Source organism: Kribbella sp. C-35, assembly GCF_046549195.1.
Lineage (GTDB): Bacteria > Actinomycetota > Actinomycetes > Propionibacteriales > Kribbellaceae > Kribbella.
Window position 1 is genome coordinate 112,008 of record NZ_JAJPWG010000002.1, and the last position, 113,774, is coordinate 225,781.

107 protein-coding genes, 1 tRNA gene and 1 riboswitch (2 of these 109 cut by a window edge) are annotated in these 113,774 nt (G+C 68.9%); of the genes, 36 read left to right on the forward strand and 72 right to left on the reverse strand.

Going from position 1 to position 113,774, the window contains the following annotated elements; translation table 11 throughout:
- The 3 genes in view from ACLJOO_RS13270 to ACLJOO_RS13280 are tightly spaced (at most 25 nt apart) and all read left to right on the forward strand, a layout consistent with a single transcriptional unit that may run on beyond the window.
- Positions 1-1,879: the 3' portion of a DUF4132 domain-containing protein gene (locus ACLJOO_RS13270; protein WP_410787280.1), read on the forward strand. Its footprint begins 440 nt before the window's first position; only the last 1,879 of its 2,319 coding nucleotides appear in the window; the start codon falls outside the window, past its left edge; it ends in the stop codon at positions 1,877-1,879.
- A gap of 25 nt (positions 1,880-1,904) precedes the next feature.
- Positions 1,905-2,399, forward strand: a complete 495-nt coding sequence (locus tag ACLJOO_RS13275) for a DUF402 domain-containing protein (protein ID WP_410787281.1) — start codon at positions 1,905-1,907, stop codon at positions 2,397-2,399.
- A gap of 5 nt (positions 2,400-2,404) precedes the next feature.
- On the forward strand, positions 2,405-4,177 hold the full coding sequence (locus ACLJOO_RS13280; protein WP_410787282.1) for an alpha/beta fold hydrolase: 1,773 nt from the start codon (positions 2,405-2,407) through the stop codon (positions 4,175-4,177).
- Here ACLJOO_RS13280 and ACLJOO_RS13285 read toward each other — a convergent pair.
- Positions 4,174-4,974 (reverse strand): type II CAAX prenyl endopeptidase Rce1 family protein, encoded by an 801-nt coding sequence (locus tag ACLJOO_RS13285; protein ID WP_410787283.1) that lies wholly within the window; start codon positions 4,972-4,974, stop codon positions 4,174-4,176. The genes ACLJOO_RS13280 and ACLJOO_RS13285 overlap by 4 nt on opposite strands.
- 57 nt (positions 4,975-5,031) lie before the next feature.
- The gene (locus tag ACLJOO_RS13290) at positions 5,032-6,537 is read right to left on the reverse strand and encodes a CocE/NonD family hydrolase (RefSeq protein WP_410787284.1); all 1,506 of its coding nucleotides are present in this window, start codon (positions 6,535-6,537) and stop codon (positions 5,032-5,034) included.
- 132 nt (positions 6,538-6,669) lie between these two features.
- Between ACLJOO_RS13290 and ACLJOO_RS13295 the strand changes: the two genes are divergently transcribed.
- A complete protein-coding gene (locus ACLJOO_RS13295; protein WP_410787285.1) occupies positions 6,670-8,574 on the forward strand; it encodes a Na+/H+ antiporter in 1,905 nt (634 codons plus the stop codon).
- Positions 8,574-8,990 carry an HIT family protein gene (locus ACLJOO_RS13300; protein WP_410787286.1) on the forward strand — a complete coding sequence of 139 codons (417 nt, stop codon included), beginning with the start codon at positions 8,574-8,576 and terminating at the stop codon, positions 8,988-8,990. Before ACLJOO_RS13295 ends, ACLJOO_RS13300 begins: the two co-directional genes overlap by 1 nt.
- On the opposite strand, the gene ACLJOO_RS13305 is transcribed toward ACLJOO_RS13300, so the two are convergent.
- The 7 genes from ACLJOO_RS13305 to ACLJOO_RS13335 form a co-directional block, all read right to left on the reverse strand.
- The gene (locus tag ACLJOO_RS13305; protein ID WP_410787287.1) at positions 8,967-9,494 is read right to left on the reverse strand and encodes a GNAT family N-acetyltransferase; all 528 of its coding nucleotides are present in this window, start codon (positions 9,492-9,494) and stop codon (positions 8,967-8,969) included. The genes ACLJOO_RS13300 and ACLJOO_RS13305 overlap by 24 nt on opposite strands.
- Positions 9,475-10,032 (reverse strand): HEAT repeat domain-containing protein, encoded by a 558-nt coding sequence (locus ACLJOO_RS13310; protein ID WP_410787288.1) that lies wholly within the window; start codon positions 10,030-10,032, stop codon positions 9,475-9,477. Before ACLJOO_RS13310 ends, ACLJOO_RS13305 begins: the two co-directional genes overlap by 20 nt.
- Positions 10,033-10,087: 55 nt before the next feature.
- A complete protein-coding gene (gene acnA / locus ACLJOO_RS13315; protein WP_410787289.1) occupies positions 10,088-12,865 on the reverse strand; it encodes an aconitate hydratase AcnA in 2,778 nt (925 codons plus the stop codon).
- Between the two features lie 160 nt (positions 12,866-13,025).
- Positions 13,026-13,958, reverse strand: a complete 933-nt coding sequence (locus tag ACLJOO_RS13320) for an LLM class F420-dependent oxidoreductase (protein WP_410787290.1) — start codon at positions 13,956-13,958, stop codon at positions 13,026-13,028.
- Between the two features lie 10 nt (positions 13,959-13,968).
- The gene (locus ACLJOO_RS13325) at positions 13,969-16,548 is read right to left on the reverse strand and encodes a hypothetical protein (RefSeq protein WP_410787291.1); all 2,580 of its coding nucleotides are present in this window, start codon (positions 16,546-16,548) and stop codon (positions 13,969-13,971) included.
- Between the two features lie 36 nt (positions 16,549-16,584).
- The gene (locus tag ACLJOO_RS13330) at positions 16,585-17,784 is read right to left on the reverse strand and encodes a class I SAM-dependent RNA methyltransferase (protein WP_410787292.1); all 1,200 of its coding nucleotides are present in this window, start codon (positions 17,782-17,784) and stop codon (positions 16,585-16,587) included.
- Entirely contained in the window at positions 17,781-19,811 is a 2,031-nt protein-coding gene (locus ACLJOO_RS13335) for an APC family permease (RefSeq protein ID WP_410787294.1), read from the reverse strand. Before ACLJOO_RS13335 ends, ACLJOO_RS13330 begins: the two co-directional genes overlap by 4 nt.
- Before the next feature lie 94 nt (positions 19,812-19,905).
- Between ACLJOO_RS13335 and ACLJOO_RS13340 the strand changes: the two genes are divergently transcribed.
- The 3 genes from ACLJOO_RS13340 to ACLJOO_RS13350 are packed head-to-tail and all read left to right on the forward strand — an operon-like array spanning position 19,906 to position 21,686.
- Positions 19,906-20,568: a potassium channel family protein gene (locus ACLJOO_RS13340; protein ID WP_410787295.1), complete on the forward strand. Its 663-nt coding sequence runs from the start codon at positions 19,906-19,908 to the stop codon at positions 20,566-20,568.
- A 9-nt stretch (positions 20,569-20,577) separates the two neighbouring features.
- Complete coding sequence (locus ACLJOO_RS13345; RefSeq protein ID WP_410787297.1) at positions 20,578-21,264, forward strand: potassium channel family protein; 687 nt, start codon at positions 20,578-20,580, stop codon at positions 21,262-21,264.
- A 26-nt stretch (positions 21,265-21,290) separates the two neighbouring features.
- Positions 21,291-21,686 carry a VOC family protein gene (locus tag ACLJOO_RS13350; RefSeq protein ID WP_410787299.1) on the forward strand — a complete coding sequence of 132 codons (396 nt, stop codon included), beginning with the start codon at positions 21,291-21,293 and terminating at the stop codon, positions 21,684-21,686.
- Between the two features lie 291 nt (positions 21,687-21,977).
- Here the strand turns inward: ACLJOO_RS13350 and ACLJOO_RS13355 are convergent, their stop codons facing one another.
- From ACLJOO_RS13355 to dut, 5 genes are all read right to left on the reverse strand, one after another.
- Complete coding sequence (locus ACLJOO_RS13355) at positions 21,978-23,768, reverse strand: hypothetical protein (RefSeq protein WP_410787300.1); 1,791 nt, start codon at positions 23,766-23,768, stop codon at positions 21,978-21,980.
- 550 nt (positions 23,769-24,318) lie between these two features.
- Positions 24,319-25,035: a DUF3159 domain-containing protein gene (locus ACLJOO_RS13360; protein WP_410787301.1), complete on the reverse strand. Its 717-nt coding sequence runs from the start codon at positions 25,033-25,035 to the stop codon at positions 24,319-24,321.
- On the reverse strand, positions 25,028-25,417 hold the full coding sequence (locus ACLJOO_RS13365; protein ID WP_130379287.1) for an OB-fold nucleic acid binding domain-containing protein: 390 nt from the start codon (positions 25,415-25,417) through the stop codon (positions 25,028-25,030). The genes ACLJOO_RS13360 and ACLJOO_RS13365 overlap by 8 nt, the downstream gene beginning before the upstream one ends.
- Before the next feature lie 19 nt (positions 25,418-25,436).
- Positions 25,437-26,084 (reverse strand): DUF3710 domain-containing protein, encoded by a 648-nt coding sequence (locus ACLJOO_RS13370; RefSeq protein WP_410787302.1) that lies wholly within the window; start codon positions 26,082-26,084, stop codon positions 25,437-25,439.
- A gap of 87 nt (positions 26,085-26,171) precedes the next feature.
- Positions 26,172-26,624: a dUTP diphosphatase gene (gene dut / locus ACLJOO_RS13375; protein ID WP_410787304.1), complete on the reverse strand. Its 453-nt coding sequence runs from the start codon at positions 26,622-26,624 to the stop codon at positions 26,172-26,174.
- A 52-nt stretch (positions 26,625-26,676) separates the two neighbouring features.
- On the opposite strand from dut, the gene ACLJOO_RS13380 reads away from it, so the two are divergent.
- Together ACLJOO_RS13380 and ACLJOO_RS13385 are read left to right on the forward strand one after the other, a co-directional pair.
- The gene (locus ACLJOO_RS13380; RefSeq protein ID WP_410787305.1) at positions 26,677-27,144 is read left to right on the forward strand and encodes a DUF3093 domain-containing protein; all 468 of its coding nucleotides are present in this window, start codon (positions 26,677-26,679) and stop codon (positions 27,142-27,144) included.
- 28 nt (positions 27,145-27,172) lie between these two features.
- A complete protein-coding gene (locus ACLJOO_RS13385; RefSeq protein WP_410787306.1) occupies positions 27,173-27,493 on the forward strand; it encodes a DUF4235 domain-containing protein in 321 nt (106 codons plus the stop codon).
- A gap of 79 nt (positions 27,494-27,572) precedes the next feature.
- Here ACLJOO_RS13385 and ACLJOO_RS13390 read toward each other — a convergent pair whose 3' ends face one another.
- The 3 genes from ACLJOO_RS13390 to ACLJOO_RS13400 form a co-directional block, all read right to left on the reverse strand.
- A complete protein-coding gene (locus ACLJOO_RS13390; protein WP_130379292.1) occupies positions 27,573-27,872 on the reverse strand; it encodes a DUF4193 domain-containing protein in 300 nt (99 codons plus the stop codon).
- Between the two features lie 295 nt (positions 27,873-28,167).
- Positions 28,168-28,962 carry an inositol monophosphatase family protein gene (locus ACLJOO_RS13395; RefSeq protein WP_410787307.1) on the reverse strand — a complete coding sequence of 265 codons (795 nt, stop codon included), beginning with the start codon at positions 28,960-28,962 and terminating at the stop codon, positions 28,168-28,170.
- Positions 28,959-30,029, reverse strand: coding sequence for a ferrochelatase (locus ACLJOO_RS13400; protein WP_410787309.1), 1,071 nt, complete (start codon positions 30,027-30,029; stop codon positions 28,959-28,961). The genes ACLJOO_RS13395 and ACLJOO_RS13400 overlap by 4 nt, the downstream gene beginning before the upstream one ends.
- Before the next feature lie 48 nt (positions 30,030-30,077).
- Between ACLJOO_RS13400 and ACLJOO_RS13405 the strand changes: the two genes are divergently transcribed.
- Together ACLJOO_RS13405 and ACLJOO_RS13410 are read left to right on the forward strand one after the other, a co-directional pair.
- Entirely contained in the window at positions 30,078-31,277 is a 1,200-nt protein-coding gene (locus ACLJOO_RS13405; RefSeq protein WP_410787310.1) for an MFS transporter, read from the forward strand.
- A 40-nt stretch (positions 31,278-31,317) separates the two neighbouring features.
- The gene (locus tag ACLJOO_RS13410) at positions 31,318-32,028 is read left to right on the forward strand and encodes a MerR family transcriptional regulator (RefSeq protein ID WP_410787312.1); all 711 of its coding nucleotides are present in this window, start codon (positions 31,318-31,320) and stop codon (positions 32,026-32,028) included.
- Here ACLJOO_RS13410 and ACLJOO_RS13415 read toward each other — a convergent pair.
- Positions 32,011-32,628 (reverse strand): trimeric intracellular cation channel family protein, encoded by a 618-nt coding sequence (locus ACLJOO_RS13415; RefSeq protein WP_410787313.1) that lies wholly within the window; start codon positions 32,626-32,628, stop codon positions 32,011-32,013. The genes ACLJOO_RS13410 and ACLJOO_RS13415 overlap by 18 nt on opposite strands.
- A 22-nt stretch (positions 32,629-32,650) precedes the next feature.
- Here ACLJOO_RS13415 and ACLJOO_RS13420 point away from each other — a divergent pair, with 22 nt between their 5' ends.
- Complete coding sequence (locus tag ACLJOO_RS13420) at positions 32,651-33,631, forward strand: phosphotransferase family protein (RefSeq protein WP_410787314.1); 981 nt, start codon at positions 32,651-32,653, stop codon at positions 33,629-33,631.
- Positions 33,628-34,461, forward strand: a complete 834-nt coding sequence (fdhD, locus tag ACLJOO_RS13425; protein WP_410787315.1) for a formate dehydrogenase accessory sulfurtransferase FdhD — start codon at positions 33,628-33,630, stop codon at positions 34,459-34,461. Before ACLJOO_RS13420 ends, fdhD begins: the two co-directional genes overlap by 4 nt.
- Here the strand turns inward: fdhD and ACLJOO_RS13430 are convergent.
- Complete coding sequence (locus tag ACLJOO_RS13430) at positions 34,445-37,204, reverse strand: AAA family ATPase (protein ID WP_410787316.1); 2,760 nt, start codon at positions 37,202-37,204, stop codon at positions 34,445-34,447. The genes fdhD and ACLJOO_RS13430 overlap by 17 nt on opposite strands.
- A complete protein-coding gene (locus ACLJOO_RS13435) occupies positions 37,201-38,325 on the reverse strand; it encodes a metallophosphoesterase family protein (protein ID WP_410787318.1) in 1,125 nt (374 codons plus the stop codon). Before ACLJOO_RS13435 ends, ACLJOO_RS13430 begins: the two co-directional genes overlap by 4 nt.
- Before the next feature lie 112 nt (positions 38,326-38,437).
- On the opposite strand from ACLJOO_RS13435, the gene ACLJOO_RS13440 reads away from it, so the two are divergent.
- Both ACLJOO_RS13440 and ACLJOO_RS13445 read left to right on the forward strand, forming a co-directional pair.
- Positions 38,438-38,983 (forward strand): GNAT family N-acetyltransferase, encoded by a 546-nt coding sequence (locus ACLJOO_RS13440; RefSeq protein WP_410787319.1) that lies wholly within the window; start codon positions 38,438-38,440, stop codon positions 38,981-38,983.
- Complete coding sequence (locus ACLJOO_RS13445; RefSeq protein ID WP_410787320.1) at positions 38,976-39,470, forward strand: HAD family acid phosphatase; 495 nt, start codon at positions 38,976-38,978, stop codon at positions 39,468-39,470. Before ACLJOO_RS13440 ends, ACLJOO_RS13445 begins: the two co-directional genes overlap by 8 nt.
- Before the next feature lie 4 nt (positions 39,471-39,474).
- Here the strand turns inward: ACLJOO_RS13445 and ACLJOO_RS13450 are convergent, their stop codons facing one another.
- Genes ACLJOO_RS13450 through ACLJOO_RS13470 form a run of 5 tightly spaced genes read right to left on the reverse strand, consistent with a single transcriptional unit; the run spans position 39,475 to position 45,051 of the window.
- Positions 39,475-41,148: an ABC transporter substrate-binding protein gene (locus ACLJOO_RS13450; protein WP_410787321.1), complete on the reverse strand. Its 1,674-nt coding sequence runs from the start codon at positions 41,146-41,148 to the stop codon at positions 39,475-39,477.
- Positions 41,145-42,131 carry an ABC transporter ATP-binding protein gene (locus ACLJOO_RS13455; RefSeq protein ID WP_410787323.1) on the reverse strand — a complete coding sequence of 329 codons (987 nt, stop codon included), beginning with the start codon at positions 42,129-42,131 and terminating at the stop codon, positions 41,145-41,147. Before ACLJOO_RS13455 ends, ACLJOO_RS13450 begins: the two co-directional genes overlap by 4 nt.
- Positions 42,124-43,131 carry an ABC transporter ATP-binding protein gene (locus ACLJOO_RS13460; protein ID WP_410787324.1) on the reverse strand — a complete coding sequence of 336 codons (1,008 nt, stop codon included), beginning with the start codon at positions 43,129-43,131 and terminating at the stop codon, positions 42,124-42,126. Before ACLJOO_RS13460 ends, ACLJOO_RS13455 begins: the two co-directional genes overlap by 8 nt.
- On the reverse strand, positions 43,124-44,122 hold the full coding sequence (locus tag ACLJOO_RS13465; RefSeq protein WP_410787325.1) for an ABC transporter permease: 999 nt from the start codon (positions 44,120-44,122) through the stop codon (positions 43,124-43,126). The genes ACLJOO_RS13460 and ACLJOO_RS13465 overlap by 8 nt, the downstream gene beginning before the upstream one ends.
- Positions 44,122-45,051, reverse strand: coding sequence for an ABC transporter permease (locus ACLJOO_RS13470; RefSeq protein WP_410787326.1), 930 nt, complete (start codon positions 45,049-45,051; stop codon positions 44,122-44,124). Before ACLJOO_RS13470 ends, ACLJOO_RS13465 begins: the two co-directional genes overlap by 1 nt.
- 154 nt (positions 45,052-45,205) lie before the next feature.
- On the opposite strand from ACLJOO_RS13470, the gene ACLJOO_RS13475 reads away from it, so the two are divergent.
- The 3 genes from ACLJOO_RS13475 to ACLJOO_RS13485 all read left to right on the forward strand — a co-directional run bounded on the left by ACLJOO_RS13475 (position 45,206) and on the right by ACLJOO_RS13485 (position 48,939).
- On the forward strand, positions 45,206-46,048 hold the full coding sequence (locus ACLJOO_RS13475) for an alpha/beta fold hydrolase (protein WP_410788668.1): 843 nt from the start codon (positions 45,206-45,208) through the stop codon (positions 46,046-46,048).
- Positions 46,048-46,740 (forward strand): nucleotidyltransferase domain-containing protein, encoded by a 693-nt coding sequence (locus ACLJOO_RS13480; protein WP_410787327.1) that lies wholly within the window; start codon positions 46,048-46,050, stop codon positions 46,738-46,740. Before ACLJOO_RS13475 ends, ACLJOO_RS13480 begins: the two co-directional genes overlap by 1 nt.
- A 318-nt stretch (positions 46,741-47,058) precedes the next feature.
- Complete coding sequence (locus ACLJOO_RS13485; protein WP_410787328.1) at positions 47,059-48,939, forward strand: DUF222 domain-containing protein; 1,881 nt, start codon at positions 47,059-47,061, stop codon at positions 48,937-48,939.
- Between the two features lie 157 nt (positions 48,940-49,096).
- Here ACLJOO_RS13485 and ACLJOO_RS13490 read toward each other — a convergent pair whose 3' ends face one another.
- Genes ACLJOO_RS13490 through ACLJOO_RS13505 form a run of 4 tightly spaced genes read right to left on the reverse strand, consistent with a single transcriptional unit; the run spans position 49,097 to position 51,770 of the window.
- On the reverse strand, positions 49,097-49,867 hold the full coding sequence (locus ACLJOO_RS13490; protein WP_410787329.1) for a hypothetical protein: 771 nt from the start codon (positions 49,865-49,867) through the stop codon (positions 49,097-49,099).
- Positions 49,868-49,927: 60 nt separating this feature from the next.
- Positions 49,928-50,551: a hypothetical protein gene (locus ACLJOO_RS13495; protein WP_410787330.1), complete on the reverse strand. Its 624-nt coding sequence runs from the start codon at positions 50,549-50,551 to the stop codon at positions 49,928-49,930.
- A 47-nt stretch (positions 50,552-50,598) separates the two neighbouring features.
- Positions 50,599-51,255: a hypothetical protein gene (locus ACLJOO_RS13500; RefSeq protein WP_410787332.1), complete on the reverse strand. Its 657-nt coding sequence runs from the start codon at positions 51,253-51,255 to the stop codon at positions 50,599-50,601.
- The gene (locus ACLJOO_RS13505; RefSeq protein ID WP_410787333.1) at positions 51,252-51,770 is read right to left on the reverse strand and encodes an RNA polymerase sigma factor; all 519 of its coding nucleotides are present in this window, start codon (positions 51,768-51,770) and stop codon (positions 51,252-51,254) included. The genes ACLJOO_RS13500 and ACLJOO_RS13505 overlap by 4 nt, the downstream gene beginning before the upstream one ends.
- Before the next feature lie 118 nt (positions 51,771-51,888).
- Between ACLJOO_RS13505 and ACLJOO_RS13510 the strand changes: the two genes are divergently transcribed.
- Positions 51,889-53,400, forward strand: a complete 1,512-nt coding sequence (locus tag ACLJOO_RS13510) for a TldD/PmbA family protein (RefSeq protein ID WP_410787334.1) — start codon at positions 51,889-51,891, stop codon at positions 53,398-53,400.
- Positions 53,397-54,803 carry a metallopeptidase TldD-related protein gene (locus tag ACLJOO_RS13515; protein WP_410787336.1) on the forward strand — a complete coding sequence of 469 codons (1,407 nt, stop codon included), beginning with the start codon at positions 53,397-53,399 and terminating at the stop codon, positions 54,801-54,803. The genes ACLJOO_RS13510 and ACLJOO_RS13515 overlap by 4 nt, the downstream gene beginning before the upstream one ends.
- On the opposite strand, the gene ACLJOO_RS13520 is transcribed toward ACLJOO_RS13515, so the two are convergent.
- The gene (locus tag ACLJOO_RS13520; RefSeq protein WP_410787337.1) at positions 54,804-55,469 is read right to left on the reverse strand and encodes a class I SAM-dependent methyltransferase; all 666 of its coding nucleotides are present in this window, start codon (positions 55,467-55,469) and stop codon (positions 54,804-54,806) included.
- A gap of 402 nt (positions 55,470-55,871) precedes the next feature.
- Between ACLJOO_RS13520 and ACLJOO_RS13525 the strand changes: the two genes are divergently transcribed.
- The 4 genes from ACLJOO_RS13525 to ACLJOO_RS13540 all read left to right on the forward strand — a co-directional run bounded on the left by ACLJOO_RS13525 (position 55,872) and on the right by ACLJOO_RS13540 (position 61,369).
- A complete protein-coding gene (locus tag ACLJOO_RS13525) occupies positions 55,872-57,773 on the forward strand; it encodes an SCO7613 C-terminal domain-containing membrane protein (protein ID WP_410787338.1) in 1,902 nt (633 codons plus the stop codon).
- Between the two features lie 57 nt (positions 57,774-57,830).
- Complete coding sequence (locus ACLJOO_RS13530; RefSeq protein ID WP_410787339.1) at positions 57,831-59,396, forward strand: PfkB family carbohydrate kinase; 1,566 nt, start codon at positions 57,831-57,833, stop codon at positions 59,394-59,396.
- A gap of 178 nt (positions 59,397-59,574) precedes the next feature.
- The gene (locus ACLJOO_RS13535; RefSeq protein ID WP_410787340.1) at positions 59,575-59,787 is read left to right on the forward strand and encodes a hypothetical protein; all 213 of its coding nucleotides are present in this window, start codon (positions 59,575-59,577) and stop codon (positions 59,785-59,787) included.
- A 55-nt stretch (positions 59,788-59,842) separates the two neighbouring features.
- The gene (locus ACLJOO_RS13540; RefSeq protein ID WP_410787341.1) at positions 59,843-61,369 is read left to right on the forward strand and encodes a PfkB family carbohydrate kinase; all 1,527 of its coding nucleotides are present in this window, start codon (positions 59,843-59,845) and stop codon (positions 61,367-61,369) included.
- Positions 61,370-61,380: 11 nt separating this feature from the next.
- Here the strand turns inward: ACLJOO_RS13540 and ACLJOO_RS13545 are convergent, their stop codons facing one another.
- The 23 genes from ACLJOO_RS13545 to ACLJOO_RS13655 all read right to left on the reverse strand — a co-directional run bounded on the left by ACLJOO_RS13545 (position 61,381) and on the right by ACLJOO_RS13655 (position 86,247).
- Positions 61,381-62,352, reverse strand: coding sequence for a hypothetical protein (locus ACLJOO_RS13545; RefSeq protein WP_410787342.1), 972 nt, complete (start codon positions 62,350-62,352; stop codon positions 61,381-61,383).
- Between the two features lie 32 nt (positions 62,353-62,384).
- Complete coding sequence (locus ACLJOO_RS13550; RefSeq protein WP_410787343.1) at positions 62,385-63,077, reverse strand: hypothetical protein; 693 nt, start codon at positions 63,075-63,077, stop codon at positions 62,385-62,387.
- A 307-nt stretch (positions 63,078-63,384) separates the two neighbouring features.
- Positions 63,385-65,097: an IucA/IucC family protein gene (locus tag ACLJOO_RS13555; RefSeq protein ID WP_410787344.1), complete on the reverse strand. Its 1,713-nt coding sequence runs from the start codon at positions 65,095-65,097 to the stop codon at positions 63,385-63,387.
- Positions 65,094-66,341, reverse strand: a complete 1,248-nt coding sequence (locus ACLJOO_RS13560) for a lysine N(6)-hydroxylase/L-ornithine N(5)-oxygenase family protein (RefSeq protein WP_410787345.1) — start codon at positions 66,339-66,341, stop codon at positions 65,094-65,096. Before ACLJOO_RS13560 ends, ACLJOO_RS13555 begins: the two co-directional genes overlap by 4 nt.
- Positions 66,329-66,859: a GNAT family N-acetyltransferase gene (locus ACLJOO_RS13565; protein WP_410787346.1), complete on the reverse strand. Its 531-nt coding sequence runs from the start codon at positions 66,857-66,859 to the stop codon at positions 66,329-66,331. The genes ACLJOO_RS13560 and ACLJOO_RS13565 overlap by 13 nt, the downstream gene beginning before the upstream one ends.
- A complete protein-coding gene (locus ACLJOO_RS13570; RefSeq protein ID WP_410787348.1) occupies positions 66,856-68,472 on the reverse strand; it encodes an IucA/IucC family protein in 1,617 nt (538 codons plus the stop codon). The genes ACLJOO_RS13565 and ACLJOO_RS13570 overlap by 4 nt, the downstream gene beginning before the upstream one ends.
- Positions 68,469-69,956, reverse strand: coding sequence for a pyridoxal phosphate-dependent decarboxylase family protein (locus ACLJOO_RS13575; protein WP_410787349.1), 1,488 nt, complete (start codon positions 69,954-69,956; stop codon positions 68,469-68,471). The genes ACLJOO_RS13570 and ACLJOO_RS13575 overlap by 4 nt, the downstream gene beginning before the upstream one ends.
- Before the next feature lie 127 nt (positions 69,957-70,083).
- A complete protein-coding gene (locus ACLJOO_RS13580) occupies positions 70,084-72,339 on the reverse strand; it encodes a hypothetical protein (protein WP_410787350.1) in 2,256 nt (751 codons plus the stop codon).
- A 36-nt stretch (positions 72,340-72,375) separates the two neighbouring features.
- Positions 72,376-72,447 (reverse strand) — tRNA-Ser (locus ACLJOO_RS13585).
- A 109-nt stretch (positions 72,448-72,556) separates the two neighbouring features.
- The gene (locus ACLJOO_RS13590) at positions 72,557-74,713 is read right to left on the reverse strand and encodes an MMPL family transporter (protein WP_410787352.1); all 2,157 of its coding nucleotides are present in this window, start codon (positions 74,711-74,713) and stop codon (positions 72,557-72,559) included.
- A gap of 39 nt (positions 74,714-74,752) precedes the next feature.
- On the reverse strand, positions 74,753-75,175 hold the full coding sequence (locus ACLJOO_RS13595) for a hypothetical protein (RefSeq protein ID WP_410787353.1): 423 nt from the start codon (positions 75,173-75,175) through the stop codon (positions 74,753-74,755).
- Positions 75,176-75,229: 54 nt separating this feature from the next.
- A complete protein-coding gene (locus ACLJOO_RS13600; RefSeq protein ID WP_410787355.1) occupies positions 75,230-76,537 on the reverse strand; it encodes a serine hydrolase domain-containing protein in 1,308 nt (435 codons plus the stop codon).
- A 42-nt stretch (positions 76,538-76,579) separates the two neighbouring features.
- Positions 76,580-79,420, reverse strand: a complete 2,841-nt coding sequence (gene gcvP / locus ACLJOO_RS13605; protein ID WP_410787356.1) for an aminomethyl-transferring glycine dehydrogenase — start codon at positions 79,418-79,420, stop codon at positions 76,580-76,582.
- Positions 79,421-79,492: 72 nt separating this feature from the next.
- A riboswitch (glycine riboswitch) is annotated at positions 79,493-79,582 on the reverse strand.
- 15 nt (positions 79,583-79,597) lie between these two features.
- Positions 79,598-80,458 (reverse strand): dihydrodipicolinate synthase family protein, encoded by an 861-nt coding sequence (locus tag ACLJOO_RS13610; RefSeq protein ID WP_410787357.1) that lies wholly within the window; start codon positions 80,456-80,458, stop codon positions 79,598-79,600.
- Positions 80,459-80,507: 49 nt separating this feature from the next.
- Entirely contained in the window at positions 80,508-81,077 is a 570-nt protein-coding gene (locus ACLJOO_RS13615) for a MerR family transcriptional regulator (protein WP_410788669.1), read from the reverse strand.
- 244 nt (positions 81,078-81,321) lie between these two features.
- The gene (locus ACLJOO_RS13620) at positions 81,322-81,816 is read right to left on the reverse strand and encodes a bifunctional nuclease family protein (protein WP_133791196.1); all 495 of its coding nucleotides are present in this window, start codon (positions 81,814-81,816) and stop codon (positions 81,322-81,324) included.
- A gap of 62 nt (positions 81,817-81,878) precedes the next feature.
- Positions 81,879-82,592 (reverse strand): MerR family transcriptional regulator, encoded by a 714-nt coding sequence (locus tag ACLJOO_RS13625; RefSeq protein ID WP_410787358.1) that lies wholly within the window; start codon positions 82,590-82,592, stop codon positions 81,879-81,881.
- The gene (locus ACLJOO_RS13630) at positions 82,579-83,121 is read right to left on the reverse strand and encodes an FHA domain-containing protein (protein WP_410787359.1); all 543 of its coding nucleotides are present in this window, start codon (positions 83,119-83,121) and stop codon (positions 82,579-82,581) included. The genes ACLJOO_RS13625 and ACLJOO_RS13630 overlap by 14 nt, the downstream gene beginning before the upstream one ends.
- Positions 83,122-83,242: 121 nt before the next feature.
- A complete protein-coding gene (gene gcvH, locus ACLJOO_RS13635; protein ID WP_131293401.1) occupies positions 83,243-83,626 on the reverse strand; it encodes a glycine cleavage system protein GcvH in 384 nt (127 codons plus the stop codon).
- A gap of 14 nt (positions 83,627-83,640) precedes the next feature.
- Positions 83,641-84,471, reverse strand: a complete 831-nt coding sequence (locus ACLJOO_RS13640; protein ID WP_410787360.1) for a DUF881 domain-containing protein — start codon at positions 84,469-84,471, stop codon at positions 83,641-83,643.
- Between the two features lie 2 nt (positions 84,472-84,473).
- Positions 84,474-84,806 carry a small basic family protein gene (locus ACLJOO_RS13645; RefSeq protein ID WP_130379362.1) on the reverse strand — a complete coding sequence of 111 codons (333 nt, stop codon included), beginning with the start codon at positions 84,804-84,806 and terminating at the stop codon, positions 84,474-84,476.
- Positions 84,803-85,654, reverse strand: a complete 852-nt coding sequence (locus ACLJOO_RS13650) for a DUF881 domain-containing protein (RefSeq protein WP_410787361.1) — start codon at positions 85,652-85,654, stop codon at positions 84,803-84,805. Before ACLJOO_RS13650 ends, ACLJOO_RS13645 begins: the two co-directional genes overlap by 4 nt.
- On the reverse strand, positions 85,651-86,247 hold the full coding sequence (locus ACLJOO_RS13655; protein ID WP_130379364.1) for a CDP-alcohol phosphatidyltransferase family protein: 597 nt from the start codon (positions 86,245-86,247) through the stop codon (positions 85,651-85,653). Before ACLJOO_RS13655 ends, ACLJOO_RS13650 begins: the two co-directional genes overlap by 4 nt.
- Positions 86,248-86,440: 193 nt before the next feature.
- Here ACLJOO_RS13655 and ACLJOO_RS13660 point away from each other — a divergent pair, with 193 nt between their 5' ends.
- Positions 86,441-86,809, forward strand: a complete 369-nt coding sequence (locus ACLJOO_RS13660) for a YciI family protein (protein ID WP_410787362.1) — start codon at positions 86,441-86,443, stop codon at positions 86,807-86,809.
- A complete protein-coding gene (locus ACLJOO_RS13665; RefSeq protein ID WP_410787363.1) occupies positions 86,809-87,990 on the forward strand; it encodes an RNA polymerase sigma factor in 1,182 nt (393 codons plus the stop codon). The genes ACLJOO_RS13660 and ACLJOO_RS13665 overlap by 1 nt, the downstream gene beginning before the upstream one ends.
- 19 nt (positions 87,991-88,009) lie before the next feature.
- Here ACLJOO_RS13665 and ACLJOO_RS13670 read toward each other — a convergent pair whose 3' ends face one another.
- Both ACLJOO_RS13670 and ACLJOO_RS13675 read right to left on the reverse strand, forming a co-directional pair.
- On the reverse strand, positions 88,010-89,632 hold the full coding sequence (locus ACLJOO_RS13670) for an alkaline phosphatase D family protein (RefSeq protein WP_410787365.1): 1,623 nt from the start codon (positions 89,630-89,632) through the stop codon (positions 88,010-88,012).
- A gap of 98 nt (positions 89,633-89,730) precedes the next feature.
- The gene (locus ACLJOO_RS13675) at positions 89,731-90,495 is read right to left on the reverse strand and encodes a class I SAM-dependent methyltransferase (protein ID WP_410787366.1); all 765 of its coding nucleotides are present in this window, start codon (positions 90,493-90,495) and stop codon (positions 89,731-89,733) included.
- A 158-nt stretch (positions 90,496-90,653) separates the two neighbouring features.
- Here ACLJOO_RS13675 and ACLJOO_RS13680 point away from each other — a divergent pair, with 158 nt between their 5' ends.
- On the forward strand, positions 90,654-92,873 hold the full coding sequence (locus ACLJOO_RS13680) for a glycoside hydrolase domain-containing protein (RefSeq protein ID WP_410787368.1): 2,220 nt from the start codon (positions 90,654-90,656) through the stop codon (positions 92,871-92,873).
- A complete protein-coding gene (locus ACLJOO_RS13685) occupies positions 92,870-94,183 on the forward strand; it encodes a glycosyltransferase (protein WP_410787369.1) in 1,314 nt (437 codons plus the stop codon). Before ACLJOO_RS13680 ends, ACLJOO_RS13685 begins: the two co-directional genes overlap by 4 nt.
- Positions 94,184-94,189: 6 nt before the next feature.
- On the opposite strand, the gene ACLJOO_RS13690 is transcribed toward ACLJOO_RS13685, so the two are convergent.
- Positions 94,190-94,576, reverse strand: coding sequence for a VOC family protein (locus ACLJOO_RS13690; RefSeq protein ID WP_410787370.1), 387 nt, complete (start codon positions 94,574-94,576; stop codon positions 94,190-94,192).
- Positions 94,577-94,636: 60 nt separating this feature from the next.
- Here ACLJOO_RS13690 and ACLJOO_RS13695 point away from each other — a divergent pair, with 60 nt between their 5' ends.
- On the forward strand, positions 94,637-95,248 hold the full coding sequence (locus tag ACLJOO_RS13695; protein ID WP_410787371.1) for a GNAT family N-acetyltransferase: 612 nt from the start codon (positions 94,637-94,639) through the stop codon (positions 95,246-95,248).
- Here the strand turns inward: ACLJOO_RS13695 and ACLJOO_RS13700 are convergent.
- Both ACLJOO_RS13700 and ACLJOO_RS13705 read right to left on the reverse strand, forming a co-directional pair.
- Positions 95,245-96,825, reverse strand: a complete 1,581-nt coding sequence (locus ACLJOO_RS13700; protein WP_410787372.1) for a DNA polymerase Y family protein — start codon at positions 96,823-96,825, stop codon at positions 95,245-95,247. The two genes, ACLJOO_RS13695 and ACLJOO_RS13700, sit on opposite strands and share 4 nt — an antisense overlap.
- Complete coding sequence (locus tag ACLJOO_RS13705; RefSeq protein WP_410787374.1) at positions 96,825-97,616, reverse strand: hypothetical protein; 792 nt, start codon at positions 97,614-97,616, stop codon at positions 96,825-96,827. The genes ACLJOO_RS13700 and ACLJOO_RS13705 overlap by 1 nt, the downstream gene beginning before the upstream one ends.
- Before the next feature lie 76 nt (positions 97,617-97,692).
- Between ACLJOO_RS13705 and ACLJOO_RS13710 the strand changes: the two genes are divergently transcribed.
- From ACLJOO_RS13710 to ACLJOO_RS13720, 3 genes are read left to right on the forward strand one after another with little or no spacing between them, the layout of a single operon-like run.
- On the forward strand, positions 97,693-98,229 hold the full coding sequence (locus ACLJOO_RS13710; protein ID WP_410787375.1) for a hypothetical protein: 537 nt from the start codon (positions 97,693-97,695) through the stop codon (positions 98,227-98,229).
- Between the two features lie 10 nt (positions 98,230-98,239).
- Positions 98,240-98,704 carry a PPOX class F420-dependent oxidoreductase gene (locus ACLJOO_RS13715; RefSeq protein ID WP_410787376.1) on the forward strand — a complete coding sequence of 155 codons (465 nt, stop codon included), beginning with the start codon at positions 98,240-98,242 and terminating at the stop codon, positions 98,702-98,704.
- Positions 98,704-99,441 carry a PIG-L family deacetylase gene (locus ACLJOO_RS13720; RefSeq protein ID WP_410787377.1) on the forward strand — a complete coding sequence of 246 codons (738 nt, stop codon included), beginning with the start codon at positions 98,704-98,706 and terminating at the stop codon, positions 99,439-99,441. Before ACLJOO_RS13715 ends, ACLJOO_RS13720 begins: the two co-directional genes overlap by 1 nt.
- On the opposite strand, the gene ACLJOO_RS13725 is transcribed toward ACLJOO_RS13720, so the two are convergent.
- The 13 genes from ACLJOO_RS13725 to ACLJOO_RS13785 all read right to left on the reverse strand — a co-directional run bounded on the left by ACLJOO_RS13725 (position 99,407) and on the right by ACLJOO_RS13785 (position 110,533).
- Positions 99,407-100,096 (reverse strand): GntR family transcriptional regulator, encoded by a 690-nt coding sequence (locus ACLJOO_RS13725; protein WP_130379386.1) that lies wholly within the window; start codon positions 100,094-100,096, stop codon positions 99,407-99,409. The genes ACLJOO_RS13720 and ACLJOO_RS13725 overlap by 35 nt on opposite strands.
- Positions 100,097-100,242: 146 nt before the next feature.
- The gene (locus ACLJOO_RS13730) at positions 100,243-101,178 is read right to left on the reverse strand and encodes an alcohol dehydrogenase catalytic domain-containing protein (RefSeq protein WP_410787379.1); all 936 of its coding nucleotides are present in this window, start codon (positions 101,176-101,178) and stop codon (positions 100,243-100,245) included.
- 64 nt (positions 101,179-101,242) lie between these two features.
- Positions 101,243-102,142 carry an amidohydrolase family protein gene (locus ACLJOO_RS13735; RefSeq protein ID WP_410787380.1) on the reverse strand — a complete coding sequence of 300 codons (900 nt, stop codon included), beginning with the start codon at positions 102,140-102,142 and terminating at the stop codon, positions 101,243-101,245.
- Position 102,143: 1 nt separating this feature from the next.
- On the reverse strand, positions 102,144-102,533 hold the full coding sequence (locus ACLJOO_RS13740) for a cupin domain-containing protein (RefSeq protein ID WP_410787382.1): 390 nt from the start codon (positions 102,531-102,533) through the stop codon (positions 102,144-102,146).
- On the reverse strand, positions 102,530-104,089 hold the full coding sequence (locus ACLJOO_RS13745; protein ID WP_410787383.1) for an FAD-dependent monooxygenase: 1,560 nt from the start codon (positions 104,087-104,089) through the stop codon (positions 102,530-102,532). Before ACLJOO_RS13745 ends, ACLJOO_RS13740 begins: the two co-directional genes overlap by 4 nt.
- A gap of 3 nt (positions 104,090-104,092) precedes the next feature.
- Positions 104,093-104,818 carry an SDR family NAD(P)-dependent oxidoreductase gene (locus ACLJOO_RS13750; RefSeq protein WP_410787384.1) on the reverse strand — a complete coding sequence of 242 codons (726 nt, stop codon included), beginning with the start codon at positions 104,816-104,818 and terminating at the stop codon, positions 104,093-104,095.
- The gene (locus ACLJOO_RS13755) at positions 104,815-105,525 is read right to left on the reverse strand and encodes a GntR family transcriptional regulator (RefSeq protein WP_410787386.1); all 711 of its coding nucleotides are present in this window, start codon (positions 105,523-105,525) and stop codon (positions 104,815-104,817) included. Before ACLJOO_RS13755 ends, ACLJOO_RS13750 begins: the two co-directional genes overlap by 4 nt.
- On the reverse strand, positions 105,522-106,355 hold the full coding sequence (locus ACLJOO_RS13760; protein ID WP_410787387.1) for a fumarylacetoacetate hydrolase family protein: 834 nt from the start codon (positions 106,353-106,355) through the stop codon (positions 105,522-105,524). Before ACLJOO_RS13760 ends, ACLJOO_RS13755 begins: the two co-directional genes overlap by 4 nt.
- A 41-nt stretch (positions 106,356-106,396) precedes the next feature.
- Positions 106,397-106,792: a RidA family protein gene (locus ACLJOO_RS13765; protein ID WP_410787388.1), complete on the reverse strand. Its 396-nt coding sequence runs from the start codon at positions 106,790-106,792 to the stop codon at positions 106,397-106,399.
- Entirely contained in the window at positions 106,792-107,880 is a 1,089-nt protein-coding gene (locus ACLJOO_RS13770) for an Ldh family oxidoreductase (RefSeq protein ID WP_410787389.1), read from the reverse strand. Before ACLJOO_RS13770 ends, ACLJOO_RS13765 begins: the two co-directional genes overlap by 1 nt.
- The gene (locus tag ACLJOO_RS13775) at positions 107,877-108,674 is read right to left on the reverse strand and encodes an ABC transporter permease (RefSeq protein ID WP_410787390.1); all 798 of its coding nucleotides are present in this window, start codon (positions 108,672-108,674) and stop codon (positions 107,877-107,879) included. Before ACLJOO_RS13775 ends, ACLJOO_RS13770 begins: the two co-directional genes overlap by 4 nt.
- On the reverse strand, positions 108,671-109,486 hold the full coding sequence (locus ACLJOO_RS13780) for an ABC transporter ATP-binding protein (RefSeq protein ID WP_410787392.1): 816 nt from the start codon (positions 109,484-109,486) through the stop codon (positions 108,671-108,673). The genes ACLJOO_RS13775 and ACLJOO_RS13780 overlap by 4 nt, the downstream gene beginning before the upstream one ends.
- A 21-nt stretch (positions 109,487-109,507) precedes the next feature.
- The gene (locus tag ACLJOO_RS13785) at positions 109,508-110,533 is read right to left on the reverse strand and encodes an ABC transporter substrate-binding protein (RefSeq protein WP_410787394.1); all 1,026 of its coding nucleotides are present in this window, start codon (positions 110,531-110,533) and stop codon (positions 109,508-109,510) included.
- Positions 110,534-110,919: 386 nt separating this feature from the next.
- Between ACLJOO_RS13785 and ACLJOO_RS13790 the strand changes: the two genes are divergently transcribed.
- Positions 110,920-112,212 (forward strand): sensor histidine kinase, encoded by a 1,293-nt coding sequence (locus tag ACLJOO_RS13790; protein WP_410787395.1) that lies wholly within the window; start codon positions 110,920-110,922, stop codon positions 112,210-112,212.
- Position 112,213: 1 nt separating this feature from the next.
- Positions 112,214-112,864: a response regulator transcription factor gene (locus ACLJOO_RS13795; RefSeq protein ID WP_410787396.1), complete on the forward strand. Its 651-nt coding sequence runs from the start codon at positions 112,214-112,216 to the stop codon at positions 112,862-112,864.
- Here the strand turns inward: ACLJOO_RS13795 and ACLJOO_RS13800 are convergent.
- The gene (locus tag ACLJOO_RS13800) at positions 112,861-113,409 is read right to left on the reverse strand and encodes a MarR family winged helix-turn-helix transcriptional regulator (protein WP_410787397.1); all 549 of its coding nucleotides are present in this window, start codon (positions 113,407-113,409) and stop codon (positions 112,861-112,863) included. The two genes, ACLJOO_RS13795 and ACLJOO_RS13800, sit on opposite strands and share 4 nt — an antisense overlap.
- 121 nt (positions 113,410-113,530) lie before the next feature.
- Between ACLJOO_RS13800 and ACLJOO_RS13805 the strand changes: the two genes are divergently transcribed.
- Positions 113,531-113,774, forward strand: partial view of an FMN-dependent NADH-azoreductase gene (locus tag ACLJOO_RS13805; RefSeq protein WP_410787398.1) — the 5' portion only. Its footprint extends 428 nt past the window's final position; only the first 244 of its 672 coding nucleotides appear in the window; it begins with the start codon at positions 113,531-113,533; its stop codon lies beyond the right edge, outside the window.

Below are 113,774 nucleotides of genomic sequence, written 5' to 3' on the forward strand. Positions count from 1 at the left end.
GGACGAACCGGCCGAAGCGCGTGCGGCGGCCCTCGATCTCCTCGCGGCGTTTCCTTCCCAGGGCAAGCCCTCGAAGAAGTGGCTCACCGAGGCCGAGCGCGTCACCGGCGTCCTGTCCACGCCTGCGGCCCTGATCGGCGCCCTCCTCGACGCGGCTCTCGACGCCGCCGACACGGAACCGCACCCCAATTACACCATCACGCACTACGTCACCGCGGCCAACGAGTCCTTTCTGTGTGGAGTTGTCGCGATCGCCGGCGTACTGCGGGATTCGACGCTGTTGCCGCAGCTCCGGCGGCTCGCGATCAAGACCGTGACCGTGATCGGGGGCCAGTTCGGCACGCCCCGGAGCCTCCGGCTCGCCAACTCGTCGGCGCAGGCGATGGCCGACATCGGCGGGCCGTCGTCGATCACCGAGTTGCTCGCGCTCGAGCGTTCCGTGCGGCACGGGACGCTGCTGAGGCAGGTGCGCAAGGCCATCGACGCGCTAGCTTCCGCGCAGGGACTGACCCGCGACCAACTGCTGGAACGCGCCGTCGAAACCCATGACCTCGACGCCGACGGCAAGCGCCGAGTACCGCTGTCGCGGGGATCCGCCGAGGTCGTGGTGGACGGAAGGACCGCAGCACTTCTGTACGTCGACGAGAAGCAGACGCCCCGCAAGTCGATGCCGCCGGACGTGAAGCAGGCCGACGCCGAAGCGCTCGCGGCGATCCGCAACGACCTCAAGGCGATCCGGAAGACGATCGCCGGCGAGCGGGTGCGCCTGGACGGCCTGATGGCCGCGGACCGCCGCTGGCCGCTCGACGACTGGCGCGCCTGGTACCTGGACCATCCGATCACCGGCCGGATGACCCGCACGCTGGTCTGGGGCTTCAGCGCCCCGGACGGACCGGACGTCGTCGGGATTCCGCTCGACGCCACGACCGTGGTCACGAGTTCGGGTCAGCAGGCCGAGATTCCGCCGGATGCGGAGGTACGGCTCTGGCACCCGATCCACGCGACCGCAGACGACGTACGCGCCTGGCGACGGCATTTGGTGGAGCAGCAGATCGTTCAGCCGTTCAAGCAGGCGTTCCGGGAGCTCTACGTCCTCACGCCCGCCGAGGAACAGACTCGCGTGTACTCGAACCGCTTCGCAGGTCACGTGTTCGGGCAGGTGCAGGCCCGCGCGTTGATGAAGGGGCGGGGCTGGGCGCCGGTCGCGGTCGCGTGGTGGGACGACGGCATCGACCACGGCGTTGCCCGCCGTACCTTCGACGCGGCCGGCATCCGCGCCGAGTTCTACTTCGACCCGATCCACGACCTGGAGCCGGGTGCGACCGATCTCTATCCGTACTGCACCAGCGATCAGGTGCGGTTCGTCGACGTACGGACCTCTGACTCGATCGAGGTGGCCGACGTACCACCGCTCGTCCTGACCGAGGCGCTGCGCGATGTCGACCTGTTCGTCGGCGTCACGTCGATCGGTGCTGATCCGGAATGGCTCGACCGCGGGACCGAGCGCCGCTTCGAGACGTACTGGCACACGTTCGGCTTCGGCGAGCTGTCCGCGGCCGGCGAGATCCGTCGCGAGGTGCTCGAACAACTCGTGCCGCGGCTGGCCATCGCCGACCGGTGCGAGTTCGACGACCGCTACCTCTCGGTGCGCGGGGATCTCCGGACGTACCGCATCCATCTGGGCAGCGGCAACATCCTGATGTCACCGAACGACCAGTACCTCTGCATCGTCGCCGCCCGCGACGGCCAGGCGCAGAAGCTGTTCCTCCCCTTCGACGACGACCCTGTCCTCAGCCTGGTGCTCAGCAAGGCGTTCCTGCTCGCGAACGACACCGCGATCAAGGACCCCACGATCACCGCCCAGATCAAGCGCCGCTGACCCGTCGGCCGATAGGTTGGGGGTCATGCGTGATGTGCGAGTCGTCTATCGCAAATTCGACGAGAAGCTGCACTGGCATCAGTGGATGCGGTACCTGGGCGAGGACCAGTACGGCGTCTGGCTGGGCGCCCCGGCTGGGTCCGTGTCGCAGCGCGGGGACGAGCCGGTGGTGACCCAGGAGCAGGCGCATGTGCAGCTGTTCCCGCGGGACAAGTGGTTCACCGCGATCTTCAACGACGAGCCGCGGCATACCGAGATCTATGCGGACATCACCACGCCGGTCGAGTTCTCCGAGGACGTGCTGACGATGATCGACCTCGACCTGGACGTGATCAAGCGCCGCGACGGCACCGTCTTCATCGACGACGAGGACGAGTTCGCCGAGCACCAGGTGAAGTACGCGTACCCGCCGGACGTGATCGCGACCGCCCGGGAGACCTGCGACTGGCTCGTGCAGGCCGTGTCCACCGAAGAGCCGTTCCTGACCGTGTACAAAACCCACCTCGACAAGGTCAGATAACTCAAGTGCGCGGACTGGGGGCGGTCGCGGCACTACTCGCACTACTCACACCACCGACACCGGCTGCACTGCCGACAGAGGACTGTCTCGTCCAGGTGCCGTCGGACGCCCGCTGCGGTCGCCTCGAAGTCCCCGAGAACCGTGACGTCCCGACCACGCGCACGATCAAGATCCCGTACGTCGTCGTACCGGCGCGCGACACCGCAGCGAAGAAGCCGCCGCTCGTCTTCATGGGCGGTGGACCCGGCTCGGGCACGATCCAGCTCGCCTACTTCTTCTCCAGCCTGGTCAGCGACCGCGACGTCGTACTGCTGGAGCAACGCGGCGGCGATCGCGCGACCCCCGACCTCGACTGCGAGGAGGCGGACAAGCGGTTCGCGGACATGTTCACCCGCACCGAGGACCCGTACGCCGAGGCGAACCCCGTCGCCGAGGCGATGCGCACCTGCCTCGACGACTTCCGCCGCGCCGGTGGGGATCCCCGCGGCTACACGGCCCGCGCCGCGGCGCTCGACCTTCGGGACCTCCGCGTCGCGCTCGGCTACCAGCACTGGTCGCTCTACGGCCTGTCCTGGTCGACCGGCGTGGTGGCGCAACTGGCCACCCTGGACCCGGCCGGCGTCGACGCGGTCGTGCTCGACTCGTTCAGCCCGCCGTCCGTCGACTTCGCCCAGAACGGGTACGACGGCCTGCGCGCCAGCCTCGGCCACGAGGCGTACGCCGACCTGCAGAAGGCGGCCGCCCAACTCGACGCGCGCCCGCAGGCGGTCCCCGGCCACAACCCGGTGACGAACGAGCCACGCACCTACCGCCTCACCGGGGACGACCTGGTCACCCTCGTGCACTCCGCGGCGTACGAGGTCGACCTGCTCCCGATCCTGCCGCTCCTCCTGCACCAACTCGCGGCCGGCAAGTACGGCGCGCTCAACACGTTGGTTGCCGTCGGCATCGGTGAACTGGTGAGCCACAACCTCGGCCAGTACTGGCTGATGCAGTGCCAGGACGAGGTCCCCTACCGTACGACGGGGGCTCGCCACGCCCGCCCGGTGATCGCCTGGCTCGCGGCGGACGACGTGGTGTGCGGGCGACTCGGACTCCCCCGCTCCCCCACCAATCGGGCGCCGGTCCGCTTCACGCAGCCCACGCTGGTCCTCGCAGGCGCCCAGGACCCGATCACCCCGGCGCAGACCGCTGAGAGCGCGTCGGCAGGTCTGCCGCACCGGCAGTTCGTCGAGTTCGCCGGCATCGGTCACGCGGTCGTGCTGTCGAGTCGGTGCGGTCGTACCGTCGTGACCGCCTGGCTCGACCAGCCCGGTCGATCACTGGAGCAGTGCCAGGGCGAGGCGCCGTACCAAGTCGTGCAGCCGAGCGACCTGCACCTGACCAGTCGGCTCGCGGCGACCGCGGTCGGTGCGACGGACGGTCGTTACCTGCCCATCGTGCCGGCGGCGCTCTTCGTGCTCCTTGTCGTGGGCTGGATCCTCGGCTGGATCGTCCACGCTGTTGCACGCCGCCGGCTACGGCTCTGGAACCTGCTGCCACCAGTGCTCGGGCTGCTGTTCCTCGGCTCGTTCGGTGCGTTGCTCTGGTCCGAGTACGACGTACTCCCGGCGCGCCTGCTCCTCGGCGTACCGCACCTCGCCCCGTGGAGTGGCGTACTACTCCTGGCCGCCCTCCCGTGGTGGATCAAAGCACGCAGCTGGTGGTCGGCCGCCGCCGGACTGATCTGGTTGGGCGGCCTTGCCTGGTTCACAACTGTCGTCGTACTGCCGAGTTAGAGCGAGGTCCGTCCCATCGCGACCGCGATGACGCCGACGACTGTCATCAGCAGTGCCGAGCCGGGGTGCATGCCGATCGAGATCCGGATGTCGCGCTTCTTCCAGGCCAGGTGGACGCCGGGGTAGAGGAAGACGAGCTTGGACACGACCGTCCACGGCGCCCAGAAGTGGTACACCGAGAAGAAGAAGACGTTGAAGAACGGCGCCCATCCGCGCAGCTGCGACAGGCGGGGCAGCAGGAACCCGCGGAAGTAGTACTCCTCGATGAGCGGCAGGAACCAGCCGGTGAACGGGCCACAGATGAGCAGCGTGGTCAGGAGCTTCTCCTGCGAGTAGCCGTTCAGGTACGACGTCGCGCTGTCGCCGGTGCCCGCGTAGTTGATCCAGGTGAAGGCGTGGTTGTAGAGGAAGTTGTCCACGGGCAGTAGCGAGAGCGACACGACGGTCATCCACACGAGGCAGAAGCTGATCAGCGCGATGACCTTCCCGCGCGGGACCGGGCGGTCCATGTACTTGAGGGCACCGCCACGGAGGCAGTAGCGGCCAGTGGCCTGCTTACCCAGCCACGCCAGGCCAAGCAGGAGCGGGAAGAGGACAACCGCCAAGGCGATCGCCCAGGCGAGGAACGGTGGGTAGTCGATCGCTCGGACGAGCGGCGCCGCGACGAAGGCGTAGACGGCGACGATCAGAGCGCCGGGCACCAGGTGCAGTGCGATGGACAGCGGGATCGAGTGCTTGTCGGCAAGGAGGACCTCGACGAACTTCGGACGGGGCTTGGTGTGCGTGAGTTGGCTCATGCCAAGAAGGTTCGCGGCCCGGCCTGACACGGATCCGCCATAGCTCTGACACGGCTGCTACCGAGCCAGGTGAACGCTGAGGGTTCCGTTCTTGAGCATCATCACACCGGGGAGCGGGCCGCGTTGCCCGGCGTACATGTCGGCGATGGGGGCGACCGTGAGGTAGAGGTTCTGGCCGGCCGGGACGTCGACCGCGATCGCGGGCAGCTCGATCGTCCGCCGTACGCCGCGCGCCGTGTACTTCTCGCGCAGCGGCATCGTGTTGTTCTGCACGACCTTCGCCGTCAGCGGGTTCTTGCCGACGCTCAGCGCGAAGTACGCCGCCGACCGCGGGATGACCGTGTAGACGTCGGCCGTCAGCGTGGGTGTGCCGGCGATGGTGATCGGTCCCTTCGCGATCGGCAGGTTGACGGGCAGACCGACACCGGTCGGCGCGACGATCTTGCCGAGCGGGTACCGCTTGTTCGGCGTCAGGTTCCGTTGCGTGAGGCAACGACCGTCGGCGGTCGACAGGTGGTACGTGCCGAAGTCGGTGAGACCCGTCGACTTGTGCAGGAGCTGCAGCTGCATGAAGCGGATCGACAGGCTGGAGAAGTTGGGTGATCCGAGCGCGATCGAGCACGGGTCACCGGCGGTCGCGTAGCCGGGCGGTACGACGCTGGGCAGCGTGTGACCGCCGTTGTACCCGACGAAGATCGACTTGGCCCGGGCCCGCGCGGTAAGCGCCCGGTCGAAGTTCGTGAACCCCTGGTTGAGGTTGAACAGGTTGTCGGAGATGCCCTGCCCGAACAGCACCGGGAGGTCGAGCTTGCGGCCCTGCTGCACGTGCCAGGCCGGCCCGTTGTGCGCGAAGAACGCGTCGAGATCGCGCCCGGCCTTCCCCACCGGCCAGGTACCGGTCGCGATCAGCGCCACGAAGGCGGCCGACACCGCGGGCGGCAGATGCGTGCCGCCGCCCGCGAACAGGATCGACAGCCACATCGTCCGGGCGGCCTCCTGCGGCGCGAGGCTCTGCTTGAGATCCCACCAGGTGATCTCCGGAGCGAGCGCGTCGAACCGGGTCCGCCCGCGGTCGCGAAGCTCGGTGAAGGCGCCGGCGAACTGGTACCCACCGCCGTACGACCCGCCGATAGCTCCGATCAACGGATCGCCGGGCCGTTGCTTCGTGACCCAGTCCAGGCCCGCGACCAGGTCGACGAGCTTCACCACGTCGCGGCCCTCGTAGTCAGGGTTCATCACATGCGCGACGCCGGTGCTCTGGCCGAAGCTGCGCTGGTCGAAGCTCAGTACGCCGAAGCCCGCGTCGAGCCACGCCTTGAATGCGGCCGGGTCCGTGGTCCGGCTGCCGCCCCACCCGTGGCTGTGGAAGATCAGCGGCACGGTGTGCTGCGCCGAGGCGGTCGCCGGTTTGAACAGCGAGTAGCAGATCCGTACGGGCGTCGTTGTACCAGGCTCTGGGACCGATGCGACACATCCGTTCGTCACCGTGCTCGAGGCGGCGGCCGGAACCACCGGAGACACGAGCAGTGCCACCACACCGAGCAGAGCAAGCACACGACGCATCAGTCACTCCAAGTGATCGACGGATCTCGCTTCGCACACGCTAGAGGACAGGTCTCCGGCTGACCAGAGTCCGGGCTCAGCCGTCGGCGAACCGATGGGCGAAACCTGCTCGGTCGCTGCGACACTGTGCGCGTGCATATCGCGATCGAGGTCGTGGCCCTCGTCGCCGTCGTCGCGGCGGTCGCCGCGCTGGCGCGACGGATAGGGATCTCGGCCCCTCTGCTGCTGGTGGTCATCGGGGTCGCCGCGTCGTACCTGCCGTTCATCCCGCGGGTCGAGCTCGAGCCCGAGGTCGTGCTGGTCGGTTTCCTGCCGCCGCTGCTCTACTCGGCGGCCATCAAGACCAGCCTGGTCGACTTCTCCAAGCACCGGCGGTCCATCGGGCTGCTGTCGGTCGGCCTGGTCGCGTTCACCGCGCTGGGCGTCGGCCTCGTCGCGTGGTGGCTGCTCGGTCAGGTGGCCGAGTCGATCGGTCAGGAACCGCTGCCGTTCTGGGCCGCGTTCGCGATCGGCGCCGTCGTCGCGCCGCCGGACGCGGTCGCCGCGACCGCGATCGCCAAACGGGTCGGCCTCCCCCGCCGCATCGTCACGATCCTCGAGGGCGAGAGCCTGATGAACGACGCGACCGCGCTGGTGTGCCTGCGGACGGCGATCGCTGCCGCTGTCGTCGCGCCGACGGTGTGGCACGTCGGCCTCGACTTCCTCCGGGCAGCCGCCGGCGGGGTGCTGGTCGGCATCGTCGTGACGATCGTGCTGGCCAAGATCCGCCGCCGGTTCACCGATCCGGTGCTGGACACCACGCTCAGCCTGACCGCGCCGTTCATCGCCTACATCGCGGCCGAGAACCATTACGTCCACGCGTCCGGCGTACTCGCGGTGGTCGTCACCGGCCTGCTCCTCGGCCACAAGGCTCCGATCATCCAGTCGGCGAAGTCGCGGATGTCGGAGCGGACCAACTGGCGGACGTTCCAGTTCCTGCTGGAGAACACGGTCTTCCTGCTGATCGGGCTGCAGACCCGGTGGATCCTCGACGACCTGAGGGAGAGCCCGCTGCCGGCGTGGCTGATCGCGACGACGACGGTCGCGGTATTCGTCGCGGTGATTCTCCTGCGGCCGATCTGGATCATCCCGACGACCATGCTGTCCCGCCGCGTTCTCGGGCCCTCGCGCCCCGGTCCGGTGTCGCGCCGGGCCTTGATCGTGGTGTCGTGGGCCGGGATGCGCGGCGTGGTCACGCTGGCCGCGGTCTTCACGCTGCCCGAGAACACGCCGCATCGTGAAGTCCTGGTGTTCATCGCCCTCGCCGTCACCGCGGGCACGTTGCTCGTCCAGGGCTCGACGCTGCCCTGGCTGGTACGCCGCCTGCGCCTGCCGGGGCCGGATCCGGCGGAGGATGCGTTGCAGGAGGCCGCCGTACTGCAGGGAGCTCATCGGGCCGCGATCGCGAAGCTCGACGAGATCTCGACGCCGACGGACCCGCCCGCGATTCTCGACGTACTGCGGCAGCGGGGTGAAGCGCGGGCGCAGGCTGCGTGGGAGCGGCTCGGGCGTCCGGAGACCGAGTACGAGACGCCGAGCGAGGCGTACCGGCGGCTGCGGATCGCGATGCTCGAGGCCGAGCGCGCGCACATCCTGAAGATCCGCGACGCCGGGCTGGTCGCCGACGAGGTGCTGCAGCGGGCGCAGAACGCGCTCGATATCGAGGAGTCGATCCTGGATCGCGACGAGGACGACGACGTCGGCGGGCGCTCCGAGGACCTGCGGCCGAAGACGACGGGTGGCGCGTGTGAGCACCTGGAGCAGGCGCCGGTGGTGGTCGCGCCGAACACGCCGGACGGCTGCGAGGAGTGCCTGGCCGACGGGGGTTCGTGGGTTCACCTGCGGTTGTGCCTGGGGTGCGGTCACGTCGGGTGCTGCGACTCGTCGGTGATGAAGCACGCCAGCAAGCACAATGCCGAGACCAAACACCCGGTGATGCGCAGCTTCGAGCCGGGCGAGACGTGGCGCTGGTGCTTCATCGACGAGAAACTGGGCTAATGGCGGATTGCTTGTTCTGCTCCATCATCGCGGGGACGACACCGGCGCAGATCGTGCTGGACACGCCGGACGTCGTCGGGTTCCTGGACGTGCGGCCGGTGTTCAAGGGCCACACGCTGATCGTGCCGCGGGAGCATGTACCGACGCTGGTCGAGCTGTCCGACGAGTTGACGGTGCCGCTGTTCGGAGCGGCCCGCTCGGTCGCGGCGGCGGTCCGTACGGCGTTCGACGCGCAGGGGTCGTTCGTTGCCGTCAACAACGTCGTGTCCCAGTCCGTGCCGCACCTGCACGTCCACGTCGTACCGCGCACCAAGGGCGACGGCCTCCGCGGCTTCTTCTGGCCACGAACCAAGTACGCCGACGACACCGAGGCGGAAGAGTACGCCGGGAAGCTACGCGCTGCTCTTGGTGACTAGCTCGTACTCCACCTGAGGCAGCGGGTTGCCGTCGCCGAAGTCGCGGGTTTGGGTGGCGCCGGTCTCGGTGAAGCCGCATTTGGTGTAGAAGCGGCGGGACTGCGGGGTGTCGCGGAGGGTCCAGAGGTGCACGTTGTCGTAGCCGTCGGCGCTTAGCTGCTGGAGGGTGGCGTCCATCAGGGCGACGGAGACGCCGCTCCCCCAGCCGTCGGGGTGCGTGTAGAAGCTGTGGATCTCGGCGAATCCGGCGCGACCCTCCGACGCCTCAGACCACGACATCGCCAACGGCCGTTCCCCGACAAACCCGAGCATCACCAGCCCTTGACCAGCCGCGAGCCGCGCATGCCACCTGGTCAGCCGACTCGCAATCCCTTCCTCCGCAACGTCCTCGGTAAAGAGCGGCGCATAGGCGGCACCCCACGACGCCGCATGCACCTCTCCAACAGCCGCACCGTCGGCCGACGTCGCAGGCCGCGCGGAGATGTCAGCGGACGGGTCGGTCAAGGCGGGTCTCCAGGGTGCTGAGGGCGCGTTCTACGGCGGCGCGGACGGTGTGCTCGGGGTCGTCTGCGAGAGCGCGGATCGCGGCGGCGTGTTCGTACTCGCCCGCGGCGCCGACTGCGCGAACGGCCGCCGTACGGACTCTTGGCAGTTCGTGGTCGAGCATCGGCAGGAGTGCGTCGACGAGTTGGCCGAGCTCGCGCTGCGCCGTGATCCGGGCGACGTGCTCCCGGACCCGCCAGGCAGGATCCTGCGCCGCGACCAGCAGCGCATCGACCACGTCGTCCCGCCACACGTACAGGAACACGCGAGCGGCCCACACCCGGATCCAGTAGTAGTTACCCGGATCAACAGGCGCCTTCCAGCCACCGGGATTCTCCGACCCGGTGATCGCCACCAGCTTCGGCAACTCGGCGCCGTACGCCGCCTCGCCCGAGATCGCCCCGCTCAGGAAGGCAACGGCCCAGTCGACCACGACATCCTCGCCGTACGTCGCACACGCCGCCCGCACAACCTCACGCGGCGACTCCCGATCGGCCATGAAATCAGTAAACCGCGGGCCACCGACAATTCCGGTGACCCGCGGCTACTGACCGTCAGTTGGCGATCAGTGAGCGCAGGACGTACTGCAGGATGCCGCCGTTGCGGTAGTAGTCGGCCTCGCCGGGGGTGTCGATGCGGACGACCGCGTCGAACTCCTTCACGCCGCCGTCGGGCGCGGTCACCGTGACGTGGACCGTGCGCGGGATCGCGCCGTCGTTCAGCGCGGTGACGCCGGTGATGTCGAAGGTCTCCTCGCCGGTGAGGCCGAGGGACTCCGCGTTCTCACCCTCCGGGTACTGCAGCGGCAGCACGCCCATGCCGATCAGGTTCGACCGGTGGATCCGCTCGAAGGACTCGGTGATGACGGCCTTCGCGCCGAGCAGCGCCGTACCCTTCGCGGCCCAGTCGCGCGACGATCCCGAGCCGTACTCCTTGCCTGCCAAGATCACCAGCGGGGTGCTCTCCGCTGCGTACGACTGCGCCGCGTCGTAAATCGTGGTGACCGGCGCGTCCTCCTTGGTGAAGTCGCGGGTGAAGCCGCCCTCGGTGCCCGGCGCGATCTGGTTGCGCAGCCGGATGTTCGCGAACGTGCCGCGGATCATCACCTCGTGGTTGCCCCGGCGGGAACCGTACGAGTTGAAGTCCTTGCGGTCCACACCGTGCTCCGCGAGGTATGTACCCGCGGGGCTGTCGGCCTTGATCGAACCGGCCGGGGAGATGTGGTCGGTGGTGACCGAGTCGCCCAGCTTGGCCAGCACGCGGGCGCCCGCGATGTCGGTGACCGGCGACGGGTCCTTCGCCATACCGTCGAAGTACGGAGGCTTCCGGACGTACGTCGACTCGCTGTCCCACGCGAACGTCTTGCCCTCGGGCGTCGGCAGCGACTGCCAGCGCTCGTCACCGGCGAACACGTCGGCGTAGTCCTTGGTGAACATCTCCTTGTTGATCGAGCTCGCGATGGTCCGCTCGACCTCGTCGGCGCTCGGCCAGATGTCCTTCAGGAACACGTCGTTCCCGTCGGTGTCCTTGCCCAGGGCATCGGTCTCGAAGTCGAAGTCCATGGTGCCGGCCAGCGCGTACGCGATCACCAGCGGCGGCGACGCGAGGTAGTTCATCTTCACGTCCGGGTTGATCCGGCCCTCGAAGTTCCGGTTGCCGGACAGCACACTCACAACAGCGAGGTCGGCTTCCTGCACTCCGGCCGAGACGGCCTCGGGCAGCGGACCCGAGTTGCCGATGCACGTCGTACAGCCGTAGCCGACCAGGTGGAAGCCGAGCTTCTCCAGGTACGGCGTGACGCCGGCCTTCTCGTAGTAGTCGGTGACGACCTTCGACCCGGGCGCGAGCGACGTCTTCACCCACGGCTTCGACGCCAGGCCCTTGTCGACCGCGTTCTTCGCCAGCAGCGCCGCGGCGAGCATGACAGACGGGTTCGAGGTGTTGGTGCAGGAGGTGATGGAGGCGATCACGACGTGGCCGTGGTCGAGCTCGACCTCCTGGCCGTCCATGCTGATCTTGGTCTTCTTCGACGGGCGGCCGTTGCCGCTGCCGTGCGGCACGTGCGGCTCGTCGTTGACGTTCCCGTGGCCGTTCGGCGCGTCACTGGCCGGGAAGCTCCCGGTCTCCGACGGGTCCACATCCAGCTCTTCGGTGGCGTAGTCGGTCAGCGCACCGCGGAAGCCTTCCTTGGCCTCGCTCAGCGCGACTCGGTCCTGCGGCCGCTTCGGGCCGGCGATCGACGGTACGACGGTCGACAGGTCGAGCTCGAGGTACTCGGAGAACCGCGGTTCGACGGACGGGTTGTGCCAGAGGCCCTGCTCCTTCGCGTACGCCTCGACCAGCGCGACGTCGTCGTCGGACCGGCCGGTCAGCCGCAGGTAGTCCAGCGTCACATCGTCGATCGGGAAGATCGCGCAGGTGGAGCCGAACTCCGGGCTCATGTTGCCGATCGTGGCGCGGTTCGCCAGCGGGACCGCCGCGACGCCGTCGCCGTAGAACTCGACGAACTTGCCGACCACACCGTGCTTGCGCAGCATCTGGGTGATCGTCAGCACCACGTCGGTCGCGGTCGCGCCGGCCGGGACCGACCCGGTCAGCCTGAAGCCGACGACCTTCGGGATCAGCATCGACACCGGCTGGCCGAGCATCGCGGCCTCGGCCTCGATACCGCCGACGCCCCAGCCGAGCACGCCGAGGCCGTTCACCATCGTGGTGTGGCTGTCGGTGCCGACGCAGGTGTCCGGGTACGCCTGGCCGTTGCGGACCATGACCGTACGGGCGAGGTGCTCGATGTTCACCTGGTGCACGATGCCGGTGCCCGGCGGGACGACCTTGAACTCGTCGAACGCGGTCTGGCCCCAGCGGAGGAACTGGTACCGCTCGCGGTTCCGCCCGTACTCGAACTCGACGTTGCGCTCGAACGCGTCCGGCGTACCGAACACGTCGATGATGACCGAGTGGTCGATGACGAGCTCGGCCGGCGCCAGCGGGTTGATCTTGGTCGGGTCACCGCCGAGCTCGCCGACCGCCTCGCGCATCGTGGCCAGGTCGACCACGCACGGGACGCCGGTGAAGTCCTGCATGATCACCCGGGCCGGGGTGAACTGGATCTCGGTGTCCGGGGCCGCGTTCTGGTCCCAGTTGCCGAGCTTGGTGATGTGCTCGGCGGTGATGTTCGCGCCGTCCTCGGTGCGCAGCAGGTTCTCCAGCAGGACCTTCAGCGAGTACGGCAGCGTGTCCGCACCCTCGATGCCCGCCAACCTGAAGATCTCGTACGACTGCCCGTTGACCTCGAGTGCACCCTTGGCACCGAAGCTGTCGACGCTCGCCATCAACCTGCTCCTCTGTCCAGTCCGTGTCCGCACTGCATCTATTCGCTCATGGCCATCCTGCCGAGCACCCGGCCCGGCCGGGAGGTCAGGTTCCCCTAACCTCCCGCCAAAAACTCTCTCGACATCAAGATACACGACATCGAGCCAACTTTTCGGACGATCAGGAAACCTGTGGAAGAACTTCCGCCGCGATCAGGTCGAGGTGGTCGAGGTCCTGCAGATCCATGATCTGGACGTAGTGACGCTGCGATCCCACCGCGGCGAACCGGCCCAGCCGGTCCACGACCTCGGCCGGCGTCCCCGCGACGGCGTTCGCCTTGAGGTCCTCGACGTCGCGCCCGATCGCCTCGGCCCGCTGCTTCACCTCGGCGTCGTCCTTGCCGACCACCACGGTGTGCGCGGTGGACAGCGCGAGCGTCTTCGGGTCGCGGCCGATCGCCGTACAGGCCGCCTGGACGCGCTTGAAGAGTGTCTCGGTCAGCTCGACGCTGCGGAAGCCGGCGTTGAACTCGGCGGCGTACTTCGCGGCGAGCTCCGGCGTACGCTTCTTGCCCGCGCCGCCGACGATGATCGGCGGGTGCGGCTGCTGGACCGGCTTCGGCAGCGCCGGCGAGTCGCTGATCTGGTAGTGCTCGCCCTGGAAGTCGTACTTCTCCCCCACCGGGGTGTCCCAGAGGCCGGTGATCAGTTCGAGCTGTTCGGTGAGGAGGTCGAAGCGGCCTGGGGTGTCGGGGAAGTCGAGGCCGTATGCCTTGTGCTCGGCTTCGTACCAGCCGGCGCCGAGTCCGAGTTCGGCGCGGCCGCCGCTCATCTGGTCGACCTGGGCGACCGAGATCGCCAGTACGCCGGGGTTGCGGAAGGTCGCGGAGCTGACCAGCGTGCCGAGCTTGATCCGCTTGGTCTCACGGGCCAGGCCGGCCAGCGTGATCCACGAATCGGTCGGGCCCGGGAGGCCGTCGTTGTCGCCCATGACGAGGTAGTGGTCGGAGCGGAAGAACGCGTCGAACCCGTTCTCCTCCGTCTTGCGGGCGACCGCGAGAAGGTCGTCGTACGAGGCGCCCTGCTGAGGTTCGGTGAAGATCCTGAGAAGCATGGCGCCAACGCTATCTCGCGTTGGTGTACAGCTTCTCCAGGTACGACGGCTGCCATTCGGCACCGCGGTTGTACAGCCGGCGGACCAGCTCGTTCGGGTCGAAGCGTTCCTCGACCGGGTTGTCCCACCAGTCAGGCACCTGGTCGTACCACCGGTCGATCCGCAGCGTCCGTCCGGCCGCGTCGATCCGCGCGAACAGCCAGCCGCCTTGCTCACCTTGCGCTTCGGTCAGCCAGAGGTCGCCGAGCAGACCACTGAGCTTGTCGGCGGCGAAATCCGGGTCGTCCACGTCCGGCGGCTCCAAGTCGAACCGGTACGACGGCGCACCCGGGTCGAGCACCTGCACCTGGATCGTGAACCCCGACGGCACAATCGCCGTCCGCGCCCGGCACCAGTCGTGCAACGCCCGCACCGCAGCCGACTCCTCCGGCTTCGGTCGAGGCCGCTCGATCTCGGCCCGCATCGCCTCCTCGAGCGACCCAGCCTCCGGCACGAGCCGAGGCCCGCCACCTCCCACCAGGCCCAACCCAGCCACGAGCATCCCGCCAAGAGCCGCCCCGTTCACCGGCTCGTCCACCACGGGCACGAAACCCGTCGGCATGTCGTCGTCCGGGTCGCTCGCTCCACCGGCGCCCGGGACCATCTCCCAACCACCCGCGAGCGCCGCCGCGTGCTCCCCGGGAGCGGTTCCCGGCTGAGGCTCGGGGCTCGGGACCTGGTCGGGCTCGACGTGCGGCGCGGACCAGGGCTCCGGCTCCGGTGCGGGAGCCTGCTCGGGTGCGGGCGCGGGCTCGGGCGTCGGTTCCGGCTGCTGCGGCTCGGGCTCCGGGAAGGCCTGCGGCTCGGGCTCCGGCATCGGTTCCGGCTCGGGCTGCGGGAACGGCTCCGGCTCAGGCTGCGGGAACGGCTCGGGCTGCGGGAACGGCTCGGGCTCGGGCTCGGGCAGCGGCTCCGGAAGGGGCTCGGGGTCCGGGAAGGGCGCAGGGTCGGGCGTCGGGCCGGGGAACGGATCGGGTGCCGGGGTGGGGTGTGGGTCGGGGGCGGGGTGTGGGGTCGGCTCGGGGGCGGGTGGGGTGGGCTCGGGCCAAGGTGCTGGGTGGGGCTCTGGCTGCGGCCACGGTTCCGGCTGGGGTTTGGGTTGCGGCCAGGGCTCTGGTTGAGGGTGAGGCTCTACTTGAGCTTGAACCTCGTACTCCTGCACGCCCTCCTCAGCCGACTGCAGGTCGTCGGTTACCGCGGGGATTTCGGCAGTCTGGTCGTCGTCTGCGTCCGCGAACTCGGCTACCTGGGGCGCCGGTTCGGGAGCGGGGGCGAACGGGGACGGGCCGGTGAAGGACGCCGGTTCCTCTTCCTCGTCGACCGGAGCCGAATCCAGTACTGCTTCGATCTCGGCAGTAGGTGCGTCGTCGTCCTCGACGTCCGCCACCGGGTTCGCTGGAGCCGAACTGGCGGGGTCTTCTACCCACTCGCCGTTGATCCAGGCGGGGCCGGTCCACGCCGGGTCCGGCGCGGGCTCAGGGAAGGGGTTGTACGCGCTGGTGGCTTCCTGGTCGGACCAGGACGACTGCTCAGCGGTCTCCCAGTCCTGATCCGCCGCGGGGGCCGCGCTCGCGGGGGCGTCGGCAAAGAGGCTGTTGTAGAAGTCGTCACCTTCGTACACCCCACCACCAACGCGCGGCGGCTCGGACGACGGCAGCGTCCGTTCGTACGCATGAGACGTCGGGAGGCCAGGCCCGGAGACGTTCTCCGGGATGTACGTGCCAGGCGCAGGCCCGGCCGGCGCGTACGGCGGTGGGTCGGCGATCGGCTGGCCGGTGAAGGGGCTGATGCCGGGTGGGACGACGTACGACTCCTCGTCGTCTCCTGGCGGGTTGTCTCCGATCACGGGATCTTCAACGACCGAGACCTCGGCCGTGTCAGGGTCTGTGGCGAAACTTGCCGGTTCTGCAACGTTTCGGGTGAAGTCCTCCGCCGCGCTGACGCCGGCAGGCAGGTCCGGTTGCACCGGTGACCGCGGGTCGATCCCGAACTGCCCGAAGAACGCCGCGAGCGCCGAACCCGAGATCCCGGGCCCGGCCGCGGCCCGGATCAGCTCCACGCCGTACGGACGGAGTTCGTCCAGGCCGCCGAGGTAGTCGCACCATTCCGCGACCCACTCGACCATCTCGCCGGCGGCCGCCTCGTCCGAGGTGATCCACTCCCCGATCGGCGTGAATCCGTCGTCGACCGGCTGCCACGGGTCCCCTGGGTACGACGCGCGCGCCCAGCTCCCGTTGAACGCGCCGTACACGAACCCCAGCTCGCCCGCCGTCTGGCGCTGCCGCACCTCCGGCTGCCCGATCCACTCCGGCGACCCGGCGAGCAGGTCCTCGCCGGCGGTCTGACTGTGCTGCGTGTGGAAGCCCCACAGCACCGCCCGCCCGTCCTCCAGGCGCGCCATCCGCAGCACGGACGCGCTCTCGTCCTGGTGGTGGTACCCGTCGGCGTCGGCGTACCAGCGCCGGTCGAAGCCCGTGGCGTGCGCGACCGCGGCGAGTGCGCTCCAGCGGGCGCGCAACTCCTCCGGGTCGTCCAGGTCAACGAGCGGCATCAGGTCTCCAAGCGCATTTGGATCCAGGCCCAGACGCTACCCGAGGCCTCCGGGACTGGCCACTTCACTGTCCACAGGCTCGAGGATGGCCACGCATTCGATGTGGTGGGTCATTCCGAAGAGGTCGAAGGCGCGCAGGGACGCGATCCCGTACCCGAGACGTCCGAACGTCTTCAGGTCCCGGGCCAGCGCCGCCGGGTCGCAGGCGACGTACGCCACCCGCCGCGGTCCGAGCGCCGCGATCCGCCGTACGACGTCCTTCCCGGCCCCGGTCCGTGGCGGGTCCAGGACGACGAGGTCCACGTGCTCCAGGCCCTGGCCGGCCGCCGCGTTCAGGACCCGGTCGACGTCGCCGTTCTCCAGTGTCACGCCGTCCAGGTCGTGCAGGTTCCGCCGGGCGTTCCGGACCGCGTCCTTGTCGCCCTCGATCGCCAGCACGGGGCAACCGGCCTCGGCCAGGAACGCCGCGAACAGTCCGACCCCCGAGTACAGGTCGAGCGCGGTCTCACCAGCAGCAGGCTCCAGCCCACTCAGTACGGCGTTCACCAGCGTCTCCGGCGCCGCCGGGTGGACCTGCCAGAACCCACCGGCCTCCACCAGGAACCGCCGGTCACGCACCACCTCGACCAGCCGCTCCCCCGGGTCCTGGTCGGTCAGGACGGCGCTCTTGCCCTCGGAGGACACCACCGCCTGTACCGACGACACGCCCGGCCACCGTGAGCTCAGCACGTCCGGCGTCCCCGGGTGCGCGAGCAGGCACTGGTCGATCGGGATCAGGTCGTGGGAGCGGTGCGCGTACATACCGGGCCGCTCGTCCACGACGGCGTACCGCATCCGCGTCCGCCAGCCCAGCCCGTCGTCACCGGGCGACTCCATCACGATGGTCCGCTCGATCCCGCCGATCCGCCGGAGCGTGTCCGACACGACCGTCGCCTTCAGCCGCCGCTGCTCGACGATGTTGGCGTGCTGGAAGTCACACCCGCCGCAGAGCCCCGGACCGGCATACGGGCACGGCGGCTCGATCCGTTGCGGGGACGGCGTGAGCACCTGGACCGCGTCGGCCCGCAGGTACTTCGCTGTCTGTTCCGTGATCCGGGCGTGCACCAGCTCCCCCGGCAGCGCGTGCCGGACGAACACCACCTGTCCCTCGTGCCGGGCGACACAGTGTCCCCCGTGCGCGACTGGACCTACCTCCAGCTCGACTACCGCCCCAACCAGACTGTTCTCGTCTGTCACCGATCTCCTGACGCCTTGCGGGCACCGCGCCGTACCTGGCCGGCCACCCGTTCCACCCGGTCCTGCCGTTCCTCGGCCCCCTGCGACGAGAGCAGCTGGTAAGGAACCGACGTAACCATGACACCAGGTGTAAACAAGAGGCGCCCCTTGAGCCGCAGGGCACTCTGGTTGTGCAGGATGTGCTCCCACCAGTGCCCGACGACGTACTCGGGGATGTAGACCATCACCACGTCCCGCGGCGACTGCCGCCGGATGTCCCGCACGTACTGCAGGATCGGCCGGGTGATTTCCCGGTACGGCGAGGCGAGCCGCTTCAACGGGATCGGGATGCCCTTGGCGTCCCACTCGGCCTGCAGGGCGTCCGACTCGTCCCGGTCGACGTCGACGGTGACCGCCTCGAGCTGGTAGGGCCGGGCCGCCTTCGCGAAGGCCAGCGCTCGCAGCGTCGGCTTGTGCAGCTTGGAGACCAGCACGATCGAGTGCACCCGGGACGGCAGCATCAGCGGCTCGTCGCCCTCGGCCGCCATCTGCCGGCGGACTGTCTCGTAATGCCGGTGGATGCCCTTCATCAGCAGGAACAGCACGGCCATCGCGATGATCGCGATGTACGCGCCGAGCAGGAACTTGGTGATCAGCACGATCACCAGCACGGTGCCCGTCAGCGTCAGGCCGATCGCGTTGATCACCCGGGACCGGACCATCCGGGCCCGCTTGCCCGGGTCCCGCTCGTCGCGCAGCAGCCGGGTCCAGTGCCGGACCATGCCGATCTGGCTGATCGTGAACGAGACGAACACGCCGACGATGTAGAGCTGGATCAGCCGGGTCACCTCGGCGTTGAACGAGACGATCAGCACGATCGCGAAGCCGGCCAGGATGACGATGCCGTTGCTGAACGCCAGCCGGTCGCCGCGGGTGTGCAGCTGCCGCGGCAGGTACCCGTCGCGGGCCAGGATCGAGCCGAGCACCGGGAACCCGTTGAACGCGGTGTTCGCGGCCAGCACCAGGATCACGCCGGTCGCGGCGGCGACCAGGTAGAAGCCGGGCGAGAAGTGGTCGAAGATGCCCTTGGCGAGCTGGCCGATCACCGGGTCCTGGTGGTATCCGTCGCCGACCGGCACCCCGTCGCGGAGCAGCTGGGTCCCGGGGTCCTCGGCAAAGCGGACCTTCATGACGTTCGCCAGCGTCACGACGCTGACCACCATCGCGATCGAGATGCTGCCGAGCAGCGCCAGCGTGGTCGCGGCGTTCCGGCTCTTCGGCTTCTTGAACGCCGGTACGCCGTTGCTGATCGCCTCGACACCGGTCAGCGCGGCACACCCGGACGAGAACGCTCGCAGGATCAGGAACGCCATCGCGATCCCGCTCGCGCCGTGCGCGAACTGGTCCTCGGCCGCGATGTCGAGGCCGGAGCTCGACGCGTCCGGCAGGTGCCCGAACAGCAACCGGCCGAAGCCCCAGGCCGCCATCCCGAGGATCGTGAACATGAAAATGTACGTCGGGATCGCGAACGCGGCCCCCGACTCGCGCACGCCCCGCAGGTTCATCGTGGTCAGGAAGAGCACCGCGATCACCGCCGCGGTGACCTGATGCCCTTCCAGCGCCGGGATCGCCGAGGCGGCGTACTGCGCGGCCGACGAGATCGACACCGCCACGGTGAGGACGTAGTCGACCATCAGCGCGCTCGCCACCGTCAGGCCCGCGGTCGGGCCGAGGTTGACGTTGGCGACCTCGTAATCGCCGCCGCCGGACGGGTAGGCGTGCACGTTCTGCCGGTACGACAGCACGACGACGACCAGCACCACCGCGACCGCGAGCGAGATCTTCCAGGAGATCGTCAGCGCCGCGAGTCCGGCGATCGACAGGGTCAGGAAGATTTCGTCGGGGGCGTAAGCGACCGACGACAGCGCGTCGCTCGCGAACACCGGGAGGGCGATGCGCTTCGGCAGCAGGGTCTCACCCAGCTGAGTGCTGCGCAGTTTGCGTCCGAGCAGCAGCCGTTTGCCGATATCGCCTAGAGCGGGAGTCACACCGGTGATGTTAGAGGGCCCCCAGTTCCGGTGTAGCGTCTATCCCTGCCGAACCGAGCCAGCCGCCCGCCACGGGGCAGGGAGTGATCAGCGAGTGCACGTCGTCATCATGGGCTGCGGCCGCGTCGGGTCGATGCTCGCCCGCGGTCTGGAGAAACGCGGCCACACGGTCGCGATCATCGACCAGTCGGCCGACGCGTTCCGCCGGCTGAGCCCCGCGTTCACCGGGCGGACCATCGTCGGGATGGGCTTCGACCGTGAGGTGCTGACCGAGGCCGGGATCGAGGATGCCGAGGCGTTCGCCGCGGTGTCGAACGGCGACAACTCGAACATCCTGGCCGCCCGGGTGGCCCGCGAGACGTTCGGGATCAACAACGTGGTGGCCCGGATCTACGACCCGGGCCGCGCCGAGGTGTACCAGCGGCTCGGCATCCCCACGGTCGGCACCGTCCGCTGGACCGTCGACCAGATGATGCGCCGGCTGCTACCCGAGGGCTCCGAGCCGGAGTGGCGCGACCCGTCCGCCACCGTCCGCCTGGCCGAGGTGCATGTCCACGCGGACTGGATCGGCCGGCCCGCGTTCGACATCGAGAAGGCGACCGGCGCCCGAGTCGCGTTCCTGACCCGGCTCGGCGAAGGTGTGCTGCCCCGGGCCGATACGGTTATCCAGGAGGGTGACCTGGTCCACGTGGTGATGCTGGAGCGGGACGTCGCAGCGGTCGAGGCCCAGCTCGGCACCAAACCTGAAGAGGCCTGAGGAGCTGTGATGCGGGTAGCCATCGCGGGAGCCGGCAACGTAGGGCGTTCGATCGCCGGCGAACTGCTGGAGAACGGCCACGAGGTCCTGCTGATCGACAAGGACCCCCGGGCCATCAAGGCCGAGTCAGTGCCGCGCGCCGAGTGGCTGCTGGCCGACGCCTGCGAGCTGTCCTCGCTCGAGGAGGCCGCGCTGCAGCGGTGCCAGGTCGCGATCGCCAGTACCGGCGATGACAAGGTCAACCTGGTCGTCTCGCTGCTCGCCAAGACCGAGTTCGGCGTACCCCGGACCGTTGCCCGGGTCAACCACCCGCGCAACGAGTGGATGTTCAACGAGGCCTGGGGCGTGGACGTGTCGGTGTCCACCCCGCGGATCATGTCCGCGCTGGTCGAGGAGGCGGTGTCGGTCGGCGACCTGGTCCGGCTGTTCACCTTCCGCCAGGGCGACGCGAACCTGGTCGAGCTGACACTGCCCGAGGACTCCCCGATGATCGGTCAGCGGGTCGGCGACGTCGACTGGCCGCTGGACACCGCCCTGGTCGTCATCCTCCGCGAAGGCCGCGTCCTGCGCCCGGACCCGGAGGGCACGCTCGAACTCAACGACGAGCTCCTCTTCGTCGCCGCCGACGAAACCGAGGAACAACTCGAAGACATGCTCTCGCCCCACCACCGCAAGTCGGAGTCTCCCGGGCAGTAGCTGGGAGCGCGTCCTAGGGTTGCGGGATGGTGCAGATCCGGCAGTTCCAGGTCAACCTGTTCTGCGACGACGTGGACAGGTGCCTCGCGTTCTACAACCGCCTCGGCCTGACAGAGGCGTTTCGGGCACCCGCCACTGGGCCCGTCGCGCATGTGGAGGTCGAGGCGGCCGGCGTTCGCATCGGGTTGACCTCGGCGCACGTCGCCAACGAACTCGTCGACCTAGGCGTCGAGCCGACCGACCGCCCCGCCACAGAGATCGTGTTCTGGTGCGACGACGTGGACGCCATGTACACCCTCGCCCTCGTAGCAGGCGCCACCCCCGTCGTAGCACCAACCAACTCCCCGGACGGCCGACTGCGCTACGCCTGGGTACGCGACCCCAACGCCCACCAACTCAAATTCGTCCAGCCCCACTCGTAACCCCGACTCACAGCTCCGGCTCCGGATCGGGAGCCGGCTTGCCAATGCCGCCCGCTCACAACGCGGACCAGCCACCCACCGCGACCCCCGCCAACGACCGCATCTGCCCCGCCGCGCTGAGACCACCTACCGCCGAGCACCACTGCCGAGCACCTACTGCCGAGACCGCCTGCCGCAGAGACCACCTCCGGCGTATCCCATCTACCGCCAAGAGCACCCACTGCCGACCTACTGCACCGCCGCCTCGGCCATGCCGAGCACCTACTGCGCGGCCTTGGCCGTGTTGGGCACCTACTGCGCGGCCTTGGCCGTGTTGGGCACTGGGTGGGTCCCGACGTGGTCGACGACGAAGCGGAATCCGTGGGGGCTGGTCCAGTCGACTGCTCCGGTGGGCAGGCGTCGGCTTCGCCAGCCGCCGAAGGTTTTGGCGCGGTGGTGGAGTCTGCCCAGCGGTATGAGGTTGTCGGTGGTCGTTTGCCCGGTCGGTCTGGGTGGACCGGTGCGGTCGTACGGCGTGATGTGGTCTTGATCCATCCGCACGGTGGCCTCGGCCCCGCTGTACGGGAACATGTCCACCGGATGCTGAAGCCTCACCCGCTCGCGGATCCGATCCGGGATCTCGTAACTGTGCACGCTGACCTGATCCTGAAGATCGATCACAGGCTTCACACTGATCTGGTCGTGCCCGAGCAGCTCGCCCAACTGGCCCGCGAGCAGCGGCCCGAGTTCCTCGACCCGCACCACACCGTTGCCGGTAGCAAGCGTCCGATCGGTCAGGTGCACGTACAGCGTGTGCCGGTTCCGCCGCCCGCTCCCAGCCCCGAGCCCGTTCCGGTGGGCCTCCTGCTTGATCGCCGCAAGCCGAGCCGGCAACGTGCCCGCCAACGCCAGCCGCGTAAACCCGTCCTCATCATCCCCACCGCCGGCCTGATGGTCATCCACGTCCTGAGCTCCACCCTCATCCGTACCGCCGGCCCCGCAGTCAGCCTCGCAGTCGGCCTCGGACAGGGTGGCGATGTCGGCTGCCGCACTGTCCTGCTCGTCCTGCTCGTCCTGCTCGTCCTGCTCGTCCTGCTCGTCCTGCTCGTCCTGCTCGGTCTGCTCGTCCTGCTCGGTCTGGACAGCCCAGTCGTCCGGGGCGGCCCATTGCGGCGCAGGGGCGGCGTCATCGTGTGCGCGCTCGGCGGCCTCGCGGGCCGGGTCCTGATCGGGTTCGCCACCGTTCGGCACAGCCGGGCTGCGGTCGGTGGCATCGCCTGGGGCGCTGTGACTCGACTGGGCGTGGGTCGGCTGGGCGCTGGCAGCGGCTGGCTGCGTGCGGGCCAGGTAACGGGCAACCTCCAAGAGCTGATGAGCTGCTGCGGGGTCGGAGATCCAGCCGATCGCCTTCGCGCGCCGCTGGTCCAGGTCGTCGGGGTCACCCAGGATCTTCAACGCGCGGGCCAGGTCATCGATCGTGGCGTCGAACCGGATCACGTCCCCGGCCGCGGCCCGGACCCAAATCCGCTTCGTGCCCTGGTCATCCGACGGGGCCACGAACACACCCCGCGTCCGCGCCGCCGCCTCCGCCTGAGCCTTCGCCGCCTCGGGGTCGGCCTCCCACAACGCAGCCTTGACGATCTTGGCCAAGGCACCGGGCGTCACGGTGTCGACGATCCCGACCACCCGCCGGTCGACGATCGCGGCCGCCTCCAGCGACAACGACAGGCAGGCGTGGGCGATCTTGCGGGCCCGCCACGCGACCGCGTTCCCGTCCAAGACCGCGGCCCAGATCCTCGGCAGCCGATGCCGCAACGCCAGCGCCTCCCCGATCAGCGCCGCGGCCGCGCCGCTCGACATGCGCATCACCGCACCGAACTCGATCGGCGCAAACTCCGCCACGCCGGGACAACCGTCACCGCCGTACACATGGATCTGTTCGTAGCCCGGCCGCGGCTCACCCAACACCACCGCATGCCGATCGGCATACGCCAGCGCCGCCTCCAGCACCCGCACCCCGGCCCGGTCCTGGACCCGGCCGAACCCCGACGCCGCGGCCAGCAGGTCCGCGGTGTCAAGCTCCTCCAGATCTCCTTCGAACATGTGTTCTATTCTAGATCACGAACGAGTCTCGTTCAAATCGAGTCTGGACCAGAAACCCTTACCAACAAGGGAATATTGGGCAGCTGAACGACGGCGGTCGTCTCTGCGGCAGGGTCGGAGTAACTGAGTCCACAGCATCTGGAGGAGTTGCCGGCCGGTTCGATCCAGACCAACCCGGCCGCCTCAGCTCGGCGGCTCCAGCTGTGGTGGGAGGCACCTGCTTGCCCAGGACCTGCGGACGATCCGAATGGTGCGCCAGATCGATCCGAAGGCACCCAGCAAGCAGCTGCCGCCAGCTCCGGGGTGCGGGACAGTTATTCCGCCTGCTGCAGTCCGGGCGCTCCACAGCCGCATGCCGCGGGGACGGCCGACCAGGCAGCCGCCGCAAAGCGGTGTCCGATCAGCGCAGCCTCTTGTCGCCGCGACGGCGCCGCTCCTGGGTGCGGGCAGTTGCTCCGCCCGCTGCGGTCCCAGCGGTCCACTGGTGCGCGCCGCCGGAGGTGGCCGACAAGCCAGCCGCCGCGGAGCGGTGTCCGAGTTACTCGGTTTGCTACTTCTTGTTGCCGCGGAGGAGGTGGGTGATGCTGTCTCGGGCTTCGTCCCACTTTTCGGGGGGCATTGAGCCGCGGAGTACGGCGTATGCGAGCCAGATCGCCAGCGCATAGAACGGCAAACCGAGGCCGATCTTGGCGATGCCGAGGGCGTTCAGGCTGCCGGTGAAGTAGAGCGGGACCTGGACGATCAGCCGGACCGCGAACAGGCCCACGAACACCAGCGTCGCGCGGGAGAAGCCCTTCAGCAGCACAGGATCGCGGCGCCAGGCGGTGCCGGTCTGCGTGATCACGCCGTACAGGAAGCCGAACAGGGGCCAGCGGATCAGGACGGTGATCAGGTACAGCAGGCCGTAGCCGAGGTTGGTGAGCAGGCCGGGGACATAGAAGTCCTTGGCGTTGCCGGTGCGATTCGCGACCCAGGCCGAGATCAGTACGCCGATGAAGCCGCCGAACACGTTGCGCAACGGCTGCCGGCGGACGAGACGCACCGCGGCGAGCACCGCGGCGATACCGACCGCGATGATCAGCGAGAGCTGCAGTTTGTGGTCGGTGACGGCGTACGCGACCAGGAACGCGATCCAGGGCAGCCCGATGTCGAGCAGCGCACCCCACCCGCCGAGCGCGTGGAAGAAGTCCTTGTCGGTCGTCTTGGCAGGCTTCTGTGGCTCGTCCACAGTCGGCTCTACCGTCGGCTCCGCGTGCGGCTCAGCCATGGGCTGCCTGGGGGCGGAGTTCGTAGCGCGGGTTGAACATCACCCGGTCGCCGTCGACGACGCCGATCCGCCCCGAGGCGATCATTTCTGAGCCGGCGTGGATGCCACCGATCTTGCGGCGGCCGAGCCAGATCAGCTTCACCGTGCCGGTGCCGTCGTACAACTCACCCTCCAGTGCCGGTACGCCGCCGCGCGGGCTGAACGTAATCGTGCGCAGCGTGCCGTAGAGCGTAACGAGCTCCCGGTCGTGGCAGCCGGTGATGGACCGCGCGCCGCAGTCCTGCGCGAAGTCCTTGAGGACTTCCGCATCTTCTTCGTCGCGGTCCCCGGCCAGGCCACGGAAGGCACGCTTCCACAGCCCCGCGGGTTTGTTGCTGCCCATGGCGTCGAGTGTAGTCCGCTCAGGCTTCTTCGGGCTCATTCGGCTGGGCGCCCGGCGGCATCTGCAGCGGCAGGGACTCACGCACCGCCATCGGCTCGTTACCGCGGACCACGACGACGTTGCGTAGGGTCGCTTCCATCGGCTCGGCGGCGTCCGACTCGACGGCGGCGCGGCCGAGGACAGTACCGCGGAGCAGCCAGCGCGGGCCGTCCACACCGATGACGCGGGATGTCTGGCTGAAGACCTGTCCCTCGGGGTCCTCGACCGGGACGACCAGCACGAGCTCGGTGCCGAACGGTCCCTCGGACTCGGTCGCCGTACCACCCATCCGGGCGGCCTCGCCGGCGATCTCCTGGCGGACCTCGTCCCAGATGCCACTGGTCTTCGGGGCCGCGAACGCACGCAGCTCCAGGGCGGAGTCGTCGAGCATCAGCAGCACCGCCTGCACCACACCGCTCTGCTCGTCCACCTGCAAGCCCAGCTCCATGCCGGGCATGCCGGTGACGACCAGCGCGCCCAGATCGATGCGGTCCTCCGCCTCCAGGTCGGCGGCGTCGACCTCGGTCGAGTCGAACGGGCCCTCGGCGCGGACGTCCGCCGTACCGGTCTCGTCGAGGGACTCGCCCGTCTCGGGCTCGTCGTTCTTGCCCTTACGGCGGAAGATCACAGCTGTTGCCTACTTCCTTGATCGTGGTGCCGGCGCTGATACAGCGCCGTAGTCTCGCGCATCCGGCAGGTCAACGGGTGCACCTGGTCAGCGTGTCACATCGCCGAAACCGCCGGTCGACCCGTGCCCCTGGCCACCGCGTGCGGAACCGGGCAGCGAGGTCACTTCGACGAACCGTGCCTTCTCGACCTGCTGGATGACCAGCTGTGCGATTCGGTCGCCGCGCCGCACGGTCACCTCGGCGTACGGGTCGAGGTTGATCAGGCAGACCTTGATCTCGCCGCGGTACCCGGCGTCGACGGTCCCGGGGGCGTTCACGATCGAGACGCCGTGCTTCGCGGCCAGCCCGGAGCGCGGGTGCACGAACGCGGCGTACCCGTTCTGCAGAGCGATCGCGATCCCCGTCCCGACCAGGCCGCGCTCGCCCGGTTTCAGGGTCAGGTCGGCGGCCGCCACGAGGTCCGCGCCGGCATCGCCGGGATGCGCGTACGACGGGAGCGGCAGGTCGGGGTCGAGTCGCTGGATGAGTACCTCGGTCACGAGAAGCGACCCTATCGAGCGGCCCGGACGGACCACATGCCAGGCTGGTCCTGTGGGCCTGGAACAAAGTGGGTATCGGGAGAGTCTGCGGGTGCCGGTGTCGTGGTGGATCGTCGCCGCCGCCCTGGTGGTCACGCTGTTCGGCATCGTCGCCGTACCGGTCGGGACGACGGCCGGTGCCGTGGTCGGCGGGCTCGCCGCGGTCCTGCTGCTGGCGCTGTTCCTCCGGTACGGCGGCGCTCGCGTGGAGGTCGACGACACGCGGCTGCACGCCGGGCGGGCGGAGATCGACCGGACGTATCTGGGCACGGTCGAGGCCCTGACCGGCGACGACGCCCGGCACGCGTTCGGACGCGACTGCGACCCGAAGGCGTTCCTGGTACTGCGGAGCTACATCAACGGGGCCGTGCGGGTGCAGATCACCGATCCGGCCGACCCCGCGCCGTACTGGGTGATCGCCACGCGCCACCCGGACCGGTTGGCTGCCGCCCTGAGCGGGCACAGCGTGGGAAGATCCTGACTGTCAGCAGTCGTACGAGGAGGGTGTTGTGGTCGGAGCGAAGATCGGCTGGAAGCTGGTACAGGCCGCCTTCACGATCGTGGTGGGCCTGGCCGCGAGCAAGGCGGTCAGCACGGCCTGGAAGCTGGGATCGGGCGGGAAACCGCCGAAGAACGGCCAGGGCGGGTACGCCGAGGTCGCCGTCTGGGCCGCTGTCAGCGCCGGCGCCGCAGCCGCCGCCAGGCTCTTCGCGGAGCGTCGCGCGGCCGCGTACTGGCTCAAGTCCACCGGCTACGCACCGCCCGGCTACGAGGCGGACGCCGCCGACGGCAGCTTGCTGAAGAGCATCGACAAGCACGACGAGAAGTAGTCGGAAGACAACTCAGCGGGACCGGCCCACCGAAGTGGATCGGTCCCGCTGTGCGTTAACGACGAAGTAGGGCGGCAGGTCAGGCTGCGCAGTCGCGGCAGATCAGCTGCCCGTTCTTCGTTTCGGCGAGCTGGCTGCGGTGGTGAACCAGGAAGCAGCTCGAACAGGTGAACTCGTCGGCCTGACGCGGGAGGACCCGGACCGCCAGCTCCTCGTGACTCAGGTCCGCGCCGGGCAGCTCGAAGCTCTCCGCGGCCTCGGCCTCGTCCTCGTCGACCTTGCCGGAGTTCTTGTCGTGACGGCGAGTCTTGAGCTCCTCGATCGACTCTTCGGAAGCGTCTTCGTCCGTCTTGCGCGGGGCGTCGTAATCAGTCGCCATGGTGTTTCCCTGCCCTCTTCGTACCCGTGGTGTTGCCTGCTGAGCCCTTGAACGGGTAAAGCGGCCGAGAAATTCCGCGCCGGAGCACCGCGCTGAACTTTCGTCCCCCGAAACCCTTGACAGCCAGGCCGGGATCGGCAAACACCGTTCCCGAGGACGGGATTGTGCCCTATAAAGGCCCGCAATGCACGACTGGGTCCATGGTGTGACCCGCGTGTCGCCACAAATGTCAGGACCGAACAGCAGAATGCTCGTTAGTGCGCAGTACTGCGCAGAAACGAGCACTCACCAGCAGCTACGCGCGCAACGGGTTCGCCGCGGCCAGCAAGGCGTGGAACGGCTCGAACAGCGCCGGAGTGGCCGCGATCGACATCTCCGGCGACACCGGAGCACCGTCGAGCCCGCCGACCCGGGCTCCGGCCTCGGCCGCGATCAGAGCGCCGGCACCGTAGTCCCACGGGTTCAGCCCGCGTTCGTACACCGCGTCCAGCCGGCCGCAGGCGACGTAGCACAGGTCGATCGCGCCGACCCCGATCCGGCGGATGTCGCGGACCTTGGCGATCAGGTGCTGGATCACCTCGGCCTGCACCTGACGGCGCGCCGGGTCGTACCCGAACCCGGTCCCGACCAGCGCCTTGCCCAGCTCGGTCTCACCCGACACCTGGATCGGCTTGCCGTCCGCGAACGCCCCGCCGCCCAGGGTTGCGGTGAACACCTCGCCCTTGGGCGCGTCCACCACCACACCGGCGACCGTCTCCCCGCCGTACTCCACCGCGATCGAGACGGCGTACGTCGGGATGTCGTAGAGGTAGTTGACCGTGCCGTCGATCGGGTCCACGACCCAGCGCACGCCGCTGGTGCCGACCACGTCGTCGCCCTCCTCGCCGAGGAACGAGTCGTCCGGCCGGGCGCGCAGGACCCGGGCCCGGATCAGCTCCTCGGACTCACGGTCGACGGCCGTGACCACGTCGGTGACGGTGCTCTTGGTGTCGGCGACGGTGATCGTGCCGCGGCGGCGCTCGACGATCAGCTGCGCCGCCTCCTCCGCGACGTCGACCGCAAGCTTGAGCAACTCTTCGGGGGAGGTCATACGGCTTCCTTAGCTTGGGTAGGTCGGCGCAGCGGTGGGCAGCAGTCGTGACGGCAGTCGTCCCAGGCCGGGCCGAGTGTGCCGACGCACGGCCGGGCGGGCTGCTCCCCGCGCTCGGCCGCGGCCCGCTCGACCACCAGGTCGCGGAGCATGGTGACGAACTTCTCGTCCGTGCCCGGCGTCGCGGCGCGCGCCATCGGCAGTCCGAGCTTCGCGGCCGTCTTCGCGGCCTCGGTGTCGAGGTCGTAGATGACCTCCATGTGGTCGCTCACGAACCCGATCGGTACGACGGCCACACCGGGCACCCCGTCGGCGGCCAGCACCTCCAGGTGGTCGTTGACGTCCGGCTCGAGCCACGGCACCTGCGGCGGCCCGGACCGCGAGCAGTAGACCAGGTCGGTACGCCGGGTCTGCCCGGTGCGGCGCTCGAGCTCCGCGGTGATCGAAGCGGCGACGTCCAGGTGCCAGTCGACGTACCCGTTGCCGTCCGGGCCGCTGGTCGCGTTCATCGCGGTCGGGATCGAGTGCGTCACGTAGGCGATCGCGGCGCCGTCCGGGAGCTTGCTCAGCGCGTCGGCGGTCGACTCCACGAACGACCCGACGAAGCCGGGGTGGTTCGCGTAGTGCCGGAGCTTGTCGATCCGCGGCGCGTCCGGGATCTCGCGGGCGGCGTCCTCGAGGTTCTCGCGGTACTGCCGGCAGCCGGAGTACGACGGGTACGCGGACGTGACGATCACCACGGCCCGGCGTACCCCGTCGGCGGCCATCTCGCGCATCGTGTCGGTCAGGTACGGCGCCCAGTTGCGGTTGCCCCAGTAGATCGGCAGGTCCAGCCCGATCTCGTCGAACGACGCCCGGAGCGCCTTCAGCAGCGCCCGGTTCTGGTCGTTGATCGGGCTCTTGCCGCCGAACGAGTAGTAGTGCTCGCCGACCTCCTTCAACCGCTCGTCCGGGATCCCGCGGCCGCGGGTCACGTTCTGCAGGAAGGGCAGCACGTCGTCCGGCTTCTCGGGGCCACCGAAGGAGAGCAGTAGGACAGCGTCGTACGGGGGTGCAGCAGGCGACATATTCCAAGCTTCTCAGACGGGCATGACCTAAGCTGCTCCCGGTCTCTCATGCTCAAGCCTTACTTCCATCTCATGCGCCGCCGCGGAGCGGCATCGTTCTTCGCTGCCGGGATTCTCGGGCGGATGCCGATCTCGATGATCGGGCTCGGCATCGTCATCCTGATCGCCCAGGAGAGCGGTTCGTACGGTCTCGCCGGCGCGGTCTCCGGCGTGGCCGTGATCGCCGGTGCGCTCACCGGTCCGATCCAGGGCCGGCTGGTCGACCGGTTCGGCCAGCGGGGGCTGATCCTGATCGGCTCGGTGGCCTGCACAGTCGGTCTGGCCGCACTGCTCGTCGCTGTGCGTGCTGACGCGCCCACGTGGGTCCTGTACCTGCTGTCATTCATTGCCGGTGGCACCCGTCCTCAGGTCGGTTCGTTCGTCCGGGCGCGCTGGACGCACCTGCTGGGCCGCGGACGAGCCCTGCAGACGGCGTTCGCGCTGGAGGCAGTCGGCGACGAGGTGGTCTTCATCATCGGCCCGGTGCTCGTCACCGCGCTGGCGACCCAGGTGAGTCCGTACGTCGCTCTGTCCGCGGCCGGCGTACTGGGACTGGCCGGTGGCATCTGGCTGGCGCTGCTGCGCGCGTCCGACCCGCCTGGACGTGGCAAGTCGGATGGTGCCGAGCAGGCACCGCTCCCCTGGCTTTCGATCCTGCTGCTCAGCCTGATCGGCCTGGGCCTCGGTGCGACGCTCGGCGGCGCCGAGGTGATCACCGTGGCGTTCACCACCGAGAAGGGACAGGCAGGGCTGGCCGGCGTCGTACTGGCCGTCTGGGCGTTCGGCAGCCTGCTGGCCGGGCTCTGGTACGGCTCGGTGCACTGGCGGGCCCCTGTCGAGCGCCGGCTGCTGCTCGGCACGATCGCGCTCGCGATCACGCTGGCACCGCTCCCCTGGGTCAACAGCGTTCCGCTACTCGGCGCGGTGCTGTTCTGCTGCGGTATGACGATCGCCCCGACGATGGTCGCGGTCACCGCCTGTGTCGAGGAGTGGGTGCCGCCGGAGCGGCTCACCGAGGCGATCACCTGGACCGTGACGGGCATCCTGCTCGGCGTCGCACCGGGCAACGCGGCCGCCGGCCACGCGGTCGACGTCTGGGGCCCGTCGGACGCCTACTGGGTCCCGTTCGGCGTCGGCATCGCCTGCGCGCTCGTCGCCGCGGCCTCCATCACCTTCGCCCGCCCGAAGGAACGGTTCGCGCACAATTAGGCTTGTATCTCCTGTTACGGGAGGTGTGAGGGTGGCGGGTATGGACCACTCGATCGGTGCGGTGGCGCGGCTTGCCGGGGTGTCGGTGAAGGCCGTGCGGCACTACTCCGACCTCGGGCTGCTGACGGTACGGCGTACTGCTGCCGGCCATCGACGGTACGACGACAATGCCGTCGTACGGCTGCGGCTGATCCGGACGTTGCGTGCCCTGGACCTCGATCTGCCGACGATCCACGCCGTACTGCGGGACGAACGTTCCCTCGCGGAGGTGGCGGCGACCCACGCCGACGCGCTGGCGATCCAGATCCGCACGCTACGCCGGCAGCACGCCCTGCTGACGGTCCTCGCCAACCATCCCTCACTGGAGGACGTGTACCTGATGACCGAGCAATCCGAGCAAGACCGCCGCGCTTTGATCGCCGACTTCCTGAGTACGACTCTCGGCGACGCCGACCCCGCGGTCCGCCAGAACCTGACGCCGGTGCTGCCCGACGACGCCGACCCGCAGCAGGTCGAGGCCTGGCTGGAGCTGACCGCGCTGGTGTCCGCGCCCGACTTCCGGGATTCGGTACGTCGTCTTGCGGTCGGCTACCGCGCTCTGGCCGGAGACGACCCGCCCTGGGCGGACCCGGCGTACCGCAGCCGCCTGATCGAGCTTCGGCGTACCGAGGCCGGACCGCACTGGCACCGCTACCTGGAATTGGTTGCCGTGGTCAACGGATGGGCGCCGCCGTCACGGATTGCGGGGTAGCGGGGCGTTCCAGCCGCGGCGGATCGCGAGCAGCCGGATCGCGAAGCACACCACCGCGGCGGTGATCGGGACCCAGAGGGCGTGGTACTCCAACGCCGATGCGACCACCACGATGCCGGCCCCGAGTAGCGCCGGGGTGGCGTAGATCTCGGAGCGGAGGACGACCGGGACGCGGCCACTGAGCACGTCCCGCAGTACTCCCCCGCCGATCCCCGAGAGCGTGCCGAGGAGCGCGGCCGAGATCGGCGACAGCCCGAACTCGATCGCCTTCAGGGCACCGGTCACGCAGAACAGCGCGAGGCCGGCCGCGTCGAAGATGTTCACCAGCCGCTCGACGCGGCCGATCCCCGGATGCAGGAAGAACGTCAGCAGACCGGCCGCGATCGGGACCACCAGGTAGCGCCAGTCCCGGAGCGCGGCCGGCGGGGTCTGGCCGATCAGCACGTCTCTGATGAATCCACCGCCGAGCCCGGTGACCAGCGCCAGCACCTGGATCCCGAACACGTCCAGCTTCTTGCGTACGCCGACCAGGGCGCCGGTGATCCCGAACACGAAGATCCCGACCAGATCGAGCACCTGCAGCACCACGGATCCACTCACAGCCAGACGCTATCGTTCGGACATGAGCCGCGCCCCGGACGTCGACTACTTCGCCACCTCGTCGCGACCCGGCTGGGAGTCGCTCCCACCGGCCCTGCACGAAGCCCTCGCCGTTGCCCTCGGCACTCAGCTCACCTCGGTCTCGACCCCGGTCAGCACCGGCTTCACCGGAGGCTTCGCCGCCCGTGCCCAACTGGCGGACGGCCGCCGCGTCTTCATCAAGGCAGCACAGGAAGGCCTGCATGCGTACAAGGCGTACCAGCGAGAAGCCGAGGTGGTGCCGCAACTCCCGAGCTCCATCCATGCACCGGCGATAATCACCACCGCCCAGGTCGACGGCTGGTTTGCGGTTGTGTCTGAATGGGTTGAGGGGCGGATGCCCGGGGCTCCTTGGACCGTCGAGGACTTTGGGGTGGTTACTGCCGCCTGTGAGGAGATGGCTGGGGTGTTGCGGCCGAGTCCGTTGGAGGGGCTGAGCAAGTTCGCGGATCTGGTCGCGGACGACGTCGAGGGGCCGGCGCAGATCCTGGCGGGTGAGCGGGAGATGCCTACCGGCCTGCAGGACTGGCTGCCGCGCGTGCTGCCGGAGCTCGCGGAGCTCGTCACGCTGGCCCCCGAAGCACTAGCCGGCGACTCCGCCGCGCATTCCGACCTGCGCCCGGACAACATGCTGATCGACAACGACGGCACCTGCTGGATGATCGACTGGAACTGGCTGACGCTCGGCCCGCGCTGGGTCGACTGGGTCGGTCTGCTGCCGATCGCCCAGCACCACGGCATCGACACGTTCGCCGCCATCGCGCGCAGCCCGCTCACAGCCGACGTACCGAAGGATCACCTCGACTGTCTCATCGCCGTGATCGCGGCGTACATGATGAAGCACACCGAGGCCCCACCCCCACCCGGCTGCACGCCGGCCCTCCGCGAGCACCAACGGCTCCACGCCTGGACATTCCTCGACTGGCTCGCCGTACGACGCAACTGGCCTACCGTGGAGGTATGACGAAGGCTCCCACCAGCAGGTTCAAGGTCGAGGTGCTCGACGGCGACCGGACGTCGCGGCGCGAGGATGTCGTCAGCACCGAGGAGCCGCTGGAACTGCGGCTCGAATGGCCGGGCCGCCCGCCCGAGCCGCTGGTCGTCACGATGCGCACCCCCGGCTCCGACTTCGAGCTCGCCGCCGGGTTCTGCCTCGGCGAGGGCTTCGCGGTCCGCCCGGACGCGATCCGGACCGTTGCCTACTGCACCGATGCCACACTGACCCGCGAGCAGCAGTTCAACACGGTCACCATCAGCTTCGACGGTCCCCCGGACCGAGAACCGCCCCAGCGGTACGGCGTGACGTCGGCCGCCTGCGGTGTCTGCGGCCAGCAGAGCCTCGACGAACTCGCCGACCGCGAGTACGACCCGGTGGACCCGGTCGAGGCCCCGGTCGACGTCGTACGCCGCCTGCCCGATCTGCTCCGCGATGCACAGCCGATGTTCAGCCGCACCGGCGGTCTGCACGCCGCAGGCCTGTTCACTGCCGACGGCCGGAAGGTCGTGGTGAAGGAGGACATCGGCCGGCACAACGCGGTCGACAAGGTCGTCGGCTGGACCGTCCTCAACCAGCACAGCCGCAAGGGCCTGATCCTCGCCGTCAGCGGCCGCGCCGGCTACGAGATCGTCCAGAAGGCAGTCGCCGCCGGCCTCGGCATGATCGTCGCAGTCGGCGCCCCGTCAAGCCTCGCCGTAGACCTCGCCCGCCAGTTCAACATCACCCTCGCCGGCTTCGCCCGCGGCGACCGCTGCGTCGTCTACTCCGCGCCGGAGCGGATCATCCGTCCAGTTTGATGAAGGTCGCTTTCGGGACGTACTCGTAGCGGTCTGGCATGCAGGTGAGGATGATGACCTGGCCGTGGTCGCCGGCGCGGCCGAGGAGGGCGCCCATGTCGCGGAGGCGGGCCTTGTCGGACCAGCCGAGGGCGTCGTCGAAGATCACCGGCACGCTGCCCTCGCCGGTGCTGACGAGGTGGCTGATCGCCAGCCGCGTGATGATCGCCAGCTGCTCCTGAGCACCCGTCGACAACGCCTCGACCGGCAACCGGACGCCGTCCAGTTCACGCTCCGCGACCGCGAGGTCGTCGTCCAGCCAGACCCGGAACGACGGCCCGTACACGCTGCGGCCGAGCGCCTCGATCCGGCTCTGCAATGGCTCGGAGTACTTCGTCTGCGCCTCGGCCCGATGCCGGCTCAGCGTCTCGTGCACGCGTCGCGCCGCCTCGGCCCGCCGCAGGAGGCTGTCGTGTTCCGTGCGTACGGCGGCCAACTCCAGCTCGGCCACATCCCGCCGCGTCGCGAGTCCGTCCCGGCCGGACTGCTCCAGGCGGCCCTCCGTCGTACGCAATGCGTCACGCAGGTTGTCGCGCTCGCCCTGCAGCCGCGTCGCCACGGCCAACGCGTGCGTCAGCTCGCCCGCGACCTGGTCCGCGCCTGCCTCGTCCGCCTGCTCCTGTACGGCTGTCAGCTCCTCGAGGACCGCCTCGACCTCAGCCGTCGCCTCGGTCTCGGCCACCGCCACGGCCTCGTCGTCGAGCACCGACCGCGCGGACTCCAACGCCTCGACCGCCGCAGCCAGCCGCTCCCCTGCCAACTCCGACCGGGCCCGTGCGTTCTGCGCTTCGGACCGGTCCTCGTCCGCCGCCTTGCGCGCTTGCGCCGCCGCGAACTCCGCATCCGTCAGCAACCGCTCGACGTCGGCCAGCCCGCTCCGAGCCTCTTCGAGCACCCGCTGCGCGCCCGAGAGATCCCCGGGCTTCGGCCCCGGCTCGTCGAAGTCGTCGAACAACGTGTCGTGCGACGACTCGAACTCGGTGAACTCCGCGAACAGCGACATCTGTCCCGGGACACCCTCGACCGCAGGCTGCTTGCCACCGCTGTCCTCGGCCGTCTCACCGACCCTGAGGCGCGCCGTCAGTACGGCGATCCGCTCTCCCGGATCGCCTCCGGCCGTCAGCGACTTCTCAGTCCGCCGCGCCTCGTTCAGCTCGGCGCTCGCAGTGTCCGCCTTCCGCAGCAGCTCCCGCGCCGCCGCGACATCCTTGACGCCTGCCTTCTTCAGCAGGTCCTTCTCCCGCCGTACGGCATCGTCCACGCGCGACCGCAGCGTCGCCGCCTCACCACCAGCGCGGACGGTCACCTCGACCTGCCCTGGCACGCCGACCACGAGCTCACCGGATACGAGCACCTCGGTCGACTCGTCGAAGCCCAGCTCCGACGGCACATTGCCTTCCAGGCCGGTCCCGGACAGTTCCACGGGCTCCGCGCCAAGTCGCCGTACCGACACCTCCGGTACGCCGGCCGCGAGCGCCGCGCGGGCCTCGACCACCGCCGCGCGGGCATCCTCCAACGCGGCCACCAACGCGTCGTCGACCTTGATCCCGTCGAGGATCGTCCCGGCCGCCGCGATCCGCGCCCGGACGTCGACCAGCTCGGTCTGCTGCCCGACCAGCCGGTCCAGCTCGGCGCGATCCATCAGGTCGGAGACGCGACGTTCCGCGGTCTGTACGTCGGTACGCCGCAGGTCCTTGAGCTCCACGACCTCCGCGAGCGCGGCCTCCGCCGCCTGGACGGTCTCGGCTGCCTTCTTCGCCACCAGGTCGGCATCAGCCCGACGGCCCGTGAGCTCAGCCTCGGTCTTGGTGAAGCGCTCGACCTCGTCGAGAAGTCGCTCACGCTCGAGGCGCGTGCGGGTGTGGTTCTCGAGCCGAGCGCGTGCGGTCTCAGCGCGGGATCGGATCGAGTCCCGGCGGAGCAGGATCTCGTCGGTCGCCTGCTTGCGCTCGCGCAACGCCTCGACGCCGGTGAGGTGATCGGTCAGGCGGGTCGAGACGTCGGCCAGATCGAGGTTCAGCCGCTCGGCGCGGCGGATGTCGGACTGGACCTCCTCCATCGCCTGCAACGCCTGCTTGAACGCCAACTCGGCGGCGTCGACGGACTTCGCGGAGCGCGCGAAGTCGCCGGTCGGCTTGCCGCGCGGCGTCCAGTACCGCAGGAACTCGTGCTCGACGGCCGTCACCAGCGGCATCGACGCACCGTCGACCGGCGTACCCGACTCTGCGGTCACCGCGGTGATCAGCGGCTCCGCGTCGGCCGGTGTTGGCAGCACCAACGACTGGCCCTGGCTGACCATCAAAGTCTGCCACAGCACCGGGTCGACGTTCGCGTGGAACAGCCGCTCGGCCTCGTTGTGCGCCTCGCGCCCGGTCCAGGACTGCCGCCGGCCGCCGGGCTCGACGACGGTCAGCTCGGTGGAACGGTTCTTCAGCCAGCGCTTCGCGTACGTCAGCTCGCGGCCGGCCAGGCTGAGCTCGACCGTCACCTCCGGGCCGACGTCCTGGCCGACCGGCTGGATGTCGCGGATCCGCGTCGACTTCGAGTCGTCGGGCAGGTCGAAGATCAGCCGGAACGCCTCGACCAGGCTGGACTTCCCGACCTCGTTGTCGCCGACCACGACTGTGGTGCCGAGCGCGCGGAACCGGACAATGCGGTCCTTGACGCCACGGAAGTCCCGTAGCGCCAGGCTGTGCAATCTCATCCCGCGTCCCGCGCCAATCGGTGCATCAACGACAACGCCGCACCCGCGCCCTCGTCGCCGCCGGCCAGGGCCTGCCGCAGCTCCTCCATCGCGGCCCGCGCCGGACCGCTCAGCTGCAGCGACTCCAGGTCCGCCGCGTCCGGCGCCGGGCGCACGGTCCAGAACTTCACCCAGCGCTCGACAGCGGCGAAGACCTCGCCCTGCGCGTCGATGATCGTGTCCAGCCGGGCCAGCAGCGGCAGCGACAACGACCCGTCACCGGCCAGCCGCACGTACGTCCGCTCCTTGTCCGGCAGGTCGGCGAACCAGTCCTCGAGCGCCGTGATCGACTCCTCGTCGAACAGCTCGACGCGGTGGTCGACCATGTGCCAGGCGCCGACCCTGATCGGCTCGACCTGGATGCCGTCGCCGATGGTCACCTTCAGGACGTTGCCGGGGTTGTCTTCCTCGGGCGACGTGACCTCCTGCGTCCCGGAGAACCAGATCCGGTCGGTGACCCGCGTCGTCGAGTGCCGGTCGCCGAGGCCGACGTACTGCAGCCGGCCGTCCGCGACCGCGGCCTCGAGCGCCGCCTGGTCGATCGTCGGTACGTCGGACATGCCGCCGGACAGACTCGTCAACTGGCCGTGGGCGAGCAGGATCCGCGTCGTCTTCGGGTCTGCTGAAAGGTCGGCGTACCCGGGCGCGGCCGGATCCGAGAGCGGGCGCCGCGAACGCCACGGTGCGCCGACGAGCTCGACCCCCGGCACGATCTGGAAAGGCGTCGTTTCGGTCAGCACCGTCACGTGGTCCGGCGCGTGCGCCAGCCACTGGCTCGACGTCCACAACGACCCCGGCTCCAGTGCGTCGTGGTTGCCCGGGAGCAGCACGACCGGGACCGGGATCCGCTTGAGCGCCTCGCACGCGCGCAGGATGGTCTGCCGCTCGACCTGGTTGTGCTCGAACACGTCGCCGGTGACGACCACGAACGCCGCCCCGGTCCGCTCCGCGACCTCGCCGATCCGCGCGACAGCATCCAGCCGCGCCTGACCCCACCGGGCCTGACCGTCCGGCCCCAGGAACCGGCGCATCATGCCCAGCTGCCAGTCCGAGCTGTGCAGAAACGTGATCGACTCGTCCATAGCGAAGAGAACGCTAACCCCCACCGCCGACAACCACCCAACCCAACACCCCCAAACCCGCACACCGCCCACACTCCGGACGCACTTTGAGCCCGCATGAGAGAGTCCGGATGTGTATCTCACGACGGAGCGGCTGCGGTTGGGGCGGTTCGGGGAAGGCGACGCCGGGTTGCTGCTCGAGCTGGACTCGGATCCTGAGGTGATGCGGTTCCTGAGCGGGCAGGTGACGCCGCGGGACGAGGTCGAGAGCGTCGTACTGCCGGAGATCCTGAAGGTGTGCGCCGAGCATCCGCAGCTCGGGACGTTCAAGGCCGAGGATGCGGAGGGTTTCGTCGGGTGGTTCGGGCTGCAGCCGACCGCGGATCCGCGGACCGTGGACGTCGGGTACCGGCTGAAGCGGACCGTCTGGGGGAAGGGCTACGCGACCGAGGGCACCCGGGCGTTGATCGCGCACGCGTTCACCGCGCTCGGGATGGAGCGTGTGGAGGCGGACACGATGGCGGTCAACCACCGTTCGCGGGCGGTGATGCGGCGGTCGGGGCTGCGGTTCGAGAAGGTGTTCCACGAACACTTCGACGATCCGCTGCCCGGAACCGAGTTCGGCGAGGTCCTGTACGCCGTCGACCGCGCGACCTGGGAAGGTGGGGCGCATGAGTGACGAGCGACCGTACGCCGTACTGGATATCGACGCGACCTTGTCGGACACCAGCGAGCGGCTGCACTTCATCGAGCGGAAGCCGAAGGACTGGGACTCGTTCTTCGAGCGCGCCAAGGACGACGCCGTCCTCGAGGAGGGCCTCGCGGTCGCGACGACACTGGCCGCGGACCACGAGATCGTCTACCTGACCGGCCGCCCGGAACGGATCCGGCGGGACACCGAGCAGTGGCTGAAGGACAACGGCTTCCCGGCCGGCAAGGTCTACATGCGTGGCAACACCGACCGCCGCCCGTCGATGCTGATGAAACTGGGCCGCCTCAAGCGCCTGGCCGAACAACGCCCGGTCGCCGTTCTCGTCGACGACGACGCGTCAGTCATCAAGGCCGCCGAGAAGGCCGGCTACACAGTGATGAGGGCCGACTGGGGACTCGACACCGAGTCCCAGCCGACCCTCTTCGAAGCTCAGGAGTCCGAAGGACGCACCTGAGCCGTTACTTGCTGAGGCCGACGATCAGCGTGTTCGCGTACGGCGGGTACGACGACAGGTAGAAATTCTGCACCTTCGACCCGTGCAGGAACGCGTTCCGCGCGTAGATCAGCGGCACGATCGGGGCGTCGGCCATGATCTGCTTGTCCAGTGCGGCCCACAGGCCTGCTGCCTTCGTGCGGTCCGGCTCGGCCGTCGCCGCGGCGATCGCCGTGTCCACCGCGGGGTTGGAGTAGCGGGAGATGTTGTACCCGCCGTTGCCGATCTCCGACGTCCCGAAGAGCGGCTGGATGTTGCCGATCGCGCTCGGGAAGTCCGGCAGCCAGCTCGACACGGTCAGGTCGAAGTCGGGCTTGTTGCCGGTGATGAGGTCGGTCAGCGGCTCACTGTCCAGCGGCTTGATGGTGACCGTGATCCCGGCCCGCTTCAGGCCCTGCTGAATCGCCTGCGCCACGCCGAGACCGGTCGTGTTGTCGGCCACCAGCACGAGGTTCAGGTTGCTGACGCCCGCCGCGGCGAGCATCTGCTTGGCCTTGTTCGGGTCGCCCGCCGGCGGCGCCTCGTACAGGTCGTACTTGGTGTACCCGTCGATCCCGGGCGTGATCAGGGTGCTCGCGATCTCACCGCCGTACTCCGGACCGCCCTCGGCGACCTGGACGGCCTGCTTGTCGACGGCGTACTCGATCGCCTTGCGGACCGCGGGGTTGGCCAGCGCCGGGCGCTTGGTGTTCATCGACAGGTACTGCAGCGCGCCGGACGGCGAGGTCGCCACCCGGGCCTTGACGGCCGGGTTGCCGGTGATCGTCGGGATCAGCGCCGCCGGGACCGACGTACCGGTGGTGGCGGCGAACTTGTCGTCGCCGGCGTCGGCGATCAGGCGCTGGTTGACGACGTCGGGCTGCAGGCCCATGTCGGTCACGATCGAGTCCGGCAGGCCGGTCCGGGCCGGGTCGGTCGACTTGTCCCAGTTCGGGTTCCGCGTCAGGACCAGCTTCGAGCCCGGTGTGTACGACTGCACCTGGTACGGGCCGCTGGCCATCGGCTTCTCGCCGTAGTGCGCCGGATCGGTGTCGGCCTTCTTCGGTACGGGCGAGAACGCCGGCATGCTGACGATCCACGGCCAGTCGCCGTACGGCTTGTTCAGCTTGAAGACGATCGTGGTGTCGTCCGGCGTCTCGATCGAGGCCAGGTCGCCGCCCTTGTACGGGCCGGTGTACTTGTCCCCGCCGACCAGCAGCGACTTGTGGTAGCCGAGACCGCCGGACAGCTCCGGCGCGAACGACCGCTCGACGCCGTACTTGATGTCAGCGGCAACGATCGGCGAACCGTCGGCGTACTTCAGACCCGCCTTGAGCTTGTAGGTCCAGGTCTTGCCGCCGTCAGAGGCCTGGCCGGTGTCGGTGGCCAGGTCCGGGACCAGCTCGGTCGGCTTGCTCGGGTCGGTCTTCCAGGACGTCAGGCCGCGCAGCACCAGGTGGATCCCGCTGATCCCCAGGTTCTGGCTCTTGGCCGGGTCGTAGCTGATCTCCTTGCTGGTGCTGAGGATGTGGAGGGTGCCACCCTGCTCCGCGGCCGCAGTACTGCCACCGGTCGTGCCGGACTTGTCGTTGGCGTTGCACGCGGCCGCCGCCAGCGCGAGCACGGCCGCTAGCGCGACCGCTCGGGATATGCGTTTCATTGTGTCCTCTCAAGGGGTGGGGGCTCAGGGAAGTAGCAGGCGGCCCGGTGCTCGGTGGAACCTTCGACGGGTTCGAGCACTGGTCGTTTCGTTGCGCAGACGTCCTCGGCCTTGTAACAGCGGGTCCGGAAGGGACATCCGGACGGCGGGTTGATCGGGGTCGGTACGTCGCCCGTCAGCACGATGCGGTCCCGGGAGACGCCCGGTTCCGGCACCGGTACGGCGGACAGCAACGCCTTCGTGTACGGGTGGGCCGGCGACTCGTATACCTGCGCCGCCGGGCCTTCTTCGACGATCGTGCCGAGGTACATCACGGCGATCCGGTCGGCGACCTGCCGGACGACGGCCAGATCGTGGGCGACCAGCACGTACGACAGGCCGAGTTCGTCGCGCAGGTCGGCGAGCAGGTTCAGCACCTGGGCCTGCACCGACACGTCGAGCGCGGACACCGGCTCGTCGCAGACCAGCAGGTCGGGTTTGACCGACAGCGCCCGCGCGATCCCGATCCGCTGGCGCTGACCGCCGGAGAACTCGTGCGGGTACCGGACCAGGTGTTCCTCGGCCAGCCCGACCTGTTCGAGCAGTTCGACGAGCTGGGCCCGGGTCGGGCGGAGTCCTTGGGCGCGGAACGGCGTACTCAGAATCGTGGCTACCGACTGCCGTGGGTTCAGCGAGGCCTGCGGGTCCTGGAAGACCATCTGGATCCGGCGGCGGATCGGACGCAGCCGGCGGCCTGTGACCTTGGTGACGTCCTTGCCGCCGATCTCGACCCGGCCCTGCGTCGGGTCGAGCAGCCGGGTCGCGACCCGTGCCAGCGTGGACTTGCCGGAACCGGATTCGCCCACGAGACCGAGGGTTTCGCCTTTGCGTACGACGAGGTTGACGCCGTCGACCGCGCGGACGGCCTGCGCCTGCCGCCACGGTACGCCGCGCAACCCGAAGTACTTCTTGACGTCCTTGAGGTTCAGCAGCTCGTCAGGCATCCGCCGGCCTCCGTCCCAGGTGGCACGCTGCCTCGTGATCGCCTTCGCCGGGACGCGGCGTGAGCTCGGGACGCTCGGTGACGCACCGCTCCCCCACCAGGTGCGTGTACGCGCACCGCGGCTGGAACGGGCACCCGGTCGTGATCGACCCCGGTGACGGCGGAGTGCCCGGGATCGTGGTCAACCGCGGCTTCGGCGGTACGTCGACCCGCGGCATCGCGCCCAGCAACCCAAGGCTGTAGGGGTGCGCCGCCCGGAAGAAGAGGTCCCGCACGGTGCCACGCTCGGCCGCGCGCCCGGCGTACATCACCAGGACGTCGTCCGCGACCTCCGCGACCACTCCGAGATCGTGCGAGATCAGGATCAGCGCCGTACCGAACTCGTCCTGGACGTCGTCCAGCAGGCGCATGATCTGCGCCTGCACGGTGACGTCGAGTGCGGTCGTCGGCTCGTCCGCGATCAGCACTCTCGGGTCGTTCACCAGAGCCATAGCAATCACGACCCGCTGCCGCATTCCCCCGGAGAACTCGTGCGGGTAACTCTCCGCGCGCCGGGCCGCGTCCGGGATGCCGACCTTGTCGAGCATCTCGACCGCCCGCTGCCGCGCGACCTTCTTCGAGACGTCGTGGTGCAGCCGGTACGCCTCGGCGACCTGCCAACCGACGGAGTAGTACGGGTTCAGCGCGGACAGGGCGTCCTGGAAGACCATCGCGATGTCGTTGCCGCGGATCTTGCGGAGCTCGTCGGCGGGCAGGCCGTTCAGCTCGCGGCCGTCGAGCAGCACCTCGCCGGTGACATCGGCGTTCGACGGCAGCAGGCCCATCACCGCGGACGAGCTGACGCTCTTCCCGGACCCGGACTCGCCGACGATCGCGAGCGTCTGTCCGGGCGCGACGGCGAAGTCGATGCCGTCGACCGCGGGCACCGGACCGTTCTCGGTCCGGAACGTGACCTTCAGGTCGTGGACCTCCAGCACTGGCCTTTTGAGCGGCTCAGCCATGGCTCACCCTCGGGTCGAGCACACCGTGCACTATGTCCACCACCAGGTTCGCCAGGATGATCAGGAACGCCGAGAACAACGTGACGCCGACGACCACGGCCACATCCAGCTGGCCGACCGCGCTGATCAGCAGATCGCCGAGGCCCTGCATGCTGAACACCTTCTCGGTCAGGATCGCGCCGCCGAGCAGACCGCCGAGGTCGAGGCCGAACAACGTGATGACCGGGACCAGCACGCCGCGCAGCCCGTGGACGAGGACCACCCGCCCCTCGCCGGCGCCCTTCGCCCGGGCCGTGGTGATGTAGTCGAGGTTGAGCTCCTCGAGCATCTGCGACCGGGTCAGCCGGATGTACGACGCCGCTTGCAGGATCGCCAGCACGATCCAGGGTGTGACGAGGTGCCACGCCCAGTCGACCGGGCTCTCGGTCAACGGTATGTAGCCGTTGACCGGAACCATGTTCAGCCAGAACCCGAACACCAGGATCGCGAGCAGCCCGAGCAGGAACGACGGGGTCGAGACGCCGATCAGCGCGACGCCGACGGCCAGCCGGTCGAGGATGCGGCCCCGGTTCAGCGCGGCGATCACGCCGAGCGAGACGCCGATCAGCAGCCAGAGGACGGCTGCGCCGAGGGCGATCGACGCGGTGATCGGCAGGCGATCCGTGATCAGCGTGGTGACCGGGCGGGCGAGCGGGAACGAGTACCCGAAGCACGGAGCGTTGCAGTGCACAGCCGCCGCACCGTCGCCGAACGTCCGGCCGGCGACGATGCCCTTCAGGAAGTTCAGGTACTGCTGCAGGGTGCTCTGGTCGAGCTGCATGAAGTGGCGTGCCTGCTCGAGGCGGTCCGGCGTACAGGGCTTGCCGCACGCCAGGTGGGCCGGGTCGGCGGGGATCGCGTAGAAGATCAGGTACACGGCGAGGCTCAGCGCGAGCATCACGAGCAGCGCGGCGAACAGCCGCCGGGTCAGGAACCAGACGAGGTCGGGCATCAGTTCGTCCTCCGCAGCCGGACGTCGAACGCGTCCCGTACGCCGTCACCCAGCAACGTGAAGCCGAGGACGGCGAGGAACAGCATCGCGCCCGGGAACAGCAGGAACCACGGATCCGCACCGGTGTAGACCCAGGCGATCGAGTCCGAGATCGACCGGCCGAGACTGGGGGTCGGCGGCGGAACGCCGACGCCCAGGAAGGACAGGGCGGCCTCGGCGCCGATGTAGCCGGGGATCGCCAGCGTGGCGATGACCAGGACCGGACCGAGCAGGTTCGGCAGCAGTTCGCGGGTGATCACCATCCAGCCGCTCGACCCGACGCTGCGGGCCGCTTCCACGAACTCGCGGGCGACCAGCGAGCGGGCCTGGTTGCGGATCAGGCGGGCCAGCCCGGCCCAGCCGAAGAAGCTGAGCACCAGGATCAGCAGCAGCCAGCGCGGGAACCCGGCCGGCACAACGATGCCCAGGGCAATCATGAAGACGAGCTGCGGGAAGCCGAACAGGAAGTCGAGCAGTCGCGACAGCACCGCGTCGTACCAGCCGCCGAAGTACGCCGCGCTGATGCCGGCGAGGGTGCCGACGACCGTGGTGATGAGCGTGACGACGACCGCGATGAACAGCGACGTACGCAGACCGAGGACGACGATCGAGAACAGGTCCCGGCCGGTCAGCGGCTCCACCCCGAACCAATGGGTTCCACTCGCCCCGCCGACCGCACCGCGTGGCGCGTTGCCGCGCGCCGGATCGAGCAGGTCGATGTGGTACGTCGTCGCGTCCTGGCCGGCCAGGCGCACCAGCAAGGGCGCGGCGGCGGCGATCACGATCAGCAGGGCGACCACGACCAGGCCGACCCGCGCACTGCGGTCACGCCGCACCCGGCGCATCGCTTGCCGGGTGGGCGATACGGTCCCGGCGACCGATGAACTCACAAGCACTCCCGACTGGTTTGATTCTTACAGCCGACAAAACCTAGGCCGCATCCTCCCACCACGGGGTTCGCATCTCGAATCCCGAGAATGTCGGGTTGTTAACTGTGAATTCGGTTAGGTGCTGCCGGGTGGTTACGCTCCGCGTGTGGATGCCATGGTGAAGGTCGGTGACCGGGTGCTGCTGTACGCCATTTACGGGACCGACAGCGGCGTACCGGTGATGTCGTTCGGGGGTACGCCGAGCACGCGGTGGAAGCGGCCTGAGGTGGTCGCGACGATCGAGGCGTCCGGGGTGTGGATGGTGATGCCGGACCGGCCCGGGTACGGCGGATCGACCCGGCAACCTGGCCGGACCGTGGCTTCTGTCGCCGCTGACGCGGTTGCTTTGGCTGATGCATTGGGCTGGGAACGGTTCGCGGTCACTGGTGGCTCTGGCGGTGGTCCGCACGCGTTGGCCTGTGCCGCACTGCTACCGGATCGCGTGACCCGCTGCGCGGTGACTGGGAGCAACGCGCCGCCGCTCGTAGACGGTCCCGAACCGACCGAGGCGGAGGAACAGGCGGACCCGCGACGTAACCGCACGTCTTGGCTGGCGGTGCACGGCGACCTGCGTCCGGGGCTCGAGGAAACAGCTCGCACGATCATGACCGCCGTCGAGGAGGGCGGACCGGAGTTCCCACCGGACCCGGGCTCACCGCCAGGACCCCCGGCCCGGGAGGACCCGGAAGCCGTGGCGCGTCTCACTGCCACCTTTGTCACCAGCCACGACGGCTGGATCGACGACCACCTCGCGTTCGCTCGACCCTGGGGTTTCGACCTCGGCGACATCCGGGTGCCTGTCAGCCTCTGGCACGGATCTGCCGACGAACGCGCCGGCAAGTACGCCGACCACCTGGCAGCCGCAATCCCACACGCCGAACGCAGGTACTACGTGGGCGGCCACATCCCGCCAGCAAATGCGTACCGCGAACTCCTGCGCTGGCTGACACTGTCCTGATGGACCTAGCACGTCAACTCGTCCTGGAGCTGTATCCGGAGGCCCGGGCCGCCTGGCTCGGCGGGAGCGTGGCGCGCGGTGACGCGAGTCCGACGTCCGACCTGGACATCACAGTGCTCCTGGACGGGCCGCCGGCGCCGCGGAGGAGGTCGCTGGAGTACGGCGGCTGGCCCGTCGAGCTGTTCGTGCACACCGAGAAGTCACTGCGGTACTTCGCCGACAAGGACCAGCTGCGACGTCAGCCGACCATGATGCGGCTAGTGGGCGAATCCGTCGTACTGGTGGACACGGACGGGTCCGGTGCTCGGCTGCAGGAGGAGTACCTGGCTGAGGTTGCAGCTGGGCCTAAGCCGCTGACGACGGACGAGCTGGACCTGCTGCGCTACACGGTCACGGACCTGCTGGAGGACCTGGCAGCCGCGGAAGGTGATGTGCGCCTGGCGATCGCGTCAGTGCTGTGGCAGGAGGCGGCCCGGCTGCTGCTGACCGGCGCAGGCCACTGGTCCGGCACCGGCAAGGGCCTGCTGCGCGAGCTCACGGCCTACGACGTTGCCCACGGCACCGACCACGCTGTGAGGTTGCTGGACGGCGTGCGTGCATCGGACGACCGCCTGACTGCTGCCGTGGACCGCATCCTCGCGGCGCACGGAGGTCGCCTGTTCGCCGGATTCGAGCTGGCGGCGAGCATCTAGTGCCGTTCGGGTCCTGACCCGCTTGCCCCGGCCAGGGTCGTCCCCTCCCATGCCCGGCAGGAAGAGGCCGGCAATCCGTCGATTCACTCCGCCGCATGCGCGCCTCTGCGGCGCTTGCCGGCGCCCGTCGGCCACCCTCCCGATCCGGTCCGCGGCACCACCTCCCTTCCCCGCTCTCCGTCGGCCAGCCACGTGGACGTCCTGGTCGATCTCGAACGGCATACACGTTTCCGCCATGCCTCGCATGTGACGTTTCCCCTTGTGGATAAGGAAAAACGACCTGGACCACCGGCATGCGTGTGACATAGAATCGAACGCATGTTCGAGGAAGATCTGGAGTCGCTCCCGACCCGCGACCTGCTAGAGCAGGCCGCGGACTGTCGCACAGTGGCCAGCCGGGCCGACGCGCGGCTGCTGGAATGCGCCCAGATCTACGCCGACCGCTTCCACCCCTCCGTGTGCGGAACCCGCCCGACCCGCCGCGCCTCCGACGGCCGCGAACGCGCCGTCATCCTGGGCGGCGAGGGCTGCCCGGAGATCGCCGAGTTCGCGATCGCCGAGTTCGCCGTCGTGCTCGGTGTCTCACCCGGCGTCGGCCGCGACCTGCTCGCCGACGCCCTCGCCCTGCGCCACCGCTTCCCCCGCACCTGGACCCGCATCCAGGCCGGCCAAGCCACCCCCTGGAAGGCCCGCCAAATCGTGCGAGCCTGCACCAAACTCGACCATGCCGCCGCGGAGTACGTCGACCAGCGCGTCGCGGCGATCATCGACACCATCTCCCCGCACCGGCTGGAAAAGATCGCCAGCGCCGCCCGCAAGCACGCCGACCCCGCCCGCGCCGCAGCAGAGGCCGCCGAAGCCGCCGACGAGCGTGGTGTGCATGTCGGCCGCGGCGACGGGCACGGCAACAAGACGATCTACATCAAAGCCGCGGCCGCAGCCGTCAACCGCTGCAACGCGACCATCACCGACATCACCAACGCCCTTCAGGCCCTCGGCGACACCCGCCCAGTCCAGCACCGCCGCGCCGAAGCCATCGACATCCTCGCCGACCCCCGCTTCACCCAAGAACTCCTCAACCACGCCCGCACCTATATCGAGGCAGCCCTGCCGGGCGACGCGGCGACCAGCCCCACCGACCCCGAGCCAGCCACCTGTCACGAACCCACCACCACTCCCAGAACCCCCGACAACCCGCCGGCGCCGAACGATCTGGCGGTGCAGGACGACCCGGTGGGGTCGGACGATGTGGTGGTGCGGGTTGGTGAGATTGGCGGGAATGAGCCGCAGGCCAACTCCGTCGACCTGCCGGAGTCGCTCGATCTAGTGGAGCCGGCGGGTCCGGCGGACGATCCGTGGCTGGAAGCCGCCGCGCCCTACGACCCCGACCCGCCGACCGACCCGTTCGACCGGCGATCACCAGCTCAGGACGCGGACGCGTGCAACGAACCCGGCAAGGGTTCGGCGATGGATGCTGCCGCGTTGCGGGCACTCCGCGCCCGGCTCGCACAGATCAAGCACGACGCCTACGCCAACCCGAGCTACCCGATCCACCCCGCCGCCCCTGGCCACCCTGCCAACCCAGGCAGTCCGCACGACCCACGCGGTCCAGGCGATCCAAGTGTGATGCGCCCGGGTGCATCAGCGCGACCGGACGGCCTAGCCAAGGGACAAGTGCGTCCAGGACCGGCGCGGGCAGGACAAGTGCGTCCGGGACAGACCGAGGTCGTCGTACACCTCACCGACCACACCCTGGCCTCCGGCACCGGCGTACTGCGTGCCGAAACCATCGGACCACTCCTCGCGGCCCAACTCACCGAACTCGTCGGCTACGGCCCGTACACCGTGAAGCCCGTGATCGATCTCAACGACGCCGTGAGCGTCGACGCCTACGAGATTCCCACCCGGATCCGCGACCGCGTCAAGTTCACCTACCCCGTCGAGTTGTTTCCGTACGGCACCCGGGAAACCACCAACACCATTGACCTCGACCACATCGAGCCGTACGACCCGCACGGGCCGACCGGGCAGACGAGTACGACGAATCTTGCGCCGCTCGGTCGCTTCGGGCACCGGGTGAAGACGCACGCGCGCGGCTGGAGTGTGCGCCGGATCGACTACAAGACACTCGAATGGACGACGCCCCACGGGTTCACGTTCCACGTCGACCCCACCGGCACCCACCGGATCGACCCATGAGGCCGTGCCGAGTCCGGGCCGGAGCGCTGACAGCCCGACATCGCAGGTCGAACAATCGCGCCACCTCGCGACGCCGTCGTCGTCGCGGACCAGTTGGACGGTTGTCACGCGTTGGTCGCGACCACGGGCCTGCCTGTCACGGTCTCCACGACGTACGTCAGGAAGTCCCGGATGTCTCCGAGCAGGTCGGCCTGGTCGGCGTAGCCGAAGTGCCGCTGGCGTCGCGCAGATGCAGCCCCTCGGCGAGCACCCGGTGCCAGCGCTCGTCGTAATGCGTCAGTGCCCAGCGGCCGGCGCGCGACTTCGCGGTCATCTCGCCCGTCACCAGGAGGTGGTGCAGGCGCACGGAGGCGAGGATGCAATGCGAGAGCAGATAGTCGCGCTCGCGCTCGTCTGCCGGGAGGTCGGCAGGGGTCGCCCGGGTCAGGCCCTCGGCGTTGCGGCGCCAGTAGGTGTCGAGGTTGTCCACGGTGTAGTCATGCAGCGCCTGCTTGTCGGTCCAGATCTGAAGAGTGGACAGTTCTGGGCCGGCGACCGTGATCCCGGCCTGGGCCAGCTCGTGCCAGGTGATCATCCGCGACGGCGAGGCGATAATCTCGAGTTTCCTGGTGGAGATCATCTCCGGCACCGGCGGAAGCGTGCGCGGGTCGCACGCCAGGTCGGCAGCGAGCACGTGCGGCCCGTCGAACCGGGTCGAGGAGTACGCCGCCATCTGCGCATGAACGCCCCGCAGCGCCTCCACCTCCGCCGGCTCGGGCCGGTGGGCGAGCGTGGCGAGGAAGTCGACGTCGGACTCCTGTGGCGCCCACTCGCCGAAGACCACGCCACCATGGAGATACAGCCCGGTCAGCAGCCCCGCGGGCAGCTCCCGCTCGGCCAGCACCAGGAAGTGGTCGCACAGGTCCAGGACGGGGGCTGGGAGGGCCACAAGCTTCTCCTAGGGTCAGAAGACCGGAACGGCCCACTGTAGCCAACGACCCGGGCCGCACTAGTCGATCAGCTCCCAGCGGCGCTTCGGGAAGAGGCGTACGGCGACGACAGCGGCTGCTGCGCCTAGGAGTACGCCGGGGATGATCCAGCGCCATCCGGTGAAGGCGTTGGTGGTGGTGGACGCCTGAGCCTCGGCTGGTGGGTCGGGTGCGGGCGCGGGCTTTGGTGTGGGCTCCTGGACCGTGTAGCCGTCGTTCAGGCTTGGGCCGCCGTAGAACTCTCCGTTGAGCAGCTTGAGTTCGTTGAGGAGCTTCAGGAGCTTCACCGGGTCGGTGGCGCGGTGCCACGTGGGCTTCGCGGGTTTGGTGTCGGACATCAGTTCCTCGGTAGCGATCCACGGTCCGCCCGGTGCGTCGGGGTAGATGATGTCGATGCGCCAGACCGACATGTCGTGGATCATCCAGGTAGCGCGGACGAACCGGCCGGACAGGTGCTCGCCGCTGGGCTTGCCTGGCGTCAGTTCGGTCAGCTCGACGAGTTCGTCGTACCGCGGGTCGTTGTAGCCGACCGCGACCACGCGCGGAGGTGCACTGAGCAGGACGCTGGTCGGGCCTCCGGCCTCTGCGGGCGTAGCACCAAAGGCGAGGATCAGGACGACAAGCACGAGGATGCGGCGGACCATGGCAGCTCTCCCTACGGTTTCCTTTGCTGCTGATACACCGCCGGCGCTCAGGAGGTTCCGGTCGCCAGCTCCACGGCCCGCGCCTTGTCAACTCCTTCGAGACGGAACGTGACACCGTCGCGCTCCCAGACCAGGGTCGGTCCGGCGATCCGTACGACGCGTTTGTCGACCAGCACCAACTGGTGCGGCGTACTGAACCAGAAGCCCGGGACCTCGGGGACGTAGTCGAGCCCGCCGTAGTACTGCTTGATGTACCGAGGCTCGAGCCCGGACTGGAACTGCTCCAGCCGTACGCCGTCCCAGCTGATCGCTAGGAAGCCTTTTGACGCCTCTACACCCGTCGGCGCACCCAGTGCCCTGGGGAGCTGCGGCGTGAAGCCAGCGACGCGTTCAGCGGCCTCCAGGGACATCTGACCGCCCACTGTCGGAGGCGGTGGTGCACTACTCGGTCCGGTGCCTACCGGCTCCGCCTGGACTCCCCCGATGTGCAGCCACTCCGCAACGGTCGCGCGTACCGGAGGGGTCAGCGCAGCACCCGCGAGGAGGATGAGGAAGCCCGCCAGGAACGCCCGCCACCTGTCCCGCAGCCGCTTCCGCACCGGGATGTCCGCGACCCGTAACAGCACTGCCGCGGTCAGGCCGTCGTCTACGGGAGGTACGACGGCTGAGCGTCCGACGGACCGCAGTTCGTCTTCAAGGCTCATCGCTGCACCTCCTTGTCGGGTAGAGCGTCACGCAGTCGTCCCAGTGCGCGGTGCAGCCGCGACTTGACGGTTCCTCGCGGCCAGCCGAGTACTACGGCGGTCTCCTGCTCGTCCAGGTCCAACAGGTACCTGCAGGTCACCACCAACCGCATCTGCTCGGGCAACGCGCGTACGGCGGCCAGCAACTCGGTACGGCGCTCCAACGACACAGCCGCATCTGCTGGATCCAGTACGACGTCCAGCGGCGCCGCAAGCTCCTCCCGGCGTGCCCGCCGTCCACGAGCACGTAGAGCGTTCCGGGTCTCGTTCGCCACGATCCGCAACAACCAGGGCCGGAACGCCGCGCCCTCCCGGAACCCACCGAGCGCTCTGAACGCCTTGACGAACGCCTCCTGCACCACGTCGTCCGCATCCGCTCCGGCGCCCAGGAACACCGCCGTCCGCTTCGCCACGGAGGCATGCCGGTCCACCAGCTCGCCGTACGCGGCCGACTCCCCGCCGCGCACCCGAGCCACGATCTCAGCTTCCTCAGCCAGGCTGATCCAGAGCCTCCTATCTACAGCCCTGTCTACTTCCGGACACTGGCACTACACCGCCGATCATCTCCAGGTTCCCGTGTATAGGGTCGGAGTCGTGCCAGATATCGACGCAAGCTTTCTCGCTCTCCCCCGGCAGGAGTTGGCGGCGGCCGCCCTGCAGCGCGCCCGTGACCTCGGGGCCACGTTCGCCGAGTTCCGGCTGGAGCGGATCCGGTCCGAGTCCATCTCCCTGCGCGACAGTGTGCTGGAGAACGCGAAGGACGACGAGGATCTCGGTCTCGCCGTCCGCGTGATCCACGACGGCACCTGGGGTTTCGCCGCCGGTGTCGCGCTGACCACCGACGAAGCGGTCAGCCTGGCCGAGCAGGCCGTGAACATGGCCCAGGTGTCCCGGCCGATCAACGCCGAGACGATCGAGCTCGCCGACGAGCCGACGTACGACGACGTCACCTGGATCTCGTCGTACGAAATCGACCCGTTCAGCGTTCCGCGGGCCGAGAAGGTCGCGCTGCTCACCGACTACAGCGACCGCCTGCTCAAGGCCGAGGGCGTCGCCCACGTGAGCGTCCACGTCGCCACGATCCACGAGTGCAAGTACTACGCGAACACCGCCGGTACGTCGTACACGCAGCAACGCGTCCGCATCGGCCCCGACATCACCGCGCACGCCGTCGCCGAGGACCGGTTCGACTCGATGTCGTCCACCGCCCCGCCGGCCGGGCGCGGCTGGGAGTACATGACCGGCACCGGCTGGAACTGGGACGAGGAGCTCGCCCAGATCCCCGCCTGGCTGGCCGAGAAGATGGCCGCGCCGACGGTCGAGGCCGGCACGTACGACGTCGTCATCGACCCGTCCAACCTCTGGCTCACGATCCACGAGTCGATCGGCCATGCCACCGAGCTCGACCGTGCCCTCGGCTACGAGGCGAACTACGCGGGCACCAGCTTCGCCACACTCGACCAGCTCGGCACGCTCAAGTACGGCTCGCCCGTCATGCACGTCACCGGCGACCGCGTCGCGGAGCACGGCCTGTCCACCGTCGGGTACGACGACGAGGGCGTCGCCGGCCAGCAGTGGGACCTGGTCAAGGACGGCATCCTGGTCGGGTACCAGGTCGACCGCCGGATGGCGAAGAAGAACGAGGACGTGCTCGGCACGCCGCGCTCCAACGGGTGCGCGTACGCCGACTCGTCCGGCCACATCCCGATCCAGCGGATGGCCAACGTCTCGCTGCAGCCCGCCGTGGACGGCCCGTCCACCGAGGACCTGATCAGCCGGGTCAAGAACGGGATCTTCATCGTCGGCGACAAGTCCTGGTCGATCGACATGCAGCGGTACAACTTCCAGTTCACCGGCCAGCGGTTCTACCAGATCACCGACGGCAAGCTCGGGGGTCAGCTCCGCGACGTCGCGTACCAGGCCACGACCACCGATTTCTGGGGCTCGATGGAGGCCGTCGGCGGCCCGCAGACGTACGTCCTCGGCGGCGCGCTGAACTGCGGCAAGGCCGAGCCCGGCCAGTCCGGCGCCGTCAGCCACGGTTGCCCGTCGGCGCTGTTCCGCGGCGTCCGCATTCTCAACACCACTCAGGAGGCCGGCCGGTGACGGGCATTCAACTCACCCCGCAGGACACGATCGAGCGGGGCCTCGCCCTGGCCGCGGCCGAGGGCGCCGACGGTTGCGTCGTACTCGTCGCCGAGACCTCCAGCACCAACCTGCGCTGGGCGAACAACACCCTGACCACGAACGGCGCGATGCGCGGCTCGAGCGTGACCGTGATCGCCACGGTCGGCGCCGGCGAGGGCACGGCGGCCGGCGTCATCGGCCGCTCGTCGGTCACCGACGACTCGTTGCGCGAGATCGTGTCCGCCGCTATCGCGACCGCCCGCGCCGCAGGCCCGGCCGAGGACGCCCGCCCACTCGTCGACGGTACGGCGGGAGCGGACTGGGATCTCGAGCCGGAGGAGACGACCGTCGGTGTGTTCGAGAAGTTCGCGCCGTCGCTCGGTGAATCGCTCAAGCGCGCCGACTTGGAGCGCCGTCGGCTGTACGGCTTCGCCAACCACGAGGTCGTGACGCTGTACGTCGGCTCCTCGACCGGACTGCGGCTGCGCCAGGCGCTCCCCCGTGGGTACGTCTCCTCGACTGGTAAGAACGCCGACCTGAGCCACTCGGCCTGGGTCGGCACCGCCACCCGCGACTTCACCGACGTCGACGCGCTCGCGCTCGCCGCCGAGCTCACCCGCCGCCTCGGCTGGGCGAAGCGGACGGTGTCCGTCGACGCCGGCCGGCACCCGACGATCCTGCCGCCGGCCGCGGTCGCGGATCTGATGACGTACCTGTTCTGGCAGCTCGACGGCCGGGACGCCTTCGAGGGCCGGACCGTGTTCTCCAAGCCTGGCGGCGGCACCCGGCTCGGCGACACGCTGTCGTCACAGCCGGTTTCACTGCACTCTGACCCGGCACTGCCCGGCCTGGAGGCGTTCGCGTTCGCAGTGGCTCGCTCGTCGGGGGGATCGTCGAGCGTGTTCGACAACGGGCTGACGCTCGCAGCCACGGACTGGATCCGCGGCGGCAAGCTCGAGCACCTGATGACGAGCCGGTACACGGCCGGTCTGATCGACGCCCCGACGGCCACCCCGGACATCGAGAACTACGTGGTCACGGTCGACGGTGCGACCGGTTCGACCGACGACCTGGTCGCCGGGCTCGACAACGGGCTGCTGCTGACCTGCCTCTGGTACATCCGGATGGTCGACCCGCAGACGCTGCTGCTCACCGGCCTCACCCGCGACGGCGTCTACCTGGTCGAGAACGGCGAGGTCACCGGGGCCGTCAACAACTTCCGCTTCAACGAGAGCCCGGTCGACCTGCTGGCCCGGTTCACCACGGCCGGTGCGACCGTTCCGTCGTACTCGCGGGAATGGGGCGACTACTTCTCCCGCACCGCGACCCCGCCGCTGCTGATCCCCGACTTCAACATGTCGAGCGTCAGCCAGGCGAACTGATCACTGTTTGGTGAGGGCCACACGCCACATCTGGCGTTGGCCTTCGTGGTACGGCGTGAGCTCGTCGAGCTGCCAGCGCTCGGCGAGCTCACGCACCAGGTCCTCGTCGAAGAAACGGCCGACGAAACCGTCGTGCACCGACAGCCCGTCGTCGAGCTGCTTCCAGTGCTGCGAGCACGGGTCGCCGGTCGACCACACGGCGTACACGAAAACCCCGCCCGGGCTGAGCACCCGGTGGATCTCGGCGACGAGTGATCGCAGCTCGGACGGCGAGAACGCCATGTTCAGCAGGAGATTCGCGAACACCGCGTTCACTCCGCCGTCGGCCGGCGGCAGCGGGTCGCGGACGTCGTGCAACGCGGCGGTGACACGGTCGTCGAGCCCTTCGCGCTGCGCCTCGTGCCGCAGCTGGTCGAGCGCCGTCTCGCTGAAGTCGGTGGCGTGCACGCTGAATCCCTGTCTGGCCAGGAAAAGCGCGTCCCTGCCGTGGCCGGCGCCGAGTTCCAGCACGTCATCGATGCCTGCGGCACCGAACCTCTCCACGGCCTGCTGCGCCGCGGCCGATGGCTCCAGGCCGTGCAGCTGCGGGCGTCTCGCGTACGCCGAATCCCAACGTTCCTGCTGAGCTCTTGCGAGCTCGACATGCCCAGTGTTCCCTCTTTGCATGGTGCTCCCCGTGTTCGTCACGCCGGTCTGGACGATCGGCAGACCGCGCCAGCCTACGTCAGAACTTTGAGTAGACGTACTCAAGCGGCGGGCCGTTCCCTCTCGGGACAGTGGTAGGGACCCGAGGAGGACTCGATGCCGACCGCCGCCATCACCTGCCCCACCTGCCGCTCCCAGCTGCACCTGACGATCGAGCCGGCCCCTTATCCACAGCCTTACCCACAACCCGAACTACGCCTCCCCACCGCCCCACCCCACCTCGGCATCCACCCGCCCCCACCCCCTGCCCCTCCTGCCGTCACGCCTCCCGTCGCGCCGCCGGCACCGTCCGCCGTGCCACCTGTTGTCGCGCCGCCTGCGCCGCCTGCCTCGCCGCCTGTTGCGGCTCGTTCCACGCGGCCGGTGTCCGGGAGCCGTCCGCCGTACCCGACCACGTTCGGCGACCCCCGCCCACGCCCCCAACCACCGGCCCCGCCGGCCAACCAGCCGCCGAGTCCTTCCTGGATCCGCCGCCTCAGCCCCCAGGCCACCCTCCTCACCCTCGGCGTACTCCTCCTCCTGGCAGCCGGCGTCACCTTCCTCGCCGTCAACTGGGACAGCCTCCCCGTCGCCGCCCAGGCCGCCATCATCGGCACCCTCGCCGCCCTCTCCTTCGCCGGGTCGATCCCAGCGAGCCGCCGGAACCTGGCCGGCACCGCCGAAGCCCTCGCCATCCTCGGCACCGGCCTGCTCACCGTCGACCTGTACGGCGCCCGCGCCCTCGGCCTGATCCCACCGACCGCCGTCGACGGCTTCACCTACAGCGCGATCGTCTTCGCGACCATCGCCGTACTCGCCCTCCTGATGACCCGCCTCGCCCCCAAGGTCGTCACGTACGGCGTCACCACCGTCATCGCCGCCCAACTCCCGGTCCCACTCGTCCTGATCGACCGGACAAGCCTCCCGGTCCTCCTCGGCGCGCTCCTGGCCCAGGTCGTCAGCACGCTGTACCTGTCCGCGAAGGGCACTGCGATCGTTCGCCGTACCGGATCCGTCACCGCAGCCATCGTCTTCTGCGGCATCCTCGTAGCCGGCATGGCCCGCACCCTCCTGGGCCTCCTGACCACGACCACCCTGTCCATCACGGTCGCCACCGCCGCGATCGTCTGCCTCGCCGCCGCGACCGGCAGCGCGATCCTCCACAAACGCCCGCTCCCCGCAGCATTTGCATCCGGGCTCGGCGAGTGCGTCTGCGCCGCAGCCGCTGCTTTCGCGGTCGCCACCACACTCCCGCAGCTCCACGGCCCGAGCCGCTGGTTCACCACGGCCCTCGCCACGGCCCTCGCCGTCATCGAGCTCGTCGCAGCCCGCCGTACCGGCAAGCTCGCCGTCATCCTGCACACCGCAACCATCACGGCCGCCGCCGTCGACCTCACGTACTGCGTGGCCACGGACGACATCCGCCAACTCGGCTATCTCGCCGCAATCCTCGCCGTACTGGCCGTCCTTGCCACCGTCCGCAAACTCACCGACCCCGTCCCCACCGCAGCCGTCGCCAGCCTGAGCGCCCAGCTCGCAATCATCCTGTTCGCCTTCGACGGGTACGTCGACACCTGGCCGGCCGCCGTCGCACTGGCCGCCGTCGCCGCGACCGGCATCGCCGTCACCTGCGGGTACGTCGGCAAGCCGCTGGAGCCCGTCCTACTCACCACCGCAGCCTGCGCCGCCGTACTGGCCGAGATCGCCGCCGTGTCGGCATCCCCCTACACCGCAACCGGCGTCGTCCTGACCATCGTCGCCGCCCCGCTGATTGCCTACGGCATGAACCCGCGCCGCCGCCCCACCCTGCTGCAAGCCGCGCTCCTGCTCATCATCGCCAACACCGCCTTCATGCTCGGCGCCGACGCCCACACCCTCGAGTGGTACACCGTCCCGCCCGCCCTGATCCTCCTCGCCGTCGGCATCGTTGCCTGGCGCAACCAACCCAGCTGGGTCTTCCTTGGCCCCGGCCTGATGCTAGGCCTCGCCCCCTCCGCCCTGACCGCCGACACCACCGACAACTGGCTGAGGGCAACCCTGGTAGTAGCCGCCGCAGTCCTCCTCATCCTGCTCGGAGTCCGCCACGCCCTCCAATCCCCCTTCATCATCGGCTCCGCCGCAGTAGCCAAGATCGCCATCGCCCAGTTCCTGGAAGTAGCCCCCCTAATCCCCCGCTGGATCACCCTCGCCACCGCCGGCCTAATCCTCCTAACCACCGGAGCCACCTACGAACGCCGCCTAACCCAAGCCAAACAAGTCACCCGCTGGGTCGCCAACCTCCGCTGAAAATCAAATGCTCGTCCCATCTCCACGACACTCGGCAGTCGGTCACCGCCCCGCCAATTGGCGGATACTGAAATCTCAGACGACCGCATGACCGGGGGCACAATGTCTGGCGACCTTTTCCTGCCGTCCGAGGCCAAGGCGCTGGTCTACGAGTTCGCCGTCCTCCGGAAGAACCAGGGCCTCAAACAGGCCCGGCTCACCGAGGACCGTGCCGGCAACCTGCTCGCATCGCGGGCAGTCCACGAACACATGAACAGACATGGCGTTGACGATCCGGCCGTCGCCGCGATCCAGGTCGTCACCGACGCAGTACGTCGACTGCCTGATCTCTCCGATCGTGTCGTCGCGGACGCGGTATTCGGCCTTGGTCTCTTCCGCACGGAGTATTCCGCCGGAGACGTCGAACCTCGAGTGATCCGGATCCTCGAAACCGCAGATCTCACCGACCGCCGAGTGGCGCTACGTGCCAATTGGCGCGAACTCCACAGGGCCGTCGGGAGCGAGCCGAGAGAGACGCCTGGAGACCGATTCCTTCGCGACACTGTGGAGCTGAGAATCTTCCGGGAGCTCGCTCTGCTGATCATCGGCGGGTCAGGCGACCGTCGGCAAACCGGTCCGATCACCACCGCCCCTCGGAGACTGTCGGAGGGCGCGAGGGCGTCGTCACCCGGCAAGGTCGTGGTCGTCGGCGGTGTCGCGATGGATCACGTCTTCGAAGCCGATGCGGTGCCGCTTCCCGAGACCTCCGTGATGGCCAGCGGATACATCCGCACGCCTGGCGGCAAGGGCCTCAGTCAGGCGGTGGCCGCGGCTCGACTCGGCCTGAACGTGTCGCTGATCGCGGCACGCGGCGACGACGCCGACGGTGGGCAGATCTTGCGTCATCTGGAAAGCGAGAGAGTCGACACCTCGTTGATGGCGATCGCCGCCGGCAAAACGACGCCGCAGACCGGCGTGATCGAATTTCCGGACGGCGAGAGCGCCGCGGTGGTGTGGCACAACGACCGAGCAGTCGCCCTCGAGAGCCGGGACGTCCATCGACATCGCGATGTCCTTGCTGCCTGCGACGCCGTCCTGCTGACTTTCGAGATCCCACAAGACGTGCTGTACGGCACGCTCAGTCTGATCCACGGCTTGGGCCCGGAACGACCGGTCACCGTCGTCACGCCTGGCCAACCCTACGAGAGCGGAGGACTTTTCGGCCACGCGTTCACACAGATCGACTACCTCGTTGCACACAGCTGGGAACTGCGCAAACTGGCCTACTACACGCCCGGCCGACTGACCTCGCACCATCTCGGCGAGAGCTTCCTGCGACTCGGCGTGAAGTCAGTCTGCGTGCTCGGCAACCGAGGCGGCACGATCTACTCCCAGAACGAGCCGGCTCGCTCGCTCACACCTCCGTCCTCGATGCTCAAGGAATCTTCCATCACCCGAGACCTGTTCTGCGCTGCCCTCGTCGCACGCTTGGTCGAGGACCATTCGCTGACCGACGACGTGGTCCGCTGGGCCTCCGCCGCTATGGCCAGCTTCGCCGACGAATACGAGAACGCCCGCTCGCTTCCCGATCGCAACCGAGTAGAACGAAGGCTTAGGACCTTCCCGGGTGACGCTTACCGGTAAACATCTTGATCCCCGTGCCCCAGCCAAAGTGCTTGTCGAACGCCAAAACTGCTGCTTGACACCCAATCGTCATCGGTTCCCATAGAAGTCGAAGCAGAGGTCAAGGCGGAACCGGGGGGTCCGTCAAACCCGGGAGCCAGCGAACGTTTGGTTGTGAAGTTCAGAATCGAGGCACACCATGGCCGCAAGTCAAGCTGTTGCGCTGATACTGATCGTCATCGTCGCCTACAACATCGCCTGCTACTGGAGGAAGTTGGTCTTCCTCCTAGCCGTCCTCGTGATCTCCTTCTGCGGCTTCGGGATTTACGCGCTGGCTCAGACGCTCCGCGGCGAGCCGCCCACGCCCGGCGACGAATTTGTGAAGACCGAGACCGCGTCCTACCAGCGCTGACTACCAGGCACGGATCAACAGTTGGCCGCGGCCGACAACCGACAGGGGACAGAACGTGCGCGACACCATCTCGCCCGACGGACAGGAGAACGTGTTGCTGCACGTTCTGCAGGAACTGCGATCGCTTGATCGACCGGCCTTTTCCCAGTTGCAGTCGGGGCATGATGAGCTGACTGCGCTGCTTGGCCTTGCCACGGTACGGCGCTATGCGACCGTTCACGACGTCGCCCTGGAGGCCAGCGCGCTCGCCGTCGTCAGTCAGTGTGTTCGCGCCCTCGACGGCAGCGAGAGGATCGTCGCGGACGCCGTACTCGGACTTGGAACGTTCGCTGAGGAATACGCGTGGCATCAGATCGATCGGCGCACCATCCGAACGCTGTCGGACGCTCCATTAGACCGCCGCCGCGGCGTGCTCCTGACCAACTGGGCCGCACTGCTGAAGGCGCTCGGGCACGAAAGCGATGCCCGGCCGCCGTCCGCAGCCGACCTGGATGAGCGACTCGAGGCCGCGGCGCTTCGAGCTGTCGCGCGCCAGCTCGTTCGGCGCGAGATGTACTCTGTCGGGTCTACCAACAGCGGCGCACGCCCAGCACCTGGTGTGATTGAGCCGGAGTCACAGCGAGCCCAGGGCAGGATCATCGTCATTGGCGCGGCCGTGATGGATGCTACGTTCCGGATGAGGGAGTTCCCGCGCTGGGAGACATCGAGCGAGTCGCAAGAGTTCTCGATCTCTCCGGGCGGGAAAGGCCTGACCCAGGCGGTGGCCGCGGCCCGTCTCGGGCATCGTGTCTCGCTGGTAGCCGCCGTGGCGGACGACCGGTACGGCACGGAGATCGTCAGTCATCTGCGGTACAACAACGTCGACACCTCACTGCTGAAGGTAGTGCCTGGTACCCGGACGCCGTTCACCGGTGTCTTCCAGATGGATCTCGGCGACAGCGTCGCGACGTACTGGCGCAACGACAAGGAGGTCCGGCTCGACCCGTGGGACTGCGACGAGCTGAGCTCCGAGCTGGCGGCCAGCGATGCCGTGCTGATGACCTTCGAGGTCCCGCGGGAGACCGTCGAGCATGCCCTCACTCTGCTGCCTGGCGGCGGTGACGATCACCCCGTGGCGATCGTCACCGTGGCCCAGCCGTACCAGCACGCAACGCTGACAAGCCGCGCCCTCGAGCGCATCGACTATGTCGTGGCGCATCCTTGGGAGCTCCAACGACTCGTGTCCGGCACCCAAGAGGTGTTCGATCCCGATCCAGCTACTCGCGAACTGCTGGCTCGGGGCGTCGGGTCCGTCTGCCTGCTGTTGCGTGGCGGGTGCACCATCTACTCCCACTCGGCACAGGACGTCATACAGGCTCCCGTTCTGGCCTCGATCTACAAGGAATCCGCAGCTGCCCGGGATGCGTACTGCGCCGCCCTCGCTGACGAGCTGATCCAGAGCGACGGGCAGTTCTCCCGCCAGACCGCCATCTGGGCATCAGCTGCCATGTCCTGTGCGATCGCGGACTACCCCCTCATGAACCCGCTCCCGACGCCAGGTCGAATCGAGGCTCTCCTCTCCCGTTTTCCCTTCCTGCCATAGGCGCCACGTCTTCACCGCCGAACCACGGGCAGCCGGTCCTCGGGAATCCGTTCAGTCCCACCACGCAGTCGGCAACAGTAGATCGACGAGTTGAGAAGCGGTGTGCTACTCACCTGGACAGTGACACCGGGCTGAGCCCGCACCTCGTCAAGGTTGGCAGTCCCGAACCGCGCACGCAGTTGTCGCGGGCTGGTGTACTGCCGGTTGACATAGATGAACGGCCGGGGCCTGACTTGCATCCATCGCTGCCAGTTCGCCGCACGATAACTGACACCCGTGAAGCCCATGTTGGGATCGACAGTGGTCATCAGCAACCCCGCGTCTCGCCGGTTCTCTCGGAACCACCGCCGGACGTGTCCGAGGAGCATCGAGATCGCATTGTGCGGTGCGACGTCGAATGAGTAGACCCTGGAGATATCCCACATCCGCTCGAACGGCACGCCGTACAGTCGCCCGAGCCGATCACCCACCCGCTGCCAGTCGAGCTGCGTGGCACTGCACAAGGCGACGGGCAACCGACTACGGCGATCGACCAGCGCGAAGTTCGTCGAGTCCGGCCGAGCGCTCCGTAGGTAATGCATGTGGGTGAGAACGAGAAACGCCTTGTCGTCGTCGTACACCTGGAACCGCAGGTCGGAAACGTCATCAACAACTCTCGTCGGTACGAGGGCGCGGATGGCAGCTATGTCGGCAGACAGATGGCGCACGCCGCGACTGATCTCCGCCAGGGCCAGCCTCCGACCTACCGTGCCGTCGCGCCGGGCAACTCTCGGCAGGTGCAGAAGCGTCCGCACGGCAAGCTCACGCGCGTCAACATTCCTGGTCTTCGCCACGCCGGCGACAACATCCATGAGCGCCGACTCGCGCCGCCGGCAGGCGCCCAACGTGAGGCGCACAGACAAGTCGTCAGTGGGACCGGTGTTGGCTCCTGACAAGCTGCGCTGTCTCCCGTTCTTGCCGGGCCTTTGCCCGGCAAGCAACATGGTACGCGGAAACGGCCAACTTTACTGCTGCGTCAACGAAGTTGCGGTCGTCTCGAGAGCCTCTGCCGATAACCGGTGGCTTTACGAAGAGCCTGATAACGCTCCCAGACGTCGTCCTCACGTAACATGCCGAAGCGCATTCGGTAATCGGCTTTGTACTCAATCAGTTGATCGACAAGCCTTTCGTGGGGCGCGCACAGCACCTGCTTGCTGCTCAGGTGTTCGAACTGATCGGCGGTCAGGTCGATCACCAAACGCTTCGTCGACGTGGCATCGCCGATCTCGACCCAGCAGTGCAGTTCAGATCGTCCGCGACCGCCGCCGAAGAGGACGTAACCGACGCAGTACTCCGCTTGGCGGCGACGCAGCCAGCTCAACTGGCGAATCAGCCACGCGGAACTGACACCGCACTGACCGAACGAAGCCGGGGTGTTGTCCCGAGGCCGCGATTCCGACCCGGGGTAGATGGTGTCCGGCGACCATGCGCGAGTCAGTGCCGATCGATGTTTTCTCACCCGCTGAGTCAGCCGCCAGGTGAGTGCATAAGAGATCGTTTCCTGAGTGCCTACTTCGCCTAGCAGGTCGCGGAACTTGCGCGCCCGTCGTGCGGCGGCGACCAACCTGCCCTCGCTCTCGCGTGCCGCCTGCGCAGCCGGCACAGTGACACGTCTTGACGGCTCCTTGACCCCAGCACTGTCCGGAGCAGCAAGTTTGACGGTTGTCACCCCGTTGACCTCGCCTTCCGACCAGGTGGTTGCCGAGCTGGGAGTCTAGAGGCAAAGTAACTTAGAGCGCCAATCATGGCACTCTGAGTACTCAACGAGGTGCTTGTGCCGCCGCGGCTTGGCAGCGGCATCGGCGACCGTTGTCGAATGCGCTCGTGCGTCGGCACGGGCATCGTCACACACCTCCTGCACGGAGCAAATGCATGAGTCATTGGACCGCCGACTGCTTGCGCATGGCAAGCAGCAAGGCCGAGACCTTCGCGAATTCTTTTGGCTATTCGTACCGCGGATGCGAGCTGTCCTGGAATCAATCGCTCGATTTGGTGGCGGTGTGGAGAGGATTGGGAACTGTGCCGGTAACCGGGATGGGTGGGCGGGTGTCGAGGTCGGTGTAGCCGAGGGTTAGGCGGTAGCCGTTGAGGGGGTAGCGGAGAAAGGTTTCGCCGGTTAGGGCGGTGGCGGTCAGGCGGTCGGCGTGTTCGGGGTGGTTGGTGATGTAGCGGTCGATCTCGGTGCGGGTGAGGGACCAGAAGGTCTCTTCCGCGATGAGGTGGTGGGCGGCGAGGGGGTTGAGGACGCCTAGGAGGAGGGCGTCTACGACGTACTGGCGGAGGATTGGCCAGGGTTTGCGTGGGAGGACTCGGGAGTGGGCGTCGGGTTCGGGGCCTCGGGCAAGGATGGGGGCGGTGGAGAGGTTGATGTCGTCGACCAGGTCCTTGATGACGAGGCGGGTGGGGAGGCCGGTGGGTGCGCAGATGACGGCGAGGTTTTCACCGTGTGGGTTGACTGTGATGCCGTAGTGGTGGAGTAGGTGGAGCAGTGGGCGTAGGAGGGTGGAAAGGAGGTGCCCTAGCCACGTCTCGGCGTCGGTGCCGGAGCGGGTGATCGCGGCTGATGCGAAGCCGGGATGGAGTACGGCGGCCAGCGGCCACACCGTCTCGCTGTTCTGGAGGCGGGGGTCGATGGGGTCGCGCCAGATGCAGCCGAGGGTTTCGGTCCACTGGTAGGGGATGCCGGTGTGGGTTGAGAGTTCGGGGTGGGGGACGGTGACCGAGGCAACTTCGCCTAGGAGTTCGGTGCCCAACTGCTGGAAGACCTCGTCGCGGGACCACAGGCCGCGCAGCCATTGGGTGATCATCGGGGCGGCCAGGGTGCAGTGCTCAGGGATGCCGCGGTAGACCGAGGTGTTCAGGATCTTCAGGGGGAGCTTGACCTGATAGCGCGAAGGATTCGAGACGTTGACCATCGTGCGGATCGACTGGGTGGGGAGGTACTCGTCGGGGCTCTCCCCCAGCACCACGATTTCCCCGGTGGCGAGTTCGCGGGCCCACTGGGTGCGGACGACGTGATCCAGCTGCCATGGATGGCACGGGAGCCACACGTACGCGTCCGGGTCGTCCAGTTGCGACCGGAATGCTTCCACGGTCGACGGGTCCAGCTCCCTCAAGATGACCGAGTGCTCCGAGAGGTCCGGCGTACCGCGGAACTCGGCGAGACCACGTCGTACGGCGAGCCAGACCAAGTGCAGCGGCGTGCGGGCCTCCGGCGCGTACCGCTCGCTGTCGGAGGCCGAGAAGCCCAGACGGCCCTTGTTGGCGACCAGGAGCGGGTGCCCGGTCAGGTGCCCTTCCAGTCGGGTGTGGTGCAGCTCGAGCAACTCAGCAGCAGGCACTGCCGTAGAAGCCATCCGTACGTCGGCCGCGAGCGTGCTCGTCAGCTCCGCGACGTACCCAGCCACAGTGGACCCGTCGACCCCTAGTACGTCGGCAGCGTCGACGAAGAACCGGATCGGGTCGGTGGCGACCTCGCTCTCGTCGTTGCCGAGGATGCCGGCCGTGGTACGTCGGATCGACGCCGGATCGACCCGCCAGCTACCGAAGCCGCCACGGGTCGCCTCGAACACGTAGGACACTGCCCCGAGGTCCAGCCGGTTGTCGACGGGCTCCAGCAACCCCTCCGTGCAGAACTGCGAGATCAGCTTCGCCAGCAGCTCCGACGAACACTGGGTCCAGACACTCATCCCGGGATCGCAAACGTCGTGTACGCGGTGGACTTAGGCAGCCGGAACACCTCGCGACCCGCCACGCTGTTCAGGATGGTCGCGTTGCGGATCGCTCCGATGCCGAGGTCCGGCGCAGCGACGCCGTGGCTGTGCAGGTCGGCATTCGCGACGAAGATGCGCCCCTCCAGCGCCCCCCGCACGCTGTGGTCGCGGTTGATGACCCACCGACCGGCAGCGTCGTGCTCGATCTGCTCCTGCAGCGACTCCAGGAACGGCAGCGGGCGGTTCCGGTAGCCGGTCGCCGCAACGACAGCGTCCGTCAGGTGCTGGAACGTCTTCCCGCTGTCCGCGTGCAGCATGGTGAGCTCCAGCCCGTCAGCACGCGCCACCGCGGAGACGACAGCCACACCACACTGCAGTTCCGCTGGCAGCTCCCTCGAGTACAGGACGTCGTGGATGTCGTCCAGCGTCTCCGACGAGATGCCCTTGTAGTGCCGCCACTGCTCCTTCACCAGCTTGTCGCGTACCGGCTCGTCCAGTCCGTGGAAGTAGTCGACGTACGACGGTGTCGTCATCTCCAGCACCAGCTTGGAGTAGTCCAGCGGTGCGAACGACGGCGTACGGGTCAACCAGGACACAGCAGGACCGTTCGCTCGCAGCAGGTCCAGAGCGCACTCAGCACCCGACTGCCCCGAGCCGACCACGGTCACGCGACCTGTGCGCAGCAGATCGTCCCTACGGACCAGGTAGTCCGCAGAGTGGGTGAATCGCTCAGCAGGGAGCCCCGCCAGCGCAGCAGGTACGAACGGCTCGGTGCCGACGCCGACCACCAGATGCCGAGCCTCGAACTGCTCAACGCTGTCACCGCGCTCCACAGTCAGCTCGAACGACGAGCCGTTCCACACCGCCTCCCGCACATGGTGGCCGAAGTGCAGTGAGTCCAGCTGTGCCGCACACCACCGCAGGTACGTTTCGTACTCCCGCCGCGTCGGGTGGAACTTCTCCCGCACATAGAACTGGTACAGCCGGTCGTTGTCCTTCAAATACGACAGAAACGACAGGTGATGCGCCGGCTCGACCAACGACACCAGATCCGCCAGGAACGACACCTGCAGCATCGCGTCCTCGAACATCAGCCCGCGGTGCCAGGTGAACTCCGGCCGGCTGTCCAGCACCGCGAGTTCAAGATCCCGCACTTCGGAGGCCAGTGCGGCCAGTCCGAGGTTGAACGGCCCGCAGCCGATCGCAATCACGTCGTACATGTCATGCCTCCCTGGACGGCCCGGGTACGGACCATCAGTAGTGCTGTCTTCTCGGGCAGCTGTAGCTCCCCGTGCTGGACGAATCCGGCCGCGGCGAACGCGCGGACGGAAGGGGTGTTCTCGATATCCGGCTCGGCGACCACCTGCGAACAGGCCGGCTCTGCGCGCAGCACTCCGTCAGCGAGCCACCGCAGTAGCTGCCGCCCGAGCCCCTTGCCGACGCGGGTGATGTCACCGATCGCCACGTGCACGCCCCGGTCCTCCTCGCCGTACGCGTAGTACTCCGCAAGTCGGTCGTGCCGGACCCGGTACAACTCGACGTACGCGAACTCCTCCGCGTCCGCCGCGACCACGTACGGCGTGGAGTGCTCCCCCGCCGCCTGTTGCTCGATCTCCTGCGCCCAGCGCTCCACGGACCAGCCCTGATGCCACCAGCGCCTGATGTGCGGCTGCGACATCCACAGTGCGATGCGAGGCGCGTCGGACGGGCCTGCCGGCCGCAGGTCGAATGAGATCACCGCAGCGGGTTAGGGATGTCGAGGTAGACGGACTGTGCGTCCAGTGGGGCTACTACCTCGTCAATGCCCCGCAGCCGGGTCAGCATGTTCGCCTTGCACGGCAGTGTCTCCGCTTCGAGCCATCGCCGCGCCAGCCGATCGCCAGAAGGTCCAGCAGCCTTCAGCAGCGGCAGAGCGAGTGTCAGCCGCTCCCGCACCACACCGAGCAAGTCACCCTCGTCTGCGACCCCGTCCGCCGCCAGACAGCCCACCACGGCCAGCGCCTGGTTGTGCAGCAGGTAGTAGGTCAGCCGATCGTCGACAATCGCGTCGTCAACAACCGCCAATGTCGAGTCGCGGAGTCCGGTGATTGTCAACAATCCACGCAGGTACGACGCCGCGAGGTAGTACCCCTGGTTGTCGCGATAGGCGCCGCCCTTGATCCGCCCTGCCCCGTCCAGCCGCACCAGCGTGTTCTGCTGATGCGCCTCGAGACCGATGCCCGTCTCGGCGTACAGGTGCAGCATCGGGACCAGCACGTTGTCGATGTACGCCGAGACCCACGCAACCGGGTCCTCCGCCGCGAAGGTGCTCAGCCGACTCACACCACCAGGTCGTGGAGCGACGAGCCCCGCCAGACAGGCGTAGCTGTTGACGTCTGCCGGCACCTCCCGGACCGCAACGTCAAGACCGGTCAACGTCGGTCCGCCCTCGTCGAGCGCGACCCAGGCCGGGTCGCGAACGATGGTGAAGCGCGGGTGCGCGGTCGCCGTACCAGCGTTGTACGCCGCGTCGAGCAACCGATTGATCTCCAGCCCGCGCCGCAACTCGGTCGGCGTCGACTCCCGCCGCGAGTTCGTGATCCGCAGACCGAGCGACAGCTTCAGCATCACTGGCAGATCCGGATGGAACACGGTCCGGAGGCTGGACGTCGGATACCACTGAGCGCCACCAGGGCCCAGATCTTTCACCCGACCGGCAGAGATCAGCGAGGCAACGCGCGGACGCTCCGCCACCGCAGCCGCCTGCCACGGATGGGCCGGGATCAGGACCCGGCCCGACGACGGGGTGATACCGGCCAGCGCGCCCATCAACTGCACAGCGTCCAGTCCCTGCAGCGAGGGCGCGCCGGCCACCTGGTCCGACGACACCAGTTCGGCATCGGCTTCGAACCAGTGCACTGCGAAACGGCCGCCGAGCTCGGGCGAGTACGCCGCCAGCTCGTCACCGCTCAGTCCGTCCCGGCTCTTCGGCGCCGGGTGGTTCAGATGCCCGAACAGCAACGCCTGCTCGAACTCGAGGAAGCGCCCCGGCCCACGCTCCCCGTCAGCCTCCGAGACGAAGCGCGACACGTTGCGCACCGACTCCGCCGTCCGCGCTGCCAGATCGTCGATCTCCTCCGGATCAGCGTCCGCTGACAGCAACCGCACCAGGTCCTCAGGAACAGCAGGTACGCCGTCCACCTGGACGTCGGTGAACTGGTGCAGCCCGGTCCGCGACGCATGCTCCACCCGCGCCGTCACCGTCGAACCGCCGACCTCCAACGTCAGCGCCCCGACCGCGACCGGCACGGACGACTCCCGGGTGTAACACCGCAGGATCGCGTTCAGATGCGCATCAGCCGCAATAGTCACGCCGCTCCTTCGCCGGTCTGGACGTCGAGGCCGGTGGCCACGACCTGGTCGAGCAGGTCCTCGATGTCCGTCGCGGTGGCGTTCGGGTTCAGCAGCGTCAGCTTCAACGCGACCACCGCCGGGCGGCCGCCGCGGGCCGGCAGCTTGGTCCGGCCGATCAGCACCCGCCCGGAGGTCAGCAACCGGCGCCGGACCTCGCCCTGGAGCGCGTCCAGTCCGGACGCGTCCAGGCCCTGCCCGGCGACCCGGAACAGCACCGTGGTCAGGGTCACCGGCGCCAGCAACTCGAGATTGCTGTCGGCAACGACCCGGGCCGCGGCGGCGTGCGCGAGCTCGTGACAGGTGTCGACCATCGTTCCCAGTCCGGCCCGTCCGTATGCCGTCAGCGTGGTGGCAACCTTGACCGCGTCCGGGCGGCGGGTGGTCTGCAGGCTGCGGCCGAGCAGCCCGTCCAGCCCGGAGTCGATGTCGTCGGCCGGGTTCAGGTAGTCCACCGACCGGTCGAACGCCGCGAACCGGCTCCGGTCCGCCACCAGCAGCACGCTGGTCGCGGCCGGCTGCCAGCCGATCTTGTGCAGGTCCAGCGTCACCGAGTCCGCCAGCGGTACGTCGGCGAGCAGCGGCGCCAGCCGGTCCGAGAACAAGGCCCCGAACCCGTACGCCGCGTCGACGTGCAGCCAGGCGCCGTACTGCCGGGCCAGTTCGGCGATCGGCGCGATCGGGTCCACCGATCCGAAGTCCGTCGTACCGGCGGTGGCGATCACGGCCACCGGCGTACGGCCGGGCTTCGCGAGCTCGTCGGCGAGCAGGTCGGGCCGCATCCGGAAGTTCTCGTCGGAGGCGATCGTGATCGCGGCCTGCTCACCGAGCCCGAGGGCGGCGCAGGCTCGCTGGACCGAGAAGTGGGCGAGCTCGGAGCAGAACACGACCGGGCGGTCGAAGCCCTGCAGGCCGTTCCGCCGGACGTCGATGCCCGCGGCGGCGGCCGCGCTGTCGCGGGCGATCAGGATCGCGAGCAGGTTCGAGATCGAGCCGCCGGGCGTCAGTACGCCGTCCGCCTGCGGACCGAAACCGGCCAGCGAAGCCAGCGCCCGCACGACCCACTGCTCGATCGCGAGCGTCGCGGGACCGGAGTCGTAGGTGTCCATCGAGGCGTTCGAGGCCGAGGCCAGCGCGTCCGCGTCGACCGCGACCTGCAGGACCGGTGGCTGCAGGTGCGCCGCGGCGTGCGGGTGGCTCAGGTCGATCCCGTGCTCGTCGAGCAGCCCCGCGATCAGGTCGAGCGCGGCGGACTCTCCCACGCCGGTCGACGGGATCCGCGGCTCACCCAGCACCTCGGCAGCGCGCCGCAGTACCGCTCCCGGCGAACCGTGCGGCAACGGTCCGCGCTCACGATCCGCGACCGTCGAGGCCAGCGGCCAGCGTGCGGCGAACGGATCGCGGACAGGTGCGGGCAGCGCGGTGAGACGCGCGGGCTGCGACATCCAGATCTCCCGGGAAGTTGTCGAGTAAGGCAACCCTTACTAAGGCAGACCTAACTTTTGTCCCGCGCACCCACGGTGTCAACTCGGCCACGTCCGGAGTGGCGATCCTCACTCTCGATGCTCACTGTCAATGCAACGATGCAGAGCACCAGTGCTGGCCGGTGGTCCAGCCGAGGAGGCGGCGGCCGCCGCGGCCGGTGCGGCCCTGTGCGTCGAAGCGCTCGCCTGCGGCCACGTCCAGGAGACCGGTCACGGCCGGTGCGAAGCGTGGGCCGAGGACGGCGGCTCGCTCTTCGAGCTTGGCCAGGACGGCGGCGCTGTCGCTGTAGCTGAGGAAGAAGATCCCCTGACGCCACGCGTACGCCGTGTTCTTGAGGCCCTGCAGTCCGCTGATCCAGGTCGAGACCGGCTGGGTCTGCCGCTGGATCGCCCAGCTGAACGCGCGGTCCGCCAGCTCGGGCCCGACCTCGCGGACCCAGTCGGTCAGGTCGAGCGCCTCGATCAGTACGGCGAGGTTGTGCGACGTCAGGATCTGGCTCTGCTCCAGCACCGTCCCGTTCTGAGCGACGTACCCGGGCGTCTGCGACGTGTGCGCCTCCTCGGCGCGGCGGCGGCACATCTCCGCGAAGTCGTCGGACGTCAGCTTGCGCCAGCGGATCCGCGAACGCTGCTCCGCGGCCGGCCACGCGGCGGGCAGGTCGTAGTACCGCGCATACAGTGTCCCGGAAAGCACCCGGCTCGCGACGGACGCCGCTTCCCGCCACTTCGCCGTGAACGTGCCCATGAAGATGTCGGCAGCGACCTCCTCGACGAGGGGCAGTCCGAGGTCGGCCTGGCTGACGAGCGCGCGGAACTCGCGGACGAGCGGGTTCGGCAGGATCGTCTGCGGGAACGCGCCGAGCGCGACGGCGGTGGTCTCCCGCAACGTCTGCGCGGCGGCTCGCGTGGCCTTTTGGGAGTGGTCACGGTACGGCGCGACGGCGGAGATCCACGGCAGCTCGTCGAACCGCACCTGGTGTTCGAGGTTCAGCAGCAGGAGACTGCGCCGACGGCGGAAGGCCGCATAGGTCTGTGCATAGACCGAGGCCAGCACCGGATCCGCAATATTTGCCGCCAGCAACTGTGACGTGACCTGCGGCAGCACCTCGGCGAGCACCTCACCCGAGCCGATGACGCCGCGATCCACCAACTCACCGATCGGCGCCTCGAGGGCCCGGGTCGCCTTCGCCAGCAGGTGCGGCGGCATCGCCACGCCCGCGGCCGCCGGAAGCTCCGCGCCGTCGACAGCACCCGCGATCGGATCGAGCGCGGGCAGTCCGCCGTCCCGCGGGAAGCGGTCCAGTCGCGTACTCAGCACGTGCGCCAAGGTCGCGTACGTCGGGCGCGCCGCCACCGCGTACTGCGTCGTACGCAACACCGCGCGGGCCTCGGATCCCGGCGCGCCGTGGGCGCTGATCGTGTTCGCCAGAGCACGCCGGATCCACCCGACCTCGCGACCGGTCAGGGCCGAACTGTCGACCGGACAGCGCTCCAGCGCCGACTGCAGCCGCGCGAAGTTGCTCTTCGGGTGCCGCGCCTGATGCAGCTCCGCCGCGATCGCGTAGTCGTCCAGCCACTGGCGACGCCGTTCCACCCAGTCGTCCGGCCAGACCCGGCACGGCCAGCCACCGCTCACCGCGTCCGCCACCAGCTCCGGGAGGTCACCGTCGACCGTGTCGCACCACAGCGCCACCAGCCGGTCGTGGAGCGGGTTCCAGACCTGGAGAGTCTCGCGCATCGCGGCGATCCGCGGAGGAACCGTTGCTTGTCGCAGCTGAGCACGGACCTGGTCCACCGACTGCCGCCGTACCACGGCCCCGGCCGGAGCCGACGACGGACCGAACGTCGGGGTGAACCGCAGCCGGTGCATCAACGGGCGCAGCTCGGCCACCAGATCGAGCGCCGCGGCGAAGTGCCCGTGTTCGAGGAGCCAGGCGACCACGAGCAGCGCCGACTCCTCGGGTACGTCGACACGGCAACGCCCGGTGCGCAACGCCTGCCCCAGCTCCGCGAGCCCTTCGTCACTGAGATACCAGAGATTGAGCCGCTCGCGGTCTGTCTCCCCCGGCGCGTTCTCCGGAAGCCGGGCGAGCTCGTCGGCACTCGGCGGCGACTCCGCGACGTACCGGCCGGTCGCGAACCCTCCGGTCACCACTTCGAGCGTGACCCACGCGGGCGTGTCGGCGACCGGGGTCCGGGACCCGATCGTGAGCTTTCCGGACGCTATCCCCTCGAGAACGTTGCGCCAGGCATCGACCCGGACCGCGGCGCGCCGGCGTACCGCTGGATCGTCCGCAACCAGCGCCCGTTCGAGCGCGTGCTGAAGCCGGCCCGTCGCGTACATCCGGAACCCCCGTTCTCTGGATGGAACAACGCTTCGACATGGAGGCAGGACTCGAACCTGCGCCTTCCCGGTTAGCAGCCGGGCGATCTACCCCTGATCTACTCCATGCAGTTTCTCTACAGGCTAGCTGCACGGCACGCGCTCTCGTGGGAGCTGAGGCGCTCAGGCGATTGCGGGCGGCGGCTATGTCGGACACGGCCGCCACCCGCGAGAGCGATCAGTCTCGGCCGGCGGGTTCGAGTTTTCTCGTGCCCGAGTCGGCGCTGCCCTGTCCGGGGAGCGTCTTCCGGTCCTGGTGGCCCGGCCACCAGGCGGCGTGGCCGATCAATGCGGTCAGGCTCGGGGTGAAGAACATCGCCATCACGAACGCGGCGACGACGATGCCGAAGGAGACGGCGAACCCCATCTCGGTCAGCAGCGAGTTGCCCGCCAGCATCAAGGTGGCGAATGTGGCCGCCAGGATGAACCCGGCCGCCGCGACGGTCGGACCGGCGTGCCGGACCGCCATGCTCGCGGCCGCGCGCGGATCACGGCCTTCGCGGGCCTCTTCCCGGAGCCGGGCGATCATGAGGATGTTGTAGTCGGTGCCGATGGCGACCACGAACAGGTACATGATCACCGGGAGCATGAACATCAGACCCGAATGCCCCAGGCTGTTCTGGAAGATGAGCACCGTGGCGCCGAGCGTGGCTCCGAAGCCCAGCCCGACCGAGGCCATCAGGTACCAGGGCGCCACCACGCTGCGCAGCAGCAGCCCGAGGATGATCATGATCAGCAGGGCGGCCAGCGGGAAGACGGTGCGGTAGTCGTGGTTGACCGCGGCGTCGATGTCCTTGTAGATCGACGACATGCCGCCGACGAGCGCCGTCGTACCGGGTGGGGCGTCGGCATGCGCGACCGCGCGCACGTCACCGACCGTGCTGATGGCCTGATCGGTGGCCGACCCGTACTCGAGTGTGACCGTGATGCTCGCGGTCCGGCCGTCTTTGCTGATCGCCGCCGGCTGTACGTCGGCAACCCCCGGGACCGCACCGAGCTTCTTCTCGTACGCCGGCAGCAGCGCGGTGTCGAGCCGCCCACCGGTTGTGGTGACCAGGACGGATGTCGGTTCGGCGGCACCGGCCGAGTACGCCTTCTGCATCTCGGTCTGCACGACCATCGACTCCTTGGTCGCCGGCATCGAGCCGGCCGCCAGGTCGAAGGTGGCCTTGAATCCGAGCGTGCCAAGCGCCAGCGCGACCATCACCAGCCCGGACACCGCGGCGAACAGGGCGGGACGGCGTTGTACGCCGCGTCCGAGGGCCGCGAAACGTGCGTTCGACGGCTCCGTGCGCCACGCCTTCGACGGCCAGAAGAGGGCGCGCGGCGAGATCAGCGAGCAGATCGCCGGGAACAGCGTCAGCGCGGCGACCAGGGTCACCGCGACCGTGATGGCCAGCGCCGGCCCCATCTGCTTGAGGAAACCGAGCGTCGACAACAGGAGCGCGAGGAACGCGATGATGACCGCACCGGCCGCCGACGCGATCGCCTCGCCGACGCGGCCGACCGCGTTGATCATGGCTTCCTTGGGCTCGTCACCGGCCCGCAGCCGCTCGCGGTAGCGGAACATCAGGAACAAGTAGTAGTCGGTGCCGACCCCGAGCAGTACGACGATCAGCAACGCCGAGATCGAACTGCTGGCCTCGAGCCCGAACAGCTTCGTGGCGTCGGCGATCAGGCCGGTGGCCGTCGAGGACACGACGGCGAGCAGGACCAACAACGGCAGCAGCGCGAGGATCGGCGAACGGAAGATGATCAGCAACGTGATCAGGATGATCGCGAAGGTGCCGGCGAACGTCAGCGTGTTGGCCCGAGCCGATGAGTCCTGCTGGTCCAGGCCCTGGGCGGCCGACCCACCCAGCTCAGCCTTGAGCTGAGTACCTTTCGCCAGGTCCTTCGCGTCCTGGCGCAGGGTCTTCGCGGCGTCCAGTTGACTCGGCTGACCAGCGTTGTTGGTGTCCATCGACACCAGGCCGAGCACGTAGCGGCCGTCCTTCGACGGCGGGCCGGGAACGACCTGCTGAACCTGGTCGATCTTCTTGGCGCCGAGTTCGGTGGTGATCTTCGTGGCATCCGCCAGGTCGGCCGGCGTCAGCCGGCCACCGTCGGAGCGCTGGTAGAGGACGATCGCGGACGGCGTGAACGCGCTCGGGAACGCGCTCTGCTGAAGCTCCGCGGCCTGGATCGACTCGTAACTCTTGGGCAGGAAGCTGCTCTGGTCGCTGCTCGAGGGCAGGCTCGGCGCGGTCGCCGCTACGGCGACCGCGACCACCAGCCAGGCGAGAATCGTCCAGATGGGATGACGGACGGCAACGCGCCCGATGCGGTGGAACATGTCGGTCTGCCTCCGGGCAGGAGATCTTGGAATGGACGGTCAGGCCGCGTCGAGGGCTTCGGTGATCTTGCGGATCATCTCGGTCATCGCCGGACCGGTGCCGCCGCGCTCGGCCCGGGCGCCGGCCTCGACGGCGGTGAGGACGGTGCTGCGGAAGTTGCCGGCCTCGGCCGGGTCCTGCTCCTTGAGCAGGGCATAGGACGCCGTCAGCGCCGGGAACACCTGGTCGGCGAGCTCGGCCGTCGTCTTTCCGTCGAGCTTCAGGCCCTTCTGCTTCTCGTCGAGCGCGTGCCCGACCGGTCCGGTGGCCGAGGCCAGGGCCAGGGATCCCGCGACGGCGATCTTGCCGGCGGATTTCACGCCGGCGGCTGTGATGAGCGCGATTGCGCCATGCGCGGCGATCGCCAGCGTGGTCTTGTCCTGCTCGGTGAGGGTGATTGCGGAACTGCTCTGATTCGTCATGCAACCACCATCACCGGGCGTCCTGACACCGCCCTGACACGCGCCTGACAGCTACTACTGGTCGAGTCCGTACGGGGTCCTGGTCAGGACAAACGTGGCGACATTCAGGTGGGTGATGGTGTCGCCGTTGCGGAGGACGTGGAGTTTTTCGCCGGCCAGGTAGCCGTCGCGGCCCTGGTAGAGGTCGGGGGCGAGGGGTGACAGGCGGGTTGTGAGGCCGCCGGAGAGTTGCAGGATTCCCGCGCAGACGGAGATCGTCAGCGGCGTGTTGCCCCAGTACCAGTGGCCGAGCAGCTCGGCGCCTTGGGCCAGCGGCGGCTCCGGCACCCACTCCTGCGTGATCGGCGGCTCGTACCGGGTCAGGATGCGGACCAGGTCGGGAGCCAGCGACGCCACCCGGCCGTACGTCGCGTTGCCGAGCGTCACCGCGCCGACCCGGCGGACCCGGTCGACGAACAGCCCGGCGAGGAAGCCCGGCATCGAACCGGTGTGACCGATCAGCAGGTGCGGATCGTCCGCGATCAGCCGCAGCCCGAGCCCGTACGACGCGTTCAGGCCCTCCCGCGGATCCGACGCCACCGGCGCCGCCATCTCCTCGACCGAGTCCCGGCTCAGCACCTCGTGCACCGGGTCGATCCAGAACGTCGCGTACCGTGCCAGGTCCTCGATCGTGCTCCACAACTGCCCCGCCGGCGCCATCGCGCCCGAGTCGTACGCCGGCTCCGGGTCCAGCTGCCCGCTGAACGGGTGCACCGAGAATCCGTCGGCGGCCGGGGCCGCCGGGAAGTACGACGTACGCCGCATCTCGAGCGGATCCAGAACCCTGGTCTGGACGAGCTCGACCCACGACTGGCTCCGGAGCCGGGCGACGATTTCACCGAGCAGCCCATACCCGAGGTTCGAGTAGTGATGCCGCCGATCCGCTGGGCCGACCGCCTGCGAGTCGTTCATCGCGGCGGTCAGCTCGTCGAACGAGACGCCCGGATTCCGTTCCCACCAAGGGCCTTCAGGCTCCGCGTTCATCCCGCCGCTGTGCGCGAGCAACTGCCGGATCGTCCGGTCCCCGAACGCGATCCCCGGCAGATGCTTGCCAACAGCATCGTTCAGCGACAGCAGCCCGTCATCGCGGCACTGCATGATCAGCACCGCCGTCATCGTCTTCGTGATCGACCCGATCCGGTACTGCACATCCGTCCCCGGCAAGCCCCCGTCAGCCGTCGCGAACCGCCCCCGCGCCCCGGTCCACACCAACTCCCCGTCCCGCAGCACCCCGGCATTCACCGACGGCAACTTCCACTCCCCCTGCGCTGTCGCAACCTCGGCAAACAGAGCAGCGGCGGTGTCCGGACGTACGTGAGTCAACTGAGGCTCCAGGCAGGTCGTGGACAGACCAGTATGCCCGTTCTACTCGAACGCCTCCGGTGAAGGGCAGGAGCAGATGAGGTTGCGGTCGCCGTACGCGCCGTCGATGCGGCGGACCGGCGGCCAGTACTTCGAGGCTCGGTCGACTGAGCGGGGGAAGGCGGCCTCTTCGCGGGTGTAGGCGTGCTCCCACTTGTCGTTGATGACCGACTCCGCGGTGTGCGGGGCGTTCACCAGCGGGTTGTCGGCGGCCGGCCACTCGCCCGCGGCGACCCGGTCGATCTCGTGGCGGATCGCGATCATCGCGTCGCAGAAACGGTCGAGTTCGCCGAGGTCCTCGGACTCGGTCGGCTCGACCATCAGCGTGCCGGCGACCGGGAACGACATGGTCGGTGCGTGGAAGCCGTAGTCGATCAGCCGCTTCGCGACGTCGTCGACGCTGATCCCGGTCTCCTTGGTCATCGGCCGCAGGTCCAGGATGCACTCGTGCGCGACCAGGCCGTTCTCGCCGGTGTAGAGCACCGGGAACGCGCCCTCGAGCCGCTTCGCCACGTAGTTCGCGGTCAGTACGGCGGCCTTGGTCGCCTCGGTCAAACCGGAAGCGCCCATCATCCGGATGTAGGCCCACGAGATCGCCAGCACACCGGCCGAGCCGAACGGCGCCGCGCTGATCGGGCCGACGCCGGACTCCGGACCGGCCTGATCGAGCAGCGGGTGGTTCGGCAGGTACGGCGCCAGGTGCGCCGCGACCGCGACCGGGCCGACGCCCGGGCCACCGCCGCCGTGCGGGATGCAGAACGTCTTGTGCAGGTTCAGGTGGCTGACGTCGCCGCCGAACTCGCCCGGCTTCGCGAGCCCGAGCAGGGCGTTCAGGTTCGCGCCGTCGACGTACACCTGACCGCCGTGGTCGTGGACGATCTGGCAGACCTCGCGGACGCTCTCCTCGTACACGCCGTGCGTGGACGGGTACGTGATCATGATCGCCGCGAGCTTCGCCGCGTGCTCGGAGGCCTTCGCGCGCAGGTCGTCGAGGTCGATCGTGCCGTCGTCGTTGCCCTTGACAACAACGACCTTCATACCGGCCATCACCGCGGACGCGGCGTTGGTGCCGTGCGCGCTGGCCGGGATCAGGCAGACGTTGCGGTCCTGATCGCCCTGCGCGTGGTGGTAGCCGCGAATCGCGAGCAGACCGGCCAGCTCACCCTGCGAGCCCGCGTTCGGCTGGATCGAGACCTTCGCGTACCCGGTGACCTCGGCCAGCCAGCGCTCCAGCTGACCGATCAGCTTCACGTAGCCGGCCGCGTCCTCGATCGGCGCGAACGGGTGGACGTCGGCGAACTCCGGCCAGGTGACCGGCTCCATCTCGGTGGTCGCGTTCAGCTTCATCGTGCAGGACCCGAGCGGGATCATCCCGCGGTCCAGTGCGTAGTCCTTGTCGGACAGCTTGCGCAGGTACCGCAGCATCGCCGTCTCGGACCGGTGCGTGTTGAACACCGGGTGGGTCAGGTACTCCGTGGTCCGCGGTACGGCGATACCGGGCCCGGCAAGCGTGTCGTCGTACTGGACGCCGAAGGACTGGCAGACCCGGGTGAGCGTCGCGACGTCGGTCTTCTCGTCGCAGGAGATGCCGACGTGGTCCGCGTCGACGAGCCGCAGCCAGATCCCGTTCTGCCGGGCGGCGTCCACCACGTCGGCGGCGCGACCCGGGACCCGGGCGAGGACGGTGTCGAAGAAGTCGTCGTGCACGACCTCGACCCCGCCTGCACGCAGCGAGGCGGCCAGCTTGCCGGCATAGTTGTGCACCCGCTCCGCGATCGCCTGCAGACCATCCGGTCCGTGGTAGACGGCGTACATCGAGGCGACGACGGCGAGCAGGACCTGCGCCGTACAGATGTTCGACGTCGCCTTCTCGCGACGGATGTGCTGCTCACGCGTCTGCAGCGCCAGCCGGTACGCCGGGGCGCCGTCCGCGTCGACCGAGACGCCGACGAGACGACCGGGCAACGACCGCTCGAGGCCGGAGCGGACCGACATGAAGCCGGCGTGCGGGCCGCCGTAGAACAGCGGTACGCCGAAGCGCTGCGAGGAACCGATGACGATGTCGGCGCCCGCCTCTCCCGGCGCTTCAAGGACCGTCAACGCGAGCAGATCGGAGGCCACAGCAACCAATGTGTCGCGGCCGTGCGCCGCCTCGATCAGCGGCTTGAGGTCGCGGACTGCGCCGTTGGACCCCGGGTACTGCACGAGGAGACCGAAGAAGTCGCCCTCGGGCAGACCGTCGGTCGTGTCGGCGACGACGACCTCGATACCGAGCGCCTCGGCGCGGGTCTGCACGACCGCGATCGTCTGGGCGAAGGTGTCGGCGTCGACCAGGAAGCGGTCCGACTTGCTCTTCTTGTTCGACCGGTGCGCCAGGGTCATCGCCTCGGCGGCCGCGGTGCCCTCGTCGAGCAGCGACGCGTTGGCGGTCGGCAGCCCGGTCAGATCGGAGACCGCGGTCTGGAAGTTCAGCAGCGCCTCGAGCCGGCCCTGGGAGATCTCCGGCTGGTACGGCGTGTACGCCGTGTACCAGGCCGGGTTCTCGACCAGGCGGCGGACGATCACGGACGGTGTGAAGGTGCCGTAGTACCCCTGGCCGATCATCGAGGTGGCGACGGTGTTGCGGGCCGCGAGCTGGCGGAGCTCCGTCAGCGCGTCGACCTCGGAGGCCGGCTCGGGCAGCCGCAGCGCCTCGGCGGAGCGGATCGAGGCGGGCACTGCGTCGTCGACCAGCGTGTCGACGTCGTCGTACCCGAGGAGCTGGACCATCCGGGCGATCTCGTCCGGGCGCGGACCGATGTGCCGGTCGGCGAACGTCGCCGAAAGCTGAGGGGTGTCGTTCACTAGAGGCTCCGATGCTGACTGTCGCTGCCGGTGGCCTCCCCCTCTGTCACGCGCGCTGCGCTCCAGAGTCGCCTGCGACACTCGGTCCATGGGCCTGAGAGGTTCCGGGGAGGAATTGCCCCTTCGGCGCCCGATGACACGGGTCTCTCCCGAGTGCTGTGAACGGCTGCCTCGAGGCTACCAGGAATCTCCGAACAGTTCGGGCAGCAGGCTCCGCACGACCGGCCGTGCCGCCGCCACCTGCTCGGCCGTCGCCGACTGCATCGGCCAGCGCACCCGCGTGCCGACGTCCGCCCACCCACCGACCGCGGCCAGGAACTTGTCGAGCCCAGGGTTCGAGAGGCCGGCCTTCTGCAGCGGTACGACGTGAGCCGCGAAGAACTCGTCGATCCGCCGCTCGACGTCCAGGTCATGCGCCGTCCGCACGGCGCCGTTCGGCGAGAGCGCTGCCACGTTCGAGTAGCTGCCGTGTGCACCGAGTAACGACATACTCGCCAGGAAATGCCCCGGCACGAAGATCGCCAGCCCAGACCGCGTGGCCTCGTCGAACCACGTCTTGTCACCGCCCGCGGTCTTCAACCCGATCAGACCCGGCACCGCCGCCGCCAGCTCACCCAGCTGCCGCGGCCCGATGGTGGTCTTGGCGTGCGGTGGGTTGTAGAGCACGAGGGGTACGTCACCAGCCGCGTCGGCGGTCCGCCGTAGAAAGTCGAGTACTTCGTGGGCGTTCAGCGGCAGCCAGTCCGGGACGATGACCTGGATCGCGCCGGGATGCAGGGCCGCCGCGCGGCGGACGCGGGACAGCTGGAGCTGGGCGGACGGGTGACTGGCACCGATCTGGAACGGTTTACCCGCTGCGGCGAGGAGCTCGTTGACCCGGTCGAACTCGTCCTCGGTCAGGGTCTGGAACTCCCCCGCCGTCCCGTGGGCGTACAACCCGTCCAACTGACTGCCGCCGAGCACCTCGGCCTGGGCTTCCAGACGCGGGAAGTCGATCGAGTCGTCGGCGTTCAGCGGTAACAACAAAGTCGCCCACACACCGCGGAGCGAATCAGCGGTGAGTGGGCGCACAGAGTCAGGAACTACGTCAGCCGGTCATCCGGGCGCGGCGGCGGGCGGCGAGTTCGTCGTTGGCGTGGCCGTCGGAGTCGCCCTCGTCGTGACCGTCGGCCCGCTCGGTCGGGAGCTCGGACAGCGAACCCTCGACCTCGCGCCAGACGCCGCCGAGCGCGATCCCGAACACGCCCTGGCCGCCGGCCAGCAGGTCGATGACCTCGTCGGGCGAGGAGCACATGTAGACCGACGCGCCGTCGCTCATCAGCGTGATCTGGGTCAGGTCGTCGAAGCCGCGCTTGCTGAGGTGCGCGATCGCGGTCCGGATCTGCTGCAGCGAGATCCCGGCGTCCAGCAGCCGCTTGATCACTTTCAGCAGCAGAACGTCACGGAAACCGTACAACCGTTGCGTCCCCGAGCCGGTCGCCGGGCGCACGGACGGGGAGACCAGGCCGGTGCGGGCCCAGTAGTCGAGCTGCCGGTACGTGATCCCGGCCGCGGCGCAGGCCGTCGGACCGCGGAACCCGACGTCCTCCGGCATCGGCCGTAGGTCGTCGTCGAACAGCAGACCCTGAACGCCGGCGGTGGCAGTAGCGGCTGCCACAGCCTCTGCGTGCGCGTCGGACGTCGACTGCGCCGTCAGATCCGTGTCCCCGGTGCGTGTCACGCCTGAGCCTCCCTGGATACCGACTGGAACGAGCCATCTCCGTGGAGTGACACCACCCCACGACGTCTTCACGGTAAGCCGCCGCCCGAACAGGGTCAACGACAACCGCATCGAGCCGGGAGCGTGTCGCGACCGCCGTACGAATCGTTACCTAGGTTTCTGAGGGTCCCCAGCGTGCTCTTCAGCTCTTGTCGAAGTCCTCCGGGGTCACCTGGTCGAGGAACTCCCGGAACCGCTCGACCTCCTCTTCCTCCTCCACCTCGTCGGCGCCGTTCGTCTCACTCTCCGGGACCGGGATGCCGGCCTCGGCGAGGATCTCGTCGGCGCAGAACACCGGGGTCCCGGTCCGCAGCGCGATCGCGATCGAGTCCGACGGGCGGGCCGAGATCTCGGTCTTGTCGTCGAACACCAGGATCGCCTCGAAGATGCCGTCGGTCAGGTTCACGATCCGGACCTGGCTGAGGGTGTGCCCGAGGACGCGGATGGTCTCCGCGAACAGGTCGTGGGTCAGCGGCCGGGGCGGCTCCATGCCCTGCTGGGCGAAGGCGATCGCACTCGCCTCGGCAGCACCGATCCAGATCGGCAGGTATCGCTCACCTCCGACCTCTTTCAGCAGCACGATCGGCTGACTCGAGGGCATCTCCACCCGGACTCCGACCACGTCGACTTCGCGCACACGTTCAGCCTACTCCGAGGGGAAGCCCCGGGCAGGCCCACGGGGGTTCGCTGTGGACAGCCTTACGAACGCGGCAGCCGAGAGCGGACCAGGGCAGTGTGCAGACGGACGGTGAGGGCGGCCAGCTCACCGGTCTGTTCGGTACGGCGGGGGCCGGTGACCTGTTCGATGAGGCCGACCTCGCGGTCCGCCGCCGTACGGAACGCCCGCAGGTGCCGTGGTTCGAGACCGTACGCCGCCAACGCGGCCGCGACCTGTGCGATCACGATCGCGTCGCCGCCGTAGTGGTTGCCGCTGGCCACCACCAGGCCGTGACTCTCCAGCTCGTCGAGCAGTTCGGACGGTACGTCGGCGGCGGCCCGCAGCTCGTCCCGGGTCAGCTGCAGCTCGGTGCTCGCGGCACCGAAGTCCTCAGCGACCGGCTGGCCTGGTGTCTGCGGCAACGAATTCGGCGCGACCGGCGGACCGGCGGCGGCCGGCTGCAGGCCGCGGTCGATCGCACCGAGGTGTTCCTTGATCACTTTCAGCGGCAGGTACTGATCACGTTGCGCGGTCAGCACGTACCGCAGCCGGTCGAGGTCGGCGGCACTGAACTTGCGGTAGCCGGACGCCGTCCGGGCAGGCGTCACCAGCCCCTCGGCCTCCAGGAAGCGGATCTTGGAGATCGTGACGTCGGCGAACTCGGCCTGCAGGAGCTGCAGCACCTCTCCGATGCCGAGGCCGCCCGCAGGCGCGTTGCCGGTGGGCTCAGGAGCGCTGGGATCAGGCCTGGCCACTGGCGTAGTACACCAGCCGGTACTTGCCGATCTGGACCTCGTCCCCGTTGGTCAGCAGGACCTCGTCGATCCGGTCACGGTTGACGTACGTGCCGTTCAGGCTGCCGACGTCGCGGACCTTCACGCCGTACGGGTCCCGGCGGAACTCGGCGTGCCGGCGCGACACCGTCACGTCGTCGAGGAAGATGTCGCTGTCCGGGTGCCGGCCGGCGGTGACCACGTCGACGTCGAGCAGGAAGCGGCTGCCCGCGTTCGGCCCGCGCTGGACGATCAGCAGGGCGGACCCGGCCGGCAACGCGCCGACCGCGGCCGCGTCGTCGACGGACAGCGGCTCGCCGGTACCCTCCGGCTCCGGCTCGGCACCGATCGGGGTCAGCATCGCCGTGTCGGTGACACCCGGCGTCGGCTGCGGCGTCGGCTGGGCCGGGGCTGCCGCCGGGCGGTCCGCGCCAGGCAGCATCGCTCCGCACTGCGAGCAGAACCGGCTGCCCTCGGAGTTCTCGTGCCCGCACTGGTTGCAGAACGGCATGCTGTGATCCTCCCGATCGCCGGTGGTCCGGCGACGTTTTCGATAGACCCCGTGGTAACAGTGTGGACATGGACCTCAACCCTCGACCAGCGGTTGAGGTCCGTAACTTATCAGCCCTGGTTCAGCCTTGGTCGAGCTGGCCCTGGTAGGCCTCGGCGTCCATCAGCGCGGCCACCTCGGCGGTGTCCTCGACCTCGATGTCGAGCAGCCAGCCCTCGCCGTACGGGTCGCTGTTCACCAGGTCCGGCTGGTCGGCGAGCGACTCGTTGACCGCGGTCACCGTGCCGTTCACCGGGGCGTACAGGTCGCTCACGCTCTTGGTCGACTCCAACTCGCCACAGGCGTCGCCGGCTCGCACCACGCTGCCGACGTCGGGCAGCTGCACGTACACGATGTCACCGAGCTGGTCCTGCGCGAAGTCGGTGATGCCGACCCGCACGGGTCCTTCCTCGCCGGCCTTCAGCCATTCGTGCTCGGCCGTGTACTTCAGGTCTTCGGGGTACACCTTCGTCCTCGTTTCTACTTCGTGGGGCTGGGCGCCGGGCGAGCGTAACGATGCTCCTCCGGCGCGTGCAAGGCAGTGATCGCGACGTTGTCGAGCTCGGTGACCTCGGCGGTTCCGCCCACCTGCGGGCCGGTCACCTCGCTGACCAGGCCGCCCGGGAAGTTGGCCGCCTCGGACAGGTTGTGGGACTCGCCGATCGCCTCGATGACGTACGGCGAGTTCACCTTCTGGCCGTCGATCTGGATCCCGGGTGCGTCGTCCACGAAGTCGGTGCTGGCCACCACCCGGACCGACCCGTTGATCTGGATCGCCTCGGCGCCGGCGTCCCGCAACTCCTCGATCGCGTCCAGCAGGTTGAGCGAGGCCATCTTGCCCTGCGGGTCGTTCAGCGTGATCCGGACCCCCGGGCCCTGCGCGGGCAGCGTACCGGCCAGGATGCCGAGGGTGCGGACCTGGGCCTCCGCCTGCTCGCGGGCGGTCTGCGCCTTGTCGGCGCTGGAGGACAGCGAGTTCTTCCGCTCCTCCAGGTCCGCGATCTCGCTCTCCAGCCGCCGGGTGTTCTGCCCGAGGCCGTCGAGGATCGCGATCAGGTCCTCGCGGCGGGCGTTCTGGTAGCCGTCGTCGGCCCGGTTCACCCGGACCTGCACGACCGCGACACACGCGACCAGGGCGAGCACGACCGCGACGATCGCCTGACCGCGGGACGGCTTGAACCCGGCCCGCAACCGGCGCAGCGCCAGGTTCGGCGTCCGCGGCTTCGGCATCGGCGTCGGGGTCTGCGGCTGCGGCTGTTCGACCGCGGCCTTCTCCGGCTGTTCCGGCTTGGCCGGCTTCTCGTCGCTCATGATCAGGCCCGGAAGATGTGCCGGCGGATCGCGGCCATGTTGGTGAAGATGCGGATGCCGAGCACGACGACCACACCGGTGGACAGCTGCGAGCCGACGCCGAGCTGGTCGCCCAGGTACACGATCAGGGCCGCGATCAGCACGTTGGACACGAACGACACGACGAACACCTTGTCGTCGAAGATCCCGTCCAGGAACGCGCGCAGCGCGCCGAACACCGCGTCCAGCGCGGCCACGACCGCGATCGGCAGGTACGGCTGCGCCCAGTCCGGTACGTCGGGCGCCACCAGCAGACCGACGACGACACCGATCACCAGCCCGAGTACGGCGATCATCTCGTTCTCACCTTCGCGTAGCGCAACGCGATGGTCGCATCGGCCGGCACCAGCAAGGAGTCCTCCGTCGTGATCGTCATCCGGACATCGAAGTTGCTCACCAGGTACTGCACCCAGCGCCCGCCCGAGCTCTGCGCGAACCGGGCCGGCATGGTCGCGGTGTCCCCGATCGCGAGCACCGTGTACGGCGGGGTCAGCGAACTGTAGTCAACGGTGATGGCACTGCCCGCACCGCGGATCGCGGTCAGCGACGTGATCCGGTGACCGTTCACCGAGATCGCCTCCGCACCGGACGTCCACAGACCGTTGACCAACTGCTGCAGGTCGACGTCGAGCAGCCGGCCTTCCTTCGCGTCGGCGTTCTTGGCGTCGTCGATCACCGCTTTGAGGCCCGGGCCGGTGACCGCGATCGCTCCGGTCTGCAGTTCGAGGTCGTCGAGCTTCTGCTGCAGCGCGGCGCCCGTACTGTCGTTGCTCAGGCCGCTCGCCTGCAACCGGCGTACCTCGTCGGCGAGCCGGGACTGGTTGTTGCGCAGCTCGGTCAACCGGTTGTCGGCCTGGTTGATGCGGGTGATCAGCTCCTTACGCTGCTTCTCCGCCTCCGGTGCGCTGCGGTAGTTCTGCGCTGCGGCGACCGCGAGCAGGAAGCCGAGGACGGCGGCGGCCACCACCAGCATCACCCGGTGCCGGGACCGGGTCTGTTTGCCGGCCGGGCCGGTCCGGGCCGCGACGGCGTACCCCTCGTCGAGGGGATGCGCCATCAGGTTGTTCAGCAGTGACATCGACGCGTCGACGCGCCGTGGCGGTGTCGGCTGCGGTGTCGTCTGCTCGGGGGCTTGCTGGGTCACCCGGCCGAGTCCTTGATCGGTTTGACCGTCTGGATCAGGTGGCGCAGCTGGGCGAAGTACAGCGCGCCGGCCCAGTAGTACAGACCGGTCCCCCAGATCGCGAACGCCCAGCCGAACACGCGGGCGAGCAGATTGAGGGTGCTGTCGCCGTCGCCGAGCAGGAGCAGCGGGAATGCGTACAGCAGGCAGAACGTGGCGGACTTGCCGAGGAAGTGCACCGGTAGCGCGTTGAAACCGCGGCGGTGCAGTGCCGGCAGCGTGAAGGTGAGCAGCAGGTCCCGCAGCGGCAGCGCGATCGCCAGCCACCAGGGGATGATGTCGCGCAGGGCCAGGCCGATGACGGTCGCGAAGATGTACAGCCGGTCGGCCACCGGGTCGAGCATCTGGCCCAGGCGACTGGTCTGATTCATCCGCCGGGCGATCTGGCCGTCGGCCCAGTCGGTGAACCCGGAGATGGCCAGCACCAGCAGCGCCCAGCCGTCTTCCTTGGGTCCGAGGACCAGCCACAGGAACAGCGGCACCCCCAGCAACCTCAGGAAGCTGAGCGCGTTCGGGATCGTCCACACCCGGTCGGACACTTCCAAGTCCGGCACGCGACCCCTCCCTCTCTCCACCCTGGATTCCCGTCGTAACTCTACTGGGGAGCCCCGACAGGTTTACGGCCGCCTGGCCCGGGGCACGCCCCGACTTTCCCCTGATACCAGAACGCGCTGTCGCGGCGGCCGCTATGCCTGCGACGAACCGGTGACCCGATCGATACCCAAGGGTGATGCTTACCCTGAGCAGATGAGGTTCCTGGTACTGATCTACGGCAACCCGGAGTCCCGGACGGTATGGGACTCGATGACGGATGAGCAGAAGAAGGAAGGCATGGCGGGCTACGCCGCTCTGCACGAGGCCCTCGCCGTTCAGAACGAGCTGGTCGCGTCGGAGTCGCTCGACGCTCCGGAGCTGACCAAACAGGTCCTGGTCCGCGACGGCAAGCCGATGACGACGGACGGGCCGTTCGCCGAGGTGAAGGAGCAGCTGGCCGGCTTCTACCTGCTGGAGTGCGACTCGATGGACCGCGCGGTGGAGATCGTCGCGCAGATCCCGGAGGCGCCGTTCAGCGTCGTGGAAGTGCGTCCCGTCCGTGACCTCAGCGCGTTCAGCTGATGCTCGAGGAGCTGCTCCGCGAGCAGGCGCCACAGGTGCTCGGCGCACTGGTCCGGCGGTACGGCGACTTCGACGCGTGCGAGGACGCCGTACAAGAGGCCCTGCTGGCTGCCTCGCTGCAGTGGCCGGGTGAAGGTGTTCCGGCCAATCCGCGCAGCTGGCTGATCACGGTCGCTTCCCGGCGGCGGATCGAGGTACTGCGGAACGAGGCGGCTCGGACGCGTCGGGAAGAGACCGTCGCGTCGTGGACTCCCCCGGAGCCCGCTTCGTCGGAGGACGACTCGCTGACGTTGCTGATGCTGTGCTGTCATCCGGCACTGACGCCGCAGTCGCAGGTGGCACTCACGCTGCGTGCCGTCGGCGGTTTGACGACCGGTGAGATCGCGCGGGCATTTCTGGTGCCGGAGGCAACGATCGGTCAACGGATCAGCCGGGCGAAGGCGAAGCTCCAGGGTGCGCGGTTCGCGATGCCGCCGGCCGCGGAGCAGCCCGAGCGGCTGGCCGCCGTACTGCATGTGCTCTATCTCGTCTTCAACGAGGGCTACACGGCCTCGTCCGGTACGTCGCTGCACCGGGTCGAGCTGAGTGCGGAGGCGATCCGGCTGACGCGGTTGTTGCGTGCGCGGTTGCCGGCTGAGGGTGAGGTGGCCGGGCTGCTCGCGTTGATGCTGCTGACCGACGCGCGCCGGCCCGCCCGGACGACGGCGGACGGGGCGCTGGTGCCGTTGCCGGAGCAGGACCGGTCGTTGTGGGACGCGGCCGCGGTTGCCGAGGGCACCGAGTTGATCGAGTCGACGTTGCGGTCGGCGCCGGTCGGGCCGTACCAGCTGCAGGCGGCGATCGCCGCGGTGCACGACTCGGCGGCGAAGGCCGACGAGACCGACTGGCGCGAGATCCTGATGCTGTACGAACTGCTCGAGGCGACCGCGCCGGGTCCGATGGTGACGCTGAACCGGATCGTCGCGGTCGCGATGGTGCACGGCCCCGCCGCCGGGCTGACGCTGCTCGACGACGTGGATCCGGCGCTCCGCGACCATCACCGGCTGGCCGCCGTACGCGCGCACCTCCTCGAGTTGTCCGGCGACAACGCGGGTGCCCGCGAGGCGTACCACCTCGCCGCCCGGCTGACGCAGAGCACGCCGGAGCAGCGCTACCTGCAGTCCCGCGCCGACGCGCTCTAGCCTCTGTCAGACGGTTCGATCAGGCCGGAACAACCCCCGGCTTGCCGGCCTCCACGGCCCAACGGGCGGTGGTGGACGACGGAGCATCGGGTACGGCGACCGACGACACCGAACGCTCCTCGGTCAACCAGCGGGTCCGGTCGACGTCCATCCGCAGCCAGCCGTGGGTGCGGCCGTTGAAGTAGCGCACCCATGGGTTGAAGGCGGCGTTGGACTGCTCGGCGATCGGTACGAACGCGGCCGGGAAGTCCGAGGTGATCGACGTCGAGACGAACTCGCTGGCCACCACCGGCGCGGACGGGTCGTCCACCGTGAGGCGAAGGTCGTTGATCCAGGTCGAGTGGATGTCGCCGGCGATCACCACCGGGTTCGCGACCTCGCTCGCGGCGATCGCGGCCAGCAGCCGGCGGCGCTGCGGCGTGTATCCGTCCCACTGGTCGAGGTTGACCACGGAGGCCGGCGGCGGAGCGAGGAACCGGGTCGGCGCCATCATCACCTGTTGCCCGAGCACGTTCCACCGGCTGTGCGACGTACGGAGACCGTCCAGCAACCATTTCTCCTGAACCGGCCCGGTCAGCGTGCCCGTCACGTTCGTGTCGCCGAGAGCCTGGGGCCCGAAGTCGGACGGCAGTCCCCCGGTCGGCAGACCGCCGCCGGGCTGATCGGTGCGGTACTGCCGGGTGTCGAGCACGTTCAGCCGCAACAGCGTGCCGAAGTCGAACCGCCGGTAGATCCGCAGGTCGGACCATCCGCTCCGATTGGTCGCCCGTACCGGGGTGTGCTCGTACCAGGCCTGGTACGCCGCGGCCCGCTGGAGCTTGAACTGCTCGGGTGTCTGGTGCCACGGCGGGGCGTCCTGCTCGTCGACGAGACCGGCGTAGTTGTTCTCGGTCTCGTGGTCGTCCCACGTCGAGATGAAGGGCAGTGCGGCATGGGCCGCCTGCAACGCGGGATCGGACTTGTACAGCGCGTGCCGGTTGCGGTAGTCGGCGAGCGTGATCAGCTGATTGGCGCCCGCTGCGGTTCCGGACGACGCGTTGTGTGGCCGTACCGCGTCCTGCTGCGGGTCGTACTCGTAGATGTAGTCGCCGACGTGCAGGACCAGGTCGAGGTCGGACGCGGCGATGTCCCGGTACGCCCCGAAGTACCCGTTCTGCCAGTCCTGGCAGTTGGCCACGGCGAAACGCAGCCGCGCGACGGCACTGCCGGCAGCCGGCGCCGTTCGAGTGCGTCCGACGGGGCTGATGAATCTGCCGGTACGGAACCGGTAGAAGTAGTCACGCCCCGGCCGCAGCCCGGCGGCATCCACATGGATCGAGTGCGCCAGGTTCGGGCGCGCCGTCGCCGATCCGGCCCTGACCACGTGCCGGAAACGCTCATCCGTGGCGACCTGCCATCCGACCTGTACGGCGCGATCGGTGAGAAGAGCGCCGTCCGCCGGGTCGCGCAGCAGGCGGGTCCACAGGATCACCCGGTCCGGCAGCGGGTCGCCACTGGCGACACCGAGGCCGAACGGGTCGCTCCGAATCGGGTTCGCATGCGCCTGCCGTACGTCGACGACTCCGCCGGCCGCGACTGCGGCGCCCGCGGCACCCAACAGCGTCCGCCGCCGGATCGACGGCAGCACCACTCGTTCGCTCATCAGTACCCTCCCACGATGGCTGTCAGGTCATGAACCTTGCCGCACCGTCCGGCTGGGTCAATGGCATACGGGCGTCGAAAAGCTGAACAATCACAACCTCAGGCGACCGGCCGGCCCCAGCTGAGCTCGGCTTCGATCTTCAGCTCCAGTACGCCGTCCTGCGCGTACGGGCGGACCGCTTCCTCGACGATCGCGTCGAAGTCGGCGGCTTCCTCGGCGGTCATCAGGTCGCGGGCCAGGCTCGACGTCGAGTGGAACTGCTCGACGTAGTCCGCGACCTTCTGGCGGTAGGTGACGGGCGCGGTCCGCGCCGTACCTGTTGGTCCGAGCAGCCCGCGGTCGCGGATCGCCTCGACGACGCTGTACTTCGGGTCGTAGTTCTTCTTGCGCGAATGCTTCTGGATCGCCTGTACGACGCCGTCCCACCAGGGCATGTCCACCGGGCCGTGCTCGATGACGACGAGCTGGGCGTTCGGGGTCAGGTGCGGGACGATCCGCGCGAACGTCTCCTCCCACGGCATCCAGTGGATGCTCGCCCCGGCTGTCACCAGTGCGTACGGGCCGTCGAGGTCGGCGGTCTCGATCGGGTTGACCTGCCAGCTGAGGTTCGGGTGGTCGCCGCCCGCGCGCTCCTGGCCCGCCGCCACCATCGGCGCCGAGAAGTCGATCGCGTCGACGTGCTCGACCCGCGGCGCGAGCGGCCGCGCGATCGCGCCTTCGCCGGCGCCGATGTCGAGCACCCGCCGGGGCTCGTCGGCGATCAGCTCCACCAGCCGGTCGAACACCTCGTCCGGGTACGGCGGCCGATGCTGATAGGCCTCCGCCACTGCCTCCTGCTGGAACGTCGCCGCAAGCTCAGTCATGTGTCGGAGCGTAGACGGGGCGTGCCGCCCGATCACCGATTTCTGCTGCGGGCCAACGTGCTCCCGGTCGTAACCTGCGCGTTTCCTTCGGTCATGCAGCGGAAACATCCGCTTCTTACCTTGAGAGCCCACGTCGGCGGCGCGAGGCGGTGATCCCGATGTACAAGTACGTCGACCCGTTCATCGGTACCGGCGCCACCGACCTGCCCACGCCCAAGGGCCTGGCCGCGACCTGGTGGTGGCCCAAGCCGCAGGTCGGCAACACCCACCCGGGCGCCATGCACCCCTTCGGAATGGTGTCGGCCAGCCCGTACTCCGGGGCCTACCCGACCGGATACGGGCTGTACGACTTCAACACCGAGGGCGTGCCCGACCTGTTGTACGACCGCCCGGTCGCCTCCGGCTTCACCCACTTCCAGCAGTCCGGCACCGGCGCGATCCGCAAGTACTACAACTACTTCCGCGTCACGCCGATGCTCGGCCCGCTCGACGACCTGGGTACCACGTGGGACCTGCTGGACGAGGTGGCCGAGCCCGGCTACTACGCGGCGACGCTGAGCTCGGGGGTGCACTGCGAGGTGACGGTCGGCCCCAAGTCGGCCGTCCACCGGTACACCTTCCCGGCGAACGACGCCGCCCGGATCGTCATCGACGCCTCGACCGGCGGCCTGGCCATTCCGCACAGTCGAACTGTGCCGCTGAAGGCGCACCTGGCGATGCTCGAGCCTGGGGTGGCTCAAGGGGAGATCCACGTCGAGGGGGTGCCGCTGGCCGTGCATCTGGAGGTCGACGCCCCCGGCTGGCGGCAGCTGCTGTGGTACGACCGGCGCCTGATGCCGGGCGGCACCCGCCTCGATTTCGACTACATCCGGCCGACCACACTGCGACCGTTCGGGCTGATGTTCATGGGCCCCTCGCGCGCCGAGCAGACCGTCGAGGTGCGGCTGGGGTTCTCGCTGCGCGGGTGTGAGAAAGCCCGCGACAACCTGCACGCGGACGTCGGCCGCTCTCAGGTCACCTTCGCCGGACGGCGCGACGACACGGCAGCCACCTGGCGCGACCACCTCGGCAAGGTTGCGATCAAGGCCGAGTCCGACGACCAGGCGACGACTTTCGGCACCGCGCTCTACCACTCACTGGTCAAGCCGAGCTTTGCCCCGGACGAGAGCCCGTCGTGGACGACCGAGGGCCCCTACGCGTTCGACATCTGCACCATGTGGGACATCTACCGCACCCAGCTGCCGCTGATGACCACGTTGTTCCCGCAGCGTTCGGTCGCACTCGCCGGTGCGATGCTGTCGATCGCCGAGCAGGAGGGCAACCTCCCGATCGGCTATCGGATGGCCAAGGGCGCCGACCGGTTCTCCCGGCAGGGCAGCGCGCTCGCGCACACCTTCTTCGCCGACCTGTGCCACCTGGATCTGCCCGGTATCGACTGGGAGTGGGCCATGGTGCACCTGGAGATGGACCTGCGCCGGACGTACGGCGAGGACTACCTGGTGCACGGTGTGGCGCACCCGATCAGCCACACCCTCGACCTGGCGTACGCCTACCACTGCACCGCGGCGATCGCCCGCAAGGTACGCGACCGGCCGCTGGCCCAGCAGATGCGCGAGCTCGCCCACGGCTGGCGGGCGGCGTACGACCCGGGCACCGGCCTGCTGCGCGACTCGACGTTCTACGAGGGCGGCCGGTGGAACTACTCCTTCCGGTTGCTGCACGACATGCGCGCCCGGATCGCGCTCGCCGGCGGCGACGAGGCGTTCGTCGGTCTGCTCGACCGGTTCTTCGGGTACGGCGCCGTACCGGTCACCCAGCCGGGGGTGGCGCCGAGCGTGGCCGAGATGAACGCCGGGTACGCGCTGTCCCGGTTCGAGGGATTGAACAACGAACCGGACTACGAGGCGCCGTGGTCCTACCACTACGCGGGACGGCCGGACCGAACCGCCGAGGTGGTGCATGCCGCGGTCGCCAACCAGTTCGGCACCGGCCGGGGCGGGCTGCCGGGTAACGACGACTCGGGCGGGCTGTCCGCCTGGTACGTGTGGGCGACGCTCGGGCTGTTCCCGGTGGCCGGACAGAACCTGTTCCTGGTGAGCGCGCCGGCGGTGGCGGAGTCCACGATCCGGCTGCCGGAGAGCGAGCTGTCCATCACCACAACCGGATTCGAGCCGGTCGAGGCAGGCGGACCGGTCTCCTACGTCCAGTCCATCGCGGTGGACGGCAAGACGCTCGAACGCCCCTGGATCTCCGGCCGGGAACTGCGGCGCATCGGCACCCTGCACATCGAGCTCGGCCCTCAGCCCTCCGGCTGGGGCACCAAGATCCGGCCGCCATCCACATCCGACCCGCTACACGCCGCTGGAGGTGAGGCATGAACAACGCCGAGGACACGCTCGTCCCGTCCGCACCCACCCGCCGCCTGGTCATCGTCGTCCGCGCCGACCCGGTGATCTGCGGGCACTCCGGTGAGGCCCGGTGCCTCGCGGAGGTAGCACTCACCCGCGGGTTCGACGACGTACGGATCGTGACCTGGCCGCTGGACGCGCTGGAGGCGGCCGGGTTGCCGTTGAAACCACTCGATCGCGTGACGCCGTACAGCCCTGGCATCACCGTGGAGCGGCCCGATCCCGTTGGCGACTACCGGGTTCCGGACGGGCGCTACCTGTCCGGGCTGATCGGGCGGCTGGTCGAGTTGTTCAGCGACGGGGTGCCGACGGTGGCGATGTCGCTGTACCTGAGCCCGCACGCGATCGCCGTACACGAGGCCGTCCAGGTGGCGCGCCGGATCGGGCCCGCACGGGTCATCACGGTGGCCGAGGCGGTGGGCTCCGACATCACCAACGTGGTGCGCGAGTGCGTGGACACCGGCCGGTTCGGGGCGGCCGCGCACATCCTGTCGGTCTACCTGGCGGCCGACCACTGCGTGGCGGTGTCGGAGTACACCAGGGATCTGATCGTGGCCTCGGCGGCGACCCTCGACGGCATGCACGGTACGACGTTCGCGGAGCAGTGCCGTGAGCGGATCGCCATCTCCTACCCGGCGGTCGACTCCTGGCCCTACCTGTCGCTGACCGATGACCGGATCGCCGAAACTCTTACCCGACGGGGCCTTTCGCGGGACGGGTACGTGCTGTTCCTGTCCCGGATCGCCTCGGCGAAGGGGATCGACGACCTGATCGACGCCTACGCCGGGTCGCGGTCGGCCGAGCGGGTGCAACTGGTCCTGGCCGGGCGCGGGCCGCACGAAGACGCGGTGGTGGCGCGGGTGGCGGCAGCGGGCCTGGGCGAGCGGGTGCGGGTGCTGACCGACGTGGACGACGCGGAGAAGCCGGCGCTGATGGCCGGGAGCGCGGCGTTCGTGCTGCCGACCCGCGAGCAGCCGGAGTTCGTGGAGACGTTCGGGATCGCGCTGGTCGAGAAGGCTCTCGCCGGCGGCGGGCCGATCATCACCTGCGCGACCGGCGGTGTACCCGAGGCGGTCGGTGACACGGCCCTGCTGGTACCGCAGCGGGACCCTGCCACGCTGCGGGCCGTGCTTGACGAGGTCGTGTGCGACTGGACCCGCGAGCAGCGGGCGGAGGCCGAGCGGCGCGCGCGAGCGCACGCGTTGCAGTTCGACCGAGTAGCCGTGTTCGACCGCCTCTTCGCCCTCGCCGAGCCTCCCGCCGTCCCCGTCGTCGCCTGAGCCGGCCTACTCACTGCCCCAGACAGTCGCCTGCTGCTCGAAGTACGCCGGATCGCTATGCACCGGGATGACACACAGCAGATGCCCGCCCGGGGCGCGCAGGGTGTGGCACCCCTGCCAGCTCGAGACCTCGACCGCGCCGAGTCCGGTCAGCCGCGCGACCTCGGCGGGTACGTCGTCGGTCTCGATGTCCAGGTGGTACCGCGGCTCGTCGTCGATCGACTGGATCGCGGTCACGTACCCCGGGACGGCGTTGTGCAGGCTGATGAACTGCGGCTCACCCTCCGGCGAGGACGTCCGTACGCCGAGCGCCGCGGACCAGAACGCCGTGGCGTCCGGCACCTCGTCCCGCTGGACGTCGATCAGGAACGTGGAAATCCGGCTCCGGTGCATGCAAACCAACTTTAGTGTTCCGGACGGTGGTCGTCCGGAACTGGGGTTAGCGTGCTGCCCATGCAGGTGATCGAGGAGTCGCAGGTGACCGCCGTACCGGCGAACGAAGCGCCGTGGGAGGACCTGCAGGCGGTGTTCGGTACGGCGGACGCGGGTCAGTGCCAGTGTCAGCGGTTCAAGATCCGGGGGTGGATCTGGCGGGACTCCACCCTGGACGAGCGGATGACGCGACTACAGGACCAGACCGCGTGCGGTGCACCGGACGCGACCTCGACCACCGGGCTGGTCGCGTACGTCGACGACGAACCGGCCGGCTGGGTCGCCGTCGAGCCGCGAACGGCGTACCCGAAGTTGCGGACGTCGCGCATCCCGTGGGCGGACCGCTCCGAGGACAAGGACGACGAGAGCGTCTGGGCCGTCACGTGCATGACCGTCCGCAAAGGCTTCCGCGGGCGCGGCCTCACCTATCACCTCGCCCGCGCCGCGATCCCGCACGCCCGCAGCCGCGGCGCCCGCGCACTGGAGGCCTACCCGATGCTCACCCAGCCCGGCAAAACCATCACCTGGGGCGAGCTCCACGTGGGCCCTCACCAAGCCTTCGAAGAAGCCGGCTTCCGCCAAATCACTCACCCAACCCTCCGCCGCACCGTCATGCGCATCGACTTCACCTAGTCATAGGTGGCCTGGGCTTGCCAAGTGGTTTGGTGGAGGGTGAAGAGCCAGGCTCGGGTGTCTGCGGTCTCGAACTGGAAGCGGGCCTGGCGGGACTCGGTGCTGGGGTCCCACCAGCGTTCTGCGGTGAGCCAGGGGCCTGCCCAGGCGGTGATCGGGTGGATCTTGTTGCTGTCGGCAACTTGAACGCCGGGGACGCGGGCGGGTAGCAGGGTGAACGCGGTGGGGGCGCCGGACAGCTCGCCGCGGGCGCTGACCGAGACCTGAGTGCCGTCCGCGGCGAACACCTTCGCAGGGATCGGCTCCGGGAAGACCGTGGTCGGCGCCAGCGCGGTGATCGCCCCGGGCCAGGGCTGGTCCGGGGACCGCGCCGGGACGGCCGGGTCGCCCCACGGGATCAGCGTCTGCCGCTCCGCGAACCCGCGACCACCGCCGATCACCACCGACACCACCGCACCGTGACCGAGCATGCTCTGCACCCGCGACAACGCGCGGTGGATCCGCTCGTCCGGACCGCCGCCCCACAACCCGTCGACATGCGCGCCGACCGGATCCGCCTGGTCCGGGATCAGTCGCACCCGGACGACCGGTGACGTCAGCTCGCTGGTCGCCGTACCGCTCCCCTGCAGTTGCCAGCGCACCCGGTCCACCACGTCCGCCGCGGTGAACCAGCGCGGGTGCAGCCATTCCCGCTCATGGATCCGCCCGGACTCGGTGCCGACCTCGACCCGCAGCGTCGTACACACCAGGCCGAGCTCGGTCAGCCGGGCGATCAGCTCGTCGGCGACCGCCCGGACCGCGAACGCGACCTGGTCGACCCGGTCCACGGGCGGCTCGAAGTCGAGCGTCCGGGTGAGCTCCGGCGGGATCGCCCGGCCGGTCACCGGGCGATCGTCGTACCCACGGGCGAGCCGATGGGCGAAGGCGCCGTCCGGACCGAACCGGGTCAGCACCTCGGTCCGTGGCAACTGCGCGAACGCCCCCAGCGACCGCAACCCCAGCCGGCGCAGCAGGTCCGTGAGCGTCGGCTGCTCGAGTACGTCGACCGACAGCGGCGCGAGGAACTCCGGTGAACCGTCCGGCGGCACCACGTGCACCCGGGTCCGCGCGGAACTCACCCGGGCCGCCTGCTCCGCGGCGAACGGCCCATCGGCGATCCCGATCCGGCTGCCATGCACGTCGTACGTCTCGAGCCGGTCGAGCAGCTTCTCCGCGGCCGCCTCCTCGCTGCCGTAGAACCGCGCCGGGCCGCGCGCCTTCAACGCGCACATCCCCGGACGGATCACCTGCACGCCCGGCGTGATCGCCTCCAGGCACGAGATCACCGGGTCGAACGCCCGCGCGTCGATCACCGGGTCGTACTTCAGCACGACCAGCTCCGGGCACCGCGACTGCGCGTCCCGGGCCCGCTGCCCGCGCCGTACCCCTTCGGCGCGGGCGGTGGCGGAGGTGGCGAGCACCTTCCCCTTCTCCAGTACGGCGATCGGCTCGTCCGGTGACCGCCCGGTCGCCACCGCGGCCGCCGCCACCGGCCAGTCCGGCACCCAGATCACCATCGTCCGGGTCAGCCCATTCATCAGCCCACCGCGCCGATCTGTTCCGGCCACTCCTCCGGCCGGGCTTCCGCGGTCCCGGTGGAGCGGATCGTGCCGTCGGGAGCCGGCAGCCAGAGCTCGTGACGTGCCCGGACGGCGGCGCGCCGGCCGGTCACCGCGACGGTCGCGCGGCGGGCGGCGAGCAGACCTTCGCCGTCGCCGAGACCGGTCCAGGTGTTGCTCTCGATCTCGAACCGGGCCTCGCTGCCCGGCCAGGACCCGTACGCGATGAGCATCGCGCCGCGGGTCCGGAGCCGCGCGGCGAGCCGGGACGCCTCCCCCGGTGTCACCTCGCCGGGCGGGCGGACGACCACCACGGTCAGCGCGTCGACCAGCGCGGCGACGACGCTCAGCCACTCCGGCCCCGGATCCGGAACGAGCACGAGACGCTCCAGATCCACCCCGAGCCCGCGCGCCGCCTCGGCCCCGAACGACGGCACGCCGACCACACCGCACCAGGCTCCTTCCGCGGACGGCCCGGCCATCAGGGCCATCACCAGCGCGGCACTCCCCCGCACCGAATACACCGAGCCGCCGCGCAGGCTCGCCCCCGCCAGCAGCTCACCCACCGCCGGATGCGTCGGCAGCTCCCGATCAACTCCCGCCGTATCCAAAGCCTGCTGCACCCGCGCCGCCGAAGGAACCCGGGTCGTCCTCGCCTCATACCCCGGATCGGCTTCGGCGGCGCCCTTCTGTGCCTTGGCTCTGGCGAGGAGCAGGCGCGCGTGATCGAGCGCTGTGACTCGGCCTCCCGCTGCCTCGCTCCCCGTCATGACTCCATGTTCGAACACCTGTTCGAACAAGTCAATCCGGTCGTCCACAGGGCTGCGGCTGGCTAGAGTCCGGGGCATGCGTCGTGTCGATCACCCTCGGTTCACCACCGCATTGCGCCAGGTCGAGGCCAGTATCGACGCCGCCTGGGACAGTTTCTGCGCCCATTTCTGCGCACAGTCCGGAGGTACGGCGGAAGCGCGCCAGCTGGCCGAGGTCGTGCTGCAGGACACCTCCGAGTTCGACTGGCGGATCGTGGACGGCGCACTGAACCAGCTGACCTGCCCGGACTGCGGCTCCACGCTCGGCGCCGGCGACTCCCGGTGCCCGGGCTGCGACAAGGCGAACGGCTTCCGCTTCGCGGCGCAGGAGACCGACCGCCCCGGCGTACCTCCCGGAAACGAGCATGCGATCCGCGTGTCCTCGGCAGTGGCCCGCACCCGCCACCGCTACTCGCCCCGCGCCCGGGCCGGCTACGAGCTCCTCCTTCCTGACCTGCTCGACGGTGCCCTGCCCACGACCGCGCAGGCGCAACGCGCCAAGCACCTCATCAACCAGCTCACCGACGACGAGCTGGAGCACCTCATCACCCCGGCAGACATAGAGCAGACATAGGGTGAGAGGCATGCCAAGGACTATTGCCACCAATACCAAGGTTGAGCTCGACGGGTTGCTGGAGTTCGTGCGACCGCGTCATCACATGCTGCTGATGACCACCCGGGCCGACGGGACGGTGCAGGCTTCGCCAGTGTCGGGTGGTGTGGACACCGAGGGGCGGATCGTCATCTCGTCGTACCCGGAGCGGGCGAAGAGCACGAACGTGAAGCGGGCCGGCAAGGCCAGTGTGATCGTCCTGTCGGACGAGTGGAACGGCGCGTGGGTGCAGGTCGACGGCAGCGGTGAGGTGATCGAGCTGCCGGACGCAGTGGAGGCGCTGGTCGACTACTACCGCTCCATCTCCGGTGAGCACCCGGACTGGGACGAGTACCGCGAGGCGATGGTGAAGCAGGGCAAGTGCCTCATCCGCATCACCCCGGAGCGCTGGAGCCCGATCGCCACCGGCGGCTTCCCAGCACACCTCGCTGATTGATGCGTACGGCGCTTGTAGTCCACGCACACCCCGACGACGAGGTGTTCGCCACAGGCGCCGCCACGTCCGTACTGAACGAGCAGGGCTGGCACGTCGTACTGCGAGTCGCTACCGCCGGCATGCACGGAGCCCTCGATCACCTCAGCGCCTCCTGCTCACTGCTCGGGATCAACGAGTGGGACTGGCTGGGAGCAGTGGACCAGTGGATCGACGACGGCGGCCGCAGCGGACCACGCTCACTGGCCGCTGCGTCGCCGGACGACCTGGCCGAAGCAATCGCGGTCGCAGCCGCCGTGATCGAGCCGGAGCTCATTCTTACGGTGGGCAGTGACGGGCTGACAGGTCACCCGGACCACATCGCCATCTCACAAGGAGTCCAGCGAGCACTCCAGCACGTCGACTGTCGTGCCCTGGGTGCACGCGTGAGAGCTCAGGACGTGCGTGCGGGCGAGCAGCTGATCCAACAGCTCGCACCGGGTCAGCAGGTCGGGTCAGGCCACGTCAAAGGATGCGATGCGCCGCTGGAGGAGATCGGCGGAGCATCCGAGCAGCGACGGCGGCAGGCATTGGACGAGTACTACGACGGCCTGGGCAGCAAGCCGCTCGAAGAACTCCTAGGAGTGCACCGGGCGAGCAGCGACGGACTACTGCTCCGTGCGGTCTTCGACGCGACCGGCTGGCAGCAGGACCGATTCGAAGAACTCACTGCTTCGAGCGGCGCTCCATCGTCTCGGTGATGCGCTGCATGGCGCCTTCGAGGTGCTCGCGCAGCGCTGCCTCCGCACCCTCTTCGTCGTGCGCCAGGCACGCGTCGAGGATCGCCTGGTGCTCGCGACGGGTCTGCTCGATCCGGGCCTTGGTCTGCCGCGAACCGAACCGGTAGCGCTCGCTGTTCTGCCAGACCGGCTCGATCGCCCGCGGCAGCCACCGCGAGCCGCCGGAACGGTAGATCGCGAAGTGGAACTCGGTGTGCGCCTGCCGGGACGCGATGTTGTCGCCCAGCTTCGACAACCGGACATGCTCGGCCAGTGCGGTCCGAGCGGCCGCCGCGTCCGAGTCGGAGAACCGCGTCGCAGCCGCGCGGACTGCCAGCGACTCCAGCGCCAGCCGGGTCTCGTGGGTGTCGCGCAGGTCCTCCATCGACAGCTCACGCACCCAGGCGCCCTTGTGCGGCACGATCTCGACCAGGCCGAGCGCCGCCATCCGCCGGAGCCCCTCCCGGATCGGCATCTGGCTCATGTCCAGTCGCTTGGCGAGCTCCTCCAGCCGGAGCGCCGTACCGCTGGGAAGTTCGCCGGACAGAATGAGCTCGTGCAGCTCGGCGGCAGCTTCCTCGGCGAGCGTACGACGCCCTGTCGGGCCCCCAGGCGTGAGCTCGAGTCGTCGGATCATCAGTAGCGGGCTGCCTCTCTCCTCTTCAGCTCTGGAGGTACCGTAGCCGCCGACCGGGTATCTGACGGCCTTCGACGACAGATTGCTCAGCTAGAAGCCCAGCAAACATGAGTGGTCTAGGCCACCGGCGCTCTCTCAGGGCTCTCTCAAAGACCGGTCAGGTCGAGCAGAACCCGGCCGGCTTGCCGGTCCAGTACGTCACCGATCCGCTCTGCCGGTACGACGTCATAGTCCGCTCGCCAGGACACTCCTGCAATATCGGCCAGCGCCTGACCGACCGCATCCGGTGCCAACGTGGTCCGCTGCAGGTTCACCGGCAGCACCCGCAGGTCCCGGCCGATCAGCTGGTGCAGGTCGATCGTGGTGAACTCACCGGCCTTGTAGCCCAGTACGGCGATCCGTCCGCCCGGAGAGATGTGCCCGATCACCCCACCGGCCACCGGACCGCCCATGGTGTCGATGACCGCGTTGCACCACGGCAGCTCCCGGCCCACCTGTCCCAGACCGTCCACCCGGACCAGCTGGTCCACCACTCCATTCGCACCGTCGGCGTGGTCGTCCAGCGACACCAGACCGATCACCCGGGACGCACCGGCCGACCGTGCGATCGCAGCACACATGTGCCCGACCAGACCGGTGACGCCGGTGACCACGACCGTCTCGCCCTCCTGTACGTCGGCCACCCGTCGTACGGCGGTGTGCGCCGTCAACACCGGCGTCATCAACGCGAGCGCCGTACCGGGCTCCAGTGACGACGGCAGTCGGTGTACGGCGGCATCCGGCACGACGGCGTACCGGCCCCAGACACCGTCCCGGGTCACGCCGACGCCGGCTCCACGGACCACCACCGGCAGACCCGCCTCAAAAGCGTCCGAGCTCACCACCACACCGGCTCCCTCGGAGCCAGGCACGAACGGCATGGTCGGCTGCTTTCCGGCCAGTGTCGACCGGTCCAGCGGCGTCACCGCGGCCAGCCGCACCTCCACCAACGTCTCACCGGGACCGGCGGTCAGCTCGACCTCTTCGGCCTTGGGCTGTTCCCCTGGTCCATGACTGCGCAGGACAGTCCCCCGTGTACTCACGCCTCTACCCCGTTCCCCACGATTTGATATCTGATCACAACCTCGATCAGACAGAACACGTGTCTCACCACTCGGCGACCTCCTTCGCCAGCGGCCGGGTCAGCACCTCGGCCGCGGCGGACCGCGCGGCGGACACCTCGTCGCTGCCCATCGGGAACGGCCAGTCACTTCCGGCCAGCACCCGCTCGGGCCCGAACGTCTTCGTCAGCAGCTCCAGTACGGCGTCGTCGTGGACCAGATCGTCGACGTAGAAGCGGCGCAAGGCCTCGGCCACCGGCAAGGACACCGGCTCGATCCCCGGTCGGTCCTGGTCGATCCCGCGCTGCCACCGTCCGGCGACGGCCGCCGTCACACCACCCCCATGGCACAGACAGAACCGGATTCCCGGGAACCGCCCCGGCACGTCCGCGAAGACGAGCGAAGCCGCCGCCAGTCCGGTCTCGTACGGATTCCCCAACAGGTTCGACAGGTAAAACGAATCAAGCCGCTTGTCGTCACTGTGTCCCGGGTGAATCAGCGTGAACGCCTCCAGCGCGTCCAACACCCGCCACACCGGGTCCAGCCCGGCGTAACTCGGCGTACCAAGGGCAAAACCGCTGAAGACGCCCTCACTGGCCAGTCCGGCGGCTACAGAGGGTGCGACCGGGTCCAGCAGCGGCAGGTGCGCCAGCACACGCAACTGCGGTGTGGCGAGCTCCCGGAGCCCCTGGTTCACCAGCTCGGTCCACTCGAGGCCAGCGTCGTACCGGAAGAGGGCCGGCGGCACTGACACCACAGCACCGTCCAGGTCCTGTGACGAGATCCAGTGCAGCAGTGCGGCCGGGTCGGCGAGCCGGCGCAGCGGTAGCCGCTCCCCGTCGACGACCAGCGAGCCGTTGTCGACGGACAGCCCGAACTCACCCCGATGCGCCGCCGCCAGCACGGTCGGCGGGATCAGGTGCGTGTGGACGTCCCAACCGGCCATGTCAGCGGGCGTCCTCGTCGTTGTCGTAGAAGTCCGGACGCTCCGGGTAGTGCGGACCGTCGTACACCTCCAGCAGGACAGAGGTCTCCTCGGCACGCGTCGGACCGTGCACGACGCCCTTCGGGTTCCAGTAGAAGCTGCCCTTGGTCAGCGTCGTCCCGGTCGGCAGGTACACGTACCGGCCGGACAGGCAGAACATGAACTGGTTCGACGCGTGCTTGTGCTCCGACGGGATGCCCGAGCCCTTCTCGAACCGCACCAGTGCGATCGACGCCTCGGTCACCGGGTCCCGCCACAGCATCTTGTGGGACAGGCCGTCCAGCGACTTCTCCACCCACTCCAGGTCGTCCGTCTGCAGCAAGATCTCCCGCAACGGTTCGTCGAAGCTCATGGCACCTCCCGACCGGTGACCCGCGTGTAGAGCTCCTCGGCCACACCAGTACCCATCGAAGCAACCGCAGCGATGTGACCGTCCGGCCGGATCAGTACGACGCTGTCCGCCGGTACGCCGTACCTCTTCGTGGCGACACTGCCCGGGTCGAACAGGGCCCTGTCCCGCAGACCGGAGTCGTGCGGCGCGTCCCACCGGGACACCGCGTAGTGCTGCAACGCGGGCGACCCGTTCACCGGGATCTCCGGCCGGCGCCGTACGTCGGTGAAGTAGAGCGCCACGAACGAGTCGCGACACAGGTCGTGGATCGACGTACGCCCGGTCGGGCTCTGCAGCACGAGGTCCGGCGCCCGGTCACCCGCCCGTACGGCCGGCGGCGCGGCGGACGTAGCCACCATCGACCAGTCGCCGACACCCTCGACGTCCAGCCGCACACTCAGCAGCGTCCGGTTGTACGCCGTGGCCCACGCTCCCGTGTCCTCGGTGACAGCACCGCGCTGGAAGGACATGTACTTGCGGGCGGCCTCGGCCATCTCCCCCGAGCCCTCGATCGCCACCGGCCGTTGCTCCCGCTCGTAGCCATCCAGCAACGACGGATGAGCCCAGCCACGCAGCACCCAGGCCAGCCGCCACGGCAGGTTGGACGCGTCCAACGCACCCGTGTTCAGCCCCAGTGCCCACATCGGAGTGATCAGGTGTGCCGCGTCGCCCATCAGGAAGACCTTGCGATCGAGCGTCCATTGCTCCGCGACCCGGTGGTGCACGTTGTAGACGACCGAGCCGATCAGCTCGATCCGGTCCACCTCACCGATGAACTGCTTCACCTTCACCAACAGGTCCTCGTCACCCGGCGCGTCCGCACCAGGCGCCAGCGGGAACAGGAACCGCCAGTTGTCCGGCTGCCGGATCAGCACCATCCACTCGGACTTGTCCGCGAAGTACGCGAGGTACGGGTAGTCCCTGGCGTTGTCGACGTCCAGGTCCACCACGACGTCGATCAGCATGTACCGCTCGGGCAGGGTCTCCCCCACCACCTTCACACCGAGCGCATCACGGATCCGCGAACGCCCGCCGTCACAGGCCAGCAGGTACGACGCTTCCAGCTCCTGTGGGCCGTCCGGGGTCTCCAGCTGCAGTACGACGCGATCGTCGCGGACCTCGAACGACGTCATCCGGTGCTGCGTCCGCACCGGCTCCGGAAGGGCTGCCGCCAGCAGCGGCTCCATCTTCTGCTGCGGCAGGTTGATGACGAACGGGAACTGGGTGTCGTTCACCAGCTCGGCCAGCTGCACCGAAGCACGGGGAGTGTTGGTGGCCCGGTCGATGTCGCCGATCTCGTCGATCCGCAGCGCGGCGCCGAGGATGCCGTCGACGGCGCCGTACCGGTTCCAGATCTCCAGCGTCCGGCTGAGCGTCGTACCGGCCTTGGTGTCGGACGACAGGACCGCGTCCTCCTCCAGCAGCACGTACGGGATGCCGTAGTGCGCGAGACCGAGCGCGGTGGTCAGACCGATCGGTCCGGCACCTACGACAGCGACAGGCAGCTGTTCAGTCACTTGCTACTCCACAAAGCTCGTGAGCTTGGCAAAAGCGCGCTCCCGCGTCAGTACGGACCCGGTCATCGCGGCCGCGTCGGACAGCAGGAACAGCAACGGGCCGACCACGTCCTCGGGGTCGCCGATACCTATGGTGTCCTGCCAGTGCTCCCGGTCCGCACCGGCGTTCGCACCTCGGAACTGCTCGGTGTCGATGACCCCTGGCGCGACCACGTTCACCCGCACCCGGTCGGCGGCCACCTCCACCGCCAGCGTCTTGGCGAACGCGACCAGCGCCGCCTTGCTCGCCGCGTACGCCGCAGCGCCCGCAAACCCGGTCGACGCCATCCCGGACGTGAACACCACCACCGAACCGGACTGCCGCGCCACCATGTGCGGTACGACGGCCTGACACGCCCAGACCACCCCGTCCAGGTTCACCTGCAACGTCCGGGTCCACTCGTCCGCGTCCATCTCCAGCACCGTCGACCGCGGCTGCACCGCCGCACCGGCGACCAGACCGTCGATACGCCCGTACCGCTCCACCACACCCGCTACCGCAGCCTCGACCGCGGACCGGTCGGCCACGTCCACCTTGACGTGCTGGACGCCGTCGGCCGGTGCAGTGACGTCGAAGACAACCGCCGTACCACCCGCTGCGTTCACAGCCGCAGCCAGCGCCGCACCGATGCCCTGGGCGCCACCTGTGATCACCACGACCTCACCGGTCGCATCGAAGCTCGCTCTCATGGCGTCTCCTTCTGCTTCGACGACTGCTTCGATGTCATCGTGTCGGTGATCCGCTGGAACGCACCAGCGAGGTGACTGCGCAACGCCTGCTCGGCCGCGTCCGGGTCTCGTGCCACACACGCGTCCAGGATCGCCTGGTGCTCCTGCCGGCTCCGCTCGATCAGGAACGCGGTCGGACGGCTACCGAACCGGTACCGCTCGCTGTTCTGCCAGACCGGCTCAATTGCTCGCGGCAACCACTGCGAGCCACTGGCCCGGTAGATCGCGAAGTGGAAGTCCGCATGCGCCTCACGGGCACCCGCGGAGTCCTCCGCGCGCGACAACCGGAGGTGCTCGGCCAGTGCGGCCGCTGCCTTCGTCAGGTCCTCTTCGGTGAAGTGGGCCGCAGCCGCGCGTACGGCGAGACTCTCCAACGCCAGCCGCGTCTCGTGCGTGTCTCGAAGGTCCGACAGCGAGAGGTCACGTACCCACGCGCCACGGTGCGGAATGATCTCGACCAGGCCCAACGCCTCGAGCCGACGGAGGCCTTCACGCACGGGCATCTGGCTCATCTCGAGCCGGCTGGCCAACTCCACCAAGCGAAGAGGCGTACCACTGGGTAGCTCACCGGACAGGATCAGCTGGTGCAGCTCTGCGGCCGCGTGTTCGGCGAGAGTACGGCGCCCTCCCTTACCGCCACCTGGAAGCAACTCAAGTGGCCCACTCATACCCGCGTCACCCGGTTACGCAACGAGCCGAGCTTGTCGGACCGGGTGACGACCACGTCGCCGTCCTGCAGGAACACCTGTGGCTCGCGGGCATTCCCGATACCGGCCGGCGTACCGGTGAGCAGCAGGTCGCCCGGGCGCAACGTCATACCGAAAGACAGCTCACTGATCAACGTGGCCACGTCGAACGCCATCTGTCGCGTCGACGCGTCCTGCCGTACGTCGTCGTTCACCAGGCACTGCAGGTGAATATCCTGCGGGTCGCCCACCTCGTCGGCGGTCACGATCCACGGACCCAACGGCATGGTGTCGTCGATGCTCTTGCCCTTCAGCCACTGCCCGCCGTGCGCACGCTGCAGGTCCCGCTGCGACACGTCGTTGGCAAGCGTGTAGCCCCACACGTGGTCGAGTGCCTCGTCGACCGGGATGTTCTTACCGGTCTTACCGATCACCAGCGCGACCTCGGCCTCGTAGTCCCACTTGGCGGAAATCGCGGGGTCCCAGGCGATGTCGTCGTACGGACCGATCACCACGTCCGGGCCTTTGGTGAAGAACGTCGGGTGCTCGGGCCGGTCCACGTCCTGGCCCTCGCGCTTGCCCTTGCTCTCCTCGAAGTGATCCCAGTAGTTCCACCCGGTGCACAGGATGTCGCGCCGGAACCGCCGCAGCGGCGCACGCAGGATCTCTTCGCTGTAAGGGATCTTGTCCACCACAGGAGCCGACGCGCCGATCACGCCGGTCAGATCCGTTGCGTCGAGCAACAGAACCGCATCGCCGTCGAGTACGCCGGGCCGCTCGCTCCCGGCGTACTCGACCATCACGTACTTCATCTCAGGTCCACTCAACGCCACGCATCACGGTCACCCCCTGGTTATGCGATCACAGCGATCGCGCTGATCTCGATCAGATAGTCCGGGTGCGCGAGCTTGCTGACCTCGACCATCGTCGACGCCGGCAGCGGCTCGGTGAAGTACTGCGCCCGGATCTCGTGGATCTTGGCGAAGTCCTCCATGTTGCGCACGTACACATCCACCCGGCAGACGTCCGCGAGCAGGCCGCCGGCCGCCTCGACCGCCGACTTCACGTTCTCGCAGACCTGCCGGGTCTGCTCCCGGACGTCCCCGACGCCGGCGATGCTGCCGTCCGGACGGCGGGCGGTCATCCCGGAGACGAACACCAGCCGCCCGGTCGCCTCGATCGTGGTCGCCTGCGAGAACACCCCGTTCGGGCTCCGCAGCGCCTCAGTGGAAACCTGTGTCTTCGGCATCAGTTCAACACCCCTCCCGACGGGATCACGGCGCCGACTGCGCGTGCGGCCGCCAGCAGCCCGTCCAGTCCCGACCTCTCGATCCGTACGCCGTTGCGCCGCTGCTGCGCCGCGCGCTCGGCCTCGATCTCCCCCGGCAGGTACAACCGGTTCACCCCCGGCGCCGTCGCACTCCCCCGCACCCGAGCGGCCAGCCCGGAGGAGCGGCGCTTGAAGTCCTCCACGCCGCCCATCAGCTCCGGGTCGATCGCCAGGAACAGGTGCGCGCAGTCGTTCGGCCGGTCCGGCTCCCGGTACAGCGGGCGGACCTGGTCGCCCCAGCCGCCGCCGCTCAGGACACCGGTGAGCACGTCGATCATCAACGCCAGCCCGAAGCCCTTGTGGCCCGCGGCCGGCAGCAGCATGCCGAGCACCGCCTCGTCCGGGTCCGTGGTCGGCGTCCCCGAGGGGTCGGTGGCCCAGGTGTCCGGGATCGGCCGTCCGGCCGAGGACGCGAGCCGGATCTTGCCCAGGGCAACAGCCGACAACGCCATGTCCAGAACGATCTCGACCCCTGCCGTGGTCGGCACCGCGATGGCGAGGGGGTTGTTGCCGACCAGCCGTTCCGCGCCACCCGGGGCGGGCATCAGCGGTGTGGTGTTCGACATCGCGATACCGATACACCCCGCCTGGCCGGCCTGCATCGCCCAGCGGCTGGCCGCGCCGAAGTGGTGGGCGTTGCGCACCGAGACGATACCGATCCCGTAGCGGCCGGCGCGCTCGATCGCGTGCCGCATCGCCTGCGGGCTGGACAGCTGGCCCATCCCTCCGCGGGCGTCCACCACCATCGCGGCGCCGGCGTCGAACAGGATGTCGAGCTCGCGTTCCCGGGTCACACCGCCGGCGTTCAGGCGTTCGACGTACATCGGGACCAGCATCACGCCGTGCGAGCTGACGCCGCGCAGGTCGGCCTCAACGAGCGCGGTGGCGATCTCGGTCGCGTCCGCGGAGTCGAACCCGAGTGCCGTGAACACCCCCGCCACGGTCGCTTCCAGCCACTCGGGCCGAACCAGCACCTGCCGATCCGCATCGGAAGCCTGTGCGGTCATCGCTTCTCCCGCGCCCACGGGAGGAGCCAGTGCTCGAGCAGGACCAGGGCGTAGAACAAGACGATGCTCATCACGCTCAGCAGGGTGATCGCGGCGAACGCCAGCGTGGTGTCGGCGCTCGCGCCGGACTGCTGGATGACGTACCCGAGTCCCTTGGTGGCGCCAACGAACTCGGAGATCACCGATCCGATCACGGCCAGCGAGATCGCCACCTTGAACCCGGTGAAGATCTGCGGCATCGCGTACCGCAGCCTGAGCTTGAAGAACTCCTGCGCCCGGCTCGCGTTCAGCGACCGCATCAGCTCGACCAGCTCGGCCGGCGTCGACTTCATCCCCTGAGCGGTCGAGATCACGATCGGGAAGAAGCACATCAGCAGCACCATCACGACCTTCGGCCACTGCCCGAAGCCCATCCAGATCACCAGCAGCGGCGCGATCGCCACCTTCGGGATCGAGTTCACCATCAGCAGCAGCGGGTACACCAGCCGCTCGAGGACCACCGAGCGGACGATCACCAGCGCGATCGGTACGCCGATCACGATCGCGAGACCGAAGCCCTCGATCGTCTCGAGCATCGACGTACCGGTCTCCTGCAGCAGGTAACCCGGCTGCTCGAAGAACTTGACCACCACGTCCCACGGACTCGGCAGCAGGTACGGCTCGATCGAGAACGCGACCGTCGCGCCCCACCACAACCCGATCGCGGCCGCCAGGCCGATGATCGGGAGCAGGACGGCGGCCGCCGTCGAATCGGTCAGCCAGGTCCGCTTCGGCATCGTCCGCCGGGTCGTCACTGCCGCACCTCGTCGACCGGGCGCGCCTCGCCGACCGCCTGCAGCTCGTCGGGCGCCTTCTCGGCCAGCAGCGCGTGCAACCGGCCGCTGATCTCGGCGACCTCGGTGAGGTGCGCGTTCTGGCCGAGGCTGCGCGGCCGCGGGATGTCGATCTCTACGACCTCCCGCATCCGGCCCGGCCGCGGCGTCAGCACGACCACCCGGTCGGCCAGTACGACGGCCTCCTCGATCGAGTGCGTGACGAACACGATCGTGGTGGACAGCTCCATCTTGATCCGCTGCAGCTCCTCGGACAGCTCGGTCCGGGTGAGCGCGTCGAGCGCGGAGAACGGCTCGTCCATCAGCATTACCTGCGGGTCGCGGATCAGCGACCGGCACAGCGACACCCGCTGCTGCATACCGCCGGACAGCTCGTGCGGCAGCCGCCGCTCGAACCCCTGCAACCCGACCAGCTCGAGCAGCTGGTGAGCCCGTTCTTTGTACTCCGCTTTATTCCGGTCGCCCTTGTCGATCTCGACCGGCAGCAGCACGTTCGACAGCACCGAGCGCCACGGCAGCAGCGCCGGCCGCTGGAACATGAACGAGACGTCCCGGCGCGGTCCGGTGACGGGCTCCCCCGCCACCTGGACCGCACCGGACGTCGGGGGCAGCAGTCCCGCGATCAGCCGGAGCAGCGTGGACTTGCCACAGCCGGACCGGCCGATCAGCGTGACGAACTCACCGCCTCGAACGTGCAGGTCGATCTTCTCCAGGGCGGTCACCTGGCCCTCGCGTCCGTCGAAGACCTGCCCCACGCCGTCCAGGCGAATCATCCGGTTCCTGTACTCCTGCCCTCAGCTCTTCGGAGCCAGGTTCAGCGTCACGACGTCCTCGGGCTTGATCGCGCCCGAGCCGATCGCCTTCGACTCCTCCAGCAGCGAGATGACCTTCTGCACCCGCTCCTGCGTGACCTCACCCAGCGGACCGTTGAAGCCCTCAGGCTTGATGTACTCCTTCATGATCTTGAGTTCCGCAGTGGCCACCGCGAGATCCGTGTTGGGCACGTACTTCTTCAGGATCGCGGCCGCCGCGTCCGGGTCGTTGTACGTGTCCTGCAGGCCCTTGAGCAGCGCATTGGTGAACTTCTTCACCTGGTCCGGGTGGTCCTTGGCCAGGTCCGACCGGGTGATGATCGCGTTTCCGTACAGGTCCGGCAGCACCTTGCCGTACGGCAGCTTGATGACCTTGCGGTGCTTCTCCTTGTCGGCATTCGCGATCAGCGGCTCACCGACCATGAACTGGCCGATGCCCTGGACCTTGCCGGACGCCAGCAGGGCCGGCAGGCCCGGCGGCGGCGAGGGGAGGAAGGTGACCGTCTTCGGGTCGATACCGACCGCCTTGGCGTAGACCGGGAACATCACCGTGTTGGTGGAGCCCGGCTGGTCACCGATCGTCTTGCCGGGCAGGTCCTTCGGCCCGTTGATGCCCAGGCCCTCCAGGGACATGATCCCGGCCATCGAGCGCTGGTGGATCATGCCGACCGTGGTGACCGGGAGCTTCTGCTTGGCGAGCGTGATCGCGATCGCGGTGAAGTCGCCGATGCCGTAGTCGGCCTGACCGCCGGCCACCAGCTTCATCACGTCGACGGTGCCGCTGCCGGGCGTGATCTTGACGTCGAAACCGGCGTCCTTGAAGTACCCCTTCTCGAGCGCGACGTACGCGTACGCCTCCCGCCCGAAGGTGTTGAACGACGTCAGGTAGCTGACCTTCTGCAACCCGTCGCCGCCGGCTTCCTTGTCCTTGTCGCCGCCGTTGCACGCACTCACCAGGGCGAGCCCCAGGACCGCCATCAGGGCGATGACGGAACGCCTCAACCTCATATCGACCTCTCTCGTCCCGATATTTGATCAAACATCAAATACAGAGGGGTGGTCAATTCACCCGCGGGGTCTTCACGGCGAATTGACGTCCGCCGCGCCGGGTCCTCGCGGTCCTGCTGACCACCCGTCCTGGAGCCGTTCCCCATACCTGTCCGGCAGACACATCCTGTAACCGGACGGGCACCCGCCCCGACCACAGACCGTACCTGCCGGAGCAGCAGATCGCGACGCCCGCAGAGACCGAACTCGGCGACACACCGTCAAATTTGCGTAAACCCTCAACTTCTTCGTGACCCAGCCCACCCGGTCCGGCCGGATTCACGGGTTTCCCTCCGTTCACTCCGGGGAGGGAGGTGACACGGTCCCGGCTTTGACAGGATGTGACGGTGCGAGACGCGACACGACGGGTGTGGCAGGCGATCGGTTGCCTGTGGCGTCCGTCAACGTACCTGCGCTGGGTGTACCTGCTGCTCGGCGCGGCGCTGGTCCTGGCGTTCATCCTGGTCGACAGCGCGCTCGGCGCGGTGGTCGGCGGCCTCGGCCTGCCGAAGGTTGCCACCGGCACCATCTGGGTGCTGCTCGGCCTGGTGCCGCCGATCGTGCTCGGTCTGCTGCCCGCCGTCCGCGAGGTCGAGGGCATCGCGGTCGAGTCGCTGCTCGCGGTGCGGTTCGAGGAACGGCCGCTCGGTCCGGCGCGGACCTGGGCACAACGACGGCGTACGACGCTGTGGTTCTGCCTGCACCTGCTGGCCGGCGGCGTCGTCGGCATCCTCAGCACGATCGTTTTCGGTCTCGGCGCGATCTGGCTGGCCGCGCCGTTCCGCTCCCCCGGTGCTCGCGACGTCGTCCCCGGCTGGTCGTACGACATCCACGGCGACTGGACCGACCTGTGGATGCCGGCCGCGGCGATCGGCGGTCTCGCCGGGCTGTTCCTGCTGTCGGCCGCCGTCGGCGCCCTGCTGGCGTACCTGGCGCCCCGCGTACTCGGCCCGACCGCGGCGGAGCGCATCGAGCTCCTCGAGAAGCAGACCGCGACCCTTGCCGAGCGCAACCGTCTCGCCCGCGAGCTGCACGACAGCGTCGGGCACGCGCTGAGCCTGGTCACGATCCAGGCGGCCGCTGCCCGCCGCGTACTGGCCAGCGATCCGGAGTTCGCCGAGACCGCGCTGGCTGCGATGGAGACCTCGGCCCGGGCTGCGCTGGCCGATCTCGACCACGTACTCGGCCTGCTCCGCGACGACCGGCGGCCGGGTTCCCGGACCACGCCGCAGGCCACGCTCGGAGGTGTGGACCGGCTGGTCGACGCTACCCGGGCCGGCGGGATCACGGTCGAGGTCGAACGATCGGGTGCGCTGGAGCACCTGCCGGCGGCGGTGTCCCGGGAGGCGTACCGAATCGTCCAGGAGGGCCTGACCAACGCGATCCGCCATGCAGGACACCCGGCCGACAAGTTGGCCGTGCACCTCTCGATCTGCCTCGACTCATCCGGCCTGCGGCTCGCCGTGACCAACCCCATCAGCGGCAAGTCCGATCACTCCGGCGGCGGCCGCGGGTTGGCCGGCATCCGTGAAAGAGTCGCCGTACTGCGAGGAACCGTCGACGCCGGCCCGATCACTTGGCACGACGCCCCAGGATGGCAACTGGCAGTGCGGTTACCTGTCAGCGTGACGAAGGGATGAGATGAACCTGTCCGTGGTCGTGGTCGACGACGAGCCGCTGATTCGTAGCGGGTTGCGGGCCATCATCAACGCCGAGGAGGACCTCACGGTCGTCGGTGAGGCCGGCGACGGGGCGGAGGTGCTCCCGCTGGTACGTCGTACCGGCGCGGACGTCGTACTGATGGACGTCCGGATGCCCGCGGTGGACGGCATCCAGGCGACGCGACTGCTGCTGGACAGCCTCGACCCGGCGCCGCGCGTGCTGGTCGTCACGACGTTCGAGAACGACGACTACGTGTACGACGCGCTGCGGGCCGGAGCGTCCGGGTTCCTGCTCAAGCGGACCCCGCCGGACGACATCATCGCGGCGATCCGGACGGTCGCGAAGAGCGAGTCGTTGCTGTTCCCGGAGGCGATCCGCGCCCTTGCGCTCGCCCACGTCGGCGCCCCGGCAGCGAGCGGACTCGACCGGTACCAGCTGACCGAGCGCGAGCAGGAGGTCCTCCGGCTGATGGCGCGCGGACTGTCGAACGCGGAGATCGCCGCGGAGCTGATCCTCGGCCTGCAGACGGTCAAGACGCACGTCGCGAACGTGCTCTCCAAGCTCAACGCCCGGGACCGGACGCAAGCGGTGATCCTGGCCTACGAATCAGGCTTTGTGCCCTTGCACTAGGTGTTAGCCGGGTCGTCGGCCTCGGCCAGGGTGCAGGCGTTGTGCAGCGGGTCGACGGCGTTGGCCTTCATCGCCAGGCGCTGCAGGAGCATCCGGAAGCTCGACCGCTCCGACTCGTCGAGGATGCCCAGCATCTCGTCCTCGGTGGCCCGTAGCCGCCGCTCGAGATCACAGAGAGCCTCGTGGCCTGCCTCGGTCGGCGCGATCAGCCGCGCCCGCCGGTCGGCCGGGTCGGGCCGGCGCTGCACCAGGCCTGCCTTCTCGAGGTCGTCGAGCAGGTAGGTCATCACGGTCCGGTCGACGCCGAGCTGAGCGGCCAGGTCGAGCTGCCGTTTCGGCCCTTCGGCGCTGGTCGTCGCGAGCACCTGGTAGCCCCGTGGTCCGCCGGGCAGCCCTTCGAGCGCCGCCGCGGACGCCTTCGCGTACCGCCGGAAGACGACGCCCAGCGCCCAGCCGAGGTCGGCCTCCACCGGTGCGCCACTGGCGACGGCGGGCTCGACCCCTCGCGGACCGCGGGTCGCGACGTCGGGCGGAGTACTGGACATGTCCCCATCGTACGTGGTGTACGCCACCTGGAATACGATCTGACTTGAATATGTTCTGTCTGACAGATTATCTTCGGAACAGCTCAATACGAGCACGCCCCCTCAACTTGATGGAGAACGAATGAGCACCCTGCTACGCGTCGACGCCAGCATCCGGCTGGACGGCTCGGTGTCCCGCGCCCTCGCGGACAGCGCAGAAGCCGCCTGGAAGGCTGAGCACCCGGACGGTGTCGTGGTACGGCGTGACCTCGGTCAGCACCCGCTGCCCGCCACCGTGTGGCCGACCCTGGCCGCGGCCCAGGTAGGCCAGGAGCCGGTCGCCGAGTCTGACCGGATGCCGCTCGCCGAGGCCCAGGCGATCGCCG

Bases quoted from the DNA above. Each gene is read 5' to 3' on its own strand.
- ACLJOO_RS13275 (WP_410787281.1), top strand. From the start codon at position 1,905: ATGCGTGATGTGCGAGTCGTCTATCGCAAATTCGACGAGAAGCTGCAC.
- ACLJOO_RS13285 (WP_410787283.1), bottom strand. From the start codon at position 4,974: ATGAGCCAACTCACGCACACCAAGCCCCGTCCGAAGTTCGTCGAGGTC.
- ACLJOO_RS13290 (WP_410787284.1), bottom strand. From the start codon at position 6,537: ATGCGTCGTGTGCTTGCTCTGCTCGGTGTGGTGGCACTGCTCGTGTCT.
- ACLJOO_RS13300 (WP_410787286.1), top strand. From the start codon at position 8,574: ATGGCGGATTGCTTGTTCTGCTCCATCATCGCGGGGACGACACCGGCG.
- ACLJOO_RS13310 (WP_410787288.1), bottom strand. From the start codon at position 10,032: ATGGCCGATCGGGAGTCGCCGCGTGAGGTTGTGCGGGCGGCGTGTGCG.
- acnA (WP_410787289.1), bottom strand. From the start codon at position 12,865: ATGGCGAGCGTCGACAGCTTCGGTGCCAAGGGTGCACTCGAGGTCAAC.
- ACLJOO_RS13320 (WP_410787290.1), bottom strand. From the start codon at position 13,958: ATGCTTCTCAGGATCTTCACCGAACCTCAGCAGGGCGCCTCGTACGAC.
- ACLJOO_RS13325 (WP_410787291.1), bottom strand. From the start codon at position 16,548: ATGCCGCTCGTTGACCTGGACGACCCGGAGGAGTTGCGCGCCCGCTGG.
- ACLJOO_RS13345 (WP_410787297.1), top strand. From the start codon at position 20,578: ATGCGGGTAGCCATCGCGGGAGCCGGCAACGTAGGGCGTTCGATCGCC.
- ACLJOO_RS13350 (WP_410787299.1), top strand. From the start codon at position 21,291: ATGGTGCAGATCCGGCAGTTCCAGGTCAACCTGTTCTGCGACGACGTG.
- ACLJOO_RS13355 (WP_410787300.1), bottom strand. From the start codon at position 23,768: ATGTTCGAAGGAGATCTGGAGGAGCTTGACACCGCGGACCTGCTGGCC.
- ACLJOO_RS13360 (WP_410787301.1), bottom strand. From the start codon at position 25,035: ATGGCTGAGCCGCACGCGGAGCCGACGGTAGAGCCGACTGTGGACGAG.
- ACLJOO_RS13365 (WP_130379287.1), bottom strand. From the start codon at position 25,417: ATGGGCAGCAACAAACCCGCGGGGCTGTGGAAGCGTGCCTTCCGTGGC.
- ACLJOO_RS13390 (WP_130379292.1), bottom strand. From the start codon at position 27,872: ATGGCGACTGATTACGACGCCCCGCGCAAGACGGACGAAGACGCTTCC.
- ACLJOO_RS13395 (WP_410787307.1), bottom strand. From the start codon at position 28,962: ATGACCTCCCCCGAAGAGTTGCTCAAGCTTGCGGTCGACGTCGCGGAG.
- ACLJOO_RS13400 (WP_410787309.1), bottom strand. From the start codon at position 30,029: ATGTCGCCTGCTGCACCCCCGTACGACGCTGTCCTACTGCTCTCCTTC.
- ACLJOO_RS13405 (WP_410787310.1), top strand. From the start codon at position 30,078: ATGCTCAAGCCTTACTTCCATCTCATGCGCCGCCGCGGAGCGGCATCG.
- ACLJOO_RS13410 (WP_410787312.1), top strand. From the start codon at position 31,318: ATGGACCACTCGATCGGTGCGGTGGCGCGGCTTGCCGGGGTGTCGGTG.
- ACLJOO_RS13420 (WP_410787314.1), top strand. From the start codon at position 32,651: ATGAGCCGCGCCCCGGACGTCGACTACTTCGCCACCTCGTCGCGACCC.
- fdhD (WP_410787315.1), top strand. From the start codon at position 33,628: ATGACGAAGGCTCCCACCAGCAGGTTCAAGGTCGAGGTGCTCGACGGC.
- ACLJOO_RS13430 (WP_410787316.1), bottom strand. From the start codon at position 37,204: ATGAGATTGCACAGCCTGGCGCTACGGGACTTCCGTGGCGTCAAGGAC.
- ACLJOO_RS13435 (WP_410787318.1), bottom strand. From the start codon at position 38,325: ATGGACGAGTCGATCACGTTTCTGCACAGCTCGGACTGGCAGCTGGGC.
- ACLJOO_RS13445 (WP_410787320.1), top strand. From the start codon at position 38,976: ATGAGTGACGAGCGACCGTACGCCGTACTGGATATCGACGCGACCTTG.
- ACLJOO_RS13450 (WP_410787321.1), bottom strand. From the start codon at position 41,148: ATGAAACGCATATCCCGAGCGGTCGCGCTAGCGGCCGTGCTCGCGCTG.
- ACLJOO_RS13455 (WP_410787323.1), bottom strand. From the start codon at position 42,131: ATGCCTGACGAGCTGCTGAACCTCAAGGACGTCAAGAAGTACTTCGGG.
- ACLJOO_RS13460 (WP_410787324.1), bottom strand. From the start codon at position 43,131: ATGGCTGAGCCGCTCAAAAGGCCAGTGCTGGAGGTCCACGACCTGAAG.
- ACLJOO_RS13465 (WP_410787325.1), bottom strand. From the start codon at position 44,122: ATGCCCGACCTCGTCTGGTTCCTGACCCGGCGGCTGTTCGCCGCGCTG.
- ACLJOO_RS13475 (WP_410788668.1), top strand. From the start codon at position 45,206: ATGGTGAAGGTCGGTGACCGGGTGCTGCTGTACGCCATTTACGGGACC.
- ACLJOO_RS13480 (WP_410787327.1), top strand. From the start codon at position 46,048: ATGGACCTAGCACGTCAACTCGTCCTGGAGCTGTATCCGGAGGCCCGG.
- ACLJOO_RS13485 (WP_410787328.1), top strand. From the start codon at position 47,059: ATGTTCGAGGAAGATCTGGAGTCGCTCCCGACCCGCGACCTGCTAGAG.
- ACLJOO_RS13495 (WP_410787330.1), bottom strand. From the start codon at position 50,551: ATGGTCCGCCGCATCCTCGTGCTTGTCGTCCTGATCCTCGCCTTTGGT.
- ACLJOO_RS13500 (WP_410787332.1), bottom strand. From the start codon at position 51,255: ATGAGCCTTGAAGACGAACTGCGGTCCGTCGGACGCTCAGCCGTCGTA.
- ACLJOO_RS13520 (WP_410787337.1), bottom strand. From the start codon at position 55,469: ATGCAAAGAGGGAACACTGGGCATGTCGAGCTCGCAAGAGCTCAGCAG.
- ACLJOO_RS13535 (WP_410787340.1), top strand. From the start codon at position 59,575: ATGGCCGCAAGTCAAGCTGTTGCGCTGATACTGATCGTCATCGTCGCC.
- ACLJOO_RS13545 (WP_410787342.1), bottom strand. From the start codon at position 62,352: ATGTTGCTTGCCGGGCAAAGGCCCGGCAAGAACGGGAGACAGCGCAGC.
- ACLJOO_RS13555 (WP_410787344.1), bottom strand. From the start codon at position 65,097: ATGAGTGTCTGGACCCAGTGTTCGTCGGAGCTGCTGGCGAAGCTGATC.
- ACLJOO_RS13560 (WP_410787345.1), bottom strand. From the start codon at position 66,341: ATGTACGACGTGATTGCGATCGGCTGCGGGCCGTTCAACCTCGGACTG.
- ACLJOO_RS13575 (WP_410787349.1), bottom strand. From the start codon at position 69,956: ATGTCGCAGCCCGCGCGTCTCACCGCGCTGCCCGCACCTGTCCGCGAT.
- ACLJOO_RS13580 (WP_410787350.1), bottom strand. From the start codon at position 72,339: ATGTACGCGACGGGCCGGCTTCAGCACGCGCTCGAACGGGCGCTGGTT.
- ACLJOO_RS13590 (WP_410787352.1), bottom strand. From the start codon at position 74,713: ATGTTCCACCGCATCGGGCGCGTTGCCGTCCGTCATCCCATCTGGACG.
- ACLJOO_RS13595 (WP_410787353.1), bottom strand. From the start codon at position 75,175: ATGACGAATCAGAGCAGTTCCGCAATCACCCTCACCGAGCAGGACAAG.
- ACLJOO_RS13630 (WP_410787359.1), bottom strand. From the start codon at position 83,121: ATGCCGTTCTGCAACCAGTGCGGGCACGAGAACTCCGAGGGCAGCCGG.
- ACLJOO_RS13640 (WP_410787360.1), bottom strand. From the start codon at position 84,471: ATGAGCGACGAGAAGCCGGCCAAGCCGGAACAGCCGGAGAAGGCCGCG.
- ACLJOO_RS13645 (WP_130379362.1), bottom strand. From the start codon at position 84,806: ATGATCGCCGTACTCGGGCTGGTGATCGGTGTCGTCGTCGGTCTGCTG.
- ACLJOO_RS13660 (WP_410787362.1), top strand. From the start codon at position 86,441: ATGAGGTTCCTGGTACTGATCTACGGCAACCCGGAGTCCCGGACGGTA.
- ACLJOO_RS13665 (WP_410787363.1), top strand. From the start codon at position 86,809: ATGCTCGAGGAGCTGCTCCGCGAGCAGGCGCCACAGGTGCTCGGCGCA.
- ACLJOO_RS13670 (WP_410787365.1), bottom strand. From the start codon at position 89,632: ATGAGCGAACGAGTGGTGCTGCCGTCGATCCGGCGGCGGACGCTGTTG.
- ACLJOO_RS13675 (WP_410787366.1), bottom strand. From the start codon at position 90,495: ATGACTGAGCTTGCGGCGACGTTCCAGCAGGAGGCAGTGGCGGAGGCC.
- ACLJOO_RS13680 (WP_410787368.1), top strand. From the start codon at position 90,654: ATGTACAAGTACGTCGACCCGTTCATCGGTACCGGCGCCACCGACCTG.
- ACLJOO_RS13685 (WP_410787369.1), top strand. From the start codon at position 92,870: ATGAACAACGCCGAGGACACGCTCGTCCCGTCCGCACCCACCCGCCGC.
- ACLJOO_RS13690 (WP_410787370.1), bottom strand. From the start codon at position 94,576: ATGCACCGGAGCCGGATTTCCACGTTCCTGATCGACGTCCAGCGGGAC.
- ACLJOO_RS13695 (WP_410787371.1), top strand. From the start codon at position 94,637: ATGCAGGTGATCGAGGAGTCGCAGGTGACCGCCGTACCGGCGAACGAA.
- ACLJOO_RS13700 (WP_410787372.1), bottom strand. From the start codon at position 96,825: ATGAATGGGCTGACCCGGACGATGGTGATCTGGGTGCCGGACTGGCCG.
- ACLJOO_RS13705 (WP_410787374.1), bottom strand. From the start codon at position 97,616: ATGACGGGGAGCGAGGCAGCGGGAGGCCGAGTCACAGCGCTCGATCAC.
- ACLJOO_RS13710 (WP_410787375.1), top strand. From the start codon at position 97,693: ATGCGTCGTGTCGATCACCCTCGGTTCACCACCGCATTGCGCCAGGTC.
- ACLJOO_RS13715 (WP_410787376.1), top strand. From the start codon at position 98,240: ATGCCAAGGACTATTGCCACCAATACCAAGGTTGAGCTCGACGGGTTG.
- ACLJOO_RS13720 (WP_410787377.1), top strand. From the start codon at position 98,704: ATGCGTACGGCGCTTGTAGTCCACGCACACCCCGACGACGAGGTGTTC.
- ACLJOO_RS13725 (WP_130379386.1), bottom strand. From the start codon at position 100,096: ATGATCCGACGACTCGAGCTCACGCCTGGGGGCCCGACAGGGCGTCGT.
- ACLJOO_RS13735 (WP_410787380.1), bottom strand. From the start codon at position 102,142: ATGGCCGGTTGGGACGTCCACACGCACCTGATCCCGCCGACCGTGCTG.
- ACLJOO_RS13740 (WP_410787382.1), bottom strand. From the start codon at position 102,533: ATGAGCTTCGACGAACCGTTGCGGGAGATCTTGCTGCAGACGGACGAC.
- ACLJOO_RS13750 (WP_410787384.1), bottom strand. From the start codon at position 104,818: ATGAGAGCGAGCTTCGATGCGACCGGTGAGGTCGTGGTGATCACAGGT.
- ACLJOO_RS13755 (WP_410787386.1), bottom strand. From the start codon at position 105,525: ATGAGTGGGCCACTTGAGTTGCTTCCAGGTGGCGGTAAGGGAGGGCGC.
- ACLJOO_RS13760 (WP_410787387.1), bottom strand. From the start codon at position 106,355: ATGAAGTACGTGATGGTCGAGTACGCCGGGAGCGAGCGGCCCGGCGTA.
- ACLJOO_RS13765 (WP_410787388.1), bottom strand. From the start codon at position 106,792: ATGCCGAAGACACAGGTTTCCACTGAGGCGCTGCGGAGCCCGAACGGG.
- ACLJOO_RS13770 (WP_410787389.1), bottom strand. From the start codon at position 107,880: ATGACCGCACAGGCTTCCGATGCGGATCGGCAGGTGCTGGTTCGGCCC.
- ACLJOO_RS13780 (WP_410787392.1), bottom strand. From the start codon at position 109,486: ATGATTCGCCTGGACGGCGTGGGGCAGGTCTTCGACGGACGCGAGGGC.
- ACLJOO_RS13785 (WP_410787394.1), bottom strand. From the start codon at position 110,533: ATGAGGTTGAGGCGTTCCGTCATCGCCCTGATGGCGGTCCTGGGGCTC.
- ACLJOO_RS13795 (WP_410787396.1), top strand. From the start codon at position 112,214: ATGAACCTGTCCGTGGTCGTGGTCGACGACGAGCCGCTGATTCGTAGC.
- ACLJOO_RS13800 (WP_410787397.1), bottom strand. From the start codon at position 113,409: ATGTCCAGTACTCCGCCCGACGTCGCGACCCGCGGTCCGCGAGGGGTC.